Source organism: Vibrio sp. SCSIO 43135, from assembly GCF_023716665.1.
In the GTDB taxonomy this organism is placed as follows: Bacteria; Pseudomonadota; Gammaproteobacteria; order Enterobacterales; family Vibrionaceae; genus Vibrio; species Vibrio paucivorans.
Map to the genome: position 1 here is coordinate 918,193 of NZ_CP071859.1, position 115,343 is coordinate 1,033,535.

At 45.3% G+C, this 115,343-nt stretch carries 101 protein-coding genes, 1 tRNA gene and 2 pseudogenes (2 of these 104 only partly in view); 61 read left to right on the plus strand and 43 right to left on the minus strand.

The window, feature by feature from the left end; translation table 11 throughout:
* Positions 1–580: the 5' portion of an ion transporter gene (locus tag J4N42_RS04355; protein ID WP_252030000.1), read on the minus strand. The gene continues 278 nt to the left of window position 1, outside the view; only the first 580 of its 858 coding nucleotides appear in the window; it begins with the start codon at positions 578–580; its stop codon lies off the left edge, out of view.
* A gap of 49 nt (positions 581–629) precedes the next feature.
* A complete protein-coding gene (locus J4N42_RS04360; protein WP_252030002.1) occupies positions 630–1,268 on the minus strand; it encodes a YchE family NAAT transporter in 639 nt (212 codons plus the stop codon).
* A 683-nt stretch (positions 1,269–1,951) separates the two neighbouring features.
* On the opposite strand from J4N42_RS04360, the gene adhE reads away from it, so the two are divergent.
* The 3 genes from adhE (at position 1,952) to J4N42_RS04375 (ending at position 7,597) form a co-directional block, all read left to right on the plus strand.
* Entirely contained in the window at positions 1,952–4,654 is a 2,703-nt protein-coding gene (adhE, locus tag J4N42_RS04365) for a bifunctional acetaldehyde-CoA/alcohol dehydrogenase (protein ID WP_252030004.1), read from the plus strand.
* A gap of 185 nt (positions 4,655–4,839) precedes the next feature.
* Positions 4,840–5,229: a complement resistance protein TraT gene (locus tag J4N42_RS04370; protein ID WP_252030006.1), complete on the plus strand. Its 390-nt coding sequence runs from the start codon at positions 4,840–4,842 to the stop codon at positions 5,227–5,229.
* 193 nt (positions 5,230–5,422) lie between these two features.
* The gene (locus J4N42_RS04375) at positions 5,423–7,597 is read left to right on the plus strand and encodes a CHASE3 domain-containing protein (protein WP_252030008.1); all 2,175 of its coding nucleotides are present in this window, start codon (positions 5,423–5,425) and stop codon (positions 7,595–7,597) included.
* Between the two features lie 96 nt (positions 7,598–7,693).
* Here J4N42_RS04375 and J4N42_RS04380 read toward each other — a convergent pair whose 3' ends face one another.
* Positions 7,694–9,250 carry a SulP family inorganic anion transporter gene (locus tag J4N42_RS04380; protein WP_252030010.1) on the minus strand — a complete coding sequence of 519 codons (1,557 nt, stop codon included), beginning with the start codon at positions 9,248–9,250 and terminating at the stop codon, positions 7,694–7,696.
* Positions 9,251–9,513: 263 nt separating this feature from the next.
* Positions 9,514–12,429, minus strand: a complete 2,916-nt coding sequence (rne, locus tag J4N42_RS04385; protein ID WP_252030011.1) for a ribonuclease E — start codon at positions 12,427–12,429, stop codon at positions 9,514–9,516.
* Between the two features lie 612 nt (positions 12,430–13,041).
* Here rne and rluC point away from each other — a divergent pair.
* A complete protein-coding gene (gene rluC / locus J4N42_RS04390; protein WP_252030012.1) occupies positions 13,042–13,992 on the plus strand; it encodes a 23S rRNA pseudouridine(955/2504/2580) synthase RluC in 951 nt (316 codons plus the stop codon).
* A gap of 56 nt (positions 13,993–14,048) precedes the next feature.
* Here rluC and J4N42_RS04395 read toward each other — a convergent pair whose 3' ends face one another.
* Positions 14,049–14,630 carry a Maf family protein gene (locus J4N42_RS04395; RefSeq protein ID WP_252030013.1) on the minus strand — a complete coding sequence of 194 codons (582 nt, stop codon included), beginning with the start codon at positions 14,628–14,630 and terminating at the stop codon, positions 14,049–14,051.
* A gap of 149 nt (positions 14,631–14,779) precedes the next feature.
* On the opposite strand from J4N42_RS04395, the gene yceD reads away from it, so the two are divergent.
* The 15 genes from yceD to J4N42_RS04470 all read left to right on the plus strand — a co-directional run bounded on the left by yceD (position 14,780) and on the right by J4N42_RS04470 (position 27,794).
* A complete protein-coding gene (gene yceD, locus J4N42_RS04400) occupies positions 14,780–15,304 on the plus strand; it encodes a 23S rRNA accumulation protein YceD (RefSeq protein ID WP_252030014.1) in 525 nt (174 codons plus the stop codon).
* 48 nt (positions 15,305–15,352) lie between these two features.
* Positions 15,353–15,523 carry a 50S ribosomal protein L32 gene (gene rpmF / locus J4N42_RS04405; protein WP_004414666.1) on the plus strand — a complete coding sequence of 57 codons (171 nt, stop codon included), beginning with the start codon at positions 15,353–15,355 and terminating at the stop codon, positions 15,521–15,523.
* 9 nt (positions 15,524–15,532) lie between these two features.
* Entirely contained in the window at positions 15,533–16,558 is a 1,026-nt protein-coding gene (gene plsX, locus J4N42_RS04410) for a phosphate acyltransferase PlsX (protein ID WP_252030015.1), read from the plus strand.
* Positions 16,559–16,563: 5 nt separating this feature from the next.
* Positions 16,564–17,514: a beta-ketoacyl-ACP synthase III gene (locus J4N42_RS04415; protein ID WP_252030016.1), complete on the plus strand. Its 951-nt coding sequence runs from the start codon at positions 16,564–16,566 to the stop codon at positions 17,512–17,514.
* A 74-nt stretch (positions 17,515–17,588) separates the two neighbouring features.
* Entirely contained in the window at positions 17,589–18,512 is a 924-nt protein-coding gene (gene fabD, locus J4N42_RS04420) for an ACP S-malonyltransferase (RefSeq protein WP_252030017.1), read from the plus strand.
* Between the two features lie 27 nt (positions 18,513–18,539).
* Positions 18,540–19,274 (plus strand): 3-oxoacyl-ACP reductase FabG, encoded by a 735-nt coding sequence (gene fabG, locus J4N42_RS04425; protein ID WP_252030782.1) that lies wholly within the window; start codon positions 18,540–18,542, stop codon positions 19,272–19,274.
* 233 nt (positions 19,275–19,507) lie between these two features.
* Positions 19,508–19,741: an acyl carrier protein gene (acpP, locus tag J4N42_RS04430; protein WP_004406112.1), complete on the plus strand. Its 234-nt coding sequence runs from the start codon at positions 19,508–19,510 to the stop codon at positions 19,739–19,741.
* 94 nt (positions 19,742–19,835) lie between these two features.
* The gene (gene fabF, locus J4N42_RS04435) at positions 19,836–21,077 is read left to right on the plus strand and encodes a beta-ketoacyl-ACP synthase II (protein WP_252030019.1); all 1,242 of its coding nucleotides are present in this window, start codon (positions 19,836–19,838) and stop codon (positions 21,075–21,077) included.
* A gap of 110 nt (positions 21,078–21,187) precedes the next feature.
* Positions 21,188–21,991: an aminodeoxychorismate lyase gene (pabC, locus tag J4N42_RS04440; RefSeq protein ID WP_252030021.1), complete on the plus strand. Its 804-nt coding sequence runs from the start codon at positions 21,188–21,190 to the stop codon at positions 21,989–21,991.
* Positions 21,988–23,004 carry an endolytic transglycosylase MltG gene (gene mltG / locus J4N42_RS04445; RefSeq protein WP_252030022.1) on the plus strand — a complete coding sequence of 339 codons (1,017 nt, stop codon included), beginning with the start codon at positions 21,988–21,990 and terminating at the stop codon, positions 23,002–23,004. Before pabC ends, mltG begins: the two co-directional genes overlap by 4 nt.
* On the plus strand, positions 23,001–23,633 hold the full coding sequence (tmk, locus tag J4N42_RS04450; protein ID WP_252030024.1) for a dTMP kinase: 633 nt from the start codon (positions 23,001–23,003) through the stop codon (positions 23,631–23,633). The genes mltG and tmk overlap by 4 nt, the downstream gene beginning before the upstream one ends.
* Positions 23,633–24,598 carry a DNA polymerase III subunit delta' gene (gene holB / locus J4N42_RS04455; RefSeq protein WP_252030026.1) on the plus strand — a complete coding sequence of 322 codons (966 nt, stop codon included), beginning with the start codon at positions 23,633–23,635 and terminating at the stop codon, positions 24,596–24,598. Before tmk ends, holB begins: the two co-directional genes overlap by 1 nt.
* The gene (locus J4N42_RS04460) at positions 24,589–25,356 is read left to right on the plus strand and encodes a TatD family hydrolase (protein WP_252030028.1); all 768 of its coding nucleotides are present in this window, start codon (positions 24,589–24,591) and stop codon (positions 25,354–25,356) included. Before holB ends, J4N42_RS04460 begins: the two co-directional genes overlap by 10 nt.
* Before the next feature lie 445 nt (positions 25,357–25,801).
* Entirely contained in the window at positions 25,802–27,235 is a 1,434-nt protein-coding gene (ptsG, locus tag J4N42_RS04465) for a PTS glucose transporter subunit IIBC (RefSeq protein WP_252030030.1), read from the plus strand.
* A 151-nt stretch (positions 27,236–27,386) separates the two neighbouring features.
* Positions 27,387–27,794, plus strand: a complete 408-nt coding sequence (locus J4N42_RS04470) for a hypothetical protein (protein ID WP_252030032.1) — start codon at positions 27,387–27,389, stop codon at positions 27,792–27,794.
* Positions 27,795–27,871: 77 nt separating this feature from the next.
* Here J4N42_RS04470 and J4N42_RS04475 read toward each other — a convergent pair whose 3' ends face one another.
* Positions 27,872–28,456: an outer membrane protein gene (locus tag J4N42_RS04475; RefSeq protein ID WP_252030034.1), complete on the minus strand. Its 585-nt coding sequence runs from the start codon at positions 28,454–28,456 to the stop codon at positions 27,872–27,874.
* A 136-nt stretch (positions 28,457–28,592) separates the two neighbouring features.
* Here J4N42_RS04475 and cydH point away from each other — a divergent pair, with 136 nt between their 5' ends.
* Positions 28,593–28,682: a cytochrome bd-I oxidase subunit CydH gene (gene cydH, locus J4N42_RS04480; protein WP_252030035.1), complete on the plus strand. Its 90-nt coding sequence runs from the start codon at positions 28,593–28,595 to the stop codon at positions 28,680–28,682.
* Positions 28,683–28,693: 11 nt separating this feature from the next.
* Positions 28,694–29,824, plus strand: coding sequence for a patatin-like phospholipase family protein (locus J4N42_RS04485; protein WP_252030037.1), 1,131 nt, complete (start codon positions 28,694–28,696; stop codon positions 29,822–29,824).
* A gap of 104 nt (positions 29,825–29,928) precedes the next feature.
* Here J4N42_RS04485 and pyk read toward each other — a convergent pair whose 3' ends face one another.
* Positions 29,929–31,374, minus strand: a complete 1,446-nt coding sequence (pyk, locus tag J4N42_RS04490) for a pyruvate kinase (protein WP_252030039.1) — start codon at positions 31,372–31,374, stop codon at positions 29,929–29,931.
* Positions 31,375–31,745: 371 nt separating this feature from the next.
* Between pyk and mlc the strand changes: the two genes are divergently transcribed.
* Both mlc and J4N42_RS04500 read left to right on the plus strand, forming a co-directional pair.
* On the plus strand, positions 31,746–32,963 hold the full coding sequence (gene mlc / locus J4N42_RS04495; RefSeq protein ID WP_252030041.1) for a sugar metabolism global transcriptional regulator Mlc: 1,218 nt from the start codon (positions 31,746–31,748) through the stop codon (positions 32,961–32,963).
* A gap of 148 nt (positions 32,964–33,111) precedes the next feature.
* Complete coding sequence (locus tag J4N42_RS04500; RefSeq protein WP_252030043.1) at positions 33,112–34,056, plus strand: chemotaxis protein CheV; 945 nt, start codon at positions 33,112–33,114, stop codon at positions 34,054–34,056.
* A 301-nt stretch (positions 34,057–34,357) separates the two neighbouring features.
* Here J4N42_RS04500 and J4N42_RS04505 read toward each other — a convergent pair whose 3' ends face one another.
* The 4 genes from J4N42_RS04505 to J4N42_RS04520 form a co-directional block, all read right to left on the minus strand.
* Positions 34,358–37,429, minus strand: coding sequence for an error-prone DNA polymerase (locus J4N42_RS04505; protein WP_252030044.1), 3,072 nt, complete (start codon positions 37,427–37,429; stop codon positions 34,358–34,360).
* Positions 37,430–37,447: 18 nt separating this feature from the next.
* Positions 37,448–38,848 carry a Y-family DNA polymerase gene (locus J4N42_RS04510; RefSeq protein ID WP_252030046.1) on the minus strand — a complete coding sequence of 467 codons (1,401 nt, stop codon included), beginning with the start codon at positions 38,846–38,848 and terminating at the stop codon, positions 37,448–37,450.
* 2 nt (positions 38,849–38,850) lie between these two features.
* Positions 38,851–39,543 (minus strand): translesion DNA synthesis-associated protein ImuA, encoded by a 693-nt coding sequence (imuA, locus tag J4N42_RS04515; protein ID WP_252030048.1) that lies wholly within the window; start codon positions 39,541–39,543, stop codon positions 38,851–38,853.
* A gap of 161 nt (positions 39,544–39,704) precedes the next feature.
* Positions 39,705–40,448, minus strand: a complete 744-nt coding sequence (locus J4N42_RS04520; protein WP_252030783.1) for a YciK family oxidoreductase — start codon at positions 40,446–40,448, stop codon at positions 39,705–39,707.
* Positions 40,449–40,536: 88 nt separating this feature from the next.
* Here J4N42_RS04520 and sohB point away from each other — a divergent pair, with 88 nt between their 5' ends.
* Positions 40,537–41,598: a protease SohB gene (gene sohB, locus J4N42_RS04525; RefSeq protein WP_503034759.1), complete on the plus strand. Its 1,062-nt coding sequence runs from the start codon at positions 40,537–40,539 to the stop codon at positions 41,596–41,598.
* Positions 41,599–41,645: 47 nt separating this feature from the next.
* Here the strand turns inward: sohB and rrtA are convergent, their stop codons facing one another.
* Complete coding sequence (gene rrtA, locus J4N42_RS04530; protein WP_252030051.1) at positions 41,646–42,200, minus strand: rhombosortase; 555 nt, start codon at positions 42,198–42,200, stop codon at positions 41,646–41,648.
* Between the two features lie 3 nt (positions 42,201–42,203).
* On the opposite strand from rrtA, the gene J4N42_RS04535 reads away from it, so the two are divergent.
* Complete coding sequence (locus J4N42_RS04535; RefSeq protein WP_252030053.1) at positions 42,204–42,809, plus strand: tRNA-uridine aminocarboxypropyltransferase; 606 nt, start codon at positions 42,204–42,206, stop codon at positions 42,807–42,809.
* Between the two features lie 2 nt (positions 42,810–42,811).
* Here the strand turns inward: J4N42_RS04535 and J4N42_RS04540 are convergent, their stop codons facing one another.
* The 4 genes from J4N42_RS04540 to J4N42_RS04555 form a co-directional block, all read right to left on the minus strand.
* Positions 42,812–44,128 carry an anti-phage deoxyguanosine triphosphatase gene (locus J4N42_RS04540; RefSeq protein WP_252030055.1) on the minus strand — a complete coding sequence of 439 codons (1,317 nt, stop codon included), beginning with the start codon at positions 44,126–44,128 and terminating at the stop codon, positions 42,812–42,814.
* Positions 44,118–46,628 (minus strand): bifunctional diguanylate cyclase/phosphodiesterase, encoded by a 2,511-nt coding sequence (locus tag J4N42_RS04545; RefSeq protein WP_252030058.1) that lies wholly within the window; start codon positions 46,626–46,628, stop codon positions 44,118–44,120. Before J4N42_RS04545 ends, J4N42_RS04540 begins: the two co-directional genes overlap by 11 nt.
* A 68-nt stretch (positions 46,629–46,696) precedes the next feature.
* On the minus strand, positions 46,697–47,296 hold the full coding sequence (gene yfbR, locus J4N42_RS04550; RefSeq protein WP_252030060.1) for a 5'-deoxynucleotidase: 600 nt from the start codon (positions 47,294–47,296) through the stop codon (positions 46,697–46,699).
* A gap of 92 nt (positions 47,297–47,388) precedes the next feature.
* Positions 47,389–48,603 (minus strand): pyridoxal phosphate-dependent aminotransferase, encoded by a 1,215-nt coding sequence (locus tag J4N42_RS04555; RefSeq protein WP_252030062.1) that lies wholly within the window; start codon positions 48,601–48,603, stop codon positions 47,389–47,391.
* A 218-nt stretch (positions 48,604–48,821) separates the two neighbouring features.
* Here J4N42_RS04555 and J4N42_RS04560 point away from each other — a divergent pair, with 218 nt between their 5' ends.
* The 6 genes from J4N42_RS04560 to menE all read left to right on the plus strand — a co-directional run bounded on the left by J4N42_RS04560 (position 48,822) and on the right by menE (position 56,101).
* Positions 48,822–50,129 (plus strand): isochorismate synthase, encoded by a 1,308-nt coding sequence (locus J4N42_RS04560; RefSeq protein ID WP_252030064.1) that lies wholly within the window; start codon positions 48,822–48,824, stop codon positions 50,127–50,129.
* Positions 50,126–51,835 carry a 2-succinyl-5-enolpyruvyl-6-hydroxy-3-cyclohexene-1-carboxylic-acid synthase gene (gene menD / locus J4N42_RS04565; RefSeq protein ID WP_252030066.1) on the plus strand — a complete coding sequence of 570 codons (1,710 nt, stop codon included), beginning with the start codon at positions 50,126–50,128 and terminating at the stop codon, positions 51,833–51,835. The genes J4N42_RS04560 and menD overlap by 4 nt, the downstream gene beginning before the upstream one ends.
* Positions 51,825–52,631, plus strand: a complete 807-nt coding sequence (gene menH, locus J4N42_RS04570; protein WP_252030068.1) for a 2-succinyl-6-hydroxy-2,4-cyclohexadiene-1-carboxylate synthase — start codon at positions 51,825–51,827, stop codon at positions 52,629–52,631. The genes menD and menH overlap by 11 nt, the downstream gene beginning before the upstream one ends.
* A 45-nt stretch (positions 52,632–52,676) precedes the next feature.
* Positions 52,677–53,543 (plus strand): 1,4-dihydroxy-2-naphthoyl-CoA synthase, encoded by an 867-nt coding sequence (menB, locus tag J4N42_RS04575; RefSeq protein ID WP_252030070.1) that lies wholly within the window; start codon positions 52,677–52,679, stop codon positions 53,541–53,543.
* Positions 53,544–53,654: 111 nt separating this feature from the next.
* Positions 53,655–54,644: an o-succinylbenzoate synthase gene (gene menC / locus J4N42_RS04580; RefSeq protein ID WP_252030071.1), complete on the plus strand. Its 990-nt coding sequence runs from the start codon at positions 53,655–53,657 to the stop codon at positions 54,642–54,644.
* A complete protein-coding gene (gene menE, locus J4N42_RS04585; RefSeq protein WP_252030073.1) occupies positions 54,641–56,101 on the plus strand; it encodes an o-succinylbenzoate--CoA ligase in 1,461 nt (486 codons plus the stop codon). Before menC ends, menE begins: the two co-directional genes overlap by 4 nt.
* 112 nt (positions 56,102–56,213) lie before the next feature.
* On the opposite strand, the gene nagE is transcribed toward menE, so the two are convergent.
* Positions 56,214–57,680 (minus strand): N-acetylglucosamine-specific PTS transporter subunit IIBC, encoded by a 1,467-nt coding sequence (nagE, locus tag J4N42_RS04590; RefSeq protein WP_252030075.1) that lies wholly within the window; start codon positions 57,678–57,680, stop codon positions 56,214–56,216.
* Positions 57,681–57,844: 164 nt separating this feature from the next.
* On the opposite strand from nagE, the gene J4N42_RS04595 reads away from it, so the two are divergent.
* Both J4N42_RS04595 and J4N42_RS04600 read left to right on the plus strand, forming a co-directional pair.
* Complete coding sequence (locus J4N42_RS04595; protein ID WP_252030077.1) at positions 57,845–58,726, plus strand: LysR family transcriptional regulator; 882 nt, start codon at positions 57,845–57,847, stop codon at positions 58,724–58,726.
* A gap of 128 nt (positions 58,727–58,854) precedes the next feature.
* Complete coding sequence (locus J4N42_RS04600) at positions 58,855–59,028, plus strand: hypothetical protein (RefSeq protein WP_252030079.1); 174 nt, start codon at positions 58,855–58,857, stop codon at positions 59,026–59,028.
* A 25-nt stretch (positions 59,029–59,053) separates the two neighbouring features.
* On the opposite strand, the gene J4N42_RS04605 is transcribed toward J4N42_RS04600, so the two are convergent.
* The 3 genes from J4N42_RS04605 to J4N42_RS04615 form a co-directional block, all read right to left on the minus strand.
* The gene (locus J4N42_RS04605) at positions 59,054–59,977 is read right to left on the minus strand and encodes a YeiH family protein (RefSeq protein ID WP_252030080.1); all 924 of its coding nucleotides are present in this window, start codon (positions 59,975–59,977) and stop codon (positions 59,054–59,056) included.
* A gap of 105 nt (positions 59,978–60,082) precedes the next feature.
* Positions 60,083–61,957: an MFS transporter gene (locus J4N42_RS04610; protein ID WP_252030082.1), complete on the minus strand. Its 1,875-nt coding sequence runs from the start codon at positions 61,955–61,957 to the stop codon at positions 60,083–60,085.
* Positions 61,958–61,972: 15 nt separating this feature from the next.
* The gene (locus J4N42_RS04615; RefSeq protein WP_252030084.1) at positions 61,973–62,563 is read right to left on the minus strand and encodes a TetR/AcrR family transcriptional regulator; all 591 of its coding nucleotides are present in this window, start codon (positions 62,561–62,563) and stop codon (positions 61,973–61,975) included.
* A 177-nt stretch (positions 62,564–62,740) separates the two neighbouring features.
* Between J4N42_RS04615 and J4N42_RS04620 the strand changes: the two genes are divergently transcribed.
* Together J4N42_RS04620 and J4N42_RS04625 are read left to right on the plus strand one after the other, a co-directional pair.
* A complete protein-coding gene (locus J4N42_RS04620) occupies positions 62,741–63,622 on the plus strand; it encodes a Tim44 domain-containing protein (RefSeq protein WP_252030086.1) in 882 nt (293 codons plus the stop codon).
* A gap of 156 nt (positions 63,623–63,778) precedes the next feature.
* Entirely contained in the window at positions 63,779–64,096 is a 318-nt protein-coding gene (locus tag J4N42_RS04625) for a DUF1244 domain-containing protein (RefSeq protein WP_252030087.1), read from the plus strand.
* A 40-nt stretch (positions 64,097–64,136) separates the two neighbouring features.
* Here J4N42_RS04625 and aqpZ read toward each other — a convergent pair whose 3' ends face one another.
* The 3 genes from aqpZ to J4N42_RS04640 all read right to left on the minus strand — a co-directional run bounded on the left by aqpZ (position 64,137) and on the right by J4N42_RS04640 (position 66,094).
* Positions 64,137–64,826 (minus strand): aquaporin Z, encoded by a 690-nt coding sequence (aqpZ, locus tag J4N42_RS04630; protein WP_252030089.1) that lies wholly within the window; start codon positions 64,824–64,826, stop codon positions 64,137–64,139.
* Positions 64,827–65,088: 262 nt separating this feature from the next.
* Positions 65,089–65,721 carry an outer membrane beta-barrel protein gene (locus tag J4N42_RS04635; RefSeq protein WP_252030091.1) on the minus strand — a complete coding sequence of 211 codons (633 nt, stop codon included), beginning with the start codon at positions 65,719–65,721 and terminating at the stop codon, positions 65,089–65,091.
* 118 nt (positions 65,722–65,839) lie between these two features.
* Entirely contained in the window at positions 65,840–66,094 is a 255-nt protein-coding gene (locus J4N42_RS04640; protein WP_252030093.1) for a YkgJ family cysteine cluster protein, read from the minus strand.
* Positions 66,095–66,231: 137 nt separating this feature from the next.
* Here J4N42_RS04640 and J4N42_RS04645 point away from each other — a divergent pair, with 137 nt between their 5' ends.
* Positions 66,232–66,669, plus strand: a complete 438-nt coding sequence (locus J4N42_RS04645) for a YcgN family cysteine cluster protein (RefSeq protein WP_252030095.1) — start codon at positions 66,232–66,234, stop codon at positions 66,667–66,669.
* 92 nt (positions 66,670–66,761) lie between these two features.
* Here J4N42_RS04645 and J4N42_RS04650 read toward each other — a convergent pair.
* The 6 genes and pseudogenes from J4N42_RS04650 to gap all read right to left on the minus strand — a co-directional run bounded on the left by J4N42_RS04650 (position 66,762) and on the right by gap (position 73,340).
* A pseudogene (locus J4N42_RS04650) lies at positions 66,762–68,659 on the minus strand (BCCT family transporter).
* 106 nt (positions 68,660–68,765) lie between these two features.
* Positions 68,766–69,116: a hypothetical protein gene (locus tag J4N42_RS04655; RefSeq protein WP_252030097.1), complete on the minus strand. Its 351-nt coding sequence runs from the start codon at positions 69,114–69,116 to the stop codon at positions 68,766–68,768.
* A gap of 165 nt (positions 69,117–69,281) precedes the next feature.
* Positions 69,282–70,208, minus strand: a complete 927-nt coding sequence (locus J4N42_RS04660; protein ID WP_252030099.1) for a ChaN family lipoprotein — start codon at positions 70,206–70,208, stop codon at positions 69,282–69,284.
* Between the two features lie 83 nt (positions 70,209–70,291).
* Positions 70,292–71,113, minus strand: a complete 822-nt coding sequence (gene rlmA, locus J4N42_RS04665; RefSeq protein ID WP_252030101.1) for a 23S rRNA (guanine(745)-N(1))-methyltransferase — start codon at positions 71,111–71,113, stop codon at positions 70,292–70,294.
* Between the two features lie 238 nt (positions 71,114–71,351).
* A complete protein-coding gene (locus tag J4N42_RS04670; RefSeq protein WP_252030103.1) occupies positions 71,352–72,236 on the minus strand; it encodes a D-hexose-6-phosphate mutarotase in 885 nt (294 codons plus the stop codon).
* 108 nt (positions 72,237–72,344) lie between these two features.
* A complete protein-coding gene (gap, locus tag J4N42_RS04675; RefSeq protein WP_004748683.1) occupies positions 72,345–73,340 on the minus strand; it encodes a type I glyceraldehyde-3-phosphate dehydrogenase in 996 nt (331 codons plus the stop codon).
* Positions 73,341–73,677: 337 nt separating this feature from the next.
* Between gap and msrB the strand changes: the two genes are divergently transcribed.
* The gene (gene msrB, locus J4N42_RS04680; RefSeq protein ID WP_252030105.1) at positions 73,678–74,097 is read left to right on the plus strand and encodes a peptide-methionine (R)-S-oxide reductase MsrB; all 420 of its coding nucleotides are present in this window, start codon (positions 73,678–73,680) and stop codon (positions 74,095–74,097) included.
* Between the two features lie 29 nt (positions 74,098–74,126).
* Here the strand turns inward: msrB and J4N42_RS04685 are convergent, their stop codons facing one another.
* Positions 74,127–74,948, minus strand: coding sequence for a DUF2989 domain-containing protein (locus J4N42_RS04685; RefSeq protein ID WP_252030107.1), 822 nt, complete (start codon positions 74,946–74,948; stop codon positions 74,127–74,129).
* 116 nt (positions 74,949–75,064) lie between these two features.
* Between J4N42_RS04685 and J4N42_RS04690 the strand changes: the two genes are divergently transcribed.
* Positions 75,065–75,349 (plus strand): YeaC family protein, encoded by a 285-nt coding sequence (locus J4N42_RS04690; protein ID WP_252030109.1) that lies wholly within the window; start codon positions 75,065–75,067, stop codon positions 75,347–75,349.
* Positions 75,350–75,426: 77 nt separating this feature from the next.
* Here J4N42_RS04690 and ansA read toward each other — a convergent pair whose 3' ends face one another.
* Both ansA and sppA read right to left on the minus strand, forming a co-directional pair.
* Positions 75,427–76,440 carry an asparaginase gene (gene ansA / locus J4N42_RS04695; protein ID WP_252030111.1) on the minus strand — a complete coding sequence of 338 codons (1,014 nt, stop codon included), beginning with the start codon at positions 76,438–76,440 and terminating at the stop codon, positions 75,427–75,429.
* A gap of 122 nt (positions 76,441–76,562) precedes the next feature.
* On the minus strand, positions 76,563–78,413 hold the full coding sequence (gene sppA, locus J4N42_RS04700; RefSeq protein ID WP_252030113.1) for a signal peptide peptidase SppA: 1,851 nt from the start codon (positions 78,411–78,413) through the stop codon (positions 76,563–76,565).
* A 305-nt stretch (positions 78,414–78,718) separates the two neighbouring features.
* Between sppA and J4N42_RS04705 the strand changes: the two genes are divergently transcribed.
* Positions 78,719–80,731 carry an NADPH-dependent 2,4-dienoyl-CoA reductase gene (locus J4N42_RS04705; protein WP_252030115.1) on the plus strand — a complete coding sequence of 671 codons (2,013 nt, stop codon included), beginning with the start codon at positions 78,719–78,721 and terminating at the stop codon, positions 80,729–80,731.
* A gap of 78 nt (positions 80,732–80,809) precedes the next feature.
* Here J4N42_RS04705 and purU read toward each other — a convergent pair whose 3' ends face one another.
* Positions 80,810–81,643, minus strand: coding sequence for a formyltetrahydrofolate deformylase (gene purU, locus J4N42_RS04710; RefSeq protein ID WP_252030117.1), 834 nt, complete (start codon positions 81,641–81,643; stop codon positions 80,810–80,812).
* A 195-nt stretch (positions 81,644–81,838) separates the two neighbouring features.
* Here purU and J4N42_RS04715 point away from each other — a divergent pair, with 195 nt between their 5' ends.
* From J4N42_RS04715 to rnd, 8 genes are all read left to right on the plus strand, one after another.
* Entirely contained in the window at positions 81,839–82,039 is a 201-nt protein-coding gene (locus J4N42_RS04715; protein WP_252030119.1) for a hypothetical protein, read from the plus strand.
* A gap of 129 nt (positions 82,040–82,168) precedes the next feature.
* Positions 82,169–84,094 (plus strand): DNA repair helicase YoaA, encoded by a 1,926-nt coding sequence (yoaA, locus tag J4N42_RS04720; RefSeq protein ID WP_252030121.1) that lies wholly within the window; start codon positions 82,169–82,171, stop codon positions 84,092–84,094.
* 14 nt (positions 84,095–84,108) lie between these two features.
* A complete protein-coding gene (tsaB, locus tag J4N42_RS04725; RefSeq protein WP_252030124.1) occupies positions 84,109–84,810 on the plus strand; it encodes a tRNA (adenosine(37)-N6)-threonylcarbamoyltransferase complex dimerization subunit type 1 TsaB in 702 nt (233 codons plus the stop codon).
* A gap of 144 nt (positions 84,811–84,954) precedes the next feature.
* On the plus strand, positions 84,955–85,269 hold the full coding sequence (locus J4N42_RS04730) for a chromosome partitioning protein ParA (RefSeq protein WP_252030126.1): 315 nt from the start codon (positions 84,955–84,957) through the stop codon (positions 85,267–85,269).
* Between the two features lie 62 nt (positions 85,270–85,331).
* The gene (locus tag J4N42_RS04735; RefSeq protein ID WP_252030127.1) at positions 85,332–85,892 is read left to right on the plus strand and encodes a Slp family lipoprotein; all 561 of its coding nucleotides are present in this window, start codon (positions 85,332–85,334) and stop codon (positions 85,890–85,892) included.
* A complete protein-coding gene (locus J4N42_RS04740) occupies positions 85,892–86,749 on the plus strand; it encodes an alpha/beta fold hydrolase (protein WP_252030129.1) in 858 nt (285 codons plus the stop codon). Before J4N42_RS04735 ends, J4N42_RS04740 begins: the two co-directional genes overlap by 1 nt.
* Before the next feature lie 103 nt (positions 86,750–86,852).
* Positions 86,853–88,547, plus strand: a complete 1,695-nt coding sequence (gene fadD, locus J4N42_RS04745; protein ID WP_252030131.1) for a long-chain-fatty-acid--CoA ligase FadD — start codon at positions 86,853–86,855, stop codon at positions 88,545–88,547.
* An 89-nt stretch (positions 88,548–88,636) separates the two neighbouring features.
* Positions 88,637–89,752: a ribonuclease D gene (gene rnd, locus J4N42_RS04750; RefSeq protein ID WP_252030133.1), complete on the plus strand. Its 1,116-nt coding sequence runs from the start codon at positions 88,637–88,639 to the stop codon at positions 89,750–89,752.
* Positions 89,753–89,789: 37 nt separating this feature from the next.
* Here rnd and minE read toward each other — a convergent pair.
* The 3 genes and pseudogenes from minE to minC form a co-directional block, all read right to left on the minus strand.
* Positions 89,790–90,046: pseudogene (minE, locus tag J4N42_RS04755) on the minus strand (cell division topological specificity factor MinE).
* Between the two features lie 6 nt (positions 90,047–90,052).
* Positions 90,053–90,865: a septum site-determining protein MinD gene (minD, locus tag J4N42_RS04760; protein WP_252030135.1), complete on the minus strand. Its 813-nt coding sequence runs from the start codon at positions 90,863–90,865 to the stop codon at positions 90,053–90,055.
* Positions 90,866–90,884: 19 nt separating this feature from the next.
* A complete protein-coding gene (minC, locus tag J4N42_RS04765; protein ID WP_252030137.1) occupies positions 90,885–91,547 on the minus strand; it encodes a septum site-determining protein MinC in 663 nt (220 codons plus the stop codon).
* Positions 91,548–91,734: 187 nt separating this feature from the next.
* Between minC and J4N42_RS04770 the strand changes: the two genes are divergently transcribed.
* Together J4N42_RS04770 and J4N42_RS04775 are read left to right on the plus strand one after the other, a co-directional pair.
* A complete protein-coding gene (locus J4N42_RS04770) occupies positions 91,735–92,010 on the plus strand; it encodes a YcgL domain-containing protein (RefSeq protein WP_252030140.1) in 276 nt (91 codons plus the stop codon).
* 26 nt (positions 92,011–92,036) lie between these two features.
* Entirely contained in the window at positions 92,037–93,008 is a 972-nt protein-coding gene (locus tag J4N42_RS04775) for a lytic murein transglycosylase (protein ID WP_252030142.1), read from the plus strand.
* Positions 93,009–93,068: 60 nt separating this feature from the next.
* Here the strand turns inward: J4N42_RS04775 and folD are convergent, their stop codons facing one another.
* Complete coding sequence (folD, locus tag J4N42_RS04780) at positions 93,069–93,929, minus strand: bifunctional methylenetetrahydrofolate dehydrogenase/methenyltetrahydrofolate cyclohydrolase FolD (RefSeq protein ID WP_252030144.1); 861 nt, start codon at positions 93,927–93,929, stop codon at positions 93,069–93,071.
* 200 nt (positions 93,930–94,129) lie between these two features.
* On the opposite strand from folD, the gene J4N42_RS04785 reads away from it, so the two are divergent.
* Positions 94,130–94,206: transfer RNA gene (locus J4N42_RS04785), tRNA-Arg, on the plus strand.
* Positions 94,207–94,374: 168 nt separating this feature from the next.
* Here the strand turns inward: J4N42_RS04785 and J4N42_RS04790 are convergent.
* The 3 genes from J4N42_RS04790 to J4N42_RS04800 all read right to left on the minus strand — a co-directional run bounded on the left by J4N42_RS04790 (position 94,375) and on the right by J4N42_RS04800 (position 100,679).
* A complete protein-coding gene (locus J4N42_RS04790; protein WP_252030146.1) occupies positions 94,375–95,967 on the minus strand; it encodes a BCCT family transporter in 1,593 nt (530 codons plus the stop codon).
* 568 nt (positions 95,968–96,535) lie between these two features.
* Complete coding sequence (locus tag J4N42_RS04795; RefSeq protein WP_252030148.1) at positions 96,536–99,661, minus strand: PAS domain-containing hybrid sensor histidine kinase/response regulator family protein; 3,126 nt, start codon at positions 99,659–99,661, stop codon at positions 96,536–96,538.
* A gap of 4 nt (positions 99,662–99,665) precedes the next feature.
* Positions 99,666–100,679, minus strand: coding sequence for an ABC transporter substrate-binding protein (locus J4N42_RS04800; protein WP_252030150.1), 1,014 nt, complete (start codon positions 100,677–100,679; stop codon positions 99,666–99,668).
* 218 nt (positions 100,680–100,897) lie between these two features.
* On the opposite strand from J4N42_RS04800, the gene J4N42_RS04805 reads away from it, so the two are divergent.
* From J4N42_RS04805 to J4N42_RS04835, 7 genes are all read left to right on the plus strand, one after another.
* A complete protein-coding gene (locus tag J4N42_RS04805; RefSeq protein ID WP_252030152.1) occupies positions 100,898–102,367 on the plus strand; it encodes a protein adenylyltransferase SelO in 1,470 nt (489 codons plus the stop codon).
* Between the two features lie 134 nt (positions 102,368–102,501).
* Entirely contained in the window at positions 102,502–103,230 is a 729-nt protein-coding gene (locus tag J4N42_RS04810; protein WP_252030154.1) for a response regulator, read from the plus strand.
* Between the two features lie 2 nt (positions 103,231–103,232).
* Positions 103,233–104,678 carry an ATP-binding protein gene (locus J4N42_RS04815; RefSeq protein WP_252030156.1) on the plus strand — a complete coding sequence of 482 codons (1,446 nt, stop codon included), beginning with the start codon at positions 103,233–103,235 and terminating at the stop codon, positions 104,676–104,678.
* A gap of 141 nt (positions 104,679–104,819) precedes the next feature.
* Positions 104,820–106,067 carry an ABC transporter substrate-binding protein gene (locus tag J4N42_RS04820; RefSeq protein ID WP_252030158.1) on the plus strand — a complete coding sequence of 416 codons (1,248 nt, stop codon included), beginning with the start codon at positions 104,820–104,822 and terminating at the stop codon, positions 106,065–106,067.
* A gap of 137 nt (positions 106,068–106,204) precedes the next feature.
* Complete coding sequence (locus J4N42_RS04825; RefSeq protein ID WP_252030160.1) at positions 106,205–107,128, plus strand: carbohydrate ABC transporter permease; 924 nt, start codon at positions 106,205–106,207, stop codon at positions 107,126–107,128.
* A complete protein-coding gene (locus tag J4N42_RS04830; RefSeq protein WP_252030162.1) occupies positions 107,125–107,982 on the plus strand; it encodes a carbohydrate ABC transporter permease in 858 nt (285 codons plus the stop codon). Before J4N42_RS04825 ends, J4N42_RS04830 begins: the two co-directional genes overlap by 4 nt.
* Positions 107,983–107,987: 5 nt before the next feature.
* The gene (locus J4N42_RS04835; RefSeq protein WP_252030164.1) at positions 107,988–109,100 is read left to right on the plus strand and encodes an ABC transporter ATP-binding protein; all 1,113 of its coding nucleotides are present in this window, start codon (positions 107,988–107,990) and stop codon (positions 109,098–109,100) included.
* 205 nt (positions 109,101–109,305) lie between these two features.
* Here the strand turns inward: J4N42_RS04835 and J4N42_RS04840 are convergent, their stop codons facing one another.
* Positions 109,306–109,752 carry a hypothetical protein gene (locus J4N42_RS04840; RefSeq protein WP_252030166.1) on the minus strand — a complete coding sequence of 149 codons (447 nt, stop codon included), beginning with the start codon at positions 109,750–109,752 and terminating at the stop codon, positions 109,306–109,308.
* A 522-nt stretch (positions 109,753–110,274) separates the two neighbouring features.
* Here J4N42_RS04840 and J4N42_RS04845 point away from each other — a divergent pair.
* From J4N42_RS04845 to J4N42_RS04855, 3 genes are all read left to right on the plus strand, one after another.
* Entirely contained in the window at positions 110,275–111,270 is a 996-nt protein-coding gene (locus J4N42_RS04845) for a TRAP transporter substrate-binding protein (protein ID WP_252030168.1), read from the plus strand.
* A 72-nt stretch (positions 111,271–111,342) separates the two neighbouring features.
* A complete protein-coding gene (locus tag J4N42_RS04850) occupies positions 111,343–112,029 on the plus strand; it encodes a TRAP transporter small permease (protein ID WP_252030170.1) in 687 nt (228 codons plus the stop codon).
* 3 nt (positions 112,030–112,032) lie between these two features.
* Complete coding sequence (locus J4N42_RS04855; RefSeq protein WP_252030171.1) at positions 112,033–113,394, plus strand: TRAP transporter large permease; 1,362 nt, start codon at positions 112,033–112,035, stop codon at positions 113,392–113,394.
* A gap of 76 nt (positions 113,395–113,470) precedes the next feature.
* Here J4N42_RS04855 and J4N42_RS04860 read toward each other — a convergent pair whose 3' ends face one another.
* The gene (locus tag J4N42_RS04860; protein WP_252030173.1) at positions 113,471–113,914 is read right to left on the minus strand and encodes a hypothetical protein; all 444 of its coding nucleotides are present in this window, start codon (positions 113,912–113,914) and stop codon (positions 113,471–113,473) included.
* A 191-nt stretch (positions 113,915–114,105) separates the two neighbouring features.
* Between J4N42_RS04860 and J4N42_RS04865 the strand changes: the two genes are divergently transcribed.
* Entirely contained in the window at positions 114,106–114,339 is a 234-nt protein-coding gene (locus J4N42_RS04865; protein ID WP_252030785.1) for a DUF2789 domain-containing protein, read from the plus strand.
* Here J4N42_RS04865 and J4N42_RS04870 read toward each other — a convergent pair.
* Positions 114,336–115,343 carry the 3' portion of a sigma-54-dependent transcriptional regulator gene (locus J4N42_RS04870; RefSeq protein ID WP_252030175.1) on the minus strand. The gene runs 336 nt beyond the window's last position, so only the last 1,008 of its 1,344 coding nucleotides appear in the window; its start codon lies off the right edge, out of view; it ends in the stop codon at positions 114,336–114,338. The genes J4N42_RS04865 and J4N42_RS04870 overlap by 4 nt on opposite strands.

Sequence of the window (115,343 nt, forward strand, 5' to 3'; positions counted from 1 at the left end):
TCGTAATTGTCACAATCGCCCAATAGATACTTTGAGGGATGCTAGTAAAGCCGTGCTCAGGTCCTTCAATCACATAAATAAGGGCGCCAAAAATGGTGACTAAAATCGCAACCGTGCTGAAGAAGATGAATATCTTACGTCGCGCCATCAGTAATGAGCGCAGTAAAATATTAGAATCTTGTAGGTAACGCACCAACTTTAGGATTCGGAAGATACGCATTACACGCAGCAGGCGGATCACACCCATAAACGAAGCGGACGGGAAGAAGAAGGCCAAATAAGTTGGCAAGATGGCCAACAGATCCACGACGCCATAAAAGCTTTTGGCGTAAGCCTTCGGTTTCGGCGAGCAATAAAGCCTCAATATGTATTCGAGTGTGAAGAGGAACGTAAAAGAGTATTCGAAGTAGCGCAGTACCGATGCCCATTTCGGGCCAATGGATGGAATTGACTCAAGTACTAGCACCACCAAAGAGCTGATGATCGCGATGATCAAAGCGATGTCAAAGATCCGGCCCGCACGAGTGTGCGTTCCAAAAATAATGACGTATAAGTGATGCTTAAGGGAGTTTCTTGGCATGATAAAGCGACCTATTTTCTAAGTCGCCCTATCATACCAGAATGATTGATTACGCCAATCCTGGAAAGAGGTTGCGCAGGCCGTTAGCGATGAACTCAATCCCCAGAGCACCCAAAATTAGACCCATGATACGAGTAATTACGTTGATGCCTGTTTGTCCTAAGAAACGAACGATGAGTGGTGCCGAGCGAAATAGCAGCCAAGAGCATAAACAAAATAGGCTAACGGTCACAATAATTCCTACGGTATCCATCATGCTTGGGTAACGCGCGCCATAGACTATTGTTGAACTTATCGCGCCAGGGCCGGCCATCAGGGGCATGGCTAGTGGCACCACACCGATTTGCTCTCGGCTAACGTATTCGGATTTCTCTTGCTTGTTCTGTTTATCTTCACCGAGTTTACCGCTCATCATTGAGAAAGCGATGCTAAGTAGCAATAAACCACCTGCGACTCGAAATGAGTCTAAGGAAATGCTGAACATATCGAGCAACATTTGCCCCGCAAGTAGAGAAATAATCAAAATGATGGCCACAGCGACATTCGCTGTAGTGGCTGTCTTTCGTTTCTCTTCTACGGTCATATGTCCAGTGAGTGATACGAATACCGGCATGATGCCAACTGGGTTTACCGCAGCGACTAAGCCAAGAAAGAACTGTAGAAAGATAGCTAACTCGAAGGTTTGCATAGCGTTGATCTCAAAAACATCACACAAGTGAAATTAATAAAAAGTAGCCTGATTGTTTCAAACTTCAAGTGGTTGAGAAAGAACCGCTGAGAGTGAAACATCGCTAATGTAAGCGAAAGGAATCAATAACTCGAATGAAAAAAACTAACTTGTTGAGTATTTCATTACTGAGAAAAACTAATCATTCACTCTCTTAGGATCGATCCAGATACCAATTGTTACGTATTATGAGTAGAACAGATTCTAAGGATTGTATAACTGTTAACATTCGCACATTTCCCATAAAAACAATGAAGGGGTCTAGAGCAAAATGTCAGTTTGGATATACTCTCAGTAGCACAAGGATTGCGGACTACATGTAATTTTGTAGTCTAAAAATGAAACTTTTTTACAGATTATTGCTAATTCTAAAATTTAATAGTCTGACTGCGTCTTTTTTGTTCGAAGTGTAATTGTGACTTAAATTGTTATTTATCAGTGGTTTGTGGTGTATTTTGTGATTAACTTACCACTTATGGGGTAAATAATATTTGAGAACTGATCTGGGTCAATTTTTTTCACAGAATGAAATAATATACTCAGCCCTGAAAGCAATTTACTAAGACATCTGTTTTCAACGCACTAGAGCAACAGTGACCTTAATAAAAAGTTTTTAATATTTTATTATTTTTAGGAGATCCACTATGCCTGTAACTAATTTGGCTGAACTAGATGCACTAGTCGCACGCGTTCAAGCAGCTCAAGCTGAGTTTGCTACTTTTTCTCAAGAGAAAGTCGACGCAATCTTCCGCGCAGCTTCTCTAGCAGCTAACCAAGCTCGTATCCCGCTAGCTCAACAAGCGGTAGCAGAGTCTGGCATGGGTATTGTTGAAGATAAGGTAATCAAAAACCACTTCGCTTCAGAATTTATCTACAACAAGTACAAAGACGAAAAAACGTGTGGTGTTCTAGAAGAAGACGATAACCTAGGCACTATGACTATCGCAGAACCTGTAGGTATCATCTGTGGTATCGTACCAACGACTAACCCAACATCTACAGCAATCTTCAAATCTCTAATTTCTCTTAAAACTCGTAACGGCATCATCTTCTCGCCACACCCACGTGCGAAAAACTCTACTAACGATGCAGCGAAACTGGTTCTAGACGCAGCAGTAGCAGCGGGTGCACCAAAAGATATCATCGGTTGGATTGACCAACCATCTGTAGAACTTTCTAACGCTCTTATGAAGCACGATGGCATTGCTCTTATCCTTGCAACTGGTGGTCCAGGTATGGTTAAAGCAGCATACTCTTCTGGTAAGCCAGCAATCGGTGTAGGTGCAGGTAACGTTCCTGTTGTTATCGATGAAACGGCTGACATCAAACGTGCAGTTGCTTCTATCCTAATGTCTAAGACTTTCGATAACGGTGTTGTATGTGCTTCTGAGCAAGCAGCAATCGTTGTTGATTCTGTGTACGATGAAGTGAAAGAGCGTTTCGCTTCTCACAAAGCTTACGTATTGAGCAAAGCTGAAGCAGAGAAAGTACGCAAAGTACTGCTAATCGACGGCAACCTAAACGCGAAAATCGTAGGTCAGCCAGCACCAGCAATCGCTGAAATGGCAGGCGTTAAAGTTCCAGCTGATACTAAAGTTCTTGTTGGTGAAGGCATTGGTAAAGTGTCTTACGACGACGAATTTGCTCACGAGAAATTGTCTCCAACACTAGGCCTATTCCGCGCAGACGACTTCGAAGACGCAGTTGCTCAAGCAGTAACTATGGTTGAAATCGGTGGTATCGGCCACACATCTGGTCTTTACACTAACCAAGACGTAAACGCAGACCGTATCCGTTACTTCGGTGACAAGATGAAGACTGCACGTATTCTTGTAAACATCCCAACTACTCACGGTGGTATCGGTGACCTTTACAACTTCAACGTAGCTCCTTCTCTAACTCTAGGTTGTGGTTCGTGGGGTGGTAACTCTATCTCTGAAAACGTTGGTCCTAAGCACCTTATCAACAAGAAAACTGTAGCTAAGCGAGCTGAAAACATGTTGTGGCACAAACTACCTAAGTCTATCTACTTCCGTCGTGGTAGCCTTCCAATCGCAATGAGCGACCTAGAAGGTAAGAAACGCGCATTCCTAGTAACTGACCGTTTCCTATTCAACAACGGTTACGCTGACGAAGTAGTTAAGCTGCTTAAAGAGCAAGGCATCGAAGTTCAAACATTCTTCGACGTAGAAGCGGATCCAACACTGTCTGTTGTTGAGAAAGGTGCAGAAGCAATGAAGAGCTTCCAACCTGACGTAATCCTAGCTCTAGGTGGTGGTTCACCAATGGATGCTGCGAAGATTATGTGGGTAATGTACGAGCACCCAGACACTCACTTCGAAGAACTAGCAATGCGCTTTATGGACATCCGTAAACGTATCTACAAGTTCCCTAAAATGGGTAAGAAAGCTGAGCTTGTATGTATCACTACCACTTCAGGTACTGGTTCAGAAGTTACTCCATTCGCGGTTGTTACTGACGACAAGACTGGTGCTAAATACCCACTAGCTGACTACGAAATCACGCCAAACATGGCTATCGTTGATGCTAACCTAGTAATGAACATGCCTAAGTCTCTAACAGCATTCGGTGGTTACGATGCAGTAACTCACGCTCTAGAAGCTTACGTATCTGTTCTTGCTAACGAGTACTCTGACGGTCAAGCTCTACAAGCACTTAAGATGCTTAAAGAGTACCTACCTTCAAGCTACGCGAACGGTGCAAATGACCCAATCGCTCGTGAGAAAGTACACAACGCGGCAACTATCGCTGGTATCGCGTTTGCGAACGCATTCCTAGGTGTTTGTCACTCTATGGCGCACAAGATTGGTGCTGAGTTCCACTTACCACACGGTTTGGCGAACGCACTACTAATCTCTAACGTTGTACGTTACAACGCGAACGATAACCCAACTAAGCAGACTGCATTCTCTCAATACGACCGTCCACAAGCACGTCGTCGTTACGCTGAGGTTGCTGACCACCTAGGCCTAAGCCAAGAAGGTGACCGTACTGCTCAGAAGATTGAGCGTCTACTAGCATGGTTGGACGAGCTGAAAGGCGACCTAGACATTCCTAAGTCAATCAAAGAAGCAGGTGTTTCTGAAGCTGACTTTGTAGCGAAACTAGATGAGCTAGCGGTAGAAGCGTTTGATGACCAATGTACTGGTGCGAACCCTCGTTACCCTCTAATCACTGAGCTGAAAGAAGTACTACTAGCTTCTTACTACGGTAAAGCATTCGTTGAAGGTGAAACTTTCGAAGGCACGACTGTAATCAAGAAGAAAGCAGACCAAAAGCCAGCTGAAGCGCCTAAAAAGGCAAAAAAAGAGAAAGCTGAAGCGTAATAGTAAGGTTTAGTTTGAGATAGATTTTCGCTAGCACGAACAATCTACATCGGGAAATATGACAAGCCCCAGCCGAAAGGTTGGGGCTTTTTTTATTTGGAATAAGGGATATTCCACAAAACCCCGATATCATTGATAGTTTAGTCAGAACTTATTCTTTCTCTTACTTAGTTTGGTTCTGCGATATGAAAAAATACACTGCAATTGCACTGACACTTCTTTTGGCTACTCCAGCACATGCGAAGCTCATCATTGATAAGCAAGGTGTCGATGAAAAAGACTATATTTACGACATGCATCAATGTGAGGAGTTAGCGAATCAGGTTGAAAAAGATAGCCGTTCTCGAGGTGCAGTAGGCGGTGCGGTGAAAGGTGCTGCGATTGGTTCTGCTGGTAAAGCAATTGCAGGTGGTTCGGGCTCTGAAGGTGCAAAACAGGGCGCAGCAGTTGGCTTAGCCGCGGGTGTGGTAGGTGGCAGCAGAGACCGCAGAAAAAACACTGAAAATTATGAACAGGAAAAGCAAACAGTGCTTAGAAACTGTATGACTAATCGAGGGTATCAAGTTCTTAACTAGAATCTATAAAGCAATAAAAAGGGGCGTGTATACGCCCCTTTTTTGTAGGCATGACAGGTTGCAGTGCTCAATTTACATCACTTAATAACCAGCAAACCATAATGTACGGGAGTCGATAAATAAATTAATTACGTCTATACCTATAGATGAACTGCATTGCATAAAAATAACAATGGTTGGCAAGGATATCGCGATGAAATTTAAAAACATCCCATTGAGATTCAAACTAGCGTTAGGGACAGGGACGCCGATGCTATTGCTAGTGTTTCTGGCGTTCATAGCCATCACAAGTTCGCGCTCGCAAGTGCAGACCAATGCTATGGTCGACCATACCCACAAAGTGATTCAACAGGCTAAACAAATCGAAGCGGCTGCAGTGGATATGGAAACCGGTATGCGTGGCTTTTTACTCGCGGGTAAAGAGGATTTCCTAGAGCCATATATTCAAGGGCAACAAAGATTCTCGGTATTAGTCTCTGAGCTAAAAACAACCGTCAGTGACAATCCGACGCAGGTTAAAAGGCTTGGTGAAATAGAGCAAACGATAAATGACTGGTTAACTAACGTTACGGAGCCCGTTATCCAATTACGGAGAGAGATTGGCCATGCTAAGACGATGGATGATGTATCAGACTTAATTGCAGAGGCTCGTGGTAAAGTGTTTTTCGATAAGTTCCGAAGCCAAATTACTTTGTTTACGGAGCGAGAAGAAAAATTACTCGCAGAGAGGCAGGCGGTCAATCGTAGTAAGTTTGACGACAGCGTGCTGACGTTGGTCACTCTCAATGAGCAGGGGTATTTAGATAAGCCGGATAGCGAAGCACTTATGAACTCATTCTCTGAGCTCAGCAGCGCCACGGATTGGGTTAACCACACCTACAAGGTCATGGCATCGGCACAGGATGTGTTAGCTGCTGCAGTCGACATGGAAACTGGTATGAGAGGGTATCTACTGGCTGGTCGGGAAGAGTTTTTAGAGCCTTATCGTCAGGGTAGCAGCCGATTCAAACAATTGGTGTCTGAGCTGAAACAAACGGTGGGTGATAACCCACAACAAGTCGCGCTACTAGAAGAAATGAATACCACCATCTCATCTTGGCAAGCGGATGTAGTGGATCCTATGATCACGCTCCGCCGCGAAATCGGTGATGCTAAAACGATGAACGATATGGCGAAGCTTGTAGGTGAAGCTCGCGGTAAAGTTTACTTTGACAAGTTCCGAGGTCAAATTTCTGAGTTTGTTGCAATGGAAGATGAGCTGATGGTCGAAAGGCAGGCTGCGGCGGTTGGTGCTGCGAAAACGGCTGAAACGACCATCATGTTGGGAACGTTGCTCGCCATTGCACTTGGAGTAGGCATATCTTGGGTAGTACTAAGAGCAATCACTGAACCTGTTAAACAGGTAGCCATCGGTTTGGAAAGCTTAGCTAAGGGCGACTTAACTAATACATTGGATATTGATTCCAAGGATGAGCTTGGTGCGATGGCCGCGAGTTATAACCAAGCAGTTGAAAAAACCAATAGAGCAATTCTGGAGGTACTTCAGACAACCGATGAAGTTGTCGATGGTTCGATGGCCATCAGTCAGGCAAACACTCATATGTCTCAAGAGCTTGGTGTGCAATCTGAGAAGATTGCCCAAATATCTTCATCGATAGAACAGATGAGCCATAGTATTCAGGAAGTTGCTGCTAAATCGTCAGAAGCGACTGCGAACGCGCAAGAAGCTGGTGTCACGGCAAACTCTGGAGGGAAAGTTGTACAAAACACTATTGAAGGGATGAATTCGATTAATGAAGCGGTAACGGCGTCGTCCAATAGTGTTTCGGAGCTGGGTAAACGTGGGGCAGAAATTGGTGAGATTATTAATGTGATCAAAGAAATCGCCGAGCAAACTAACCTGCTTGCATTGAACGCCGCTATTGAAGCCGCGCGAGCCGGTGAGGCTGGGCGAGGGTTTGCAGTAGTGGCTGATGAGGTAAGAGCACTAGCAGATAGAACAACTACTGCCACAGAGGAGATAGGGCAGTCTATCGTAGCTATTCAAAATGAAACGACGCAAGCAGTGGAGCGTATGAAGGTAGGAGCGGAGCAAGTTTCAGAAGGTTTAGCGTTAGTGAAAAAGGCTGGAGTGAGCCTAGATGAGATTGTAGACGGCGCACAAAATGTCGCGAATATGATCGACAGTATTGCGGCCGCAGCGGAAGAGCAGTCGGTAGCCAGTGGCGAAGTATCGAAAAATGTCGAAAGCGTTTCTGAAGTATCGATGCTTGCAAATGAACAAGCCAACTTAGCGGCTAATTCAGCGAAAACACTCGAGCACAAAGCGGATGCGTTGAAGCGTTTAGTCAATCAATTCAAGGTGTGAACCCAGCTACCGAAGTGGGGTTGAGCTGTTAGTGGGAAGGAATAAAAAAAGGGCTTGAATCGAATTGGATTCAAGCCCTTTTAATATGGTTTGCTGTTAAGCTAATACGTCAGTTGCGACTTTGTAGCTTGGGTCTTCTTTCACGTTGATTTCGACTAGGCTACCTGCTTTATCAAGCAACTTACGGCAGTCTGGACTTAGATGTCGAAGGTGAAGGGTTTTCCCTTGAGCCGAATAGCGCTCTGCGAGAGTTTCAATAGCTTCGATTGCTGAATGGTCGGTAACACGAGAGTCCGCAAAGTCGACGATAACATCGCTTGGATCTTCATGTGCGTCGAAGATCTCTAGGAAGTTGGCAACCGAGCCAAAAAAGACTGGGCCGTGAATTTTGTATTCCTTTGAGCCTTCCTCATTGATGTTAGTGTCTGCGTAGATGTGCTTGGCATGTTGCCACGCGAACATCAATGCTGACGCGATAACACCGACGAAAACTGCGATAGCAAGGTCGGTTAGTACAGTGACTACCGTCACCAACACAATCACAAAGAAATCTTGTTTAGGTACGCGGCGTGCCAGCTTGAACGTCGCCCATTCAAATGTACCGATGACCACCATAAACATAACACCCACAAGTGCGGCTAGTGGGATCATTTCAATCAGTGAAGACGCAAACAAGATGAACATCAGTAGCGCGATCGCTGCAACAATGCCTGAAAGGCGACCACGGCCACCAGAGTTTACGTTGATCATAGATTGGCCAATCATCGCACAACCACCCATTGCACCAAACACTGAACAAGTCATGTTCGCCATACCTTGCCCCACACATTCGCGGTTAGATTGACCACGAGTGTTTGTCATTTCGTCAAGTACAGTTAGTGTTAGCAGTGATTCTATCAGACCGATTGCAGCAAGAATAATCGCGTACGGTAGGATGATTTGCAGAGTTTCCAGCGTAAATGGTACTGATGGGATTGAGAATGTCGGTAGAGAGCCAGCAAGAGTAGCGGCTTCGTCACCAGACATTGTGCGTAGGAAATCAACAACAGTGCGAGTTTCAAGGTCCAAACCAACTACTAATCCGGTGACGGTCACTATTGCTACTAGTGATGAAGGTACGGCAGTCGTGAACTTAGGCAAGAAATGAATGATCGCCATAGTTAGGCCAACTAAGCCTAGCATCAGCGCCATTTGATCGGTTGGTAGCCAGGTTAGGGCACCCGTTAAATCTGGCGCTTTAAACTGACCGAGCTGTGCAAGGAAAATAACAATCGCGAGTCCGTTAACGAAACCAATCATAACGGGGTGAGGAACGATACGAATGAACTTACCTAGCTTGAATAGGCCAGCTGCAACCTGAAGGATACCTGCCAACATAATAGCTGCAAATAGATACTGAACCCCGTGGGTCGCGACGAGTGATACCATAACAACAGCCATTGCGCCTGTTGCGCCGGAGATCATACCTGGACGACCGCCGAAAATGGAAGTAATGAGGCCAACGATAAAGGCTGCATAAAGGCCAACCATCGGGTCGACGCCAGCGACGAACGCGAATGCAACGGCTTCAGGTACCAGAGCGAGCGCTACTGTTAAACCTGACAGCACGTCATTTTTTACAGAGTGCTTAGAAAATTGTGGGAATTCAAACATGTTTGCTCAGTATTAGCGGATGTTAGTTTTATTCTAGATGATGATTTCAACAAGCTGAGCAAAATGCATTGTAAAAGAGCAGCGTATAGAATCTCATCATTTAGAGCGAGTCGGCGAATGCTACCGAAAAGTGTGATTAAGTTCAATAATGAACCGGGGCTTGAACAATATTTGTGAGCAATATTTTTGTTGGAGATATAAAAAGGGCCGCTAAATAGCAGCCCTTTCGTTACATTGTTAGTTATGTACAACTAACAGGAATTCTAATAACCAACAGGTTTGGCCATTGCTGCGCCTGCTTGGCTGCGAGCCACTTGACTACCAGCACCTTTTGGCTGGTAACGCTCAGCGCGGAAAGGTGCAGCAACAACAGCGATCTCTTTCAGTTCCTGCGGTCCAGGTGCTTTTGCCATTGGAGCAGACGCTTGAGATTTAATTGCTTTCGGCAAACTAATCTCAGATGCTACAACGTTCGTCGGCTTGCTCTCTGGGGCAGTTTCAACAGGTGTTTTTGCTGCCGCTACTGGTTCTTGTGGTGCTTCAACCACAGGAGCTCGTTCAGTAGTCGTTACTTGTTCAACTGCTGGCGCTTCGCTTTTCACTTCTACCGATTCAACAACGGCAACGTCACGGCGAATAATCACTTTACCCATTGCCATTTCTGGACAAGCAAAGCCGCCTAGAGTTGCTACAGAAGCTACAGTTTCTACTGATTTCTCAGTGGATTGCTCCTCACGCTTTGGTTTTTGATTCGGCTTCGCTAAATCATAGCGAGGGATCACTTTACCCATCGCCATTTCTGGTGAAGCAACCCCACCTTTGCGTAGACGGAATGGGTTAGGGCGACGATCGCGACCACGACGGCGACGCTGACCACTTGCACGAAGGTGGCGTGGAGAGCGACGGTTACGACGCTGCTTCGGCTCTTCCTTTTCACCAGCCTCTGCTGACGGTTGAGCTGCAACCTCTTGTGCAACTTGTTCAGCTTTCGCTACATTTGCTTCTTCGCTTGCCTTTTGATCTTTCACTCGAACTTGCTTGTTCAGCTTACGGCGTTGGCGACGCTCTTTCACTTTAACCACTTTCTCTTCTGGTTGAGACTCAGCTTTAGTGTTTTGAGCTTCAGCTGCTAGCTGCTGGCCTTGTTCTGCCAACTGGTTCGCTTTAGCATCATCACGCTTATTACGGCGATCTTGCTTAGGCTTACGGTTTTGCTGTCTGCGTTCTTGCTTGTTCTCTGAACTTTCTGCAACTTGCTCATCGCGAGGGTTTTTACGCTTGTTACCACGCTCGTTGCGCTCATTACGATTGTCGCGGTCATTGCGGTTACCACGATTGTTGCGGCGACGTTGATCATTACGATTACGGCGTTGGCGATTGTTGCGATTTGATTTAGGCTTTTCTTCAGGTTGTTCTTCTTTCTTCGGTTCTTCTGGTGAACCGAATAGGAAGCTACCTATTGCCTTGAACAGTCGACTAATCACACCAGGCTGATTCTCTTCAGCTTTTGGTGCTTCCGGTTCCGCCGCTTTAGGCGCTGGAGTTGGCGCTGGCGTCGGAGCTGATTGAGCCGGTGCAGCAAAACCTTTGAGCGCAGGTTCTTCTAGCTTGCGAGGCCTAGCTTCAACTTCAACAGGCTCACGACCTTCCGCTTCTTTCATTGCTTCCAGTTTGTTTGGAAGAAGGTAAGACAATAAGTCAAACTCTTCACCTTCACGAACACGGATAACCTCGAAATGCGGAGTTTCCATATCTGAGTTAGGAACAACAGTGATCTTAACTTCTTGAATACGCTCGATGTGGTTTACAGAGCGACGTTTTTCGTTCAATAGGTAAGAGGCAATCGGCACTGGTACTACAGCCAGTACTTGAGACGTATTGTCTTTTAGTGCTTCTTCTTCAATTAAGCGAAGAACAGATAGAGCCAATGATTCGTTATCACGTACAACACCAGTGCCCGTACAACGAGGACAAATATGGTGGCTTGCCTCTGCTAGAGATGGGCTCAGGCGTTGGCGAGACATTTCTAGTAGACCAAAACGCGAGATTCGACCGATCTGAACACGTGCTCTATCTAGGCGCACAGCATCACGTAAGCGGTTTTCCACTTCACGTTGGTGGCGTACCGGCGTCATATCGATAAAGTCGATAACAACTAAACCACCTAGGTCACGTAGTCGCAATTGACGAGCAATCTCGTCGGCAGCTTCTAGGTTGGTGTTTAGTGCTGTTTCTTCTATATCTCCACCTTTCGTTGCGCGAGCAGAGTTGATATCGATAGAAGTCAGTGCTTCTGTTGGGTCAATAACAATTGAGCCGCCTGATGGTAAGCGAACTTCACGTTGGAAGGCTGACTCGATCTGGCTTTCAATTTGGTAGTGACTGAAAAGAGGCACTTCGCCATCGTACTTCTTAACTCGGTTAACAAAATCTGGACGTACCAAGCGGATGTGCTCAAGTGCGCGTTCATAGATAGTGTTACTATCGATAAGAATTTCACCAATGTCGCGACGTAAGTAATCACGAATTGCGCGAACAATTACGTTACTTTCTTGGTGAATTAGGAAAGGTGCTGGGTTGGAATCAGACGCTTGCTTAATTGCACCCCAGTGGTTGAGTAGAACATTTAAATCCCACTCCAACTCTTCTGCGCTTTTACCTACTCCTGCAGTGCGGACAATCAGGCCCATACCTTGTGGTAGCTCTAAAGTGCTAAGAGCTGCTTTCAGCTGAGTACGCTCGTCACCTTCAATACGACGAGAAATACCGCCCGCGCGTGGGTTATTTGGCATTAATACCAAGTAACTTCCTGCAAGCGAAATAAATGTCGTTAATGCTGCCCCTTTGCTGCCACGCTCTTCTTTCTCAACTTGTACAATGACTTCCTGACCTTCGGTTAGGACTTCTTTGATACTTGGTCGACCTTGGTAGGTATAACCTTCTGGGAAATATTCGCGAGCAATTTCTTTTAGGGGAAGGAAACCGTGTCGTTCTGCTCCGTAATCAACGAAAGCAGCTTCTAGACTTGGTTCAATGCGAGTGATACGTCCTTTGTAGATATTCGCTTTTTTAGATTCGTGACCTGGACTTTCGATATCTAAATCGAACAGTCGCTGGCCATCGACCAAAGCGACACGCAACTCTTCTTTTTGAGTTGCGTTGATTAACATTCTTTTCATTTAAAAAATCTCGTTATCTTTTCTTTTGTTTTAATTTCTCTCGTTGCTTTTAGTCGTCATCACGGTGTCAGATCCCATGGCTAAATCGGTGCAGCCTCCCGGCTGGAGGGGATGCTCTATGGACACTTCAGTCTTCACAAACACAGTTTTCAAAGGAAAACGATACTGGGCTTGTGCTCCGCAAACTGGCGGAGAATACTCAACATGAACAGACGATGAGTAGAGCAACAAGATGACTCAGCTCGACAATGTCTTACGCCGTTTGCGGCATCGCGATACTAAGTGGTCTACTCATTATTTTTTGCTCCATCGCATTTAATGTTGGCTAAATATCAGCCAAAATGCGCATTGCAGCTGTGAACTATAGCAGTGCATTGAAATATCAGCAATCTGCTTTGTTATAAACAGAATAAAAAAAACGAACCAAGTTATGCGGTGTGAGTTCTATCTGTATGTTTTTTCAATTGAATTCTTAGTGTTCGATAGTCGGCGGTCGTTTTTTATCCACAGCATTTTATCGTGGAGATAAAAATAATTATTTAAATGAGAAAAAGGGAAATATGTTGCGAAGAAAATGTGAATTAGAGCGAGTTTGAGTGATACAATAACGAAATGAGTGAAATAAGAACAAAAGTCCAGTTTGTCGAGATTGATGCCGACATGGCTGGGCAGCGTATTGATAACTTTCTACGCAATCAATTAAAAAACCTACCTAAGAGTATGATTTATCGAATTGTACGCAAGGGAGAGGTGCGCGTTAATAAAAAGCGTATTAAGGCAGAATATAAGCTAAAAGCAGGCGACTTAGTTCGAATTCCTCCAGTGACAATGGAAGAAACGACGGATGAGCCTGTGGTGAGTACTAAACTGAACAAAGTAGCAGAACTCGAACAGCACATTATTTTTGAAGACGAACACATGCTCATTCTCAATAAGCCATCTGGAACCGCAGTTCATGGCGGTAGTGGTCTTAAGTTTGGAGCAATTGAGGCGTTACGTGCGCTGCGCCCTCAAGCGAGGTTTCTGGAATTGGTTCATCGTATCGACCGAGATACGTCTGGAATTCTTCTTGTGGCCAAAAAGCGTTCAGCACTACGCCATTTGCAAGCCCAATTTAGAGAAAAAACCGTCAAGAAGTTCTATTTTGCGTTGGTTATGGGTCAATGGAAGTCGAGCTGCAAAGTTGTTAATGCTCCGCTTTTAAAGAATGAAGTGAATAGCATCGTTCGAGTGAATCCGAATGGTAAAGCGTCAGAAACACGTTTTAAGATTCTTGAGAAGTTCGAACAAGCCACATTAATCCAAGCCAGCCCAATTACTGGTCGCACTCACCAAATTCGCGTGCATACTCAATATACGGGTCACCCGATTGCTTGGGATGATCGATATGGAGACAGACGTTTTGACGCCTACACAGGAAAAGTGGGCCTCGATAGACTTTTCTTACATGCTGCTAACATCAAGTTTCAACATCCAGCGAATGATGATTGGATGGAAATTAATGCACCAATGGAAGCTAGACTTGAAAAGGCGCTGAGTGGATTACGGAAGATGACGTCTTAGGAATGTCACTAAATTTGCGAAGGGCTGATGCTTAGGACATCGGCCCTTTTATTTTCCTAAAGAACATCGAAGCCTTGGGCTTGTAACATGTCGATAAGTTCGATCAGAGGTAAACCAATAAGTGTATTAGGATCTTTGCCTTCTAGTTTTTCAAATAGAGCGATACCAAGCCCTTCGCTTTTAAAGCTACCGGCACAGAAATAGGGCTCTTCTTTGTCCACATAGTTTTCGATTTGCTCTAGTTTCAGAGTTCTAAAGTGGACGGTAAAGGTATCGACGGTCACATCTACTATATTAGTTTGATTGTTATACACGGCAAGCCCAGTAAAAAACTGAATAGATTGCCCGCTTTGGCGGCTCAGCTGCTCAATGGCTTTGTCGCGAGTATGTGGCTTACCTATGATCTCACCATCAATTACGCAGACCTGGTCGCTCCCAATGATGAGCGCTGGGTTATCATTGACGCAAGACCGAGCTTTGTTCTCTGCTAATCGCTTTACAAGCGCTATAGAACTCTCACCAGCCATAGGGCTTTCATCGCAATCGGGCTTCATGCAAGTAAAGGGTACGGCTAACTTTGCCAAGATTTGTTGACGATAGGGAGACGTTGAGGCGAGAATAAGCTGGTAGTTTGTCATAGCACAAGCCGCATGAGTTGGGATTTAAGCGCAGGATAACTCAAGAGATAATTCTGTTCACCCGATATAGAAACTGAAAGGCAAAAAAGTACAACTTTTTTTGCTTTTTCTTTGACTAAATTTGATTTGGAAGATAATATTCGCGCCCTATGCAAAAGGTAAAAATACCGCGAACGGTTGATCCGGCGAAAGCGGCTCAGAAAAGATTAGATTACGATGGCATCATCCAAGTTAGTCTTTTCAAGCGCTTAGAGGAATCAGTCGAAGGCGTAAAACGCGACGCACAAGTCTCAGTGTCATTTGGGCTTGATGAGCAGCGACTTGTTGTTATCTCTGGTAAAGCTAACATCGAAGTCGACTTAGAGTGTCAACGTTGTAATGAGGTTTTCGCACACGAATGCGAAGTCCAATTCACTTATACTCCTTATTATAATGAGAAAAGTGAAGAGGAAGCACCGGAAGAGTACGATTTGGTAGATCTGAACGAGTATGGTGAATTAGACCTAATACAATTAGTTGAAGACGAGTTCATCTTAAACTTGCCTCAAATTGCAATGCATGACGAAGCGGATTGTAGCGTTAAATCAGACAATTTGGTGTTTGGTGAAATTCCAGAAGAAATTGTGGAAGATAAGCCGAATCCATTCGATGTTTTAAAAAGCTTAAAGAAGTAACTTATTAATAAGTAAGTATCTTTAAGAAATAACATAGGAGTAGGGTCAATGGCCGTACAAAAGAGCAAGAAATCACGTTCAATGCGTGGCATGCGTCGTTCACACGATGCCCTAACTACAGCAGCACTTTCTGTAGACGCAACTTCAGGTGAAACTCACCTGCGCCACAACGTAACTGCTGAAGGTTACTACCGTGGCAAAAAGGTTATCAACAAGTAAGGTTGACCTTTGCAAAATGTAACCGTTGCACTTGATGCAATGGGCGGGGATTTCGGTCCTCGCGTCACAGTGCCTGCCGCCGTGCAGGCACTGTCGCATTTCCCAGAGCTAAAAGTGATCCTCGTTGGTGATCGCAACTTGATCACACCTCATTTATCTCAGCTTGGTTATCAAAATGATGCTCGATTGAGTATTGAACACTGTGACCGAGTGATCTCAAATTCAGAAAAACCTTCTCTAGCACTTCGCAATAGCTCAGGTAGTTCGATGGGAACCGCTATTGATCTTGTTGCAAATAATGCTGCAGGTGCATGTGTAAGTGGCGGTAATACCGGTGCTCTCATGGCACTTTCCCGTTTTCGTCTTAAGTTATTGCCTGGTATTGAAAGGCCTGCGCTAATTTCTGCACTTCCGACAGCCTCTGGTGGGAAAACATGGATGCTTGATTTAGGCGCGAATGTATCCAGCGACGCGGATTCTTTGTTTCAGTTCGCTGTAATGGGCAGTGCACTGGCAGAGCAGTATTTAGAAAGGCCTGCACGTGTAGCAATTTTGAATATAGGCGCTGAAGAAATAAAAGGTAACGACCTCGTCAAGCGCTGTGCAGAAATGCTATCTCAGACTCAATCAGTGCACTTTTCTGGCTATATTGAAGGTAATCAACTGCTTCATGACTCTGCGGATGTGGTTGTGTGCGATGGCTTTGTAGGAAATATTTGCCTCAAGGCGTGTGAAGGTACAGCGCAGCTATTTATTGATAAGTTGAAATCCCACATGATGAGCTCATCTATAAAGGGCTGGATCGCTAGAAAGTTGTTTTCTGGATTATTTACTGAACTAAAAACCCTGAACCCCGACCAGTATAACGGTGCAAGTTTGCTAGGATTGCGCGGCATTGTCATTAAAAGTCACGGAAGTGCTGATGTACCGGCAGTCGTCAACGCGATTGGAGAAGCGGTACACGAGGTCAAACGACAAGTACCCAGCCGTATAAGCGATCGTTTGGAAGCGGTTTTACTCGAGAGGCATTATTAGTCTTCATGTATAGCAAAATTTTAGGTACTGGCAGCTACCTGCCATCTCAAGTGCGCACGAATGCCGACTTAGAGAAAATGGTAGATACCAGCGATGAGTGGATCGTAGCTCGAACAGGCATTAAAGAGCGTCGAATCTCAGCAGAAAATGAAACTGTTGCGGATATGGGTTTTTATGCAGCTGAAAACGCTATTGAAATGGCGGGCATTGATAAGAACGACATCGATCTCATCATTGTTGCAACGACGAGTAGCAGTCATACATTCCCATCTTCTGCATGTCAGGTTCAAGGTAAGCTAGGCATTAAAGGTTGTCCTGCGTTTGATATCGCGGCAGCGTGTTCTGGTTTTGTATACGGGCTGTCTGTTGCCGACCAGCACATCAAATCTGGCATGTGTAAAAACGTTTTAGTTATTGGCTCAGACGCATTATCTAAGACGTGTGATCCAACTGACCGCTCAACCATCATCCTCTTTGGCGACGGCGCAGGTGCCGTAGTTGTGGGTGCGAGTGAAGAACCTGGCATTTTATCTACACATATCTACTCTGATGGACAATTCGGCGAATTACTTAGCCTAGAAGTTCCTGAGCGTGGTGGTGATGCGGATAAGTGGCTTCACATGGCGGGCAATGAAGTCTTTAAAGTTGCTGTCACTCAGCTTTCTAAGCTAGTGAAGGATACTCTCGCTGCTAACGATATGCACAAATCAGAACTTGATTGGCTAGTACCTCATCAAGCTAACTATCGAATTATTTCGGCGACCGCGAAAAAACTGTCTATGTCTCTTGACCAAGTTGTGGTGACACTAGATAAGCACGGTAATACTTCAGCTGCGACTGTACCAACAGCGTTAGATGAAGCGGTACGTGATGGAAGAATTAAGCGTGGTCAAATGCTACTACTCGAAGCATTTGGTGGCGGTTTTACTTGGGGCTCGGCACTCGTCAAGTTCTAAGCACAACACATAATCAAATTTAAGATGCCGGTAGCGGCATCTTTTCTTTCTTACTTTGTTTTAAGGAAAAGAAAATGAGCAAGTTTGCTATCGTATTTCCAGGCCAAGGTTCTCAAGCTGTAGGTATGCTTGCTGAACTTGGCGAACAGTATGAAGTAGTTAAAAACACATTTGCTGAAGCGTCTGAAGCTTTGGGCTACGATCTGTGGGCTTTGGTTCAAAATGGCCCAGTGGAAGATCTGAATCAGACTCACCGCACACAGCCTGCATTGCTAGCGTCTTCTGTTGCTATCTGGCGTGTTTGGCAAGAGCAAGGCCTAGAGCAGCCAGCTAACTTAGCTGGTCATAGCTTAGGTGAATACTCAGCGTTAGTTTGTGCTGGCGTTGTCGATTTTAAACAAGCTATTAAGCTAGTTGAGTTGCGCGGCCAATTGATGCAAGAAGCGGTACCGGCTGGTACAGGTGCAATGTACGCGATTATCGGCCTTGATGATGAGTCGATTGCAAAAGCATGTGAAGAAGCTGCACAAGGTGACGTTGTTTCTCCAGTAAACTTTAACTCTCCAGGTCAAGTTGTTATCGCGGGTAGTAAAGCTGCAGTAGAACGTGCGGGTGCGCTTTGTAAAGAAGCGGGCGCTAAGCGTGCACTACCTCTTCCTGTCTCTGTACCATCCCACTGTGCATTGATGAAGCCTGCAGCAGATAAGCTTGCGGTAGCGCTTGAGGACATCGAGTTTAACGCACCTCAACTTCCTGTGATCAATAACGTTGATGTTGTTGCAGAAACTGATCCAGCGAAAATTAAGAATGCTCTTGTTCGTCAGCTATACAGCCCAGTTCGCTGGACGGAAAGCGTTCAACTAATGAGCGAGCAAGGTGTAGAGAAATTGCTAGAGCTTGGTCCAGGCAAAGTACTTACTGGCCTGACAAAGCGAATTGTTAAGACACTAAGTGGCGCAGCAGTCAATGATACTGCTTCTCTAGACGCTGCTAAGTAATTACCAAACAAAGGAATAACGAACATGATGAACCTAGAAGGCAAAGTTGCTCTAGTTACTGGTGCGAGCCGTGGTATTGGCCGTGCAATTGCCGAGCTGCTTGTTGAACGTGGTGCAACAGTTATTGGTACTGCAACTTCTGAAGGCGGTGCGGCTGCTATCAGCGAGTACCTTGGTGAAAATGGTAAAGGTTTAGCACTCAACGTAACTAACGTTGAATCTATCGAAGCAACGCTAAAAACGATCAACGATGAGTTTGGTGCCATTGATATTCTAGTGAACAATGCTGGTATCACTCGTGATAACCTGCTTATGCGTATGAAAGACTCAGAGTGGGATGACATCATCGATACTAACCTGACGCCAATTTTCCGTATGTCAAAAGCGGTACTGCGTGGCATGATGAAAAAGCGTGCTGGTCGTATCATCAACGTTGGTTCGGTCGTTGGTACTATGGGTAACGCTGGTCAAGCTAACTACGCTGCAGCAAAAGCAGGGGTTATCGGCTTCACTAAATCAATGGCACGTGAAGTAGCGTCACGTGGTGTAACAGTGAACACTGTTGCTCCAGGTTTCATTGAAACTGACATGACTAAGGCGCTAAATGACGAGCAACGTGCAGCAACGTTATCGAACGTTCCAGCTGGCCGTCTTGGTGATCCGAAAGAAATCGCATCTGCAGTTGTATTCCTAGCTTCTCCTGAAGCGGCATATATTACAGGTGAAACTTTGCATGTTAATGGCGGCATGTATATGGTTTAATGCAAATGTTTGCACTAAAGTGCTCGATTATTTGTAATTTAGAGCACTTTTAGTGATAAACTTTGCACTAACATGCGCAAGATTTGTGCATGATTTAAGTCAAAAATGTACTGAATTTCGGTTAAATTCGCGAAAATTGTGGTTTGACCAGCAAGGACCCCCTTGCAACTTTCAATAGTTCTAATAAACTACGGAATCATCGCATTAGGCGAAATCTGTAAAGGAAAAGAAAAATGAGCAACATCGAAGAACGCGTAAAGAAAATCATTGTTGAACAGCTAGGTGTAGACGAAGCAGAAGTTAAAAATGAAGCTTCTTTCGTTGACGATCTAGGTGCTGATTCTCTAGATACAGTTGAGCTAGTTATGGCTCTAGAAGAAGAATTCGACACTGAGATTCCAGATGAAGAAGCTGAGAAGATCACTACTGTTCAAGCTGCAATCGACTACGTAAACAGCGCTCAGTAATATCTCTCTCCCAGGCGGCCTTCTGGCCGCCTGTGTTTTTTATTGTCTTCTTTTTATCCCTCATTAAATCATTTCAATTCCGGAGAATAAGATCGTGTCCAAGCGTCGTGTAGTTGTCACTGGCATGGGTATGTTGTCACCGGTAGGCAACACTGTAGAATCTTCTTGGAAAGCCCTGCTAGCTGGTCAAAGTGGCATCGTTAATATCGAGCATTTTGATACAACCAATTTCTCAACTCGTTTTGCAGGTTTAGTTAAAGACTTTAACTGCGAAGAGTATATGTCTAAAAAAGATGCACGTAAGATGGATTTGTTTATCCAATACGGCATCGCTGCTGGTGTTCAAGCACTGGATGATTCAGGCCTAACCGTAACTGAAGAAAACGCTGCACGTGTTGGTGTTGCGATCGGTTCTGGTATCGGTGGTCTAGGTCTAATTGAAACAGGTCATCAAGCACTTGTTGAAAAAGGCCCACGTAAGATCAGCCCATTCTTTGTACCGTCTACAATCGTGAATATGATTGCAGGTCACATGTCTATTCTACGTGGCTTACGTGGTCCAAATATCGCTATTTCTACAGCTTGTACTACAGGTCTTCACAATATTGGCCACGCAGCACGTATGATCGCTTACGGTGATGCGGATGCAATGGTAGCTGGTGGTGCTGAAAAAGCGTCAACCCCGCTAGGCATGGGTGGCTTTGGTGCAGCGAAAGCGCTATCGACTCGTAACGAAGAACCGCAAAAAGCTTCTCGTCCATGGGATAAAGGCCGCGATGGTTTCGTTCTTGGTGATGGTGCAGGCATGATGGTTCTTGAAGAGTATGAACATGCGAAAGCTCGTGGTGCGAAAATTTACTGTGAGCTGGTTGGCTTCGGTATGTCCGGCGATGCTTATCACATGACCTCTCCAAGTGAAGACGGTTCTGGCGGTGCGCTAGCAATGGAAGCAGCGATGCGTGATGCAGGTATCACTGGCGAACAGGTTGGTTACGTGAATGCTCACGGTACTTCAACTCCTGCAGGTGATGTGGCTGAAGTCAAAGGCATTAAACGTGCTCTTGGTGAAGCTGGCTCAAAGCAAGTTCTTGTATCTTCGACTAAGTCGATGACGGGTCACCTACTAGGTGCTGCAGGTTCTGTTGAAGCGATTATCACTGCGATGTCTCTTGTTGACCAGGTTGTTCCACCAACGATCAACCTAGACGATCCAGAAGAAGGCTTAGATATCGATCTTGTACCGCACACTAAGCGTGAAGTATCGATGGAATACGCAGCATGTAACTCATTTGGCTTTGGTGGTACTAACGGTTGTTTGATCTTTAAGAAGATCTAAACAAACGACACCAAACGTTAATTTGACTTGTTTTGAAACGGCTTGATGCTTAGCATTGAGCCGTTTCTTTTTGTATCTGCCTGCTTATTATTTCGTGTTAGGGAGTTCTAATGTTCTGGTTAAATGGTATTGAGTCTGAACACATTTCACCGACAGACCGATCATTTCAATATGGTGATGGGTGTTTTACTACCATGCTTGTCAAAGAGCGAGTTATAGAACATTGGCCATTACACCTACGGCGAATGAAAAAGGCGCTGGCGGTATTAGACATACAAGAACCTGACTGGGAGCAAGTACAACAGTGGTTGGCAATGGCTATGCGACCAGAAAGCACTTCTGGACTTAAGCTGCATATTTCCAGAGGAGAAGGAGGCAGAGGCTATAGCCCCGCGCAAGTTTCGTCACCAAATGTTACTATAAGCGACTTTGCATTCCCGAGTAATTATGAACAATTAGCTCGAGATGGTTTGGCTCTAGGAGTGTGCAATCAGAGACTAGGTATTAATCCTATGCTCGCAGGTCTTAAGCACAACAACCGCTTAGAGCAAGTTTTGCTAAAGGCTGAGTCTGAGCAATTAGGATATACAGATTCTGTGGTACTCGATGTCACTGGTAATGTCATCGAAACGACGATGGCGAATCTGTTTTGGAGTGATGGTAGTACATTGTTCACCCCGAGCCTATTGAACTCTGGAGTCGCAGGGGTTATGCGACAAGTAGTGATTGACCAAGCAAAGGCGGCGGGTTTAGTTGTTGCTGATGAGGACTACGACCTAGATGCCTTACTCAGTGCGAAAGAGGTGTTTATGACTAACTCGATTCTTGGCATTGCCCCTGTAGTACAAGTAGCCGACCATCATTATTCAATTGGAACCTTAACACGACGACTTCAGGAGAACCTCGGCTCGTGATAAAAAAAATAGCAACGTTATTTATTGTTTTGGCTATGGTCGCGATTGGCGGCTTTTTCTATGTGACAAACCAAATTAACAGTTATCTTGACCAACCTGTAAAGATAACTGAACCAGAGATCATCACTATTTCTTCGGGCACTAGTTTGAATGGAGTTCTCAACCAGCTTGCTCAAAATGAATGGATTGAGCCTAGTGAATATTCGCGATTATTGCGCCGCGTTCACCCTGAGCTGGTACACATCAAAGCTGGTACTTTTCAAATAGAGCCCCAACAAACGCTTGAGCAAGCACTATTATTCTTGAATGAGGGTCGCGAACACCAATTTGCGATTACCTTTGTTGAAGGTAGCCGTTTTAGTGAGTGGATCGAAGCGTTATCTCAAGCGCCATACTTAGAGCATGAGTTGAAAGGCTTGTCTGAAGAACAAGTTGCTGTTGAACTAGGTATCGAGCAAAGCAAGCTTGAAGGTCTATTTCTCGCAGAAACTTACCACTACACAGTGGGTACATCGGATGCCGATATTTTGAAGCGAGCGCATCAAAAGTTAAATGATGTGCTAGACAGTAAGTGGCAGGAAAAACAGGCTAATCTGCCGCTTAAAACGCCTTATGAAGCATTGATTCTTGCGTCCATCATTGAAAAAGAAACTGCTGTTGAATCCGAACGAGAGCGCGTGGCTTCGGTATTCGTTAACCGTTTAAACAAGCGCATGCGTTTACAAACCGATCCGACGGTTATCTATGGTATGGGCGATAAATATGACGGCAATATTCGAAAGAAAGACTTACGTACTCCAACGCCATACAATACATATGTGATCAATGGCTTACCGCCAACACCAATCGCAATGCCTGGTAGGGCTTCGATAGAAGCGGCTTTAAACCCTGAAGACAGTAACTACCTATACTTTGTTGCCAGCGGCAAAGGTGGGCATGTGTTCTCTAAAAACTTAGCCGATCATAACCGTGCGGTACGGGCTTATCTAAAACAATTAAGAAGTAACAAATGAACTCAGCAAAATTTATCGTCGTCGAAGGCCTAGAAGGTGCCGGCAAAAGCACAGCTATCAATGCTATTTTGGAAACTTTGCAGCAAGCGGGCGTTGCTTCTATCCGTAATACCCGTGAGCCAGGCGGTACAGTGTTGGCCGAGAAGATGCGTGCTTTGGTAAAAGAAGAGCACGAAGGTGAGAAGCTGCAAGATATGACCGAGTTGCTACTGATGTATGCTGCGCGTGTCCAACTGGTTGAAAATGTGATAAAACCAGCGCTGGCGTCCGGAACTTGGGTCGTTGGTGACAGACACGATATGTCTTCTCAAGCTTACCAAGGTGGTGGCCGCCAGATATCTGCTAATACTATGAAAGCGTTAAGAGACACGACGTTGGGCGAATTCAAGCCGGACTTGACTCTTTACCTTGATCTTGACCCTCGCGTCGGCCTTGAACGTGCGAGAGGAAGGGGAGAGCTCGACCGCATTGAAAAAATGGACATCAGTTTCTTTGACCGCACTCGAGAGCGCTACCTAGAATTGGCCGAGCAAGACGACTCTGTAGTCATAATTAACGCAGAGCAAGCGATTCCTCAGGTTGCTGGCGACATCTCTAAAGCGTTAACAAACTGGTTAGAAAGCCAATAATGCAGGCGTTGTATCCTTGGTTGTCACCAGTTTGGCAACAGTGGAAAGATAACTTAGACCAGAAGCGTTTCTCGAATGCCACCTTAGTGTGCGCACCGAAGGGTTTAGGGGTAGGTGAACTTGTTGATAAAGCATGCTCAGCACTCATGTGCCAGAACTATGAATCTGAGCCTTGTGGTTTCTGCCATAGCTGTGAGCTGATGAATTCGGGAAGTCATCCCGATTTCCATAAGGTTTCCCCAGAAAAAGAAGGCAAAGCGATTACTGTTGATCAGATACGTACTTGTAATCGTATGGCGCAAGAATCATCTCAGCTTGGTGGCTTTCGTGTGATTGTCATAGAACCGGCTCAAGCGATGAACGAGTCTGCGGCCAATGCTTTGCTAAAAACGCTCGAAACGCCTTCGTCTAACTGTATCTTCATTCTTGTGGCACCTAGAGCCAGTATGTTACTACCAACAATTGTTAGTCGCTGCCAGCAGTGGGTAGTCGCTACTCCTACCTCGGAAAGTGTTTCGGCTTGGCTCTCTGAGCACACAAGCAAAGCGGTTCCAGCATATGCAGCCCATATCCATGGTAATGCGCCGCTAACAGCGCTTTCATTTATTGAAGATAAGGGCGATGAACTATACAGCAAAGTAGAGTCACAGCTACTTAGTGTTGCACGCAACGACTGGACGCAGCGTATCGAGTTAAGTCAGTTGCTTGCCTCTCAAGACGATGAATGTTTATCTTGGGTTTGGTACCTGCTGGTCGATGCACAAAAATATCATTTTGGTTTAAATGAAGCGTGCTTTACTCCTGGCGCACAAGCGCTGAGCGAATTGCTAAGCTACGATATACTGTACAAGCAAGCGAACTCATTGAGAGCGCTACAAGAGCAGTTACGCACGCATTCTGGGCTTAACCGTGAATTATTACTGATGAACTGGCTCATTGAGCTAAGTGGAGAAACATGTTCATAGATTCTCATTGTCATTTAGACAAACTGGATTACGAGCAACTGCACAATGGCATCGACGATGTTATTGAGAAAGCACGCCAAGCGAACGTTAACGAGCTGCTGTCTGTTGGGGTTACGCTAGATTCATTTCCCAATATGTTGGAAATGATCAAACCTTACGATAATGTGCACGCCTCGTGTGGTGTTCACCCTCTTGATGTAGAAAGCGACTTTGCCCTTGATGTGCTGCATGAATACGCTAAGCACCCTAAGGTAGTTGCCATTGGTGAAACAGGCCTTGATTACCATTATCAGCCTGAGACAGCCCAATTACAGCAACTCCGTTTTGAGCAACAAACTGAGCTTGCGGTGGAGCTCAATAAACCACTTATCATACATACTCGTAATGCACGTGAGGATACTCTTAGCATACTTCGTAACGGAGATGCGCAGCGGTGTGGTGGCGTGATTCATTGTTTCACTGAAGATTTACCTTTTGCTGAAGCTGCAATGGAACTCGGGTTCTATATTTCTATTTCTGGAATTGTGACGTTTAAGCAAGCTACAGAACTTAAAGAAGTCGTGAAAGCTTTGCCATTGGAGCGCCTTCTAATTGAGACGGATTCACCTTACTTAGCGCCAATTCCACATCGTGGAAAACAAAATCAACCAGCCTATGTTGTAGAGGTTGCCGCTTACATTGCTCAGTTGAAAGGTGTTTCTTTGAGTGAGGTTGGCCAAAAAACCAGCGAAAACTTCCAAAATCTTTTTTTGCGATAGAAAATCTAATTTGAATAAAAAGGGAGCATAAGCTCCCTTTTTTTGTGCCGTATATCACTTAATGGGTAAGTTTTTCTCTTGTTTACGAAATATGTTGAAGATGAGAGCTGAAATAGTTTGAATGTAATTTTGTTACATGAAATAACAATTACCTTTATTTTATTTACCCATCAAAATTAATCGGAAGTGACATTATTTATAATAAAAACAATAAGATGTGTGTTGTGTAAAGCATTGCAGTACGAAGATTTGATTGTGATCTGTATATTACTTTGAAACTAAATTTCGTAACTGGCTAGAAAGTTTGAGGGGCATCAAGATATATTTAGAGCCGGAAAATATAATGCAACACATGGTTACATTTTCACTGGGTGCTAACATTTAGGCTACGGGGGTGTGCCGTTAGAACCCAAGAAATACTAATAACTTTATCAGGAGCATAAACATGTTTAAGAACCTTTTTGCTAACCTGCAAAAAGTCGGTAAGTCTTTGATGCTACCAGTATCAGTTCTTCCGGTTGCGGGTATCCTACTGGGTGTAGGTGCGGCCGATCTAAGCTTTATCCCAGACATCGTTTCTAACTTAATGGAACAAGCTGGTGGTTCAGTCTTCGGTCAAATGGCACTACTATTTGCAGTTGGTGTGGCACTTGGCTTTACAAATAACGACGGTGTAGCAGGTCTTGCTGCGATCGTTGGTTACGGCATCATGACGGCAACACTAGGTGTAATGGCTGGTGTGATGGGTGTTGATAAGATCGATACTGGCGTACTAGGTGGTATCCTAGTCGGTGGTGTTGCTGCTTGGGCATTCAACCGCTTCTTCAAGATTCAGCTTCCAGAGTACCTTGGCTTCTTCGCTGGTAAGCGTGCTGTGCCTATCATTACTGGTTTCGCTGCAATCGCTCTAGCAATCGTACTTTCTGTTGTATGGCCACCAATTGGCGGTGCTATCGCGTCTTTCTCTGATTGGGCTGCACACCAAAACCCACAACTTGCATTCGGTATCTACGGTATCGTTGAACGTTCTCTAATTCCATTCGGTCTACACCACGTATGGAACGTACCATTCTTCTTCGAAGCGGGTACTTGTGTGAACGCTGCTGGTGAAACTCAAAATGGCGTACTAACTTGTTACCTAGTTGCTGACGAAGCATCTCGTACTGCAGGTAATGGCTTCGGTCAGCTAGCAGGCGGCTACATGTTCAAGATGTTCGGTCTACCAGCTGCTGCTATTGCTATCGCTCACTCTGCTAAGCCAGAAAACCGTGCGAAAGTAATGGGTATCATGGCATCTGCTGCACTGACTTCATTCCTAACTGGTATCACTGAGCCAATCGAATTCTCATTCCTATTCGTTGCTCCTGTACTTTACGGTATTCACGCTCTACTAGCGGGTTCTGCATACGTTGTTGCTAACACTCTAGGCTTTGTACACGGTACTTCTTTCTCACACGGTCTAATCGACTTCCTAGTTCTATCTGGTAACGCACAGAAGATGGGTCTAATGGTTGTCGTTGGTCTAGTTTACGCAGCGATTTACTACGCGGTATTCCGCACCGTAATTAAAGCGCTAGATCTTAAGACTCCAGGTCGTGAAGACGAATCTGACGATGCTGCAAACACAGTGGCTGGTTCAGAAATGGCTGGTGAACTTGTTGCTGCGTTCGGCGGTAAAGCAAACATCACTGGTCTAGATGCGTGTATCACACGTCTACGTGTTTCTGTCGCTGATACTGAAGTTGTTGACCAAGACAAACTAAAACAACTTGGCGCTGCTGGCGTAGTAGTTGTTGCTGGTGGTGTTCAAGCCATCTTCGGTACTAAGTCTGATAACTTAAAAACAGATATGGACGAGTGGATCCGTAACAACGGTTAATCCAAACGTTCTGTGAAAAGGAGGCTTCGGCCTCCTTTTTTATTGTTTGTTACAAATGTCAGTAAGCATTTAACGCTAACTGACGAGTGTCTGACATATAGGGGTAATCTAACGGCTATAAAATGAGCAGAGATTTGATGTGGACGAGATCATGAAAAAATTTGTTTATTGTTGTGCGGCGTTAGCCTCTTTTTCTGCCTACGCGAGTGAGTCATCTGAGACAGACCTTGCTGTTGGTATGGCAGTCGATCAACAACTGAGTGTCGTTATCGAGATTAACGATCAGTATCGAGCGATCATCGGTAATGAAGGTGCAGCATTCGACTACATTTTTGCCAACGGCTCTTTTGATGATTCCAATAATCCATTGACTTGGTATGTAGGAGCGGGCGCATGGGGTGAGTGGGATCATGACTTTGGTATGCGTGTGCCACTTGGCTTAAATGTTGATTTGAGCAAGGGGTGGGATTTGTATGGTCAAATTCATCCTGAACTGAACTTATACAAAGGTCCTGAGCTTCAAATTGGTGCGGCTCTTGGTATTAAGTACAGCTTTTAGTGTTATGTGAATCTAAAAAAACAAAAGGGTAAGCAAGTGCTTACCCTTTTGTTTTCAGCGTCTAAGAACAACCGTCCCTAAAAACTTATCACTAGGCCGATATTGGCAGAAAATTGGTTCATCCAATCTGTTTTAAATCGTATGGTACAGGCCTCAGAAGAGGGGAGGTTACACACACTGGTTGTCTCGTTGTCAACTACGGTTCCTAACCAACGTAATTGCCCATTAATTGCCATATTGTCGCTTAGGTTATACTCCATTCCACCAAACAAACTGGCTGAAAATCCGTATTTGTCGTCAGCCCAGTCCACATCGGTATAGGATCCCCCTAAACCGACTCCGACGTAAGTAGAAAAGTTTTTCTCCACAGGGTAGTAAATACTACTTTGCAAGTGGAGGTAATGGATAGCACTGTCTTCGTTGACTTGATCGATACTGCTGTTTTGAGTGGCGTAGTAAAGGCCGATACGACCCTGTTCAAGTGTGGCTTCGACCGCTAAGGCAAAGCTTTCAGATGCTTTTAAGTCGTACTCGTTATCATCCTGATCGACAACTTCTCCGCCTAAGGTATACCCAACCCAAGGGGTGATATAAATATCAGCCTGTGTGCTCTGGCTGATGATCGCTGACGTGAATAGCAAAGAGGCGATGATCGGCTTCATGTGAGATCCTTGTTCCAATTGAACACTATATAAGACTTATTGTGATGGTAACTCCATAATTGTGCACGAAAAAACGCCATTTATTGAACATGTTTCACAGTGCTGTTATTACTTTGTTACATACTAGGAGGTGTTTATGGAATCAGAGCTAAAGTTTGCTTTAATCATTACTGCATCGATCTTTGCGGTTCTTATTAGTTACGGACTGGTTGCTATTACACATTAGCCATGGGTGATATGTTCAATTATGGCTGTGTAACTAACCTTTCGACGCAGGTCAATTTTGACCAGCTAGCGAAGTACACTGGCGGTAAGCACGCTTTGGTTGCTCAAGGTGGTGGCCAGCGCGGAATTTTTACTTCCGGTGTGCTCGATTCATTTCTTTTATCCAACTTTGACCCTTTCCATGAGTTCTATGGCACGTCCGCTGGTGCGCTAAATCTGTGTGCCTTTCTTTGTCGACAGCACGGACTAGGCCGTACTTTCGTCACAGAGCTCACGACAGACCCTGAATTCTTCCATTTATTCCACTACATCCGTCGCAAGCGATATTTAGGCTTAGAATGGGCATTGGATCGGATTTGTGAGTACCCATACAAACTCGATGTTGATATGGGCCGCTCAGTATTAGGGAAGCGTAAAGCGTATGCCGCAGTGACGGATTCGATTACGCTTCACGACCATTACCTACCAATGCTCGGTGATGATTGGTACAAGGTTATGCTTGCGACATGCGCAATCCCACGGCTCTATCCAAATGAAGTGACGTTTAATACCCAATCTTTTGTTGATGGTGGTGTTTCAGCATCTATTCCGGTTCAAGAGGCGTGGCGCAAAGAGGCGCGTTTTATTGCTGTGATTCGCACAGAGGGGAGTGATTTAGACACTTCCGATATTGTTCCATCGATTGAGCGCAATGAAGTTGAATGGTTTAGAGAATCCTTTAACTCTATTCAAGAGCAGTGGCAGCAAAAACTCGAGCAGTGGAAGTCAGACTGGAACGGCTTCTTTCAACAGCAGATTGCTAAGTCCAAGCTGCAAAAGCTTGAACACTCCCATTTAGAGTCCATGAATGGTGGACGCTGGTTGTTCGGCGCCGATGACATTTACCGCTTAAGTCACCTCATCGGAGATAAGTTTGACTCTGGTTTGGCTGATATGTTGATGGTCCATTATCAAACTTACTCGCTAACTCAAGACTTTTTGAATAACCCTCCGGATGATTGCTTTATTGTTCAGATCAAACCAGATAGTCCATTAAAGTCGACCTCTCTTATGAGCAACAAAGAAGACTTGCTACATGACTATGATTTGGGAGTGCAAGCGGGGTTAAGGTTCATCGAAACCTATTCAACGATTAAAAGTTAGCGTTGAAGTTTGCGGTATTCATAAAAATGGTAATTGGCAGAACAACAAAAGGCTCGCTATAGCGAGCCTTTTTCGTTTCTTTTACTCTCAAAGAACAATGAGCTTTAGGTGACAGGCAGGATTCTCATGCAGTTAGTGGAACCTGCTACGTCCATAATATCGCCCTGAGTGATGATCAATATATCGCCAAACTCAACCAATTTTCTCTCTTTCAACGATTTCAGTGCTTCTACCGCAACATCAAAGCCAGAACCTACGTCAGTGTCGAAATAGAGCGGCGTCACACCGCGATATAAGCTGCATCGGTTCAGGGTGCTTTCATTGCGAGATAGCGCAAAGAGAGGCAACCCTGAGCTTAAGCGAGACATCATCAAAGCGGTGCGCCCGGACTCTGTGAGCGCAACCATGCCTTTGATGCCTTCCATATGGTTAGCAGAGTATATGGTTGCCATAGAAACAGTTTCTTCAGCCGTCGCAAAAGTACGGTCGATACGATAACTGGAAGCGCTTTCCAATGCTTTCTTCTCGGCACCCACACATACTTCGGCCATCGACTTAACTGTTTCCACTGGGTATGCACCAGCTGCGGTTTCGCCTGACAGCATAACTGCATCTGTACCATCCAATACTGCGTTGGCAACGTCCATTACCTCTGCACGTGTTGGCATTGGCGCGGTGATCATCGACTCCATCATTTGTGTTGCGGTAATTACAGTGCGATTAAGCGCTCTGGCACGCTGAATCAGCTGCTTTTGTACCCCAACCAACTCTGGGTCGCCAATTTCTACACCAAGGTCACCACGAGCCACCATGACGGTATCTGACGCCATGATGATATCGTCAATGTTCTCTTCTGTTGCGACTGTTTCAGCCCGCTCAACTTTTGCGACCAAGTTGGCCTCTAATCCTGCGTCTCTGGCGAGTCTTCTCGCGTACTTCATATCCTCACCGTTACGTGGGAAGGACACTGCTAAATAGTCCACTTTGAGTTCAGCTGCTAGTTGGATATCGCGCTTGTCTTTTTCTGTCAGGGCATCAGCTGATAAGCCGCCGCCTTTTTTGTTGATGCCTTTGTTGTTGGAAAGTGGGCCACCAATAGTGACTGTGGTGTGAACCTTATTGCCATCGACTGCGACGACTTTCAGCTGAACACGACCATCGTCGAGCAGTAAGATATCATTTGGAGACACGTCGTTTGGTAGCTCTTTGTAGTCGAGTCCTACGGCCTCTTGATCACCTTCACCCGGGCTAAGGTCACTGTCTAGGGTAAACTTGTCGCCTGGTGTGAGTTGGATTTTTCCATCTTTAAAGGTTGAAACTCGAATCTTAGGACCCTGCAAATCACCAAGAATCGCGACATGAGTTCTGTATTTGGCGGCAATGGCTCGAACTTTGGCAGTTCGCTGACGGTGGTCATCTGCCGTGCCGTGTGAAAAGTTCATTCTGACTACGTTAACACCCGCTTTAATGATGGCTTCAAGATTGTCACCTTTATCAGTAGAAGGGCCTAATGTGGCGACTATTTTTGTTCTGCGTTGGGTAGAGGTCATTCTTCACTCCTGTGTCGGACCTAGATTCATTTAGTATATACACAAGATCCAAGGTTCTGCCGGATTGGGAGTCACGTAACTGGCTTTACTTCAAGGAAAAATGCCTAGGCGTGACGTCTTTCTCAGAGTAAGAATTTGTATCGACAAAGTTACTGGTTAGGGGAATAAATTGAGCTTTATTTGTTACGCAGGTTAAGATCATAATTGACCAGAAATATTTCGCACAGAATCTCAATAACTCGTCAGTATTTGACTAATTCCGCAAAGATCTATGTTTATACGTGATGCTTGTCACGGTGATATGTCAAAGCGCTTCACAATTACTTCGCAAAGTAAAAAAATTGCCAGGTTGTTGATTTTTGGAGTGCGCAATGTACATGGCCCAACCCGGTCACATTGACCATATTAAGCAGGTCAATGCTGGTCGAGTCTATAAACTCATAGACCAAAAAGGTCCGATTTCTCGGATCGATCTCTCTAAAGAGAGTGCGCTTGCGCCTGCCAGTATCACTAAGATTACTCGTGAATTAATCGAGTCTCACCTTATTCATGAAACCACAGTGCAAGAGGCGACAACTCGTGGTCGCCCAGCGGTTGGTTTGCAAGTGGACAACCAAGGTTGGCAATTTTTGTCAATGCGACTGGGAAGAGGTTATCTGACCATCGCTCTTCATGAACTTGGTGGTGATGTTCTGATCGATACAAAAATCGACATTCATGAAATTGACCAAGACGATGTGCTCGCTAGGTTGCTACATGAAATAGAAGAGTTTTTTCAAACCTACTCAGAGCAACTGGATAGGGTGACAAGCATCGCGATCACACTGCCAGGTTTAGTGAATTCTGAAGACGGTATTGTGTTGCAAATGCCGCATTACAACGTTGAAAATCTCGCACTTGGTCCTGAAATCTATAAAGCGACTGGCTTGCCCGTTTTCGTTGCCAACGACACTCGTGCTTGGGCGCTAGCGGAAAAGTTGTTTGGCCATTCGCAAGATAACGACAATTCTGTGCTGATTTCTATTCACCACGGTTTGGGCGCTGGTATTGTCCTCGATGGCCGCGTTTTGCAAGGCCGTCATGGCAATATTGGTGAGCTAGGCCATATCCAGATCGATCCCAATGGTAAGACATGTCACTGCGGCAATATTGGTTGCCTTGAAACCGTAGCGAGTTCTCAAGCCATTCGTGAAGAGGTTGAACAACGTATTGCGAATGGTGAAGAGTCAATCCTAGCTCAGAATGACTCTATGACTATTGAGTGTATTTGTGCAGCCGCCGCCAACGGTGACCCGTTAGCAGTTGATGTGATTGAGAAACTCGGTCGTTACCTAGGGTCTGCGATTGCGATCGTTATCAACCTATTTAACCCAGAGAAAATCCTAATCGGCGGGGTAATCAACCAAGCAAAAGAGATTTTGTACCCTGCGATTCAAACTTGCATCGAAGAGCAAAGCTTACCTGTTTATCACCAAGATCTTGAGCTGGTGGAGTCTCGTTTTTACAAACAGGCAACGATGCCGGGTGCGGCACTGATTAAACAAGCTTTGTATGATGGCCTCCTTCTTATGAAAGTAATCGAAGGCTAATTCGACTTCCCTCACTAGTCAGAATCTTTTTTATCGTGAAGCCAGCTAACATTGTGGTAACTTTTTAATCTGTCCATTGCGGTTTATGGTGTCTTAGTTTCGCGCTATAGACTATGTTAGTTATAGACAAATATTTTTGAGAGTGAGTATGTCTGGAGTCCTCAATTCGGTTGACCAACGTACGAATCTAGTCGGAGAAAACCGCCTAGAGTTGTTGCTATTTAGTCTTAACAGCCGACAAATCTTCGCAATCAACGTTTTTAAAGTCAAAGAGGTGCTGAAGGTACCTGTTCTGACCAAAATGCCTGGTTCTCATTACAACATTACGGGTGTTGCTTCGTTACGTGGAGAATCGGTTCCTGTCATTGATTTGCGTTCTGCGATTGGTTTCCCACCATCTCGACTTGAAGAGCAAGAACAAAATCTGATCATCACTGAATACAACCGTTCGGTTCAGGGGTTTCTCGTAGGGCAAGTGCGTAATATCGTTAATACCGCTTGGACTGAGATTCAGCCGCCGCCTAAGACCGCTGGCCGAGCTAATTACCTGACTGCAATCACTCAAATCCAAGATGATGATGTGAGCCACATTGTTGAAATTATCGATGTAGAGAAAGTCCTAGCTGAAATTATCGATTATGACATCACTATTTCTGAAGGCGTACTTGATGACGAGTTAGCTGCGCAGATGGTAGGGCGTAATGTTCTTGTCGTAGATGATTCATCGACTGCGCGTACTCAGGTTAAAGGAACGCTTTCACAATTAGGGCTCAACATTATTGAGTGTAGCGATGGCCTAGAGGCATTGAACTTACTCAAGTCATGGTGTGATGAAGGTAAGAATGTTGCAAGTGAGCTGCTTTTGATGATCACCGATGCTGAAATGCCAGAAATGGATGGCTATAAGCTGACGCATGAGGTGCGAAGTGACCCGCGTATGAAAGATCTGTTTGTGACTCTGAATACTTCACTGAGTGGCAGCTTTAATGAAGCTATGGTTGAAAAAGTAGGCTGCGATCGCTTTATTTCTAAGTTCCAACCAGACTTGTTGGTTGAAGTGGCACAAGATAGGTTGAGAAGTTTACTTTCATAACGGCTTTATATGTTATTGCGTACTTTATAGCGGTCGGGTGAATTTTAAGCTACAATGGTTTTACTTTTTCGGAATACGAAATAAGTGACACTATCAAACGTTCTTTTTATCCAAATTTTAAGGTAGTTGTAATTCGATGATATGGTTGACGTCTAAGGTCGTGATGACTTTAAGCCTTTTACTGTATAAGGAATTCAAGAAAAGACGTATGGAAGCGCAAGTTGAGGCGAAGTAACTCAACGCTCAATTTAAAAGGGAGGGTAACCTCCCTTTTGTATTTCTAGGCTCTCTCGGTTCAGGCTTAATGGAAATCCCTTGAGCGACTCTTTAGCCCTTCTAGTTTATTGGTTAAGTCGATCAACCTGCCTGCAATAACATGCGTGACTTCCCCCTCTCGTTCTAATATCCCTTTTACCATCAATACCTTCGCAGTGAGATAAGCTTGCTTTTGAGCTTGTGCGGTTGCTTTCCAGACCACCACATTAATGTTTCCTGTATCGTCCTCGAGGGTGAAAAAGGTTACGCCAGCAGCGGTTCCGGGTGATTGTTTACCTGTAACTACGCCAACCACAGTGACGAGGGACTGATGCTTGGTATGCTGCAGCATTTGCATACGGGTGAAGCGTCCAAGTTGATTGGCTTCATCGAGTAAGGTGATCGGATGCTTGTTAAGAGAGAGCCCTGTGGAGGCATAGTCCTCTAAAAGTGTCTGCATATCGTTAGGTTGGGTGATATGGGTATCTAGCCTTGCTACATGATCTTTAAACAGCGGTAGATCAGAGCAAGAGTCCATCATCGCCCAGCGAGTAGAGTAGCGGTTGTGGGCAAATTCATGCATGGCATTCGCTGAGGCGAGTAATTCGACATCTCGGCTACTTAGCCCAATATGCTTGAGCTGGCTAGGGTGCTGATAACCAGAGTGAGGGCGTGCTTTAATAAGTTGTTTAACGCCATCCAAGCTTAAGCCTTTCACTTGTCGAAGCCCTAATCTAACAGCAAGTTTTCCATTTTGGTTTACCACTCGGTGGTCATAGTGTGAGTGATTGACGCAAATCGGTAGGATGCTTAAGTTGTGCCGTTTGGCATCTTGAATCAGTTGAGAGGCGCTGTAAAAACCCATCGGCATACTATTGAGTAGCGCGGTATAGAAAGCCTCTGGATAATAGAATTTGAGCCATGCAGAGCAATAGGCTAATACCGCGAACGACGCTGAATGACTTTCAGGAAAGCCATATTCACCAAAGCCGCAGATTTGGTCGAAAATCCGATTAGCAAACTCCAATTCGTAACCACGGCTGAGCATACCGTCAATCAGTTTGGTTTTAAACTTAGCTAGGTCACCACTTTTTTTCCAAGCCGCCATCGCTCGGCGTAATTGGTCGGCTTCACCTCCACTAAAGCCTGCTGCAACCATAGCAATTTTGATTACTTGCTCTTGGAAAATAGGAACGCCCATAGTGCGAGAAAGCACCTCACGTACCTCCTCTGACGGATACTCCACCGGCTCGGTGCCGTTTCGCCGCTTGAGAAATGGGTGCACCATATCACCTTGGATCGGGCCAGGCCGAACAATAGCAATTTGTATCACAAGATCGTAATAACAGGCAGGCTTTAAACGAGGTAGCATGCTCATCTGTGCACGTGACTCGATTTGGAACACTCCGACCGTATCGGCTCGCTGAATCATGCCATAGACATTAGGGTCATCCTGCTGGCGAGTAATATCGGCGATCGACAGTTTTCGTCCCTCTAGTTGCTCAACCAAGGTGAAGCATTTACGAATCGCCGTTAGCATCCCTAATGCCAGCACATCGACTTTCAGTAGGCCTAGGCTCTCTAGATCATCCTTATCCCATTGGATTACGGTTCTATCATTCATTGACGCATTTTCAACCGGAACCAGCTCATACAAAGGCCCTGATGAAATCACAAACCCGCCAACATGTTGGGATAAGTGACGAGGAAACCCCATTATTTCGTTGACCAATTGAATGAATTGCTCGCCTTTCAAGGAATCAGGCTTTAACCCCAGCTCGACAATTTGAGCTTGCCAACCTGTAGAGCGATCACGGCGATTGACGTTCTTAATGAAGTAGTCGAGTTGGGTTTCATTAATACCTAACGCTTTACCTACATCGCGAATGGCACTCTTAAAGCGATAGGAAATCACTGTCGCAGCCAGTGCAGCTCGCTCGCGACCATATTTTTGGTAGATATACTGAATGACTTCTTCACGTCTTTCATGCTCGAAGTCAACGTCAATATCAGGTGGCTCGTTGCGCTCTTTACTGATAAATCGCTCGAACAGCACGGAGACTTGTCTTGGGTCGACGGCGGTGATTTCTAGGCAGTAACATACAATAGAGTTGGCAGCAGAGCCTCGGCCTTGATACAGGATCCCTTGGTGTTTGGCGAACATCACAATGTCGTGAATGGTCAGGAAGAAAAACGGATAGTTAAGTTCTTCAATTAGGTCGAGTTCTTTATCGATCACCGCACTGACCTGCTTAGGAACCCCAGATGGAAAGCGTATTCGTTTGCCGTTTTCGACTAACTGACGTAAGTGGCTCATTGGAGTGAGCCCGTCGGGAATCAGCTCACTTGGGTATTCATAGCAAAGTTCTTTTAAATGAAATTCGCAGCGACTTGCGATGTGGTCTGTTTCAGCTAGCCATGCAGGTTTGAACAGCTTACTGAGTTTTTCCTTACTGCGGAGCGTCCGCTCGGTGTTGGACAACATGTGTTGGCCAATAGCATCAACCGACTCTCCTTGCTTAATGGCGGTCAGCGTATGCTGAAGAGGCAATCGAGTCGCGGTATGCATTAGCACCCCACCACACGCTGTGATTGGTATTGAATACTCTAGTGAAAGGGTTTCACAGTGCTGAGTGTATTCTTTATCGTCTGCATTAAGGTGACGTTGCAGGCCAATCCAAAGACGATGTGCGTGATGCTGAGAAAGCCAGTTACCCCAGTGTTGGTCATGGCTTGTGTGACAAGGTAGCCATAGCACTAAGCAGTGCTTAATTGACATTAAATCCCATTCTGAAAGCTGATATTCCCCTTTCGGTGAACGTCTACGGGCGTTAGTGATAATACGGCACAGCTCTGCATAGGCTTGGCGGTTCGGGCACAGTAATACCACTTGGCATTCGTCAGTGAGCCAAAACATGCTGCCGACAATCAGTTTGATGGCCAACTGGTGATCTTTGATGGCGGTGTATGCGCGCACGACTCCAGCAACCGAGCACTCATCGGTAATCGCTAGAGCAGAATAGCGAAGAAAGTCGGCTTGGAGTATGAGTTCCTCTGCGTGGGAAGCGCCAGTGAGAAAAGAAAAATTACTTTGGCAAAAGAGTTCTGCGTATTTCATGGAGAACGGGGCCTTTGCCTAGCTAAATTGACCGTGTAGAAACCACTGTTTGTCTTGGTTTCTAAATATCCATAACCAGCGCCCTTCTTGGCTACGAGCAATGAAATAATCACGAGTCATGTCATCACCGTCCCACCAGCCTGTGACGACTCGTTCTGGGCCTTGCATTAGGCTGACTTTTTCACACAGTAGCTCTGGTTCTGGCAGCATGATACTAGGGCGAAGCCGGTTTTTTAGCTCGGGTAAAATAACGGTTTGTGCTGGATCGTATAGGCGAGTGGCTTTGTCTGGGCGAGGGTCGGGTGTCATACAGACTTTGCGAACCTGTTTTTTTCCTAGTTTTGCTTGTAATAGGGAAACGAGCTCTAACTCACTTTGCTGACCTTTTTTACCTTCAAAGATATCGTCTGCATACGCTTGCTGTTCACCATAGCGCTTGATGGTAAGAGTCAGGCCTTGAACTGGGCCCTCAAGAGTGAGGGATTCCATACTAAGCTGACATAAACGTGTCCATTGAGCGGCACTGTAATCGCCAATCGCAGACGTAAATGTAATGCTTTGTTCGACTTTATCGCGCTGGTGAAGGGTTAACTCCAGCTCATAAGCGACCTGATTACGTAGTGTTAGAAACAGCTCAAGTTTTTTTAGCAGCTTGCCTAGTGGCTTTTCTAGCCATTGTACGTTTTCAATATCGAATAGCAGTTCCATATAGCTGTGAAACGCTTCTGGTGGGTGGTAGAGGGTAATAGGGTGCTTAAAACGCCCTGTTAGCCGTCCAACATAGTTAACTAGATCGATATTAAAGCGTCGTGCCAACTCTTGCAGCGGTAGTTCTAGCAACTCCTGAAGAGTTTGAATACCAACGCGGCTGAGCTGCTCTAGTTGCTTCTTATCAAGCTCTGTCGAGGCTATTGGGTGCTGTTGGATATTATTTAAGATGGTTTCTTTGTCTAAAGTGATGCTATTGATGTGCGATTTTGCTAGTAAAATCGCCGAAAATGGAGAAAAACCGGTCGAATATGAATAATTCAATGCCAGCGTGTTTAAGTGTTGGCTGAGGGTATGCCAGTAGTTATCCAACCCTTGATATAAAGACAGCATATCGGTGACTTTGAGCAATATTCCTTGTGGGGGAAATAGGGCAATATCCGATGTGATTAAGTACAACCACTGAGCTATGTCGGTCAGCGTTTGCTGTTCGATGCGAGCATCATACGGATGCACCTGTAGGTCGGCACATAAAGCGGCAGCGCTTCCTAGGCCTAGGCCTGCCTTGATCCCTTGCTCTTGTGCGGCAGAGTTGCACTGCACAATTTGGTGCTTCTTTCCTTCGACAATAGCTAACGGCTGTTCATTCTGCTGAGCAAAGAGGGCATCAAGCTGAAGAGTTGGGAAGTGCAAGTACAACCAGAGCTGCATACCTACCCCTGCTTCATGAGCGGGAATGGGATAACAACCGGTGTTTCCGGCATTAAGGTTAGGCTAGGCCAAAGCTGACTCATATTGAGGACAAAACTGCCTTGTGGCCACCCGCCTTTGCGCTTGGTAATCGTGATTTCAAGCCCTTCAGGATTAGGGCGCAGCGTCATACTTAAGCTCACGGGTAATGAGAAAACATTATTAACTTGAGCGAGCTGATACTGGGTTTTGAATAAGAAACTTAAGCAATCACCAGCTTCACTGGCGACTTGTAAGCGTCTCACGTGGTGCACTTCAAGATCATCTATCCATAGACACACATTGCTGCACGCTCCACTCTTAAGGCATTGCTCTGCCGCCCATAACGCTTCTTTAGCGTTATTAGGATAAAGCAATAAGACCTTATTACTATCGATACCCGCATGATGAAGTTGTTCAGCGCAGAGGTAGCCGGGTGGTTGGACAAACACAGATAACTGATCGCTACGGTTGTGCTTAATGTGTGGGAGCAGCAGCCTAAGTTCACCAATGCCACTGACAGATTGCAGTTCAACAACACCGCACTTAGGAAAGCCACCTTCAAGCTTTTGATCCAGTAACTCAAAACCAGTTGGAAGATAATCATTGTGGTATTGGGTTTGAGAGCCTTGCCAGACAAGCTGTTTCTGTTTCAGCTTTTCGATTAATTCATACATAAATACTTTATCGCTCACATACAAAATAACTGTATATATATACAGTATAGGTTAAGCAAGTATCGCTGCAAGAAAAAGATTAATAAATTTTATTTCTAGACAATAAAAAATGCCTTGCGGTTAACGCAAGGCATTCAATGTATTGGGGTTCTTTGATAAACCTATTTTTTCGGCTGGGCATCGATGCACTGGCCACGGACATCTTTTCCTTCAGGGGCCATCAAGTATAAATACAGTGGAATGATATCTTTTGGTGTTTTGAGTAAACCACTGTCTTCTGCTGGGAATGCCTTAGCTCGCATACCTGTACGGGTACCACCAGGGTTGATTGCATTGACTTTAATTGGTGTATCCGACAGTTCGTCTGCCAATACTTGCATCATGCCTTCTGTTGCAAACTTCGACATAGCGTAAGTCCCCCAGAACGCACGACCAACGTGGCCCACAGTTGAGGAGGTAAATACAATACGTGCATCGTCAGATTTACGCAGCAACGGCAACGCCGCTTGGGTCAATAGAAATTGTGACTTCACATTCACCTGCATGACATCATCGTAAGTGTCTTCGCCGATTTGGTCGAATGGGCTGATAACGCCTAAGATACTGGCGTTGTGTAGCAAGCCATCAAGGCGGCCAAACTGACCTTCAATGGTTTCAATCATGTCGACGTAATTTTGTTTGCTTGCGCCTTTCATATCCAAAGGAATGATCGCAGGCTGAGGGTACCCAGCCGCTTCAATTTCGTCGTAAGTTTGTTCGAGTTTTTTCACTGTACGGCCAAGTAATATGACGGTCGCACCGTGTTGAGCAAAACTAAGGGCAGCCTGCTTACCTATGCCATCACCGGCACCAGTAACCAAAATCACTTTATCTTTTAGGGCATCTGCAGAAACGGAATAATCCACCATGTGCTTCCTTATTGTTATGTTCTACTTTAAGTCTTCGTGACAAGGCGGTTACAATACACCAATTCGCACATTTGGGGATATGACATTGGAATTTTTGTTGGACTACGGCCTCTTTTTGGCCAAGATTGCGACTGTCGTCGTCGCGATTATTGCGATTTTAGTGATTGCGAAAGCAGTCAGTGGGAAAAGTGGCGCAGCGAAGGGTGAACTGGAAATCACCAATTTGACTGAGCAACATAAACAAACCGTAGAGCAGCTTGAGCACCATTTACACGATGAAGCTTTCATTAAAGCTCGTGATAAAGCCGAAAAGAAAAGCGAGAAAGAGCAGTCGAAATCTCGTGAGAAAGAGATCAAGAAAGCAGCGAAAGACGGTGACCTAGACTCGAAGCGTGAGCCGCACTTATTTGTTCTCGACTTTAATGGCAGCATCGATGCGAAAGAAGTGGCTTCATTACGTGAAGAAGTCACTGCGATTCTTGCGGTTGCACGTGAAGGTGATGAAGTGCTACTGCGCCTTGAAACCGGTGGCGGTATGGTTCATGGCTACGGGTTAGCATCTTCTCAGCTTGATCGCATTAAAGCAGCAGGATTACCTCTGACTATTTCTGTTGATAAAGTAGCAGCAAGCGGTGGCTACATGATGGCATGTATCGCCGATAAAATTGTATCTGCACCGTTTGCGATTGTTGGCTCTATTGGTGTTATAGCCCAATTGCCAAACTTCAATAAGCTATTGAAAAAGCACGATATCGAATTTGAACAGCTGACTGCGGGTGAGTACAAGCGCACTCTAACTATGTTTGGCGAGAACAGCGACAAAGCGCGTGAGAAATTTAAGCAAGAGCTTGAAGAGACTCATGGTCTGTTTAAAGACTTTATTCGTGATCATCGCCCTGCGTTAGACCTAGATAAAGTCGCGACAGGTGAACATTGGTTTGGCACTCAAGCGAAAGAGCTTGGTTTAGTGGATGAGATCAAGACCTCTGATGATTTAGTTGTTGAAGCGTGTAAAGACAAAACCGTATTGTCGATTCATTATGTGCAGAAGAAAAAGCTCACTGACAAGCTAGCAGGGGTAGCGGGTGACGCAGCGGATAACGTGTTAATGAAACTGATTAGCCGCGGCCAGCGCCCAATTGTTTAAATGACGTGATGCTCTAAGTTAAGACTAGTCAGTTATGGACGCCCATCTTACGATGGGCGTTTTTTTTGTTGGTGAAAGTGTTCAACCAGCGCCAATGCAAATCCGCCTAAAGAGCCTGATAAATGGGCTTCGATGGCGACCCTGGCGTTGATCATTGTGCTGGTGGACTCTGAAGCACCGATAAGGTGTTCCCACAACACTTTGGCAATAAGGCCTGCAACCAAAAGTAGGCTACCTTTTCTTCCCTGTAAAACTTCTTGTAGGGCAAAGTAGCCAAACAAGCCATGCAGGACGCCGGAAAGGCCGACGTAGGTAGTCATGTCGGTAAAGATGTTGCTAACACCAACAAAGAGAGAAAGAATCACCAGAGCAAACAATAAGGTTTTTGCGCTCGGTTTAAAGAGATAGCAGATCACCCAGAGACCGGCTAAGTTCATGCCTAAATGGGCAAAGTTGGTATGGGTGAAATTTCCTGATAGGATTCGCCACCATTGGCCATCGGCTATGCTGTGTATATTCCACGCAGCGTAGGCTTGCATTGGCTCGAATTGTAATGCTAAGCAGAGAAGGCTAGTTGCCAATAACAGGAAGGTCAGTTTCACTTTATGTCTCGATATTGTTTGCAGTGTGGCAAGTCACAAAAAGCGTGTATTTGTCAGTGGATTCAAAGCCTATCATCGAATGTTGAGTTGATCATCCTTCAACATCCCACGGAAGAACATCGGCCAATGGGAACGGCAAGGATTTTGAGCTTATCATTGCCAAATAGTTATCTTTTTGTCGGTGAAGACTTTTCTACACATGATGAACTGAATCATCTCTTAGCCCAAAGTGATGTCGAGCATTACATATTATATCCAAGTGATCATTCGCGCTCTGCTGATGAGCTAATCGCTAAGGCGAACACCGACAAAGTTCGAGTCATATTACTGGATGGCACATGGAAGAAAGCCTACAAAATGTGGCAAGTATCTACCAACTTGCAATCGCTACCATGTCTTCATTTACCCAAAGGGCTTAAAGGGAACTACCGTATTCGCAAAGCCCCAAGTGAGAACAGTTTATCGACTGTGGAAGCGGGCTACCACATTCTTTCATTACTTCAACATGAGCGGGACTTTTCGCCACTTTTGGCTGCATTTGACCACATGATCCAGTTTCAAATTGATCAAATGCCACCCGGGGTTTTTGAGCGAAACTACTTAAAGTAAGCTTAATGATGTGAAGAGAACAGCTGTTGATGCAAGCGCTGAGCGTGGCCATCCGTCATCGATGAAATATAGTCTGCAATGACTCGCATTTGAGCCTCTTCACCATTTGCATTTAACCAGTTTTGGCGTGTTTGCTGAGTGAGTAGTCGCTCTGGGTCGGCGCTTAGAGCCTCAAATAAATCCATAATGATTTGTTGGCCTTTGTATTCGACTATCTGAACTTGGGGGATCTGAATGACATACTGGCTAACGAAAGACTTTAATACTTCAAGGGCTTGAGCCATTTCAGGTTCTAAATAGGCGTTAAACGCCAGCAATTCACTTTCAAATGGTGCGTCTACGGGTTTGATAGCGATACTCGTGAGCAGTGCATTGACCATACCACCAATGGCATCTTTACGTTGATGGTGTTTCCCAGTGAAAAGCATTTCGCTGATGGAAGCTATATGGGTCTCAAACCAGCTGGCCCCACACTCGGCGAGTTGGCTGGCAGCAGCCTCTTGCCATTGATTTCTCGTCACCATGCCTAAAGCGATAGCATCTTCTAAATCATGGACACCGTAGGCGATGTCATCAGCCAGCTCCATGATGGAGCAATCTAAAGACTTAAAGCGAGTTTTGTTGTGTTGGTTATCCGCAACGCTTCCTCGCATCTGGCTAAACAAGGCCTTATCGGCATCGGACAGTGGTGCTAATACCCAGTCGAATAATACTTGGTCGCAGTCGTATAGGCCTTTGGCTGGAGCCCAGTCTTTTGCTTTAAGCTTACGCTGGTGGCTGGCGGGCTTTGGCTTAAGTTTTCTTCGAGTTTCACTCAGCAGGGCTGGATATTTGATTAAACCAAGCAGAGTTCGGCGAGACAGGTTCATACCGAAGTGCTCAGTATAAGGTTCCAGTTGAGTCACGATACGAAAAGTTTGAGCGTTACCTTCGAATCCACCGTGGTCGCGCATCATATAGTTCAGTGCGACTTCTCCACCGTGCCCATAGGGGGGGTGACCAATATCGTGAGCGAGGCATAACGAATCAATCAAGCTGTCGGAAGGTAGCAATTCGCGAAATTCTGGTTGTTTCTTTTTTATTTGAGCAACAATCCCAGTGCCTAATTGAGCCGCTTCGAGTGAGTGGGTAAGGCGAGTTCGGTGGAAGTCATCGATACTGTTGCCGTGTACTTGTGTTTTTGCCTGCAAACGGCGAAATGCCGCAGAGTGAAGAATGCGTGCTCGGTCTCTTTGGTAGGGGCTGCGGTGGTCATCTCGGCGAATTTTATGTTCGTCATCGTGTCGATGCTGCCACAAAGGGCTAATTTCAACTTTCATATTCTATCCTTGCCGAGTTTTGCTTATGGAACTCGACCAGTTGTTCTATTTGGATTGGCTTAGAGAACAAATACCCTTGACCTAAGTTACATTGGTATTGGTGCAATCTTTGGTGCTGTTCTGGCGATTCAATCCCTTCTGCCACCACTTTAAGTGAATGCGATTTTCCGATCGCCACAATGGCTTTGATTAGCCCGTCACTTTGTTGGTTTGAAAGCATTTTATCCACAAAGCTGCGGTCGATTTTAATCTCAGTGATCGGCAGGTTACATAAATAACTGAGCGATGAGAAGCCGGTACCAAAATCATCCAGAGCGATAGCAAAACCTTGCTCACGGACCTTCTTAAGGATAGGTGTAACCAACTCAATGTCGTTGATCAATACATTCTCGGTAATTTCGATGGTGATTCGTCGATGGTCGATACCATACTCATCAACAATAGCAGTGAGTGTTTCCGCGAAATCTCCTTCAAGAAGCTGATTTGGAGATACATTGATCGAAAGGGTGATGGCTTCAGGGTGATTAGGGAAATTGTGAATTAGTTGCTCACACGAACGGCGAATAACAAATTCGCCGACTTTACTGATCAAGCCTATTTCTTCTGCTTTGCGGATAAGCTCAACCGGTGAGACTTGCCCTAGTCGAGGGCTGTTCCAACGAATCAGAGCCTCGACGCTGACTAAGCGTTCGCTATTTAAATGGATCTGCGGTTGATAGAGCATATACAGTTCTTCACGCTCTAGTGCTCCGCGTAGCTCATTTTCTAGTGCAAGTTCGTATTGCACTTGTTTATTAATCGACTCGTCGTAGAACAGCACGTGCCCTTTTTTGAGAGCCTTTGAGGTATAAAGAGCGGTATCGGCTTTTGCAATTAAGTCTTCAGCATTGCTCGCATCTTGCGGGAAAATAGACACGCCAATACTACAAGTGGAATTGACGACTTTATTGTTAATCTGAAAGACATCAGAAAAAGCGTTGCAAATCTCAAGGCCTTTTTGTTCTGCTTCCAAGACAGAATCAATCTCGGAGAAGCAGAATACAAACTCATCACCACCAAAGCGCGCCACGATACTGTGATCATCGAGTAAGGTTTGGAATCGCTCACTGACCATGGCAAGAAGTTGGTCACCAATTGAGTGTCCAAAGGCATCGTTTACCTTTTTAAAGTCATCAATATCAACAAACATCACCGCAAGGGATTTGCCGGAAAATAAACTTTTAGTTTTTGCCTGATCAATAAAGTCGAGTAGATAGGTTCGATTTGGAAGTGCGGTAAGCTCATCATGCAGCGCTTGATACTGGAGTTTGTCTTTAGTCGCCTTAAGCTCATCAAAATCAGCGTTAATCTGTTTTTGAAAACGGACGAAACGTTGCCCAACTAAGTGGCCAATGAAAAGAGAAATTACCGCTAAAAGAATGGACGCTGTTAAGCCAACCCCGATAATTTTAGATAGCTCGTTGGTATTCTTTTGCTCTAGATTAGCTTGTCTTTCATTGAGGAAAGCTTCTACACGTTGGGTGTAGATCCCTGTACCAATGATCCAGTCCCAAGCGGGAATATATGAAACATAGCTGAGTTTATCTGCTTGGCTGATGCCGTTTGGGGTATAGGATGCTTGGTACTCAACATAACCGCCGCCTGATTTGGCAGTCTCGATGATCTCTTGGACATAGAAAGTACCATTGTTATCACGCATGTTCAGCCGCTCAGTATTCACCATGGTAGAACTAGGGTGGGAGAGCAGTGTGCCTTGGCCATTCAAAACATAGACATAGCCGCCTTCACCGTACTTGTAGTCAGAGATGCGTTCAATAAGCCGTTCTTGAATGTCTTGCTCTACGTCAACGACATATTCACCTGTGCCAATAAACCAGCCTAACGGTTCAAACAGCGCTACGTAGCCGATTTTATCAAACTCCTGTTCAAGTTTTTCAGGCTTACTCCACCACCAACGATGAAATGCTTGGCCCTGTGCTTGGGCTAGATTAGATAGGTCGCGAATGACGTAAGAGCCGCGAACGTCGGTTAAATCCCACAAAGAGGTGCCTTGGATGTGGGGCAAAATCGGATGCATAACATTAGTACCATCCAACTTATAAATGAAGAAGTAGCCTCGGCCGTTATTGAAGCGCACATCACGAAGCGCATCGGTGATCATTTTGGTGAGTGAGGCTTCATCGAGAGAAGGGTTCTGCTGATAGATGCTGTATGCGATGGATAGGGCATCGCCGACTCGTTCTTGAATATTATTTTTGAGAATCGATTCGGTGCTTTGTTTTTCAAATTCAATCTGTTGGAGGATATTACTGATGCGATATTGCAGCAGCTCTTTTTGATCGTGGTAAAACGTCGAGCGTAGGGTGCTGATACTGTCTTTGAGTGAGTGTCTGTTTTCATTCAGTACGACAGAGATAATCACGGTAACAAAAAGCCCAATGATCATCATTGGTAAGTATTTAATTAAACGTAGTAACTTTTCGTCGCTTGTAAGACTCACTGGCCAACCATTTTATTTTTATAATTTGTAAGCCAATTGTAGTATGGTTTGTTAATAAAACCAGAGGCTTAGCTTATTTCATCGAGCGATAACTCAAAGCTTGGAGCAAAAGTGTTGAGAAAGTAATCCATCTCGGGGGTTCGGCGCTCTTTCAGGGTGATATCTAGGCGCTTTTTAGCCAGTGCATACTCATGGTTGCCCGCACTGAGCTCTTCCAAACACTTTAGATATGCGCAGATAGTATCAGCTTGCTTTACGATGGCTGCATCTTCTGGATGAGCTGATTGTGTGATCAAATAAGGGGCAAAGTCATCGCGAAACTCCTCCGGTAACATGGAAAGCAGTTTTTGTTCTGCAGCGGCTTCTATCTTTTTGTATTCCTTGGCTATTTCTGGATTGTAATACTTAACCGGCGTTGGCATATCACCCGTTAGAACTTCACTGGTATCGTGGTACATGCCAAGAATGGCTATGCGTTCTGGATTTAACTGGCCGTCAAACTTCTTGTTTTTAATCACTGCGAGTGCGTGGGCGACAAAAGCGACTTGTAGGCTATGTTCAGAAATGTTTTCGGTTGAGATAGAGCGCATGAGAGGCCAGCGCTGGATAAGCTTCATCCGAGCTAAGTGGGCGAAAAAGTGGCTTTCCTTATGCGTATCGGCTGACATCCTGACTCCCTATGCAATCGAGCTATGAGTAAAAATCAAAAAGGGCACTCAATAGAGCACCCTTTAAGCATATGAAAGATCGACGTTAAATACTACTGACTGTATGTCGAGAGGAAACGTTCGAATCGACCAATTGCGGTTTCTAGATCTTCAATATGCGGTAAAGTCACAATACGGAAGTGGTCAGGCTTAGGCCAGTTAAAGCCAGTACCTTGTACCAGTAGAACTTTTTCCTGAATGAGAAAGTCTAGCACCATTTTTTGGTCGTCTTTGATATTGTACATCTTAGTATCAATTTTAGGGAACAAGTACATGGCACCTTTTGGCTTCACACACGATACGCCTGGTATTTGGTTGATCAGTTCCCATGCTTTATCACGTTGTTCTAATAGTCGGCCGCCGGGCAGGATCAGCTCATTGATACTTTGATAGCCCCCTAGCGCTGTTTGGATAGCATGTTGCATCGGTACATTGGCACACAAACGCATAGAAGCGAGCATTTCGAGTCCATTGATGTAGCCTTGCGCTAGGTGTTTCGGCCCGGTCATGAACATCCAACCACCACGGAAACCACAGACACGGTAAGCTTTTGACAAACCGTTGAATGTAACAACTAAGACGTCTTCAGTTAATGTGGCGACAGAGGTATGGGTTGCTCCATCGTAAAGAACTTTATCGTAGATTTCGTCAGCAAAAATAATCAGTTTATGCTGGCGAGCAATTTCAATCACTTCAAGCAGGAAATCACGGCTATACACAGCACCCGTTGGGTTGTTCGGGTTGATCAAGACAATCCCACGTGTTTTAGGACCGATCTTGCTTTTAATGTCGTCTAAATCTGGGTACCAATCGGCTTCTTCGTCACACATGTAATGAACCGCTTTACCGCCAGACAAAGCCACGGATGCTGTCCAAAGTGGGTAGTCTGGAGCAGGCACTAGCATTTCATCGCCATTGTTTAGTAAAGCTTGCATCGACATAACGATGAGCTCTGATGCGCCGTTACCAATGTAGACATCTTCTACATCTAAGCTATGAATGCCTTTCCTTTGGTAGTGCTGAACAACAGCTTTACGTGCAGAGTAGATACCTTTCGAGTCACAGTAACCTTGAGACGTTGGCAAATTACGAATTACATCAACGAGAATTTCATCCGGGGCGTCGAAACCAAATGGGGCGGGATTTCCGATATTCAATTTAAGAATTTTATGCCCTTCTTCCTCCATGCGCTTAGCATGTTTGAGCACTGGCCCCCTAATGTCGTAGCAGACACTATCGAGTTTGGATGACATCCCGATATTTTGCATTGTATAATTCCTAAAAAACGATTAATTACTTTATTAAAGTACATCAAATCTTTGTTTGATAGAATTAAAATCTGTTAAATATTAGCCTAATGGATAAGGTTTGTTCGTTTCTTATCACAGGATTATGTAAAAGAATCGATGCATCCTTGATTTGAGTAAGGTCTATTAATAGAGTAGCCTGCTAATATCATCCAAGCTCATATGTCTACGAGGTTGATTTGTCATATTTTCATCAAGCGGTTACTGAACTCATTGAACGCGTTAAGGATGCGGAAGACGGAACGATACGTCTAGTTCAAGTTCTTGAAGAAAAACCAAATTTTGCGTTTATCGATTGGTTAGAAGCGCAACCTATCTTTCCCAAATTCTATTGGCAATCTCGTGATACTCGTGAAGAAGTCGTAGCCTTAGGGCAACTACACACTTTTTCCGAATTGGCTCCAGCGTACGCGATCCTAGGCGAAGACCAACGTATATGGGGGGGTCGCTCTTTTGATGGCAGTACTGAAAAGAATCGACGCTGTATGTCGTCGTTTTTCTTCCTCCCTCAAATTGAATTGATTCGTTTCGATGATCGTTGGTCTATAGCAGTCAATCTCAGCAACGAAAAACATCGTACTCTGGCATCACTTAACAAGCTTCAATATGAAGTGTCTCCATTGCTACCGATTAGCTCTCATATCAACCATGTGAGTCATGTTCCTGAACAGCAGGAGTGGCATCGCTTGGTAAATAAAGTGCTGGATGGTATTGATGCCAATGCATTTAAAAAAGTGGTGCTCGCACGCAAAACAACGGTCCAGCTTGATAAACCATTGTGCGCGGCTCAATTACTCAAAGCGAGCTATCAGCAAAATCACCATAGCTTTCACTTTTTAATGTCTCTCGATCAACGCCATAGCTTTATGGGCTCGACGCCAGAACGCCTGTATTCGCGCCAAGGTTCAGAGTTACATACAGAAGCACTGGCGGGAACCATTGGGCGAGGTCGAAATGCAAGCCAAGATATGGAACTTGCAAATTGGCTCTCTCAAGACAGCAAGAATCTTAATGAAAACCAATACGTGGTGGATGACATCATTGATCGGTTAACGCCTCATTCTCAAGAAGTGCACGTTGAACAAGAAGCCCGTTTGGTGCGTTTGCGTAAAGTGCAGCATTTGAAGCGAAGCATTCATGCTCAGCTCAACAAAGGTATTAACGGTGTCCAACTGCTCGATGCTCTGCAGCCAACCGCGGCCGTTGCTGGCCTACCTCGCAAGGAATCAATGGATTTCATTAACCAAAATGAATCGTTTGCCAGAGGTTGGTATGCGGGTTCTGTTGGTTATGTGAGTCAACAAAAAGCGGAGTTTTGTGTTGCGATTCGAAGTGCACTGATTGTAAACGACCAAGTGCAGCTGTTTGCTGGCGCAGGTATTGTACCGGGATCCATTGCCGAGCATGAGTGGCAAGAACTGGATAAAAAAATGTCGACGTTACTAACGCTCATTTCAGACAATCCGCCATTAGGAGTTGCCTCATGATTCAAGATCAAGCGATCGTGAATCGAGTCTGGAGCGAAGTTTTACTGGAAGAGTTAACTCGATTTGGTGTTACAGAAGTCTGCATTGCACCGGGTTCTCGTTCTACCCCTCTAACTCTCGAAGCTGAAGCGAACTCGAAGCTAAACATTCACACCCATTTTGATGAACGCGGCTTAGGGTTTCTCGCGTTGGGTTTAGCAAAAGCTAGCCAAAAACCGGTTGCGATTATTGTTACCTCGGGGACGGCGGTAGCAAATTTACTTCCCGCTATTGCTGAATCGAAACTGACCGGCGAAAAGCTGGTGGTGTTAACCGCTGATCGTCCAGCAGAGCTTGTTGGTTGCGGTGCAAATCAAGCCATCAACCAGCTGGGTATCTTTTCTTCTCATGTGACCGACAGTTTGAATCTGCCAAGTCCTACCATGAACATCAGTTTGGGCTGGCTACTTTCTAGTGTAGATAACACGCTATTTCAACAGGAGACAAGTGGCGGCGCGGTCCATATCAACTGCCCTTACCCAGAACCGCTATACACCAAGCAAGATAAAAGCTGCGCCGAAGGTTATCTGAATACAGTGAAAGCATGGAGAGAGTCGCAAACAATCTACGCTACTCGTATTCAGTCTAAGAGCATAGCTCCCGAGAATTCTATCGACTTCTATGGCCAAAAAGGGATTGTACTCATTGGCAGTTTGCCGTTAGAGCAAGCCCAGCAAGCCACGCGCTTTGCACAGCAGTTAGGGTGGCCTGTTTTGTGCGATGTGCAATCTGGAGTTACCAGTGATTGGTCACATTACGATGTGTGGCTACAAAATGTGAGATTGCAGAGCCAATTAATAGAGTGTGATTGTGTGGTTCAGTTCGGGGCTCGGTTTGTATCGAAGCGCTTAAATCAATGGCTGAAAAATCATGTAGTGAGTCGGCAATGTACTTATGTCTACATTTCAGATTCTGACCAACGTGACAACCAAAACCACTTAAGTCAGCAACATATAGTGACTGATATTGCAGAGTGGGTGGAAGCACATTTATCGCCAACCAAACTTAGCAAGCATGCAGGTTGGGCCGACGAATTAAAAGCTTACAGCCAACAAGTTGACATGCTGCTTAGCCAATTTTCAGCGCAAAGTGACTCGTTATCGGAACTTGCGTTGGCTTGCCTAATTGAACAACACACCCAGTATGCCGATGTATTTTTAGGTAACAGCCTGTTTGTTCGACTTGTTGATATGTTTGGTCGTATTGACGAGTCCGCCATTTACACTAACCGCGGCGCATCGGGCATCGATGGAATAGTGGCTACGGCTGCAGGGGTATACCGAGCGCAAACTCGCCCACTGATCTTGTTTATTGGTGATACTTCGTTGCTTTATGATCTTAACTCTTTGGCACTGCTCACTCATTGCCAAATTCCGATTGTTGTAGCGGTAACGAATAATGATGGTGGGGCCATTTTTGACTTGCTACCAGTACCAGAGCAGCAGCGTGAGACTTTGTATCAAATGCCCCATGGCTATGACTTTCAATACGCTGCGAAGCAGTTTGGATTGAAGTACCAAAATGTTGCGTCGCAGGAAAACTTCAATACCGTGGTATCAGAGCACCTTACTACAGGGCAAGGTGCTCTCATTGTGGAAGTGCAGACGCCGGCCAATCAAGCTTCTACACAACTGAAGCAGTTCATGAATCGCGTACATGCTCTATAGTCAAAAACAACGCCACAGCAGTAATGAACAGGAACCAACATTGGTTTTTATTCATGGCTTGCTGGGTACTGGTTTAGATTGGCAAGCTTGTCGTGCGCATTTAACTCAGTTTCCTTTCATTTCTATCGACCTGCCTGGTCATGGAAACAGTGCCGGAATCTCATGTCTCAATAGTGATCATTGTTGCAAGATGATTACTAGCACATTATTAGCCCAACTCGATCCCGAATCTCCTCTGATACTGATAGGCTATTCACTTGGCGCACGCATTATTATGCAAGGCTTAGCTAATAGTTTGTTTAGTGGGCTGAACATAAAGGGAGCATTGATAGAGGGAGGCAACTTCGGCCTCGAATGTGAATTAGATAAGAGTGCGCGCCTTGCCAACGATGAAGCTTGGGCTAAGCGATTTCGATATGAACCAATCGCACAAGTATTGGCCGATTGGTACCAACAACCCGTGTTTTCTTCGCTAAAAGATGAGCAAAGACAAGCTTTAATATCAAAACGAAGTGCTAATCTAGGTCCATCAGTGGCAGACATGCTTGAAGCCACATCATTGGCAAAGCAAGATTACTTACTAGATAGATTGAAACTATGCGGCGTACCATTGCATTACATTTGTGGAGAGTATGATCGCAAGTTTAGTCAAATGGCAGTAGAGAGTTCTCTGTCATTTACTCAAATTAAACAGGCTGGTCATAACGTTCATCAAGAGCAGCCTTTGGCTTTTGCGCAAGCCACGCTTGAACAAATTCAGTTATTTGCGCAGAAAGAAAATTCTACCCATCGCTAGAGTCACAAGGCTCTGGCAGGCTTAACGAGAACAATGGGAATCACCATGGCAAAAACAGTAGGCATCACCGAAGAAGAACTATACGCTCCAGTGGATTGGAAAGACTGTAGCGGCGAGTATCAAGATATCTCCTATCACAAATCAGAAGATGGCATCGCCAAGATTACGATTTGTCGTCCTCAGGTACACAATGCGTTTCGTCCTCAAACCGTAAAGGAAATGATCAACGCTTTGGCTGACGCTCGTTACGATGAGAAAGTCGGCGCGATAATCTTGACCGGGCTAGGTGAGAAAGCGTTTTGTTCTGGTGGCGATCAAAGTATTCGTGGTGATTACGGTGGCTATCAAGATGATTCAGGTACTCACCACCTGAATGTTCTGGACTTCCAGCGTCAAATTCGCACTTGCCCTAAACCAGTGATCGCTTCGGTAGCTGGCTGGGCTGTGGGTGGCGGTCATGTACTGCATATGATGTGTGACTTAACCATTGCGGCAGACAACGCACAATTTGGTCAAACTGGACCAAAAGTGGGCTCGTTCGATGGTGGCTGGGGCGCTTCATATATGGCTCGTATCGTAGGCCAGAAAAAAGCCCGCGAGATTTGGTTCTTATGCCGATTCTACAATGCGCAAGAAGCACTGGATATGGGGCTGGTTAATACCGTGGTTCCACTTGAAGAGCTGGAGAAGGAAACGGTTCGTTGGTGTCGTGAAACACTGCAGCATAGCCCAATGGCTCTTCGTTGTTTGAAGGCAGCTCTAAACGCTGACTGTGACGGTCAAGCTGGCTTACAGGAACTGGCTGGTAATGCGACAATGATGTTCTACATGACCGATGAAGGCCAAGAAGGCCGAAATGCGTTTAACGAAAAACGTCGCCCTGATTTCGATAAATTCCCTCGTAACCCATAAAGCACAAAATTAGCCAAGAACTTCTGCTTTCTTGGCTGTCTAATCAAAGATAAAGGCAGATAGGAGCTGCCTTTATCTGAGTCGTGCTAATAAAATTTGGGAAATGATGGAATGAGAAAGGCTAAGTTATACCGCTACTGTTTGCCAATGGACAGTGGTGTCATCCTTCGAGAGAACAAATTAACCGAGCGACATGGATTGGTCGTCGAACTTACCGAAGGAAATAAAAGCGTTTATGGTGAAATTGCACCGCTTCCGGGGTTTAGTGTGGAGTCTGTTGAAGAGGCTTTATCACAAACTCAGCAACAATTGGCTCTTTGGTTGCAAGGGGAGTCTCTAGATTATAACGAACTTTATCCTTCGGTAGCGTTTGGTTTATCAATGGCTGAACTCGAACTTACTGGTGCACTGCCAGTAGGCGGTAACTACCAAGCAGCCCCGTTGTGCACGGGAGACCCGGACGAATTGATCCCAGTTCTCAATGACATGCCTGGACAAAAAGTCGCTAAGGTGAAGGTTGGCTTGTATGAGCCAATTCGTGATGGAATGCTGGTGAGTTTGTTTTTGGAGTCGATACCTGATCTTACGTTACGTCTTGATGCAAACCGAGCATGGACTCCTGAAAAAGCGCAGCAATTTGCCAAGTACATTTCTCCGTCATTACGTCAGCGCATTACTTTTCTAGAAGAACCGTGTCAGCAACCAAACGATAGTTTGTCGTTTGCGATTGATTCAGGTATTGCGATTGCGTGGGATGAAAGCCTACAACACGCAATCAGGCGTGACGACTTTAAATTGGAAGACCTAATAGGTGGAAAAGCGATCATTATTAAGCCAACCTTGATTGGTTCAGTCTCTCGCTGTATCGGCTTGATTGAAAAAGCGCAAAGTTTGGGGATCAAAGCTGTCATCAGTTCGAGCATTGAATCGAGCTTAGGCTTAAACCAACTTGCTCGCTTGGCTAAGTGGCAATTGCCTGATGAAGTACCTGGCCTCGATACGATTGGCCTTTTCAAAGCTCAATTAGAAAATGGATGGCCGGGAAGTGATTTACCAATTCAGGCTCTCAGCGAACAAACGCTAGAATGGCAATCTGAATGAAGGGTATGTCAGTAAATCAGCAACATGCGTTATGGAAAAAATGGGCTCAACAGAGCCCATTGTCGTCTGCGCTCTTGTATAACGGCCAGTCATACCATTGGATGCAGCTCAGCGAGTTGATTAATGCTGCAGTTCACCAACTTAAAGCTCACGGTGTTAAAAGCGGTAATGTTGTGACTTTAGTTGGCAAAAACCACGTGGAAACGGTCGTTCTGTACCTAGCGTGTCTTGAGGTTGGCGCAATTTGTGCGATTACTATGCCTCAGCCACTGGAATCCTTATTTAGCAAGCTTACGACTTTGTATCCTGAGTCAGCTAAACGTTTTGTATGGTTGTCGCCGTCGGCTGGCTTTGATGATCAATCGATTGATGCTATTAAGCAATCTTGCGTTATGGTTGCGTATCGATGGTGTGAAAAGGCTTCAGAAGAGTCGAAATTTGAACCAAGTACATCAGAATTAGAAGTATCACACTATAACGAACACAACCCGGCATCCGTTATCTTTACTTCGGGATCAACCGGATCACCTAAAGCGGTAATGCATACGTCAGCTCAACACCTTGCTTCTGCTCGCGGGCTATTGGAGCAGTTTCACTTCAGGCATACAGATACTTGGTTACTGAGCCTGCCGTTATACCATGTGTCGGGTCTTGCCATTATCTATCGGTGGTTGCAGGCTGGAGGGTGTCTGAAAGTAGGTAATGGAAGCTTGAGTCAAGATATCCAAGATGTGTCTCATGCGTCTTTGGTCGCGACCCAACTCAAAAGGCTGCTTGATAGCGGTCAACCACTTACTCTCACACATGTACTGCTAGGGGGAAGCCATATTCCCTTAACGCTTAGTCAGCAAGCCCAAAGCATGGGAATTGAAACTTGGCTGGGCTATGGCATGACAGAGGCTGCGTCTACAGTCACGGCGAAAAAAGTAGATGGCACATCTACAGCTGGGGCGTTATTAAATAATCGCAAGCTCAAGTTAGAACAACAGCGGATATTCATTGGCGGTGAAACTCTTGCCAGCGGATACTATGTACGTGGTGAGCTTCTGCCAATTGTCGACAACGAAGGGTGGTTCGACAGCAAAGATCTCGGTGAGTGGCTGGGTAGTGAGCTTAGAATTATCGGTCGAGCCGACAACCAGTTCATTTCGGGTGGTGAAAATGTCCATTGTGAAGAAGTTGAAGCGGCGTTAAATCAGTTTCCTCTGGTAAGCCAATCAGTGGTGATTCCTGTGCAAGATGCCGAGTTTGGTCAGCGTTCAGTTGCTTTTCTTCAAAGCTCTGTCGATCTTACTGTTAGTGAAATGGAAGCGCATCTAAGCAGTAAATTAGAAAAGTTTAAGTGGCCTGTTCAGTTTTATCCTATACCACCTGAGGCCGTTGGCAGTGGGATAAAAATCTCACGACACTCGCTAAAGCAGTGGCTTAATACCAACACGTTATTTAAAGCCTGTTGATCTAAAGTCTTTAATACAGCCCAAATAAAAAAGAAGTGCAGAATCGGTGACTAAGCGTTTCTGCACTTCAGGGGGCGTGGTGAAGGTGAGTCACCACAAACTTTAAATTTGATTAGCTAGCGAGCGCTTTTTTCATTTGCTCGGCAACTTTGTCGACTTTTCCTAGGCCGATGATGACTTGTAGGCCACCTTTGCCAACCGGAACAACACCTGCTGCGCCAAGCTGTTTCAGTTTGTCGCTATCTGCAACACCTGAATCTTTTACTGTTAGACGTAGTCGAGTAATACAGTTGTCCACTTCCAGGATGTTATCTGCACCGCCGACTGCTTCAATGTAGTTGTTTGCTAGTTCGCTTAGACCTTCTGGAGATGCTGTTTCTTTTTCAGCTTCTAAGTCTTCACCACGGCCTGGAGTGCGTAGGTTGAATTTGATGATTACGAAGCGGAATACCGTGTAGTAAATCACGCCAAATACTAGGCCTTGAACAATCAGCATGTACCACTGTGTCGCCAGTGGGTTTTGGCTAGACAAGACGAAGTCTACAAAACCTGCAGAGAAACCAAAGCCTGCCATCCATTCCATGCTCGCTGCAATGTATAGAGAGATACCTGTTAGGATTGCATGCAATAGGTACAGAAGCGGAGCTAAGAACATGAAGCTGAACTCTAGCGGTTCTGTGATACCGGTGAAGAATGAAGCCATTGCAGCAGCTAGCATGATTGCGAACACTTGGTTCTTGTTTTTAGCGTCAGAACAGTGGTACATAGCCAGAGCAGCTGCTGGTAAGCCGAACATCATGATAGGGAAGAAGCCTGCTTGATACATACCAGTTTTGCCAGGGATACCTGTACCGTTAGCGATAGATTGTGCGCCGCCAAGGAAGTTAGGGATATCGTTAATGCCAACAACATCGAACCAGAAAACTGGGTACAGTGCGTGGTGCATACCGACAGATAGGAATAGACGGTTAAAGAAGCCGAATAGGCCAGCACCGACAGCGCCCATGCTTTCAAGCTTGATACCGAACTGGATAAGCGCATCGTAGACTGCAGGCCATACGTAAAGCAATACGAAAGACAGAGCCATACCAGCAACAGACGTTAGGATTGGTACAAGACGTTTGCCACTGAAGAAAGCCAGTGCTTGTGGCAGTTCAACTGTAGAGTAACGGTTGTAGATCTCAGCAGAAATAATACCAATAATGATACCGATGAATTGGTTACTGATCTTACCGAATGCTGGTGGTACTTCGCTCGCATCAACACCAATCAACTGAGCAACTGAGCCCGGTGCAAGTAGGGTGGTAACTACCAGGAACATAACAAAACCAGATAAGGCTGCTGAACCGTTCTTATCTCGGCTCAAACCAAATGCAACACCTACTGCAAATAACACAGCCATGTTGTCGATGATTGCGCCGCCAGATTTAATCAAAAATGCCGCAAGAATGTTTTCTGAACCCCACCCAACAGGATCGAGCCAGTAACCTATACCCATAAGAATGGCAGCCGCAGGTAAAGTAGCGACTGGTACCATCAGCGCCTTACCTACTTTCTGCATGTAGCCTAGTATGTTCATGTATACCCCTATTTAATATTTTTCTATTACATGGCTCAACGTAAGTCATTAATTGAGCCAGTTAACACTTTATGTTATTGGGTATATTAGAAACTTATTTATCGATGCAAACAAACGAATCGGGTAGTACTATGGATTAAAAATTTTAATTCATAGGGTGTCTTATGGCGAACCAACAACTGCTGTTGAGAAACTTACATACTTTCCATGTTGCGGCGAAAACCCTGAGTTTTACGCTTGCAGGTAAAGAGCTTCATCTTACTCAGGGAGCGGTGAGCCATCGTATTAAAGTCTTGGAAAGTGAGTTGGGTTTTAACCTGTTTGTGAGAGGAACACGCAAGCTTGAGCTCACAGAAGAAGGACACCGTTTTCACGGGACGTTATCCAAGTCACTGCACAACATCTTTTCCGAAATCGACGACATTAATACCACAGACATGGTCGGTGAGATCAACATCGCCACCTCAACGGGTTTCGCCAATGGCTGGCTGTTACCTAGGCTGCATGATTTCAAAGCAAAGTATCCTAAATTCAACCTCAATGTGTTCGGTCATGAAGAACAGCAAAGCTTTCATGAGAACAATATTGAAGTGGCCATTTACTATGACTCAGAAGGGTTTACCGATGTCTATCGTCAGCGCTTGTTTGGCGACAAATACATTCCTGTATGTACACCTCAATACGCCAAGCAGCATAGGTTATATGAAGATGGCCTAGAATCACTTAAACGGATTAATTTCATTCATGCATTAGGTTCAGACGTATGGCAACGCTGGATGAAGTACATGAAGCTAGATGTGGACTATTTTGAGCAGTTCTACTGTGTGAGTCACCGGGAAATGGGTTTTTTAAGCGCACAGCATCATTTAGGGGTTGCGATGGGGCGCTATCAGTTTGTGAAAGATATGATTGAGTCTGGAGAACTTGTTACCCCGTACCCGAGCATGAGTACGGATAAGGGGTATGACTTACTCTGCCCATTAGGTACAGAGAACCGGCCTAAAATTCGAACTTTTATCAACTGGGTGGAAGGACAGTTAGATTAGTTGAAGCGGTGTTCTTGAAGGTATATTTAATTTAGCAATTAAATAGTCCAAAACTGAATTTAGTATCTATATAACTCCAGTTCATAATAAAGCCTGTAACCCAAAGGAATATGAATAAAGGCTGGTTCATGAAGATACTATTGGCCGCTGCGGTGCTCCTTCAAATTGTTGTTGCGGTACAAACAGAAGGGCTGACGCGGGCGTTGGTTGAGCTTTCAGCATTTTTACTGGTACTGGCAATTGTGTTTAGTATCCGTAGCAGTAAAAAAGTCGCCGCAAAAATTGAAGCAGAAGAGCTGTAAAAGCATCTACTGCTTAATCTATGTTTCAGCTTAACGTTAACCACGCTAGCGATGTCGTTGATATAAGCACCCACAAACTCACTCCAAATAACAGAGGCTTAGGCCCTGCAGCTTTGAGTTTCTCTACCGAAATCCCACATCCGATTAAGAATAAGCAAATCACCAGTGCTTTTTTAGCAACAGAAAAAATGCCTTGATAGATCATTTCAAATTGTGGCAATAAATCACTAACACCAATCGCAATACAGTAAAACAAAATGAAATAAGGGATAGTAAGTTTCTTCGACTGACTACGGAAGACAACAGCACTCACCAGTGCGATTGGTATGATCCACAATGCGCGTGCTAGTTTCAGTGTCGTCGCGGTAGTTAGTGCTTCCTCACCATAAGCTGAAGCCGCACCTACCACGGAGGAAGTATCATGGATTGCAATCGCGGCCCAAGTTCCGAAAGTGTGCTGATCCAGTTCAAGAGCATGACCGATGACAGGGAAAACGAACAGTGCGACCGAGTTAAGCACGAATACGGTGGCTAACGCCAATCCGATTTGTTCGTCGTCGGCATTAATAGCCGGAGCTACCGCAGCAATAGCGCTGCCACCACAAATTGCGGTACCAGAAGAAATCAAATAGCCGGTTTGTTTGTTTAGTCCGATGGCTTTTGCCGCAAACCAGCCAATGATAAGCGTGCCGACGATGGTGGCAATGATTAAACCAATACCATTGCTTGTCACTGCGAGTGCTTGTTGAAATTGAATGCCAAAACCAAGGCCCACAATGGAATACGCGAGCAGCTTTTTAGTGACTTTGGACAGTGCAAACTCTTGAGGCACCAGTCCAAAACTAGCCAGTAAAAAGCCTATGACCAAGGCCGTAGGGGAGGTAACAAAAGGGGTTAAACAAGCTATTGCAGCCATCCAAAATGGCAGCTGCTTCTTAAAAGAGGTCATAGTTTTTATTTGTATTCAAAGAGAACGCCATATTACATAATTTAACATGGTCAATAAGTCTTAATGTTTTGAACGCCTGTTCAGGATACCTGAACAGGCGTTCACTTATTTCCAGTTGCCACGCAACTCCTTGACTTTGTCACGCATGATTGCGGTCGTCGCTTGCTCTGGTGGAACTGGCTCTCCTGCTTCAATCTCGAGCTTAGACCAGAACCGAGAAGGAAGTCCTTTACAAGCACTGCCTTTATAACGGCTAAAGTAGCTGCCCCATAGTCCTTTTAATGCCACCGGAATCACAGGGACAGGACTGCGTTTGATGATGATGTCCATACCACGCATGAAATCGTTAATTTCACCGTCAGAAGTGAGCTGACCTTCTGGGAAAATACAGACTATATGACCTTCATTTAGAGCCTTTTCCACCTCACCAAACGCATTGCGAATTGAACGTCGATTGGTTGCAGAGATAGGAATCACACCAGCGCGTTTTAAGAAGCGGCGTAAAGGTGGAAGGTTGGCATAGTCTTCTTCCATCACAAATCGAATCAAGCGTGGGCATACGGCGCTAAGCAGCAGTGCGTCCATATAGCTGATATGATTACATACTATCAATGCACCGCCGGTTTTCGGAAGGTAGTGTAAGTTCTTGTGGGTGACTCGATACATGGTATGGGTAAGAATCCACACCAAGAAACGAACCACGAATATAGGAACTTGGAGAAATAGGTACACCGCGATTAAAAAGTTACCTACAGCGAGTAGTACGAATAATTGTGGGATAGTCAGTTCTAACACCGATAGGCAAACAATACCCAGCACCGCGCTTCCCACCATAAATAGTGAGTTATAAATATTAAGTGCAGCAACCACTTGCGCTCGTTCTTTGACTTTGGCTCGGCTTTGCATCAAAGCATATAAAGGGACAATAAAGATACCGCCAGATACACCGAGCATGAGCAAGTAAGCAAACAGTGGCCACAGTTCCCTTTGTTGAATGAATTCACCAAAAGTTTCCAACGCAGGAATGTTGTCAGGTACCGATGTGGCCATCAACCAACCAAAAACAGTGATCCCGAAGCTGCCGAGAGGGACGATGCCTACCTCAATACGATGCCCAGATAACTTGTCACAAGCTAACGAGCCAATCGCGATACCAATAGAGAAGAGTGCCAGTAAAAACGATACAGCACTTTCACTGCCGTTTAAGTAGATCTTGGTGAAATTCGGGAATTGAGTCAGGTAAGCTGCGCCTAAAAACCAGAACCAGCTGATAGCCATAATGGCTTGGAAAATCACGCGATCTGATTTGGCAATTGCAATGGTGTTTTTGGTCTGTTTTATTGGCTGCCAGCGGAACTTAAGCTCTGGCGCGCTGGCTGGTGCAACTGGAATGGAGCGGCTAGAAAGGTAACCAAACAATGCAAACGCTACCACACTGATTGCCGCAATATATTTAGCGTTTTCGGCAGAAGCAATCATACCCGCGACTAAGGTGCCGATAAGAATGGCGAGGAAAGTACCGGTCTCGACAAGAGCGTTGCCAGGTACCAGTTCATCTGACTTCAATTGCTGTGGGAGTAGGGCGTATTTAACCGGGCCAAAGAATGCCGATTGTGTTCCCATTAAAAACAGCAGTAATAACAAAATGCCATAGCTTTCGGTAATGAAACCGATAGCGCCTAAACACATAATGCCGACTTCGACCAACTTCACCTTACGGATAAACCAAGACTTTTCGTATTTGTCGGCGAGAACCCCTGCTGATGCCGAGAAAAGGAAAAAAGGTAGAATGAAAAGGCCGGCAGCTAAGTTAATGAATAAGTTACTAGAGATAGGTAAAACACCCGCTCCAGCAAAGGCGACAAACAGCAACAGTACGTTTTTAAAAATGTTGTCGTTAAAGGCGCCAAAAAACTGGGTAATAAAATAGGGGAGAAAGCGCCTTTGCCTCAACAGCGAAGATTGGTTGTCGGATGCCATTGCACGTCCTTATGCTTACCAGTTGGCAAGGTAATTAGAAAGAAGGTTTTCGATAAGCTCTTTGCCATCAATAGGCTCTGCGGAGAAAAATTTGTCGTCGACACTCAATAAAGTAATGCCGTGAACGCCAGACCACAATACTCGGCTAGCTTGGAGAACTTCGGAATCAGTTCGTTGAGGAGCTTGTACCTTAAGTAACCCTTCCAGCATGCCTGTCATGTTATCGATGCGCTCAGCCTGCCACTCAGGCAAGGTTTCACCATTCATATTATGTTCGAAAATCAGCTGCCAACGGTGCGGGTATTTCTGAGCAAAGTCGTGGTAGCAGTAGGCTAGTTCGTACAGTGCAGATTGAGGGTCGCTACATTGTTCCACAACGGTACGGGCCTCAGTTGCCAATTCGTCCAGTGTTTGTGCCACGGCGTGGAGGAGAAGTAGGTTATAATTACCAAAGACGTTGACCAACGTGCTTGGTACATAGCCGATCAGATTCGCTACTTTGCGTAAGCTCAACTCATGATGGGAATGTTCGCTTAGGAACTCTTTTACGGTATTTAGGGTTAGAGCAACAAGCTCTTCACGAGTGTGATCGTTTCTACGGGCCATGGTTAGTTTTCTAAAATGAACAACGTTCAATATTTTAAAGACGCACTGTCACAGCGTCAATGTGATTGCCACTATTTTGCAATATTCTGATACATAGATTAGTGGTTTAGATATTTTAATAGTAATAGTTAGTCGTTACTATTAACCTGTCTCTTAAATATAACCCTAAGGAAGAGCATGAAACGTATTTTTTCTCTTGTAGCGCTGTTAATGGTTTCAGTAGCTATAACCCCTATTGCGGAAGCGAAAAAATTTGGTGGTGGTAAGTCTTTTGGCAAAAGCTTTAAAACTGCGCCTGCGCCAAAGCAGCAAAAGCAAAACACAAATTCAATCGGCAAGGAACAAGCTGGTAAAGCTCAAAGCTCTAAGAAAGGGCTAATGGGTGGTCTATTAGGAGGTCTGCTCGCTGGTGGTCTATTAGCGGCCTTCTTCGGCGGCGCGTTCGAAGGTATCCAATTCATGGATATTCTTATCATGGGCTTGATCGCGTTCCTGATCTTTAAGTTCATGCGCGGTATGTTAGGTGCTAAGCAAGGCAGTATGAACCAGCATCAGCAACAACCAGCTTTTGGTGGAAATAACCAAAAATTCGAACAGCCAAATGTACATAACTTTGAGCAACAGCCTCAAGGTACAACTGGCGGAAATGGTGGTTTTGGCTTTGGTTCACAAACTGATGTTCCTCACAACTACCCACCAGGTTTTGATCAGGCAGCATTTGTGAACGGCTCTCGTGAGCACTACCGTATTCTACAAGGTGCTTGGAACCACAATCAGCTTGAAACGATTGAAGAGTACGTATCACCAAGTTTGTTTGAAGACCTAAAAGCCGAGCGTGCGAAGCTAGAAGGTGAGCAACATACTGATGTTATGTACGTGGATGCTGAAATTGTACGTGCGGATTACGACGCCGAAAAAGCTCAGCTTAGCCTACAGTTCAGTGGTCGTTACCGCGACTCAGCAGAAGGTGTGGAAGAAGACATTGAAGATGTTTGGCACCTAGAGCGCGACCTGACTGTGCCTAATGCACCATGGTTAATCGTAGGTATTCAAGGTTAATAACCACCAGCCTTCAATTTAGTCGAATTTGAAAGCCCTAAGCAGTTGCTTAGGGCTTTTTTATTTCTTATGGCTTAGATAATGCTATTTGAGCTAGGTAAGTGTTACGGTATATTGAAGCGATAACAATAATCGCTCACTAAGAAGGAAAGTAAAGTGGCTGAATTCAAATACAAAAACCTGTCGCAAGAAGAGCAAGATAAGTTAGACGCAGCTGTATTTCGTAAGCTATTAGCGCATTTAGATAACAATAAAGATGTGCAGAATATTGATTTAATGATTCTGGCTGGCTTTTGTCGTAACTGTTTTAGCAAATGGTATAACGCCGAGGCGCAGCAGCAAGGGTTGGAGTTAGATATCGATGACGCAAGAGAGCGTGTTTACGGTATGACTTACGACGAGTGGAAATCCAACCACCAGTTGCCAGCAACACCAGAGCAACTTGCTGCGTTTGAAGCTAAACAGAAAAAATAACGAGCACAATCAAGCCCAGCATTAAGCTGGGCTTTTTATATTAGCTACGCCCTGCGATAGCCTTATAGGCTAATGCCCCTATAACGGCCCCAATGATTGGCGCCACCCAAAACAACCACAGTTGTGATGTGGCCCAGTCACCCACATACAGTGCAACCCCTGTACTTCTAGCTGGGTTTACCGATGTGTTCGTTACTGGGATGCTAATTAAATGAATCAATGTTAATCCCAATCCAATAGCAATAGGTGCAAAGCCTTGAGGTGCTCGGCTATCGGTTGCTCCCATAATGATCAGTAAGAACATCATTGTCATGACGACTTCGGTAATAAGCGCGGATGTCATGGAGTATTTACCAGGAGAGTGTTCACCATATCCGTTAGAGGCAAAGCCCGATGCTGCGACATCAAATCCAGGCTGACCTGTCGCGATAAGGTAAAGTACTCCACCAGCAATTAGGCCGCCGAGTACTTGTGCAACAATGTAAGGTACAACGTCTCTCGCTTCAAAACGTCCGCCGACCCACAAACCAATAGTCACTGCTGGGTTTAAATGACAGCCAGAAATATGGCCAATCGCATAAGCCATTGTTAGTACAGTCAAACCAAATGCAAAAGAGACACCTAATAAGCCAATTCCCACGTCTGGGAAGCCCGCAGCCAAAACGGCACTACCACAGCCGCCAAGTACAAGCCAGAAAGTACCAAAGGTTTCTGCTAAATAACGATTCATGAAATTTCCTATCTAATTACGGGGTGAATTTGTGCAGAAGATAGTAGAGAAATGTCAGCGCAGTGTGGCTAGATTGGCAATAGAACCGATATTCGGCTTTAGAGTAGGCGTTGTCTTGTATATGAGACGCTTTTTACAAGCGGTGCGTAAGAATTGAAGAAGTAAAGACAGATAATTCTGATGGCTGAAAAACAAAAAAGGCACACTAAGTATTCTCCCTAATACAAAGTGCGCCCGGACAGTTATTATGCGATTAACGTGATTAGAAACGGTAATCTAGAGAGATTGTGAATTCGCTGTTGTTTGGTACAGTGATCTTACTTTCCCATTGGTTGTCTAAGGTAGTTGAGTATGACTCAAACATGTAACGGTATTGGAAATCAGCCGAAATGTTGTTTGTAATTTTGTATTGCGCACCTGCTTGCAGTCCGTATACGAAATCTGTCGAACTTTCTTCTGCTTGTATCGTCGCTCTCGGTAACTCGCTGTGTGACAACGCTAATGTAGCTTCATTTGTTGTGAAGCCGATAGTTGGACCACCAAACACAGAAAACTCAGAGTTAATTGCGTGAACGTAGTCGTATGAGAGTAGGTATTCTGTCTGTGCCAAGTCCGCAGCAAACTTACCACCGTTTTCCCCATGTTCACGGTGAAGTTTGTTATCACCTGTGTAGTTGATAGTCGCAGTAATTCGGTGGTTTTCGGTTAGATATGCACCGCCACGAATGTGAAATGCAGAGCCTGTAGCCGTCTCTCTGTTACTGTAGCCATCATTTTCTTCAAGTTTGATTTTGGCAGAGTGATATCCCATACCACCACCAATAAAGAATTCAGTTGCCATTGCTGCAGGAGCAGTTAGAGATGCGATTGTTAACGCTAATAGTGCCTTTTTCATGATTGTTTCCACTGTGTTGGGAGAAAGTGGATGCATTATGAACAGTGTGCAGTTTATCGGCTAATGACTAGTTGGAATGATGATGTTAACCAGTAGTTATGACTTGGTTTGCGAAAAACTATTGGATCGTGATGCTTTCTAATTCGGTAATGTTCGCTAATGCTTGTTGGTCGGTTGAGCCGCAAACATCAGGGCATGGTTGAAATTGTCCGCAGACCTTAGGACGCTCTGGTTGACCAAACAGTTTACACAAGTTGTCGTCATTGAGCTGAACACACCGTGTTCCTGCAGGCTTACCATTTGGCATGCCTGGGATAGGTGAAGATATGCTTGGAGCAATACAGCAGGCACCACAACCTAAACGACAATCCATTTTAACACCTCTCAACTACGACAAAGGCGCGCATGGTATCAGAAAAGGCTATGTGAAGCAGCTCAAACTTTGCGCTTGAAATTTGCAGAGCTGAACGGTATAAAACGCATCCAATTCCATCGATAAAGAAAACTGCTATGAGCCTTCCATTTTGGCAATCTAAACCTCTAGAGCAAATGACTGAACAAGAGTGGGAATCTCTTTGTGATGGGTGCGGTAAGTGCTGTCTGCATAAACTGATGGATGAAGATAGCGATGAAGTGTACTACACCAACGTTGCTTGCAGTTGGCTAAATAGCAAAACTTGCTCATGCAAAGATTATCCAAATCGATTTGAATCTGGTGAAGAATGCTTAAAGCTGACGCGAGACAAAATCAGTGAGTTCAACTGGCTGCCTGATACTTGTGCTTATCGCTTATTAGCCAATGACGAGCCTTTACCAGAGTGGCACCCGTTGATTACTGGCTCTAAAGCAGCCATGCATGCAGCTGGGGAAAGCGTTCGCAATAAAGTTGTATACGAAATTGATGTTGTTGACTGGGAAGACCATATCATTAATCACCCTAGTCGATAACCACGACTAACCGCATAAAAAAAGGCTCACCATTGGTGAGCCTTTGTCTTAGTTTAGGAGAAAGGTGGTGACAGCTAAACTCCTTGTCTGAATTACGCCGTTGCAGCGTTATTCGAAACAATCTGATTGAACTCTGCTCTTGCGGCTTGAGCTTGTTCTGACAACTCTAACTTGCTATCTCGCGCCTTCGCTGCCGCATCAAGCAGCGTTTGTAGCTCTTCCTGCATTTCCTGTGGGAGATGATGATCGGCAAAGTCTTCGTCACCATCATGCTCCAAGGCGAACTGACGGATGCGCTTTTTCATTTTGATGACTTCAGCTAACGCCGCACGCTCTAGTTCCGCGGCTTCTTGCGCGGCATCACGGCTACGTTCAAATCTTGCGAGAGCCATACCTTCAGACGACCAAGGGTCCATGTCCGGTAAGTCTTCAATGTTAATCGTTGGTTCAACATAGTCTTCTTGATGTTTGAGGTCCAAAGATGTTGCTTTGACAGCTGAAATCATCAACATGATTGAGATACCTAGTAGCGGTAATCCACCTACAATAGCGGCTGTTTGCAGTGTGCTTAGTCCCCCCATGAACATTAACACCGTAGGCAAAAATGATAGGGTGAAAGCCCAGAACATGCGGTTCCAGCGCATTGGTTCTTCAGTAACATTGTTTTGAACCACTGAAGCCAAAATGTAGGAGATGGAATCAAAGGTCGTCGCGGTGAAAATAATGCACAATAAGGTGAACGTTGCGATGACGACAGTGCTCATTGGCAACTGTTCGAGCATAGAGAAAATGGCTGTCGTCGCTCCCTCGGTATTGAGGATGCCAACCACATCGAGTTCACCGGAGAGCTGCAGCGATAAACCATAATTTCCGAGGATCATGAAAAACAGAAAGCAGCCCAATGAGCCAAAGAATATCGACCCAGAGACCATTTGCTTAATTGTACGCCCGCGGGAAATTCGAGCGACGAACAAGCCCATACTTGGCGCGAATACCAGCCACCACGCCCAGTAGAAAATGGTCCAGTCTTGCGGGAAATGGGTATTGTCGAATGTGCCGTATCCACCGAATGGTTCTGCCCATGTTGCCATCACAAAGAAATTGGACAGCATACGCCCGATGGAGTCGAGGCCTGTTTCAAGCATAAATATGGTAGGCCCAACCGCGAGCACAAACGCGAGAAGTCCCATTGCGCCCCAAAAGTTGATGTTGCTGAGCACTTTGATGCCTTTTTCCATTCCGGCGTATGAGGAGTACGCAAATATGGCGGTACAAACCAAAAGCACGGCAATCTGGCTAAGTGTCGTTTGAGGGATACCAAATAAGAAGTTTAAACCTTCGCCTATCAAAGGAGCGGCAAGGCCGAGTGTTGTTGCTGCTCCCCCGAGTAAACCAAAGATAAATAGCACATCAACCACTTTACCAGCAGTGCCTTTGGTACGCTCTTCTCCCCAGTACTGGCATTAAAGCACTGGACACCTTTAGAACAGGTTGTTTGCGAACGTAAAAGAAGTAAGCAATAGGTAGAGCAGGTATCAAATAAATAGCCCAAGCGATTGGCCCCCAGTGAAACAGACCATAAGTTGCCGCCCATCGAACGGCTTCTTCACTACCAGGTTCTAGTTGGAATGGTGGTGATTGATAATAGTATGCCCACTCAATGCATCCCCAATAGAGTATGCTTTGCGCCAATGCCGCCACAGAAAAGCATGGCTGCCCATGAGGCGGTGCTAAATTCAGGTTTTTCATCAGCGGTGCCGAGCTTGATTTGCCCCATATCACTGAACACGACATAAATCATGAAAACGAATGCACTCAGTCCAAGCGCAAGGTACAAGAAGCCGAGCTTATCGGTCATGAAGGTTTTGGCAATCGCGATCCACTCTGCGCCTTGTTCAGGGAACACTATCAAAGGGATAACAATAGAAAGTAACAGCGCAATGGCGCCAAAAAAGGTGGGCTTATCAATAAGCGAAAAGGAGTTTTTCACGCGTTAGTTTTCCACAATCAAATGAGCTTTGATTATGGAGTGGGAAACAACGACCAACAAACGCAGATCATTGTCGACAAGATATAAGATTTTTTCTATTGAAATTCTAAAGTACAGCTAAAAGAATGCCACCAATGGTTGCCGCAGCGGAAAGATATTGCCCCGCTGAGTACGAGTCATCATCCGCTTCTTCTACTTTATCTGGGTGATCAATTCCTAGCGCACCATGAGCAAACGATTCGACCTTATCGCCAACCGTCTTTGACTCTTTTTCTGCTGCTTTAGATTCTTTCTCAATATCTTGTAATGCGGCAAGCAACGCTTTCCCTTCGTCGGAAAGAGTCACTTTATTTTGTTCTACCTTCAGCGGTGCTGCACTTTGCTCTACTGTTGGTGTGTTTGCCTGAGGCTTGACCTGTTGGGGCTGCTTTACTGGCTCCATCCCAATTGGTGTCATAACGTTCTCCTTACTCGCCCTCAGATACTATATCGGCAGTGGCGTAAAAAACTTGTGAGGAATATTTACGAAATCTATGGGGAGACATAAAGCAAGAAGTGAGCCTATATTATTTACTTCACTTCTTGCTTGGTGAGATATTGAGGGAAATTAGATATGTGTCGGCTATTTGCAGAGGAGGTCGTCGTTTCGCTTAGAGAGCTTTTTGTATGCTTTCATACGGTTTTCTTGCTGAATAAACCGAGTAGGCGGTTCAATAACGTGAAGCTGATAATCTGTTGAGTCCGAAACAACTTCGCCCACCGGTGTGACGACAACGACCTTTAAGTCAGGGTTACGTTTCAAAATGGAACGCTTGGTCCCTAAACCACCTTCGGTGTGAAACTTCCCGGCAACATGGATGACTTGTTTGTCAGGGTGCTGTGCTAAGTATTGAACAATACTTTCCGCCATCGTTTCATCCCATGTCACCTGCGCGGCAAATTGCTTTTCAGTTTGCTCTGGTTTGCCATGGTGCATGGACGCCATGAACTTTTCTTTGTAAGGTGAGGCTGAAGTATCAATAGATTGTGCTAGCAATACACGTTCGTTTTCATCCAACTTCTCTACATAATCTAGGCCTTGCCTGCCTATACACCGAACGATGGGCTTAGGTGCATTAGCGGCGATGATGTCTACATCATTGGCCTTTGCGAGCTCAACGAGTGGCCTGTAATCGCTTTCGTAATTTGGCCAAGCTTTTCCTTGGCTGATCAACGGCTGTTCACCAATGTCTCCGGCTAGGTATTGGTCGACCAGCGACTGACTTTCGCGTGAAAACTGTTCCATCGACAACGTGACAGGATGGCCTGATTGAATGAACGATTGTAATAGGTCTGTCTGAAAACGGTGAATGCCTGCATGAGTGTGCCACTCGCCAACAAGAATAACGTCTGCTTCAAGTAAGGTGTGATCCAATTGAGCGACACTCAGGGCTTTACCTTGAGGCGTGGCTAATTGATAGTCGTAAAACGAGGTAACCGGTTGATGAGATAAAGAAGAGCAACCAGCCAGGACTGATACTGCAGCGAGTGAGAAAAGTAATTTGCGCATCGAATGCCTCCAAAAATAACTCAGGGATCTTAATGGAGGCACATACGTTAAGCAATAGAAATGAGAATCATTATTAAATATGGTTAAGAATTCTTTTTGTAAACTCTTAATACGAAGTCAGCCTCACACTTGAATATAGCAGGTGACTGCAGTTCCTTTCTTAGGCTGTCACTGGCTTTCCAGGCAAAAGGTGTCATTTGCAGTAGATCGAAACCGAAGCCGTTATCCAGCTCCATCACATAGCTAAGCTTCTCTTGATGAGCGAGCACAAAGCCTTCAATAACTTCAGGTTCTTCGCTATGTAGCCGGACATCGGAATAAATATGCTCTCTTAGTTGATATAAATGGCGGTTTCCTGGTGTCACTGTGACCACTATGCCATCAGGCGTTGTTACTCTTGCGAGTTCCTGTGCATTGCACGGAGCGTAAATGCGTAGCACGGCATCGAGGCTGTGGTCGGCAAACGGCAAACGGTGGCTTGAAGCAACGCTGAAGTTACAGTTCTGGTAGCGCTTTGCGGCGTAGCGAATCGCGACCTTTGAAATATCTAGACCATAAGTTTGCGCTGCTGAACATTGCTGAGTTAATAATTCGGCCACCTCAGTAGTGTAATAGCCTTCGCCACAGCCGATATCTAGTAATCGATGTGGTGTTTGGGCTAGATACTCTGCGCAGGTTTCAGCAACGCGTTGTTTTAGGGGCTGATAGTAATCTTGTTCCAAAAATCGGCGACGAGCCTGCATCATTTCTTTGTTGTCACCTGGATCTTTGGAGCGCTTATGCTGAACAGGCATCAGGTTGATGTAGCCTTCTTTAGCAAGATCGAATGCGTGGTTATTCTCACAACGAAAAGTGCGTTCAGATTGGATTAGTGATTGGTGGCACAAAGGGCAGGTGTAAGACATAGTTTGCTCTCGATGGAGACAGCTGTTAACTAAGGTAACAGAGCTTAATGAAAACTTGCCTGCGAGTTTAGCAGGAAGACGTCAGCGACACTAGGTAAAGAGAGGAAGCGCTGAGATAACAAACTCGTAGGCGGGTTGACCTACGAGTTTATGGTTATATGGAATAAACGGTGAGGAGAAACTAGGGGTTGTTGATCTTTCGAACAAAATTTAACCATGAAAGGTCAACAGACCCTAACTACTTAGTTGAAATAACCGTGATCAACGAGTGACTTTCACCTGGCTGCAGTGTTTTCCCTTGTTCGATTGAAGGGGCGTGCAGGGTGGATTCGACACAAAGGAAGGTCTTGTAACCGTCGTCTTGCATATCGCCCATACCTTCTGCGCCCTCTGCCCATGGATTCCATAATACTGCAGAGTTATGGCCTTGGTTCTCAACAACTAGCGAGCGGTTTAGTGCCGGGTCTTGAACGGTGATTTGCGCACTAGGTTGAGTGTAAACTCGATCGATCGTGTCGGTTAATTGTAGTGTCTCGCCGCCTTGGCAAATCTCACCACCTTTTAGGCCGTCGATGTATTCTGCGCCCATACCTGTAGTCTTGGTTTGCTCAATGTCTCCAACAGTTAGGTATGTGTGCAGAGCACCAGAGAATGTCCAAGGCTGATTATCAGTATTGGTTACATCTAGCGTAACTTTTAGTTCATCGCCAATCTCAACTAAAAGGTGAGCTTGGAACTGGTGAGGCCAAACTGCAAGTGTTGATTCGGACGGCAATAAGCCCAGTTCAATGATAACACCGTTTTCATTCTCACGATGTTCAAGCAAAGCCCATTCACTGTTACGTGCAAAGCCATGTGCTGGAGCGGCAATACGACCAAACCATGGCCAGCAAATGGGAATACCGCCGCGCAGGGCCGCTTTACCATCAAAGACCGCTTGCTTGCTCATCCAGATAAGGTCTTCTTGACCTTGTGGCTTATAAGAGACGACATGTCCACCATGAAGGGCAATACCAGCGGTTGCTTTTTCATGTATTACACGGACGACCTTCACTTGATCGATTTCTACGATTGTGACGTTATCAGAGAGAACAGTAAGGGCTGGGAGGGTGGTTAAATCCATGTTCTGTTTCCTAGTTCAGATAGAGACTCAAAATTCAGATACAAAAAAGGCGACTCGAGAGCCGCCTTTTACAAGATTCTGCGCTAAACGCTGATCTTTAAGTAATGATTACTTAGAGATGTGTGCGATTAGGTCTAGAACTTTGTTTGAGTAACCGATTTCGTTGTCGTACCAAGATACAACTTTAACGAAGTTATCAGTTAGTGCGATACCAGCTTTAGCATCGAATACTGAAGTTTGAACTTCACCGATGAAGTCTTGAGAAACAACTTGGTCTTCAGTGTAACCTAGAACACCTTTTAGAGCGCCTTCAGATGCTGCTTTCATAGCTGCACAGATAGCTTCGTAAGATGCACCGTTCTTAAGGTTAACAGTTAGGTCAACTACAGAAACGTTAGCAGTTGGTACGCGGAAAGCCATACCAGTTAGTTTGCCGTTTAGTTCTGGAAGAACAACGCCTACAGCTTTAGCAGCACCAGTTGAAGATGGGATGATGTTTTGAGAAGCACCACGACCACCGCGCCAGTCTTTAGCAGAAGGACCGTCTACAGTTTTTTGAGTTGCTGTAGTAGCGTGAACTGTAGTCATAAGACCAGATTCGATACCGAACTCGTCGTTAAGAACTTTAGCGATAGGCGCTAGACAGTTAGTAGTACAAGAAGCGTTAGAAACGATGTCTTGACCAGCGTAAGTGTCTTGGTTAACACCCATTACGAACATTGGAGTAGCGTCTTTTGAAGGACCAGTTAGAACAACTTTCTTCGCGCCAGCAGTGATGTGCTTACGAGCAGTCTCGTCTGTTAGGAAAAGACCAGTTGCTTCAGCTACAACGTCAACGTCGATAGCATCCCATTTTAGGTCTTCTGGGTTACGCTCAGCAGTAACACGTACAGTCTTACCGTTAACGATTAGGTTACCACCTTCAACTTCAACAGTACCGTTGAAACGGCCGTGAGTTGAGTCGTACTTAAGCATGTATGCCATGTACTCTACGTCGATAAGGTCGTTAATACCTACAACTTCGATGTCGTTACGCTCTTGCGCTGCACGGAAAACGAAACGGCCGATACGGCCAAAACCGTTAATACCTACTTTGATAGTCATTATAGTTGCTCCACAACTTAATTTCTGATTAAAGATAACTGGTAGTAAAATTACAAAATCCAGTCTTCATCTGCAACAGATAATCGGACTTAACTTGTTTAAAGTCAAAAAAAAGTGACGCTTTTTTTCACAATCCGTCGCAAATGGTCGTTTTTTAAGCTCCAAATTGGTTTAACTCCATCCTAGTTGGCGTAAAATAACTTAGAGCTCTAAAGCATTTCACAATACATCTCACTATATTGTTATGGAGAGAAAGTATGTGCTACAAGTGTTATGCTTATCAAGTTTTTCGCAAAAAAAGTTATTATAAGAATTGAGAATTAAGGAATTTAATTCAGTGAATCAAAATGAAAAAAAGGTAGTGAAGTCCGATGAACACTGGCGTGAGCAGCTTTCCGAACAGGAATACCATGTCTGCCGCCAACAAGGTACTGAAGCTCCATTTACCGGTAAACTGCTCCACAATAAGGAGACAGGTGAATACCACTGTACATGCTGCCAAACCCCTTTATTTAGTTCTGTAAACAAATATGATTCTGGCTGTGGGTGGCCGAGTTTCGATGCCCCTATCAACGATAAGGCCATTCGTTATTTGGATGATCTAAGTCACGGAATGAAGCGTGTCGAGATACGGTGTTCCACCTGTGATAGCCACTTAGGGCATGTTTTTCCTGATGGTCCGAAAACCACAGGGGAAAGATTCTGTGTTAATTCAGTGTCGTTAATTTTCAACAAAAATGAAAAAAGCGGTGATTGATTCACCGCTTTTTTGTTTTATCCTTTCAGCTATTTTATCTGGCCAGGAATCATACTTCTCTTAAACGAGCCAGACTTCACTGCGTCCTCAATATTATCTGCTATCTTCTCCAGCTTGGCGTAATGACTTTCACTGAACCCGTAAAGCAACTGTATTTCTTGCTCTGATGCGATTGGCACATTGAAGCTTTTGGCTACCATTGCCCATATATAAGCGCGTTCTTTATTGTTTAAGCGATAGTGGGTACTGGCCAGAGTTTTGAAGATCTCGGTATTGATTTGGCCTTGGCGTGAAAGTTCAAGTGCGTTATTAAGCAAGTTGATGGTTTTGTCTTGGTCGCGGCTGGTATAGAAGGTCGCTAATGCATACTGCATGTCTGCGGTATTCAGCTTTGGCGTGCCTTCTAGTTGGAGAAATTCTCGTCTCGCGGTTTCGTCACCGGTTTGGCTCCATAAGAAATACAGCGTTTCAGGAGATTTAGAGCTTCGTAGGTGCTCTACAATTCGTTCTTGCTCTTCGCCAGTATGCATCAGTGCGTTGAAGCGACGCTCTTTTACGTTGGTCTGATCTAATGGTTGGATCTGAGAAGCTAATTCTAGACATTTACGATAAACGCTGACTAAGCGATATTCTTCAATGACATTAACGTCGCTTGGGTTCTTAAGCACTTCGAATCGGTGCCAAATGAGGTCAGTTCTAGGGATACGACATTGGCCATCATTGATATTAAGCTTTTCGCAGCGAAGCTCAGGGTTACTACTGCAGAGTTGGTCGGTGTTCTTATTTGCTTCGAAGCAGCCTGACAATGAGGCAACTGCGATGGCTAAAATGCTAAGTCTTGTTATGTTCATAAATTTGCTTGTGATCAATTACACTTATTCTTTTTACTAACCTTGACTGATTGTGTCAGCAATATATGTTCTGTTGCGAGCCTGTAAACTGTGCTTGTTTAATTTAAGGATACAACATGAATGCAGAACAACTATTAGACGCCATAACTCCAGAAGTCTATGAGCGCTTAACATATGCTGTAGAAACAGGTAGATGGCCTGAAGGTACAACACTTTCCCAAGAACAGCGAGATTCATGTATGCAAGCTGTGATGTTGTATCAATCTAAGCATAATGTAGAAGCTGAACATATGACAGTTGCGGCCGGCGGCGAGATAAGCTTTAAGTCGAAAGCTGAACTCAAAAAACAGTTCCAAGAAGATCAACAAGATATCATGCGAGTTAATCCAAACGAGGTGTAACCTCTAGTTGCTGAAGACAAATAAAAGAACCCCGCTATTTAATAGCGGGGTTCTTGTTTATCGATTAGATGTTAATGCTACAAGCTCATTTCACCACGAAGGACTTGTTGCATCTTGTCTTTTACTTCTTCGTAAGACAAATCTTGGCTGAGTAGATAATGCAGTTTGGCTAGTGCAGCTTCAGGAGTCATGTCAAAGCCACTGATTACGCCCGCTTCAGCTAGGGCACAGCCTGTCGCGTAGCCCCCCATGTTTACTTTACCGGCTAAACACTGAGTTAAATTGACTACAATCACCCCGCGCTCTGAAGCTTCTTTCAAGTGACCGAGTAGCTCTGGGTTTTGAGGTGCGTTACCCACACCGAACGTCAATAGAATCATAGCATTGACGGGCTGAAGCAGGGTGTTACGGATTACCTCATGAGAAATACCAGGGTACATCGTAATCACGCCAATTGGTTGTGGAGTAATATTGTGTACTTTGAACTCACCTTCAGGTGTCTTACCCACCTCAACGCCATTACTGACCTTGATGCTAATCCCAGCTTCTAGTAGCGGTGATAGGTTAGGTGATGTGAAGGCATTAAAACCATCAGCATGTGATTTCGTGCTTCGGTTACCACGCATTAATTGATTGTTGAAAAACAGAGTGACTTCGTTAATTGGGTAATTGGCCGCAATGTGTAGAGCGTTCAGCAGGTTCGCTTGTCCGTCAGAGCGAAGTTCAGCTAGAGGGATTTGTGAGCCTGTCACGATGACTGGTTTACCTAAGTTCTCAAGCATGAAAGACAACGCTGAAGCAGTGTAAGCCATTGTATCGGTGCCGTGTAGAATCACGAACCCATCGTATTTATCGTAGTTATCACGAATGTCATCCGCGATCTGCTGCCAATCCATCGGAGTCATATCTGATGAATCGATCAATGGATCGTACTCGTGAATGGTGAACTCCGGCATTTCTGGTCGATGGAACTCAGGCATGCTGGCAAGTTGCTTCTCCATAAACCCGGCAACAGGAATGTAGCCGTGATCGGATTTTTGCATACCAATGGTGCCGCCAGTGTAGGCGATGTATATATGTTTTCTTGCCATGGTGAGAAGTCACTTTGTTAAACAGGGAACAGGCGGGCGATTATAGCGAATTCCAATGCAATAAAAAGGGGCATCTCCCACAGAGATCCCCCCCTTTTTTATTTATAGGTGAATGCAGATTTCTACTGAACTTGGCAGTTCAAACAGAATGCATATTGGCCTTTAGGATCGTTGAAGCTTTGCAGTAGCTGAGCATCGCTCATTACTTGCTGCGCTGCCGGTTGAATTGAGGCCGGTAACCAAGTGGAAATATCAAAACCAAAGCTGACTTTGACTTGCTTCATCAGGTCTTGGAAGAACTGTTGCGCAGGAGAGAGTGGCTCTTCTACCCAGTAGGTGTTGTAGCTCTCAAGCTCGGCAAGCTCGGCTGCTAGCGCGACAGCATCGTCAAAATCACCCATTTGGTCAACTAAGCCTAGCTTCATTGCATCTTGACCTGTCCACACTCGTCCTTCCGCAATGTTTTCCATCTGATTAAGCTCAATATTTCGATTCTCACTCACCAAGCCAATAAAGCGTTGGTATCCGTGTTCAATACCCATTTGGAACGCATCGGCAGCAGATTTTGTGAGGCCAGTTGTTAAGCCAACTCCCGAGAACGGCGAGGTGCCCACACCGTCAGTATAAACGCCGATGTTGTTCAAACCTTTCTCGAATGTGGTGATGACACTGAAAATACCAATAGAACCAGTTAATGTGGTCGGCTGAGCAACAATCTTGTCTGCGCTCATCGAGATCCAGTAGCCACCTGACGCCGCTAAGCTAGACATGGAGACTACGACTGGCTTACCCGCTTCTTTCAACGCTTGGATTTCATTGCGAATAACTTCAGAAGCAAAGGCGCTACCGCCTGGGCTGTCAACGCGTAACACCACGGCTTTGACTTTATCATCGTTACGCGCTTGGCGAAGTAGGGAAGCCGTAGTGTCGCCGCCAACTGTGCCACGAGGCTGAGAGCCATCCATGATGGCGCCGCTTGCAACGACGATTGCCACGTCATCTGATTCGACATCAAATGTTGGAGTCATAGTGGTTAAGTATTCGTAATAACCCATTGCGTTGTAGCTATCTTCACCATCACTGCCAAATACTTCTGCTAGCTCTTTACGCACTTCTTGGCGAGTGGCCAGTTTGTCGACTAAGCCTAACTCCAATGAAAGGGCGGCAATATCCCCGTTCACCGCTTTTAGCTGAGCCAAGAATTCATCCATGGTTGGGTTGAGCGTCGAAGCTTCGATTTGGCGATTGGTTGCCACGTCATCCACGTATGCGCCCCAAAGTTGGCTCAACCAGCGAGAAGCCGAATCTTTGGCTTCATCAGACATATCGTCACGCACGAATGGTTCAATTGCAGATTTATAGGTGCCAACGCGGAATACGTGAGTATTGACGTCCAGTTTCTCTAGCAAGGTTTTGTAGTAGAGAGAATATGCGCTGTAGCCTTTGATCAGCACGCCACCGTCTGGCGCTAGGTAGACGGTATCCGCATAGCTGGCCAAGTAATACTGACTCTGGTTGTAGAAGTCACCTACTGCATAAATTGGTTTTCCAGAAGCTTTGAACTCATTCAGTGCTTTCGCAATGTAACGTAACTTAGTGAGGTTCGTTTCTGGCATATCACGCAGTGCCAAGACTAAACCTGTAATCTTGTCGTCGTCTTTGGCATGACGGATTGCATCCACTAAGTCAAACAACACATTCTCTTTCGGTAGTTCGTTACCCAATAGCGAGCCCGTAAAAGAGTCCATTGGTGTGGTATAGCTACCTTGTTCGACGATTGGTCCAGAAATATTCAGCACTAACGCGGATTTCTTATCAACTTGTGGGACAGAGGAGTCGGCACTTGTAAATATGAAATAGATAGCGGCCAAAGATGCCAAGAAAATGAGATTGGTCAGAGCAAGACGGATAAAAGAGATTAGTTTCCAAATCCCTTTAAAAATCAATCCGATAAATTTAAAGATTTTTTTCATTGTGTCCCCACTGTGGTTGCCCATCAGCGCATTATGTTCATCACAAGAATACGTTGTTAGAAGGCCTAAAACGACGCGATAGATGAATAATATTAGATAGTTACATCCTACGTTATCTAGTATAGCCAAACAACAGCGATGGTTTTGCTAAGCGTTAGCATTTGATAACTAAACCACAGTAATGGTTCCTTTCAACTTTGAGACAGCCAATAAGATGATCGTTGTTACAAAAATGTAAACGCTTGTTTGATTTTTTTGTTGGCTCAGAATATCGTGGTCAGACCACAAGGATAAAAATATAAGTGATGTCTGCCATGTACCCAAACCTATTACAACCGCTTGACCTAGGATTTACACAGCTCCGTAACCGCGTGCTGATGGGATCAATGCATACAGGGTTAGAAGAAGATAAAAAAGGACTGCATAAGCTCGCTGCGTTCTATGAAGAGCGCGCAAAAGGAGGCGTCGGGCTTATTGTAACGGGAGGTTTCTCTCCAAACCTTCGTGGTCGTTTACACCCATTTTCTGCAGAATTCAGCAAGCCAAAACATGCCAATGCCCATAAAGTGGTGACGGAAGCAGTACATCGACAAGGCGGAAAGATCGCCCTGCAACTTTTGCATGCCGGTCGCTATGCCATGCACCCGTTTGCGCTCAGCGCGTCTGGAATCAAAGCGCCTATTGCGAAATTTGCTCCGAGTGAAATGAGTTCGCGTCAGATCCGAAAAACCATTGATGCATTCGCAAACAGTGCTGCTCTGGCCCAGTTAGCAGGCTACGATGGTGTAGAGGTGATGGGATCGGAAGGTTACCTTCTAAATCAGTTTATTTGTAAACGTACCAATATGCGTTACGACGAGTGGGGTGGCAGCTACGAAAATCGTATGCGATTCCCGTTAGAAGTGGTTAAGGCTATCCGTAAAGCCGTTGGCGAAGAGTTCATTATCATTTTTCGCTTATCGATGTTGGATTTGGTTGAAGAAGGCAGCACCTTTGAAGAAGTGCTAGCGCTAGCAAAAGCGCTAGAAGAAGCTGGCGTAACAATCATGAACACGGGTATCGGTTGGCATGAAGCACGTATCCCAACAATTGCTACACAAGTTCCTCGCTCTGCATTTGCTTGGGTGACGGAAAAAATCAAACCTCATTTATCTATTCCGGTTATCACCTGTAACCGTATTAATACGCCAGAAGAAGGCGAGAAAATTATCCGTTCTGGTCAAGCCGATATGGTTTCAATGGCGCGTCCATTCCTGGCAGATCCTGAATTTGTAAATAAAGCTGCGGAAGATAAAGCGCAGTTCATTAACACCTGCATTGGTTGCAATCAGGCGTGTTTGGACAATGTATTCAAAGGCAAACGTGCGAGTTGCTTAGTGAACCCTCGAGCTTGTTACGAAACTGAGATAGTGGTTCAACCCGCAGAGACCAAAAAGAAAGTCGCGGTGATTGGTGCGGGTCCAGCAGGACTGTCTTGTGCGACAACGCTTTCTGAGCGTGGGCATCAGGTTGACTTGTATGAACGTAACGATCGTATTGGTGGTCAATTCCGTTTAGCAATGCAGATTCCGGGTAAAGAAGAGTTCCGCGAAACGATTCGTTACTTTGCCAACCGTATCGACACCACAGGAGTGAATCTACAACTTAGCACCGAAGCGACCTTCGATATGCTAAATGAATACGATGAAGTTGTGATGGCATCAGGTGTCGAACCACGTAAAGTTGCTATTGAGGGTATCGACAATCCAGAGAAAGTAGTGGATTACCAAACCTTGATTAAAGAGAAAACTCCAGTGGGTGAAAAGATTGCGATTGTTGGCGCGGGCGGTATCGGCGTTGATGTCGCAACCATGCTCACAGAGCCAAATGGACACAACCTTGATGACTGGTTACACGAGTGGGGGATCGATAAGAAGATTGAACACCCTGGCGGCCTGTACCCTTACCCTGACTCACTGAGCGATAAAACGGTTTGGGTATTACAACGCCGTGCTGGCCGAGTCGGTAAAGGCCCAGGTAAAACCACTGGTTGGATTCATAAACGGACGTTAGAAAAACGCGGTGTGAACCTGATGGGCGGAGTGAATTACGACAAGATCGATGAACAAGGCCTACACATTACCTTTAAAGGCAAAGAGCAGTTACTTGAAGCAGACAAAGTTGTTATTTGTGCAGGGCAAGAGTCTGTACGTCCATTCGAGGATAAATGGCACGATTTGGGTGAAAAGCTACATGTGATTGGCGGTGCTGATCATGCGGGTGAGTTGGATGCAGTGCGTGCGATTCGCCAAGGAGTCGAGCTGGCAGTGAAGCTTTGATTCGGGGCTAGTAGGAAAAGAAAAAGCCGCTGATGTTCAGCGGCTTTTTTGTGTTAGGACACTAAGGTTAAGCTTGGGTTACAAAATAACCGTCTTATTGCCGTAAACAAATACGTGGTCATTCAGTACTTTATTAAGTGCTTTGCTGAGCACGTTCTTTTCAACGTCGCGGCCAGCTTGTGCCATATCTTTAGCGCTGAAGTTATGGTCCACAGGAATAACGTCTTGCTTAATGATTGGTCCTTCATCTAAGTCATTGGTGACGAAGTGCGCCGTTGCACCGATGATCTTTACACCGCGCTCATAAGCTTGCTGATACGGTTTTGCTCCGATGAAGGCTGGCAAGAAACTGTGGTGAATGTTGATGATCTTATGGTGGTACTTTTCAACAAAGCCTGGAGTAAGTACACGCATATACTTCGCCAGCACCAAATAGTCGGCATCGTATTGGTCGATCACTTCAAGCATTTTCTGCTCGTGTTCTTCACGGTTTAATCCCTCGTGGGATACACAGTGATAAGGAATATCGAAGCGTTCGGTCAGGCTTTGTAGTGTGTCGTAGTTACCTACTACCGCGGCGATCTCTACGTCGAGGCTGCCGTCGTAGTTTTTCATTAAGATATCACCTAAGCAGTGTGCCTCTTTAGTAACCAGAATAACAACACGCTTACGGCTCGAGCTAATGAGTTTACGCTTTGCACCTTCAGGTAAGGCTTGGTCTAAATCTGCGAGAAACGTTTGGTCGTTGAAGTAGCCCTCAAGCTCAGTACGCATGAAGAAGTGACCGCTTGTGTTATCCACGAACTCATTGTTGTGGACGATGTTCAGCTGGTGCTTATAACAGATGTTGGTGATTTTCGAGATGAGACCCGGTGCATCGGTACAATGCGTTAGCAGTGTTTTCTTTTCCATTTTGGTCATACTTCCATGAATTATTTTTTTTGATCTTTGAAATTATCTTGGGCTGTCGAACGGTGAACTAGGCCGCAATATAGGAGCTATAATTAATCTATTATCAAGTTGGTTTCAACAAAATATCTTGGCTAATCGATTGGCTCGCTTATTTTGTTGTGATTTCTACTCTCACGATGTCTTAAGGTGGTACGTATGGATAGAGAACTACTCGCGCGAAAATTGTATTTGGAAAGAGTTAGCGCACTTGTAGGTGATCACGAAATCGACGAGGAAGTTCTAACAGAAATGTGGCAAAACAAAGCTTCGCCTTCAGAAGCAGCCAAAGCCATTTTGAGCGACGACAACAGCTTCGAAGGGCCAGCGTGGCTTTCACGCTACCTAAATCGTCGTTAAGCTAGTTATTCAACATACGGCGTCCGCCGTTAATAACCGAACACACCTCCGGTGCGGATCATTTTCTGATTCGCGCCGGCTCACTAAACCTGACATAATCCCTCTAATTTCCTCTTCATTTTTGAACCGATGATCTCTAAAACTTTTTCCGCCGATGGCGCACTTGGCAAAGTCATACCTGGCTTTCAGCCAAGACAACCGCAATTGGATATGGCTGAAGCTGTCTCTCAGGCGATTAAAAACCAATCCCAGCTGGTGGTAGAGGCTGGAACTGGTACCGGCAAAACCTTCGCTTACTTAGTGCCAGCCTTGTTGAGTGGCAAGAAAACCATCATCAGTACTGGTTCGAAGAACTTACAAGAGCAGTTGTTCCACCGAGATCTCCCGTTGATGACTGAAGCGTTGGGCTTCTTTGGGCAAGTGGCACTGCTAAAAGGTCGCTCTAACTACCTGTGTTTAGACCGTCTGAGCAGACAGATGCTAGAGAGCCACAATCATCAAGCCGATCCCACTTTACTTAGCCAATTGGTTAAAGTGCGTAGTTGGTCATCGGAAACCAAAACTGGGGACTTAGGTGATTGCGATGCGATTGCTGAAGATAGCCCTGTGATCCCAACGATCACCTCGACCAATGACAACTGTCTTGGCAAAGAGTGTCCGAGCTACACTGATTGTTTTGTGCTAAAAGCGCGTAAAAAAGCGATGGATGCTGATGTCGTTGTCGTGAACCATCACTTGTTTCTCGCCGACTTGGCAATCAAAGAAACTGGCTTTGGAGAACTGATTCCAGAAGCGGATGTATTCATCTTTGATGAAGCCCATCAGCTCCCTGATATTGCCAGCCAGTATTTTGGTCAATCGGTCTCAAGTCGGCAGATTCAAGAATTGGCAAAGGACATTGAAATCGGTTATCGCACAGAAGCGAAGGACATGCGTCAGTTGCAGAAAGTGGGTGATAGCCTTGTTCAATCGGCAATGGATTTGCGCATTGGGCTAGGTGAGCCGGGCCTACGAGGTAACTGGAGAGAAGCGATTGCTTCTCCACATATTGTGCGCGATCTACAGCGATTACGTGATGCTATCGATTTTGCCATTGACGTGTTGAAGCTTGCGCTGGGGCGTAGCCAATTATTGGATGCCGCTTTTGAACGAGCAAACGTGATAAAAGGGCGAATTGATCGTGTGTGCGATGTGTCGATTACCGGCTACTCATACTGGTTCGATACAACACCGAGACATTTTGCACTGCACATTACCCCACTTTCTGTGGCTGACAAGTTCCATGAGCAGATTGAAATGAAGCAAGGCAGTTGGATTTTTACGTCCGCGACCTTAGCGGTGAACGATGATTTTGGCCACTTCACTTCTCGACTCGGCTTACGCCCAGCACAGCAATTTTCTCTGCCTAGCCCGTTTGATTATCATCAGCAGGCTAAATTGTGTGTTCCTCGCTACTTGCCTGAACCAAACAGCCCTGGCTTGGCAGATAAGCTAGTGAGAATGTTAGCGCCAGTTATTGAGCAAAACCAAGGACGTTGTTTCTTCCTATGTACTTCCCACAGTATGATGCGTGAGTTAGGAGAAAGGTTTCGTGAAACATTGACGTTACCGGTGCTGCTACAAGGTGAAACAACCAAACAAAAAACCTTGGCAGAATTTATGGAGCTGGGGAATGCTTTACTAGTCGCGACCGGTGCTTTTTGGGAAGGGATTGATGTTAGAGGAGACACGCTAAGCTGTGTTATCATCGACAAATTGCCATTTACCGCCCCCGATGACCCGCTGCTCAAAGCACGGATTGAAGATTGTCGATTGAAAGGCGGTGACCCATTTGCACAGGTTCAACTGCCAGATGCAGTGATCACATTAAAGCAGGGTGTCGGGCGTTTAATTCGAGACAAGAAAGACAAAGGGACATTGATCATTTGTGATAACCGTTTGGTTACTCGCGATTATGGCGGCATTTTCCTTGCGAGTCTCCCTCCCATTCCAAGAACCCGAGACTTGGCAGTGGTAAAAGACTTTCTTGCCCAGATTTCCATAACAACAGATTAAATTTAGAGAGTTCAATGAGCGCAAAAATTCTTGCCTTAGATACTGCAACAGAAAACTGTTCCGTTGCGCTGATGGTTGGCGACAAGCTGTATGTTCGTAGCGAGGTTGCCCCTCGTGACCACACCAAAAAAGTATTGCCAATGGTCGACGAAGTCTTGAAAGAAGCGGGTGTAACCCTAGCGGATTTAGATGCACTGGCCTTTGGTCGTGGGCCAGGTAGTTTTACAGGTGTGCGCATTGGCATTGGAATTGCACAAGGTTTAGCGTTCGGTGCAGACTTACCCATGATTGGTGTATCGACACTTGCTGCGATGGCTCAAGGTTCTTACCGCCAGCATGGCGCAAGTCACGTTGCTTGTGCGATAGACGCACGAATGAGCGAAGTGTACTGGGGACGTTTTAGCCGTCAAGAAGATGGCAGTTGGAGCGAAGTCGATGCAGAATGCGTGATTCCACCACAAGTGCTTGCTGAGCAACTCAGTCGTGATGAACTGGCTTGGAAGGCAGCAGGAACAGGTTGGGATGCTTATTCTGAAGCGCTGGCTGAACTTACGATCGAGTGTGAAAAAGGGGACGTATTGTTCCCAGACGCTCAAGATATTGTGTACCTTGCGCAGTTTGAATTGGCGAAAGGGAATACGGTTGACGCTGAACATGCAAGCCCAGTTTATCTGCGTGATAATGTGGCATGGAAAAAGCTGCCAGGCCGTGAGTAACAGCGGTAGGTCAGTGCCAATCAATTGAAGTTGATAGAGAGCTAGAGTCTGTAAACTTTAGCTCTTGTTCGCCACACACTTTGCAGTATTTATGGCGCTGCTTAATGAGTGGCTAAATGACGCTGAGAATTTTTGGGGAGACGAATGGCTTCGATAAATGGTTTACCTCCTTCGTTGGTACCGAATACGACTAGAACGAACAAGTCGAATAAAGCCAACAAGAAAAACGAGGTCAAAAAAGGCCAAGCCAGTACATCGGTCGCTCAGCCGACGAAAGTCGCTGATGCGGTTTCTCATTCCATTCGTCACGTTCAAGAATCAGATATTCACCGAGCTCAAATCCAATATGATCTTCCTGAAGGTCAGGCACGTAAAGCCATGCAAGAATATTTAGGGGTTATGAATCAAGCTAAACGCGATGAACTTGCCCAACTCCTTGGTGTCGATATCTACATATAATCCATTTTCCGGCTCATTTGGCATTCTTGTTTCGCTGTGTAGCCGCCTTTTTAGAGGCTCCCATGAATCCATTCTTTCAATTCAAAAAAGTGCTAATCCTTGTTTCTGTCTTATTAGTGAGCGCTTGTTCCTCGTTACCTCAAAACCTTGAATCAGAGAGCCCGAACCTCATTTCTGATTATCAGCAGTGGTTGGACTCTGATTCTAGTAATACGCTCGATGTTCGCCTTGGCGGTATCATCGCTAAAGTAACCAATTTGGATGACAAAACGCGTTTAGAAGTGGTGAATATGCCGATCAGCTCGGCAGGTAAACCTGATTTGGGCACGGAGCCTAATGGCCGTTTTGTCGCGTATGTTGATGGGTTTCTCGACCCAGTTGCTTATGCGGAAGGGCGTTTGATCACTGTGCTGGGAACGAGTAATGGCACCGAACAAGCGAAAGTTGGTGAGTTCGAGCATCAATTTCCCGTGATGAATGCGCGTGGTGTGCATTTGTGGCGCATCCAAGAGCGAGTCATTGTGAATGATGTGGGCAGCTATTATTTCCCATGCCGCGGGCTCTACTGTCGTCAAACGATGGCTTTCCCTAGTGAGGGACGAGTGATCCAAGAAGTGAAATAATGCTAAAAGAAACTCGCATCAAGGTCGCACATGGTGACATCGCGACCTTAGAGTTGGGCGATCGACGTTCTTCCTCTGTCCAATTGGTTTTCATTCATGGCTGGCTTGATAATGCTGGTTCCTTTCAAACGTTACTACCCCTGCTGAAAGAGCGCATCCCCAATGGGTATTTTTGCGCAATCGATTTACCCGGTCATGGCCATTCTAGCCATAAACCCGATGGCCATTTCTACCCATTTCATGACTATATAGACGACATTCACCAGCTTTTGGCTGAATTATCACCAAACAAGCTAGTGCTGGTGGGACATTCTCTTGGTGCATTGATTGCAAGTTGCTATAGTGCCGCCTTTCCAGAGCAAGTTGCTGGATTGGTGCAAATTGAAGGGTTCGGCCCTCTTGCTGAGCCCGCTCAAAACAGTGTCCATCGATTACGTCAAGGCGTCAAAAGCCGGCAACGAATTCGACGTAAGCCGATGAGGTCTTTAGCGTCCATCGAACAAGCGATTGAAAAGCGCGCCCAAGTGAATCAATTAGATCCGCAGCAGATAGCGCCAATTGTCGAGCGAGGCATAGTGAACAGAGAGGGCGGATGGTATTGGCGCCACGATTCCAAGCTACAAAGCGACTCTCTATATCGAATGTCTGCTGGGAACGCAAAAGCCATCATCGATGCGATTACGTGTCCGCAACTTGTCATTCTTGGTCAACAAGGGTTTGAACACCTCTCTCAAGTTGAACAGCAAGTGGTAAAGCCAGATATTGACGTTGTCACCGTAGACGGTGGTCATCATTGTCACTTACAAGATAATGATAGAGTTATTGATCTAATTTCTGGCTTAGTTAACAAAATTTAAACAAGTGTTTGAGTGTTACGTGCTCAAGCGTCTTGGCTGTGCTGTAATGGTTTGATAATAAAAATTGCCCGTTAAAGCGCCGTCAAATAATAGGAGTATAACCGTGGATAAACCTTGGCTATCACGCTATCCAAGCGATGTACCGGAAAACATCAACCCTGACCAATATCCATCTCTTGTTGAGATGTTTGAGCAGTCGGTACAGAAGTACGCTGATCAACCAGCCTTTATGAACATGGGGTCAGTAATGACCTTCCGTAAGCTGGAAGAACGTAGCCGAGCGTTTGCTGCTTATCTTCAAAATGAGCTGAAGCTGAAAAAAGGCGACCGCGTTGCGCTTATGATGCCAAACTTGCTGCAATACCCAGTTGCACTGTTTGGTGTGCTGCGTGCGGGTATGATCGCGGTAAACGTAAACCCTTTGTATACGCCTCGTGAACTAGAACATCAGTTAAACGACGCTGATGCAAAAGCGATTGTGATCGTATCTAATTTTGCCAACACTTTAGAGCAGGTAGTCGACAATACGCCAGTTAAGCACGTGGTACTGACTAGCCTTGGCCAAATGCTACCAAGAGCGAAAGGAACCGTGGTTGATTTCGTAGTGAAATACGTGAAAGGCATGGTACCTAAGTACAATCTGCCTGGGGCTATTTCAATGCGTAAAGCTCTGCACAAAGGCCGCCGTCTTCAATACGTAAAACCATTTATGTCGGGCGATGATATTGCTTTCTTACAGTATACGGGCGGTACGACTGGTGTAGCGAAAGGTGCAATACTGACGCACCGCAATATGATTGCCAACGTGATGCAGGCAAAAGGGGCATATGGTCCAGTATTGTCTGAAGGTCGAGAGTTGGTGGTGACAGCTCTTCCGCTTTACCATGTATTTGCGTTAACAGTTAACTGTTTACTGTTCGTAGAAATGGGTGGCAGTAACTTGTTGATTACCAACCCACGAGATATTCCGGGCTTTATTAAAGAGCTACAAAAATACCAATTCACCGCCATTACGGGTGTGAATACGCTGTTTAATGCATTAGTGAATAACGAAGACTTCCATGAACTTGACTTTAGTAACCTGCGCCTTGCTGTAGGTGGTGGTATGGCTGTTCAACGCGCCGTCGCTGAGCAATGGAAGAAGTCGACGGGTTGTTATCTGTTAGAAGGCTACGGACTCACCGAGTGTTCTCCGCTGGTGGCTGCTTACCCTCACGATCTGGTTGATTATAATGGGTCGATTGGTTTGCCTGTTCCATCTACAGAAGTACGCATTGTGGACGAAGAAGGTAATGCCCTTGCTAATACTGAAGTAGGTGAGCTACAGGTTCGTGGTCCTCAAGTTATGCAAGGCTACTGGCAGCGACCTGAAGCGACGAAAGAAGTCATCAACGGTGAAGGCTGGTTGTCGACGGGTGATATCGTTAAATTCGATGACGAAGGTTTCCTGCATATCGTTGATCGTAAGAAAGACATGATTCTAGTATCTGGCTTCAATGTGTATCCAAACGAGATCGAAGATGTGGTTGCACTCCATGGTAAAGTGCTGGAAGTTGCAGCGATTGGTCAGCCGCATGAAGTATCGGGTGAGATCGTTAAGATCTACGTGGTGAAGCGTGACCCTAGCTTAACTAAAGACGAAGTTATCGCACACTGTCGTCAGCACCTTACGGGTTATAAAGTGCCGAAGTTGGTGGAGTTCAAAGAAGAGCTACCGAAAACTAACGTCGGCAAGATTTTACGCCGTGTGCTGCGAGAAGAAAATGACGCCCAACTCGCGCAGCGCGAGAGTGCGTAAAGCATAACGTAACAAACAGTGCTAGAATGCCGACTAATACAGTCGGCATTTTTTATTGTCCCCCCAATATTATCTACAGTGAGAGATTCGTGAATTATCAAATAATTACCCAACCAGACGATTTGAAAAGGGTTTGTGAACAAGCAAGAGAAGCGGATGCAGTCATGCTCGACACCGAGTTTGTGCGTATTCGTACCTTCTATCCGCAATTGGGCTTGATTCAGTTATTTGATGGTGAAGCATTGTCGCTTATCGACCCAACGACTTTTAAAGACATGACTCCGTTTGTTGAACTGTTGCGTGATACATCGGTACTGAAAGTGTTGCACGCATGTGGCGAAGATTTAGAAGTGTTCCAGAATGCATTTGGCTGCACTCCTTTCCCTATGGTGGATACTCAAATCATGGCAGCCTTCCTTGGGCATGGGCTCTCTACCGGTTTTGCTTCTTTAGTGAGTGAGTATGTGGGCGTTGAGTTGGATAAGAGTGAGTCACGAACTGACTGGATGGCGCGTCCTTTAAGCGTTAAGCAGCTGGAATATGCGGCAGCCGATGTATTCTATCTACAGCCTTTGTACGACACTTTGCTAGAAAAGATCATCCAAGCAGGCTGGTGGGAAGCCGCACAAGTAGAGTCAGACTTACTGGTCACCAAACGTATTAAATCTATCGATGCAGATAACGTGTACCTCGACATTAAGGGAGCATGGCAGCTAAGGCCAAAAGAACTAGCCGTGCTTAAACCTCTTGCTACTTGGCGTTACAAAGAGGCGCTTAAGCGTGATTTAGCATTAAACTTTGTGTTTAAAGAGAACGATTTACTTTCCGTTGCTCGATTTGGCATCAAGAGCGCGAAGCAAATGGAAGAGCAGGGCATAGACCCACGCTCTGTGCGTCGCCACTCAGCTCGAATTATTTCATTGGTAAAGGCGGCGGAACAAACACCGGCTGAACAATACCCAGACCAAATTGAACGCCTGATGGACTACCCTGGCTACAAGCAGTTGTTTAAGAAGCTAAAAGACGAAGTAAAACGAGTGTCTCAAAGCTCGGGTTTAGCTACAGAGTTTTTGGCATCCAAGAAGCAGCTTAATCAGTTACTGAGTTGGGTTTGGAAAAAAGATCGCGATCCAGCTAAGTTGCCTGATGTGATGCAAGGTTGGCGACAGGAACTGCTGGGTGAAAAGCTCAATAAGTTAGTGTAAAAGAATAAAAAAAAGAGAGCCATTTGGCTCTCTTTTTTTATTTCTCATCTTCAGGCAATTTAACGTTCAATTCCAATACTGAAATGTCATCGTCTTTGTGCTCAAAAGAGAGGTCGACCATTGAAGGGTCGACAGCAACATACTTGGCAATCACTGCTAGGATGTCTTCTTTTAACTGTGGTAGGTAAGACGGCGCTGGGTCATCTTGGCTACGGCGTTCCGCTACAATAATCTGTAAGCGCTCTTTAGCCAAGTTCGTTTCTTTTGTGGACGGAAAAACTCAAGTAATGACATGCTCTATTAGCCTCCAAACAGTCGTTTAAAGATTCCTTTCTTTTGCTCGGTTAGGAAGCGGAAATCCACTTGCTCACCCAACAGGCGTTCTACAGTGTCGTCATATGCCATACCTGCATCTGACTCTTCATCAAAGATAACAGGTACACCTTTGTTCGATGCATTCAGTACCGCTTGGCTTTCTGGAATAACGCCAAGCAGAGAAATATGAAGGATCTCCTCTACATCTTCAACGCTGAGCATCTCGCCTTGAGTCACACGTGCAGGGTTGTAGCGGGTCAGCAGTAAGTGCTGCTTCACAGGGGGTAACCCTTCTTCTGCTCGGCGAGACTTAGAATCTAAAATACCGAGGATACGGTCTGAATCGCGTACCGATGAAACCTCTGGGTTGGTCGTGACGATTGCTTCATCTGCAAAGTATAGTGCCATTAATGCACCTTGTTCGATACCTGCCGGAGAGTCACAAATCACAAAGTCGAAACCGAGTTCGTCTAGTTCATCAAGAATGCGACGAACACCGTCTTTGGTAAGTGCATCTTTATCACGGGTTTGAGAAGCCGGTAGAATAAATAAGTTGTCGTTACGCTTATCTTTGATAAGTGCTTGATTCAACGTTGCTTCACCGTTGATTACGTTAACGAAGTCATACACGACTCGACGCTCACAACCCATAATTAAATCAAGGTTTCGTAGGCCGATATCGAAATCAATAACGGCGGTTTTTTTACCTTTAATTGCAAGGCCGGATGCAATCGCTGCACTGGAAGTTGTTTTACCTACTCCACCCTTGCCTGACGTCACAACAATAATGCGTGCCATGGTTTTTCCTTTTTATAATTTAAACGGTGAGAACTTCTAGGTGTAATGCGTCATCGAGCATGCTCACCATGACTTTCTTCTGCCAGAACTCACCTTCAATTTGATCGCTCAGCCAGTAATTTCCTGCAATAGAAACCAGCTCAGCCTGTAAATCGTGACAAATAATTCGTGCATCTTTTTGACCACTTGCTCCGGCAATAGCACGGCCGCGCAATGTTCCATGGATATGGATTGACCCATCAGCGATCACCTCTGCGCCAGCGCTGACGTGGCTAAGGATAACGAGGTCACCATCTTTCGCGTAAATTTGTTGGCCAGATCGGATAGGTGTTCGAACCACTTTTGTTGGTGCCATCTTAGCGGGAGCCTGCGATGGAGACTTACTGGCCGACATAACGGCAAAGCCAGCTTCAGAGGCTTGATTCTGCGCGCGCTTATCTTTACAGCCTGTGATCCCAACGGGAATCATACCCGCTACAGAAATACCTTGTTTTAGCTGCTGGAAATCAATATCGCCAGATACTTTTTCGATATTGATGACAACCGGTGCCGAAGCGAAAAAAGCGGGTGCTTGCGCTACTTTTTCATTAATAAACTCAATCGCTGTTGAAACTTCATTGCCAGAAAGGTGCAAAACTGACAGAGTGAAGCTACTGCCTTTTAGGTCAGGGATATTCGACATTATTTACTTCATGCCTCAGTAGAAAGGACGTTGCCTGGAACTAGGGTTGTCATGTTATATTTCATGTATAAGTACAGCAAGTTATGTTGTCGTTAAACGGTTAAAATTAGCTAAAGTTTTACGTTTCGTATTAAAAGTAGTCAGTTTTCTCCAACTATCAGTTAAAAATCAATTTAAAAGGCAAGTTATGCTTTGTTCTATCTATAAAAGCTCTAAGAAAGAAGGCGCTTATCTCTACATTCCGAAGAAAGATGACTTTTCACAAGTTCCTGACACTTTGATGCAGATGTTCGGTAAACCTATTTTCGTTATGGTGATCAAGCTTGATGGTCGAAAACTGGCGCAAGTCGATGTTGAAAAAGTAAAAGCATCGATGGAAGAGGAAGGGTTTTTCCTACAGTTGCCACCACCACCAGAGAACTTGCTTGAAAAGTACAAAGAACAAAAGGCGCAGCAAAAATAAGCGCGATATTGCTCAAGGAGGGCAATGTGAAAAAATTATTGTCAGTTGTATTAGGTCTAGGTATTGCGGCTTCAGCGGTAGCAAACGAAGTCAGTTTTGAGCAATACGTAGAAGGGATGAAGCAAGAAGCCTTAAACAATGGTATTTCTCAGCAGATTGTTGATAAGGCATTTGAAAATGTCACTTTCAAACCTCGCGCTGTTACCGCTGATCGGAATCAGCCGGAGAAAAAGCTGACATTAGATGAATATATCCCACGCGCGGTGCCTGATTGGAAAGTCAAACAGGCGCGTGATCTGTATAAAAAACACTATACAGAGCTCTCTAGAATCGGTGAAGAGTATGGCGTGCAGCCTAGGTTCATTGTGGCACTGTGGGGCGTTGAGAGTAACTTTGGTAAGTTTACGGGTGGCTACAGTGTCATTGATGCATTATCGACGCTTGCTTACGAAGGTCGACGCGAAGCGTTCTTCCGTAAAGAAGCGATGGCTGCTCTTACGATTCTCGAAGAGGGCCACATTAAGCCTGAAAACATGAAGGGCTCATGGGCTGGGGCGATGGGGCAGTGTCAGTTTATGCCTAGCTCGTTTTTGTCCTTCGCAGCGGATGGGAATGGCGATGGTAAGAAAGACATCTGGAATACCAAAGCCGACGTGTTTGCTTCGACAGCTAACTACTTAAGCCAATCTGGGTGGGATGATAAATACACTTGGGGTCGCCAAGTTAAAGTGCCACATGGTATTGATCCAAGTCTAGAAGGGCGCGGGGAAGAGAAAGGTAAGTATCTTCAGGAATGGTCGAAGCTGGGCATTACCAGATACGATGGTAAGCCGCTTCCTAAGCTCGATGAAGATATTAAAGCGTGGCTGATCATGCCTGATGATGAAAACGGGCGTACTTACTTGGTATACAACAACTACAATGTGCTAATGAAGTGGAACCGCTCTTACTACTTTGCGCTTGCCGTTAGCCACTTGGCTGATCGAATTAAGTACTAGTATGATTTTAAAGTAATAAAAAAAGGGGCTAAAAGCCCCTTTTTCTTTATAAAGATTTGATTACTTCTTAGTGTGGAACTGCTCACACGCAATCATGGTGTTTTCGATAAGGCTCGCAACAGTCATTGGGCCTACGCCACCAGGAACTGGCGTAATAAAGCTGGCATTTTCTTTGGCCACATCGTATTCCACGTCGCCTACCAACTTACCTGATTCCAAACGGTTGATGCCTACATCGACTACCACAGCACCTTTCTTGATCCAAGCACCTGGAATGAAGTTAGGCTTACCTACAGCGACAACCACTACATCTGCCTGGCGAACATGGCCTTCTAGGTCTTTAGTGAATCGGTGACACGTTGTGGTCGTGCAGCCTGCTAACAGTAACTCTAGTGTCATAGGGCGACCGACGATGTTAGAAGCTCCTACAACAACGGCGTGTTTACCACGTAAATCTATGTTGTAGCGGTCTAGCAGGGTAATGATACCTTTTGGCGTACATGAACGTAGTTTCGGAATGCGTTGCGCTAAACGACCAACATTATATGGGTGGAAACCATCAACGTCTTTTTCTGGCGTGATACGCTCTAAAACATGTGTTGAGTCGATGCCTGCAGGAAGAGGCAGCTGAACTAAGATGCCATCAATCTCAGGATCTTCATTTAACGAATCTACTAGGTTAAGTAGCTCTTCTTCAGTCGCTGTCGCCGGTAAGTCAAAAGATTTAGAAACAAAGCCAACTTCCTCACATGCACGGCGCTTACTGCCGACATAAACTTGAGACGCTGGGTCTTCACCAACCAAAACGACCGCAAGGCCTGGTGCGCGTAGACCAGAGTTAACTCGAGCTTTCACGCGAGCGGCGACTTCTGAACGAACAGTTTGGGAAATAAGTGTTCCGTCGATATTTTGAGCAGTCATGACTATCCTTTATTCTGATGGTCTATATTTTTGAGCGCATTGTCGCAGAATTTGATATTAACATCCATAGGCAAACGTTTGCTTTGTTGTGATTTTGAGCATTTAACCAAAGCGTGGCTCTTTTTTAGGCATTCAATTCAGAAAGTTAGATAAAGCCGTTGATTTACCCGCTTCAACTCGTATAATCCTTTCCCTGTAGCGCGCCCTTAGCTCAGCTGGATAGAGCACGTCCCTTCTAAGGATGTGGTCGTAGGTTCGAATCCTACAGGGCGTGCCATTTATTTTAAGAGCCCCGATAACTCCTAGAGTTGTCGGGGCTTTTTCGTTCTTGTTAGTTCCGTATCAGTGTCAACTTCAAGGTAAGCTTTATACTTTGATTTTACGGCACTAATCGGCAACGTGGTGCGTACAAAAAAGCCGCTGATGACAGCGGCTTTTTGATGAATTAAGCGTGGCTTAATTTACGATATTGTAGCTCGGTTTTCATTCCCATCATCAAGCTAATGAGCATCAGCAGTAGGATGAAAGTAAATGGCAGAGCCATTGAAACGGTACCAGCTTGCAGAGCTTGGATGGATTCTGTACCACCAACCCACAGTAATACCGCTGCGATCGCACCACCAATAGCTGCCCAGAATACGCGCTGTGGTACAGGCGCATCTACTTTACCCCCAGACGTGATACTGTCGATCACTAACGATCCTGAATCGGACGAAGTAACGAAGAACACCATGATCAAGGCAATCGATACGACAGAGAGTAGAGTGCTCATTGGCAGAGCTTCAAACATGTGGAATAGAGACAAAGTGATGTCTTTCAGTCCATTCGCTCCTAATTCACCAACTTGGTTAGTGATTTGGTCAATCGCTAGACCGCCAAATACTGACATCCAAATGACGATTACTGATGTTGGCACAAGCAGTACCGCAACGAGGAATTCGCGAATTGTGCGACCTTTCGAGATGCGCGCAATGAACATACCGACGAATGGCGACCAAGAGACCCACCAAGCCCAGTAGAATACTGTCCAACCATGAACCCATGCTTCATCTTCACGGCCATGAGGATTACTCAGTGGGATGATGTTCTCGATGTAAGCCATCAAGCCTGTTGGAATTGAATTCAGAGCTACTGTACCGCCTGCGATAATCACAAACAGTAGTAAGCCAAAGGCAACCACCATATTGATGTTACTGAGGATTTTTACACCACCGTTCATGCCACGCATGACAGAAATAACCGCTAGGCCAGTGACAAATGCAACGACGCCCAATTGCATACCGATGCCACCATTGGTACCGAATACATGATTAATACCACTTGCAGCTTGTTGAGCGCCTAAACCGAGTGATGTTGCCAAACCAAAGAGTGTCGCGAGTACAGCCACGATGTCGACTACGTGTCCAACCCAGCCCCATGCACGGTCGCCGAGCAATGGATAAAAGATAGAACGCATCGAAAGTGGCAAGCCTTTGTTGAAAGAAAAGAATGCCAGTGCTAGTGCAACAACCCCGTAAATTGCCCAACCGTGGAATCCCCAGTGGAAAATCGTTGCGCCTAGAGCCAGCTTGGCTGCTTCTGGAGAGTAGGCTTCGACATTGAGCGGAGTTTCAAACCATCCGGTAAAGAATGCTGCTGGTTCAGCAACGCCCCAAAACATAAGCCCAATCCCCATGCCCGCTGCGAATAGCATCGACATCCACGAGAGTAGTGAATACTCAGATTTGGCGTTGTCGCCGCCGATTCGGATTGAGCCGAAAGGCGTAAGAATAAGAGCAAAACAGAAAATAACGAAGATATTAGCAGACCACATGAAGAGTGTGTCGAATGATCCAATGACCTGCCATTTAACGCCATCGAGTGCAGCTTTGGCGCTGTCTGCATCGGATGCGAGTAATGCAATTAGAAAAACGATGATAAGACCGGCACTGATACCGAATACAGGGTTATGAACGTCAAATCCCCATTTTTGAATATTGTCCTGACCCACCGTGTAGTCAGTGTTTTCAATACTATACTTGTCCGTAGTACGACTCATGAATCCTCATTAATGTTTAGAGTTCAAAATAAATTTTCAGCGAAGTCTACCAGATGTGAGTGCGCATAAGTAGTGAAATCCACTATTTGATGCTGTCATTGGTAGTTTATTAGACTTATAAATTTCAGTGTACTAACTAATTTTATGGGATGGGGTGTTTAATGTTGGGCTGCTTAACGCGAGGTGATGTCCACAAGAGGTGTACGATAGGAGAGTGAAAATTTGTTATGCTTTCCACGCTTAGGCGGCTTAAAAAATGGGCGCTGTCATAAAAATTTAATCTTGGTATGTATTGAGAACTTAAAGAAATTTCATCATATTGTAATGACAGCGTAACAATACCAATGGAGAGCCTATGCAGCATCAAGAAATGATTCAACCTTCGCACTTTGGAGTAATCGGTCGCACCAGTCTATTTTCACTGGTAGCAATAGTGAGTGTCTTCACTCTACTGTAATTACTCAGTCTGATTAGAGGGCGGTTTTAGTTGTCTCGTTGGATAATAAGGCGCTCCTCTAACTTAACCAATTCACTCCCTATTATTTCCCAAACTCACCTTAGATAATTTTTACGTGACGACTTCTTTTTGAGTCCACTCGTAAATCTTCTGCTTAATTAACTCTCTATTTACTGGCTTGGTTAAAAAGTCATTCATTCCTGCAATCAAACACTCTTCTTTGTCTTTCGCCATCGCATTGGCCGTCATAGCGATGATAACAATGTCACTTCGATGCTCTCCGGCTTCGCCTGCTCGGATTCGTTGAGTCGCTTCAAAGCCGTCCATTTCCGGCATTTGGCAGTCCATCAATATGAAATCAAACTTCCGCTCTGACTTCAGTGCTTCAAGTGCGGCTTTACCGTGTTCGGCAACGTGGGTTTCAATGTTGAATTGTTTAAGGATCCCTCGCATAACGATTTGGTTAACGCGATTGTCTTCTACAACTAGCGCTGTTAGGCCATCAGGGAGTATGACTTCTCTTTCACTGACATTGCGCTCAAAGCTCGAAAGGTAGTTATGCGTAATAAGAGGGTCGGTGTTATTAAAGCTTTCGTCGGCAATCACATTAAGTGCGTTGAATAGATCGGAGGTGGTCGCTGGTTTGGTGAAGTAACCACTAAAGCCCAGTTCCTTATACATGTTTTGGTCAGCGACAGCGTCCATTGAAGTCATCATAACCAAGTGTATTGATTGATATTCAGAGTTTGACTTGATGGCTTTACATAAATCCAAGCCATCGTTTTCTGGCATTTGCATATCAAGGAAAGCGATATCGAATATGTTTTGGCTGCAACTTAGAATATCTTGGCAGCGGTCTAACGCTTGTGTATAGCTGTCGGCTTCAGCGACGGATGCTCCCCAATGTTCGAGTTGTTTAGTGAGCACTTCACGATTAACGGCGTTGTCATCCACAACGAGGATGTTGAGTTTACTGATATCAGCTTGAGGTAGCACTTGGGCAGATTGATGGGATTTTCCGACCAGAATCTCAAAGGTGAATTTACTGCCTTGGCCGACTTTACTTTGTACCCTGATATCGCCACCCATCAGCACACAAAGGCGTTTGACAATCGCTAAGCCAAGCCCTGTACCACCGTACTTGCGTGTGGTTGAAGCATCGACTTGGCTGAATTTATCAAACAGCGTATTCACTTGGTCAGCCGGAATACCAATGCCTGTATCTGAAACCGATGCTAGTATTCGCCATTGGTCGTCGTTGGCTTCTTCAAGTTTAACTTCGACGACAATATTGCCTTTTTCGGTAAACTTAGTCGCATTTCCGACCAAGTTTACGAATATTTGTCGCACGCGAGTACTGTCGCCCACAACCAAGGATTCATTCACTTCGATTGTGTTGAGAATGATCTCGAGGTTGTCGTTGTTTGAGTTCGCCGACATCGACTCACAAAAGTCTCCAAGCAGGCGTCTGAGATCGAAATGGTGCTGCTCTAACTCTAACTTATCAGCTTCAATTCTGGAGAAGTCGAGAATGTCGTTGATCAAATGCAGTAACGCGACCGCACTGTTATGAGCAAGATAAGCTTGATGACTTTGGGTTTTATTGAGTTCATTATCCATGAGCAACTCGAGCATACCGATCACACCATTCATCGGCGTGCGTATCTCATGGCTCATTACTGCTAAAAATTCACTCTTGAGCTTAGCCGCTTCTTCGGCTTGGTTTTTGGCGCTAATCAGCGCGGTTTCAGCATTTTTTACAGTGGTGATGTCTTTGATAAAGCCGGAGAAAATGATGCCGTTATCTGTTTCAATTCGAGCAACGGACAGTGAAATCGGAAATAACTCTCCATCCTTTTTACGGGCCGTGAGTTCGCGGCCAGTGAAGCCTCTGCTGTCACGATACTCAATCACCCTTGAGTCACCGGTATTGAGGTAACGGTCTATATAGCTCTGATGTTTAATCGCTTGGGCATCGTCCATCAGCATTTCGATAGGGCTGCCAACCAACTCGTGCTCTTTGTAGCCAAAAATCAGTTGGGTAGCGGGGTTTATAGACAGGATTCTTCCCTTAACATCGATGGTAACAATGCCGTCTGCTGCAGTATCAAGAATTGAGCTGAGCCTTTGGCTGGTCAGTTGTTGTTTCGCCATGATTTGCTCTTTGTAAGCAATGGCTTCATCCAACAGCGACATTGATGTCGTGGTCTTTTCCAACCGAGAGCTGAGTTCGTTAACAGCATCCGCAATAGCGGAATATTCACGACTATTTTGCCCCGGAATGCGGTAGCTCAAACCTTGAGTGGCAATCTGTTTGATATGGCCAATCAGTTCAGAGATTGGTGTAATCACTAAATATCTCAGTGAGGCAAATAATCCGAGTGCAAGCAGCCCCGTACCTATTACTAGAATGTAGGCAATGTTATCGCGGATCTTACTAGCGGCTTGCAGTGAGTCACTTTCGTTGAATGCGACTTTTAAAATATATGGGCTGTCGCCGATCGATAAGACTTTTTCGGATTCTAGCGATGCGGTCTTGGGGTTGGCGAGGCCAACGGATACTTGATGGGGAACCTCACCGTCACTGTTTAGGCTGAGTAGTTGAATTGGGTAATAGGCTTGCTGCAGTTTTTGCAGCGAACGGTCTAACAGGCCTTGGTAACTGGCCACCCAGTTAGTTGAAATAATAACCCAGCCGACTAGCTTATTACGTTGGCGAATTGGGCTTGAAATCCATTGTGATGCGTTTTGAGCTTCAGATAAAAAAGGATCGGTAGCCGGCGCACTAATGTGTGAATGATCGCGAAGGACTTGCTTGAACGCGGGGTAATCTTCAATTTTTTCCAGTAATAGGTCTTCGCCAAAGAATTTTTCATTCCTGCTATTGGTGGTTGATGAAGAGAAGACATAACCTTCGTAATCCACAACCAGTAGATAGTTGATGTGGTCATAGGACTTCGCGGTGTCATTCAGTGCTTGAGCGATGCCTCGGTTGATGCCCAGATCTAGGGTCTTTTTTAAACTTCGGTTTCGTGCGGTGATTTCAACAATCGAAAGCAAGTATTGATTGTGCTCTTCCACCAAGTCAGAAACTAACTCCAATGTCCCATTAAGCTGTTGGTGAGTGTTTTTTTCGATAGCCCCTTGGGAAATAGAGAACGCAATAACGCCCATGCCAAGCATGGCGCTAACCGTCAGGCCAACAACGGCCAATAGTAGTTTTTGAATCAGTCCCATGCGGTTACTCGTTCAAATACCATTGGTACCTATTCAAACCGTCGTCGGCAACGTTCAAACCGATGAGACTGGCACTCTGTTTGTTGATCATAAATATGGGTTGTTTCTGTAGTGTGGATTCTAGGTGGCTAGGTTTGATACCGTTTTGCAGAATATCAGCAGCGCGATAACCCGAGAGTTTGCCTAGTTCGTATAGATCAGCCACGGGACCAAATGTAGAGCCTTTTTGAATGCCGGATTTATTGGAGCTCAGGATTGGAACCTTGTACTCAAGCGAGACGTCAACAAGAGCTTCTTCGCCGCCATTTTGTAACAGAGTGTCGGTGGTGGTGATGAACAGATCGACCGCGTTAGCGTGTTGGGTAGCTTGAGCGACTAAGTCGTCGATGTTGGTGGCTTCAATATCCAACACTTCAATCTTCTTCCGTTTCAATAAGCGAATTAGATTAGTGGTTTGGATCTTGGAATTTGGTTCACCTTTGCGATGAAATATGGCCACTTTCTTGGTGTTTGGAACCAGTTCTGTAATTAATGAAATATAGTGTTGCAGTGGTACATAGTTGCTGGTGCCCACAAGGTTGTTGCCCGAATACTCAAACGATTCAATTAACCCTGAATCCGCTGGATAAGTCACAATCGAAAATACGATAGGCATATCTTCGGGGAAGGTTTCTTTTACGATTACAGTGCCAGGGGTGGTGAGTGAGTAGACTAAGTCGATACGCTGAGCTTTCATACTTTCAGCAGATTGCTTCTGAGTATCTTTGTTGCTAGAAATTGCACCCTGTACAAACTCGACATCACTTGCTGGGTCGATGCCTTTTTCAGCCAGCCCATCTTTGAACCCTTGCAGGTTATCGGGGTAGCCAGTCCAAAGCGCGAGTCCAATCTTATAGGGCTTCTCTGCGGCAAAGGTGATGCTCGAAAACAACAACAGTGACATCAGCGTTGTGGTATATCCAATCAAATGACGTACTAAGAATCTTATGCGCGCACCTATCCCTTTGAATAAGGTCATATCCTAGCCCCAATCTTTATTGTTGTTATTGTGTACTACCCAATCGCAGCGCAAGCTCGCTTTATATGCATAAATGTGTAGATGATAAATAGAGTGTAGACAGGATCTTTTTTTGTGCCACTTCAACAAGGTATCTATATTTCGCTAAAACTGAAGCCAGCTAGAACAAGTTCAGCGAAATATGCTATTTTGATCTAAATCAATTTTGGTGTGTGGTTATGTCTTCTAAAGTTCAATTTTCTCATCGTTTTGCCGAGCTTCCTCAAGCGTTCTATACACCCGTGGAGCCGCAACCACTGGATAACCTCAAGTTGGTCGTTTGGAATGACGATCTAGCCGAGCAATTTGCTTTTCCCACAACCAGTCAAATGACAGAAGAAAACATTGCAGCTTGGTTTGGGATGGGAGAAAACGAAAACTTCCAGCCTCTGGCGATGAAATACGCAGGCCACCAGTTTGGTGCATATAACCCAGACTTAGGCGATGGGCGAGGGCTATTGCTCTGTGAGGCAACCAATAAGGAAGGGGAAGTGTTTGATATTCACCTCAAAGGTGCCGGCTTAACTCCGTATTCTCGCATGGGGGACGGCAGAGCCGTGTTGCGTTCGAGTATTCGCGAGTACTTGTGTAGCGAAGCACTGGCAGGGCTAGGTATTCCTACTACTCGTGCTTTGGGTTTGGTCGACAGCGAGACGTCCGTGTACCGGGAACAAGTCGAAAGCGGTGCGATGTTGCTGCGCTTGGCTCAAACCCATATTCGATTTGGCCACTTTGAGCACTTCTTCTATACCAATCAGATGGCGGAATTGAAACTTCTCGCCGACAAGGTGATTGAGTGGCATTTCCCTCATGTGGTCTCGGAAACCAACCCTTATGCCGCATTCTTTAATTGTGTTGTTGATCAAACTGCGGAAATGATTGCCTACTGGCAGGCTTATGGCTTTGCGCATGGTGTGATGAATACCGACAATATGTCGATTATTGGACAGACGTTCGACTTTGGCCCATTTGGTTTCCTAGACGACTACGAACCGGGTTATATCTGTAACCACTCCGATTATCAGGGACGATACGCTTATGATCAGCAGCCGAGAGTGGCCCTGTGGAACTTGTCTGCGTTAGCTCACTCGCTTTCTCCACTGATTGATAAATCTCTACTGGAAGCTGCACTCGGGCAATTTGAGACTCAATATAGTCATTACTTTAGCCAGCTGATGCGAGAAAAAGTGGGCTTACTGAGTAAGCAAGACGGTGATAGCGAACTGTTCAACGACATGTTCGATTTACTCAAGGCGAATCGAGTGGACTTCACCCGTTTCTTCCGCCAACTTTCGGAGTTAGACAAACTGGGCCGTGGGCCTGTCGTTGATTTGGTGCTTGATCGAGAGTCGGCGTCGGCTTGGCTCGAGCGTTATCAATTGCGATGCCAAATAGAGTTCAATGACAGTGGCGAGGCTAAGTCCGATTTAGAACGATGCGCCGCAATGCGCAAAGTGAACCCTAAATATATTCTCAGAAACTACCTCGCTCAGCAGGCAATAGAAAAAGCCCAGCAAGGTGATTACGGTATGGTGCGAGAGCTTGCCGAATTACTAAAGCACCCATTTGATGATCAGCCGGATAAAGAAGCTTATGCCAAGCTGCCACCAGAGTGGGGCAAAAAGATGGAGATCAGCTGCTCTTCATAGTGAAAAGTGGGAGTGCACGTGACAATTGTGATCCTGACCAAGACTGAGCTCAAACTTTATAGAAATATCAATAAATGTAAATTCACCTGATCTATACAATATGTAAATCAGTTGTAAATGGACAGGGACGACCAATGCAGTCAAAGACGCAGATCTTAGTGGTCGATGATGATTTAGAAATTCGCGAATTGCTTGAAGAGTACCTAAGTAAGTCGGGGTTTGGTGTTTCCACTGTTGAAGATGGTGAGCATTTGCATCGTCATTTGGATGAACAGGGTTACCCTGATCTCATTCTGTTGGATGTCATGCTACCTGGTGATGACGGTTTTAGCTTGTGCCAGCAAATTCGTAAGCACTCCAACGTTCCTATCATAATGTTAACTGCGGTATCTGACGAAACTGACCAAATCATTGGCTTGGAAATCGGAGCAGACGACTACGTTGCCAAGCCTTTTAGTCCACGCCAGCTCTCTGCTCGAATCAAAGCCTTACTTCGCCGAGTGCAAGTTCAAGAAGATAAAGCTCCGGATACATTGCCAAAAACCATCACATTTGGTGATTGGGTATTAGACACGCTTGCGCATCGAATTATTCATTTAGAGAATGAAGAGCAGCATGATTTGTCCGGAAGTGACTTTTCCTTGTTAATGCTGTTCCTTTCTCGCCCTAATGAAGTGCTGGACAGAGACACAATTTCTTTTGCTACCAAAGGCCGTGAAGCGTTGCCATTCGAGCGTGGTATAGATGTTCAGTTAAGCCGGTTACGTAACCGCTTAGGTGACAGCGGTAAATATCCGCAATACATCAAAACCATGCGCGGCAATGGTTATATTCTAGCCGTGCCAGTTAGCTATGAGCATTAATTATGGGCTGGTGGCATAGGCTAAAACCCAACTCGTTGGTCGCTCGTACTTTATTGCTGACTTTGTTAGCGGTATTGATTGCGCAGGGGATTGCGACCTCTATCTGGTATACCGAGTCGAAACATAAGGAACTGTCTGGGATTCGCTCGGCGTCGGAAAGTATGGCGACTATGTTTGCATCGACGGTGACTTTTTTCCAATCATTACCCGTACGTTATCGGCATATTGTGCTCGACCAGATCCGCAACATGGGCGGTACGCGCTTTTTCGTCTCGTTTAATAAAGAGAAGTTGATTGTCGAACCGATTCCAGATACTCAACTTAAAGTGGCGTCGGTTAACGCTGTTACACAAGTGCTTCATCAAAAGCTCAATAATGTCGAGTCGGTCTCTGTAGATTTTTCCCGACCTGAGCACCTTCGCTTACTCAAAAACGACATTTACTTAAGCGATTTGCCGAAGTCTTGGGCGCATCATACCTTGACGCTAGAACCTATCGACCCTCCTATTCTAGTGGTACAGATAGAGTTGGGTGATAGCGAGTGGGTTTATATTGCTGCTTTACTTCCCGCCCCATATGTCACGTTGGACGATACGATTTTGGGGCGTGAACAGGTTATCTTTCTATTCTTTTCCACCAGTATATTGTTAGTACTCACTTACTTTTTGATCCGTAAGCAAGTCAAACCGTTGCGCCGTTTGGCTCGTGCTGCGAATGAGATGAGTATGGATATTGATCAGCCACCCCTCACCGAGGAAGGGGCAACAGAATTAGTCACGGCGACCCGAGCATTTAACCGAATGCAACAACGTATTCGCCGTTACGTGTCGGATAGAGAGCACCTCTTTTCTGCCATATCTCATGATCTTAAAACCCCAATCACTCGGCTGCGTTTAAGAGCGGAGCTATTGGAGAGTGATGTTAAGCGAGATAAGTTCAATAAAGATCTCGATGAACTAGAGATGATGGTGAAAGGGGCACTGCAATGTGTACGTGATACTGACCTGCATGAGAACAATGCGTATGTTGATCTCAGTGAAATGATTGAGTCAGTGATCGAAACACACAATCAATACCAGCCTAAGGTTTCGTTTACGCCTCAGATCCTAGACCCCATTGTCGCTAAGCCACTGGCCATCAAGCGTGTGCTAACAAATCTAATTGATAATGCAGTGAAATATGGCCATCAAGCTGAAGTTATGCTCGAAGAAGATCAAGAATATGTCACCGTTACGATTACTGACCAAGGCAAAGGGATTCCTGAAGACAAGCTAGAGGCCGTGTTCGAGCCTTATTATCGTATAGCTACTGATGATTCAGGCCATGGTTTGGGCTTAGGTATTTGCCGCAATATCTTGCACGGACATGGTGGAGATCTCATTATTCGCAATCACCCTAAAGGTGGTTTAGTAGCACGAATCTTTATCCCGCTTAGCTTAGAAGTGTAATGTAACAATGTTGTTACGTTGTGGTTACGGTTTGTTTCAATCTATTTTTTTCAGTTATATAGACTCCGTATTGACCTAGTAAAAATGGTTGACCGGGCAAGATAGCCCTTACGTGTCTAATCCAATACATGGAAGATAACAATGAAAATGACGAAAACCCTACTTACTCTATCTCTCTTATCTGCTGCTTCAATGACTCAAGCTGGTGAAGTTGAAGTTCTTCACTGGTGGACTGCTGGTGGCGAGGCAAAATCAGCGGCAGTATTAAAGGACATGCTTGAACAGCAAGGCCATAGCTGGAAAGACTTTGCAGTTGCTGGTGGTGGTGGTGAAAGTGCGATGACAGTACTGAAGACTCGCGCGGTATCAGGCAACCCACCTTCAGCGGCACAAATCAAAGGCCACGATATTCAAGAGTGGGGTGGATTAGGTTTCTTAACCACTTTAGATAAAACGGCGCAACAGGAAAAGTGGGACGATATCCTGCCTTCTGTTGTTACCAAAGTAATGAAGTTCGACAACGAATATGTTGCGGTTCCAGTCAACGTACACCGCGTTAACTGGCTGTGGGCAAACCCAGAAGTACTTAAAAAATCTGGTGTAGAAGTTCCTGCAACATTAGATGATTTCTTTGTTGCCGCAGAGAAAATCAAAGCAGCCGGTTACATTCCTCTGGCCCACGGTGGTCAACCATGGCAAGACGCGACGGTGTTCGAAGCGGTGGCTCTAGATGTTCTAGGCAGTGAAGACTACAACAAAGCATTTGTAGAACTTGATATGAGCGTGTTGTCTGGCGACAAGATGGTTGAAGTATTCACCAAGTTTAAGAAGATGCGTGATTACATCGATTCTAACTCTCCAGGCCGCGACTGGAACGTAGCGACGTCTATGGTGATCAATGGTGAAGCTGCAATGCAAATCATGGGTGACTGGGCGAAAGGCGAATTCACAGCCGCTGGAAAAGTACCGGGTAAAGACTATGTATGTGCACCTGCACCAGGTACCAATGGACAGTTTACCTTTAACATCGATAGTTTCGCGTTCTTCGAGCTAAGTGAATCCGGTAACCAAAAAGCTCAGCAAGATCTCGCGCGTACCATTCTGACCAAAGATTTCCAAGAGGTGTTCAACCTCAATAAAGGTTCTATCCCAGTGCGTTTAGACATGGATATGTCAGCGTTTGACCAATGTGCGCTTGACTCAATGTCAACGTTTAAAGCGAGTGCAAAAACGGGTGACTTAGTACCAAGTATGGCGCACGGCCTGTCGACAACGAGTTATGCGCAAGGCGCGATCTATGATGTTGTCACCAACTTCTTTAACGATCCTAAAGCCGATCCAAACGAAGCGGCGAACAAGCTAGCGAAAGCTGTGAAGGCTGCAATCTAAGTCAACGTAGATTGATTTGATTGTCACCTATTCACGTTAATAGAGAGTAGGTAGGTTCGTGGGGAGCCTGCTTACTCCTTTCCACCGCTTCGCTTGTTTATTGGTTGGAGTGGTGGTTTTCTCAACAAGGAATCGTTATGGAGCATGTTTTGACTCAGTCAACGCAAAAGTCTGCGCCTAAGCCGAGCTTTGCCGATAGACTACAAAATTGGCTGCCAAAGATAGTACTTGCCCCGACTATGCTAGTCACTGTGGTGTGTATTTACGGCTATATTTTTTGGACAGCTGCCCTCTCTTTCACCAACTCTCGGTTTTTACCAAGCTTTAAGTTTGTTGGTTTTACCCAATACGAAAAGTTAATGGACAACGATCGTTGGATCACTTCAATTACTAATTTGGGTTTGTTTGGCGGGCTATTTATGCTGGTCGCCATTGTGCTGGGTGTAGGTCTCGCCGTGTTACTTGACCAAAACATCCGCCAAGAAGGCGCGATTCGCACTATTTACCTCTACCCAATGGCGCTGTCGTTCATAGTGACAGGTACAGCTTGGAAATGGATTCTTAACCCAGGTTTAGGCATCGAGAAACTAATGCACGACTGGGGTTTTACTGGCTTTGAATTCAACTGGTTAGTGAATTCGGAGATGTCGGTCTATACCTTGGTCATCGCTGCGGTATGGCAATCTTCAGGCTTTGTAATGGCCATGTTTTTGGCCGGCTTGCGTGGCATCGATTCTTCTATCATCAAGGCGGCGCAAATTGATGGAGCCAATCTTCCGACCATCTACTGGAAGATAATTCTACCTTGCTTACGCCCGGTGTTTTTCAGTGCAGTGATCATCACTTCGCATATCGCGATTAAGAGCTTCGACTTGGTGACGGCAATGACAGCTGGTGGTCCGGGCTACTCGTCGGATTTACCTGCTTTATTTATGTACGCGCATTCCTTTACTCGTGGGCAGATTGGTCTTGGTGCGGCAAGTGCAATGATGATGCTTGCAGGCATTCTAGCGATTTTGGTGCCTTACCTTTACTCAGAACTTAGGGAGAAGAAATCATGACCGGTAACATGAATTTTGCTCGCCTATTTATTTACTCGACACTGGTTTTCTTTTGCCTAGTGTATTTGATGCCACTGTTTGTGATGGTGATTACCTCGTTCAAAACCCTGCCTGATATCAAGGCTGGTAATTTAATGAGTTTGCCAAAGGAGTGGGTGTTTGATGCTTGGTATAAGGCCTGGGATAGCGCGTGTACTGGTGTGAAGTGTGAGGGCGTCAAAGGGTATTTTTGGAACTCATTCCAAATGGTGATTCCAGCTGTCGCAATTTCTACGCTGCTGGGGGCATTCAATGGTTACGTTGTGACCAAGTGGCAGTTTAGAGGCTCAAACCTATTCTTCAGCCTGTTGCTATTTGGTTGCTTCATTCCATTCCAAGTCATTCTTCTACCTATGGCTGCCGTACTTGGAAAGTTGGGTTTGGCGAACACCACCACTGGTCTAGTTATTGTGCATGTTATCTATGGCATGGCGTTTACAACGCTATTCTTCCGCAACTTCTACATCAGTATTCCAGATGAATTGGTGAAAGCTGCCAAGTTAGATGGAGCAGGGTTCTTTACGATTTTCTTTAAAATCTTACTGCCACTTTCGACTCCAATCATCATGGTAACCGTGATATGGCAGTTCACGGCGATATGGAACGACTTCTTATTTGGCGTTGTGTATTCGGGTTCGGAGACGCAGCCCATTACTGTCGCACTCAATAACTTAGTCAACACCAGCACCGGTGTTAAAGAATACAACGTAGACATGGCTGCCGCGATCATCGCCGCGCTGCCAACCTTATTAGTCTATGTATTAGCAGGAAAATACTTTGTTCGCGGCCTAACGGCGGGATCGGTAAAAGGATAATTACAATGGCAACACTAGAACTTAAACAGATCCGCAAAACGTACCCGAAAGCGGAGCAAGAAACCCTTAAGGGGATTGATATCAGCATTGATTCGGGTGAGTTTCTGATTTTGGTAGGCCCATCTGGCTGTGGTAAATCGACGCTGATGAACACCATCGCAGGGCTAGAAAACATAAGCTCTGGCGAGATTGTGATTGATGGTAGCGATGTCGCGAGCGTAGAGCCGAAAGATCGAGATATTGCGATGGTATTCCAGTCGTATGCGCTTTACCCAAATATGACCGTGCGTGGCAATATCGCTTTTGGATTGAAGATCCGCAAGATGCCTGCCGACGAAATTGATGCAGAGGTCAACCGTGTCGCAGAGATGCTGCAAATTGACCACTTACTTGACCGTAAGCCATCGCAACTATCTGGTGGCCAACGCCAACGTGTTGCAATGGGGCGTGCATTGGCTCGTCGACCTAAGCTTTATTTGTTTGATGAGCCGCTGTCGAATCTTGATGCCAAACTGAGAGTCGAGATGCGCCATCAAATCAAACGTTTACACCAAAAACTGAATACCACAATTGTTTACGTTACCCATGATCAGATCGAAGCCATGACGCTGGCCGACCGTATTGCAGTAATGAAGGATGGCGAGCTACAGCAGCTTGGCACTCCACAGGAGATCTACAACAAGCCAAACAACATGTTTGTGGCTGGCTTTATGGGCTCACCCTCAATGAACTTCATCAAAACTATGGTTGATCTTGATGCTGAAGATAAGCCTGTGATTAAGGTGAAAGGGGCCAATGAGCAAGAACACCACATCAAGTTGCCTGCCTCAATGCGCGAGCAAGATGGTAAAGAAATCGTGATTGGTTTGCGCCCTGAGCACATTAGTGAGAAGCCAGGAGAAGATATGTCTGCATCTACTCAGTTGGACATGAAACTTGAAGTGCTAGAGCCAACTGGCCCAGATACAATCGCGATGATTAAAGTCAACGACCAAGAGATCGCCTGTCGTCTGTCGCCAGAGTTTGAAGTGTCGGTAGGCCAGACAGCGCCACTTCATTTCGACTTGTCTAAAGCGGTGTTTTTCGATGCGAACTCTGAGCATCGAATCGAGTTTTAGACATACAATTTTAAAGCGCACTCTCTATTTGTGGAGGGCTCATTCCCCAATGAGTGCCGAGCAAAAATCACGGGGGAGAATCCAAGTAACGCTTGCTACTTGGGGGGAGTGCGCTTTATTCCTTTCTCACTAAGTAAATTCATTTCAAAGTAGGCTTACGTCAAGGTAGAGTGAGAAGCTCTACCTTTTACCACTTTTTCAAACGCTAACTTCTAATTTTGCAATAAAGCTTGCGAACACCTCGACTGCCCATGAGCAAGCCGAAGGCCATAACCGCCTTTAGCAGTGCAGGGTAATTAATCATGTTAGAGCTGATCCAGAAACCGAAAAATGTCGCCAGCCCGGTGATGAGTAAGTACACGCCGATGAGAAAGCAACCAACGGTGACAATATGCTCGTCGCGTATGTCCATAGCTGTGCCCTCATCTGCTTCCTCCTTAAAAAGCTTGGCTGCAATACTGTTACTGAAATACCAAATGATACTGGAGAGCAACACCGGTAGAAACAAGTGCCCAACTAAGCTAAACAGCACAAGATTACTCGCTTGTTGCCAAAATGAAGAAAGAGCTAACGCTGGAACAAAGGCATAAATGGATGACAGTGCTACAAACAGAGCAACGGCGCGTACCAGCAGTATGGCGAGTCCTACCATAGTTATTATCCTAAATGAGAGGTTTGAAATTTAATGAGTATATTGTTCTGTTAATTATGTTGCGTACGAGTTTTGTCAGAACTTCTCTATGTAATGTAACCACTTATTTCAACTCTGCCCATCTCAGTAGCCTAAATAACAAATGTATCATTAGCGTCTATACTTAAACGTGCGTACGAATGACGTGTTCATTGGTGTTAATAAGAACATTGGTGGTACGTGATGTAGTTATGGAGGAGAGGACAACCCTACGAACTCCTTCCCGCAAACTGTCCTCTCCTCACATATCACTTTCTAAATTTCTATGAGTAGATTTCTACTCATATTTAAATTTATATGTGTCATTTCCCACCCATTTAATTTCAGAGTATAAAGTGTTTGATGTCTTAGATATTAAAGCACTCTGCTCAAGATGTTGATTTTAAATGACTTAATTTTATTTTTGTCAATTGGTATGCCTATTGCTCTTTAGTCATTACCAGCACCCATAGAAGGGGCTGTCTAATACTAAGGAGAATTATAATGTTTAAACCTCTTACCCTACTGTCTGTATCCGCTCTGGCACTCACAAGTTTTAACGCTGCTGCTAATTGTGATCCAGGTGAAATCGTTATTAAGTTCAGCCACGTAACCAATACAGATAAGCACCCGAAAGGGATTGCAGCTTCGTTGCTAGAAGAGCGTGTAAACACAGAGATGAACGGCAAAGCTTGTATGCAGGTTTTCCCTAACTCAACACTGTACGATGATAACAAGGTACTGGAAGCGCTATTGAACGGTGATGTTCAACTGGCAGCTCCGTCACTGTCCAAATTCGAAAAATTCACTAAGAAATACCGCATTTTTGACCTTCCTTTCCTTTTCGAAGACGTTGACGCTGTAGACCGTTTCCAAAACTCTGAGTCAGGCGAAAAGTTGAAAAATGCAATGCAACGCCGTGGTCTTCAAGGGCTTGCTTTTTGGCACAACGGTATGAAGCAGATGTCGGCTAACAAGCCTTTACTTAGCCCAGAAGATGCGAAAGGACTTAAGTTCCGTGTACAAGCATCAGATGTATTGGTTGCTCAGTTTGAACAGCTAGGCGCTAACCCACAGAAGATGTCGTTCAAAGAAGTGTATGGCGGCCTTCAGACCAAAGTTATCGATGGCCAAGAAAATACTTGGTCGAACATCTACGGTAAAAAGTTCTTCGAAGTACAAGATGGTGTGACGGAAACCAACCACGGTATTTTGGATTACCTAGTCGTGACATCGAACGATTTCTGGAAAGGATTGCCAGAAGACACTCGTGAGCAGCTGAATACGATCATCCAAGAAGTAACGGCAACACGTAATGCGGAGTCTTCGAAGGTGAACCTAGCAAACAAAAACAACATCATCGAAGCGGGCGGACAAGTGCGTTCTCTTTCTCCAGAACAGCGTCAGCAATGGGTCACAGCTCTGCAACCAGTATGGAAGAAGTTTGAGAAAGACATTGGTTCAGACCTGATTGAAGCAGCTCTGGCTTCAAACAACTAATCCCCCTTTAAGTGCTCTTCGTATCGGGACGAGGAGCGCTTTTTTATAATAAAAACTAGAGCGAAGTAGTTTATGGAACAGTCTATTTTAGCAAAGGTCGGGAGAGTGACTGACGCGATCGAGGAGACGTTGATTGCATTCTTCTTAGGAGGCATGACCTTACTTACATTTGCCAATGTCGTGTCGCGTTACGTGTTTAACGACAACATTCTTTGGGCATTGGAACTCACTGTGTTTATGTTTGCGTGGATGGTACTCGTCGGCGCATCTTATGGGGTGAAAAAGCACTTTCATATTGGTGTCGATGTTGTCATTAACATGGCTCCAGAACAGTTAAGAAAAATCTATGCACTCGCTGCAGCGGCATGCTGCTTAGCGTTCTCAATCTTTCTATTAGTCGGCTCATGGAATTATTGGTACCCATTTGTTACCGAGCGAGCATGGTATGAAACTGACGATATACCGATGCCAGAGGTGTTGCAGTTTTTAGCAGATTGGCTCAATGAAGGGGAGCGTTACGAAAAATTACCCCGCTTTATTCCTTACATGGCGTTACCTATTGGAATGGCAATGTTGACGTTTCGCTTTATGCAGGTCACCTATCAGATTGCGACGGGCAAACTTGATCGCTTAATTGCAGGTCACGAAGCGGAAGAAGATCTTGAAGCGTTAAAGGCTGAAATGGCGGACGCTGGTGATGCATTTGGCGAGGATGTGTCAAAACCCACTCAATCTGATAATGGCAGCAAGGAGCGCTAATCCATGGATATTCTGTTTCTTTTCCTAATGGTGATTGGCTTTATGCTTATTGGTGTGCCAATCGCAGTATCACTCGGTTTATCGAGCATTCTATTTTTGATGATGCACTCTGATGCATCACTCGCATCGGTAGCCCAAACTTTGTTTAATGCTTTTGCTGGCCACTACACTTTACTGGCTATTCCATTCTTTATACTCGCGTCGAGCTTTATGTCGACGGGCGGTGTAGCGAAACGAATTATCCGTTTTGCTATTGCGATGGTAGGCTGGTTTCGTGGCGGCTTGGCGATGGCGTCGGTTGTCGCTTGTATGATGTTTGCTGCGTTATCTGGCTCTTCACCTGCAACTGTTGTTGCTATCGGTAGTATCGTTATTGCTGGAATGGTCAAAAACGGTTACTCCAAAGAGTTCGCTTCTGGGGTGATTTGTAACGCAGGTACGCTAGGGATCTTAATCCCACCGTCCATTGTTATGGTGGTATATGCCGCTGCGACAGACGTTTCAGTAGGGCGTATGTTTCTTGGCGGTGTGATTCCAGGATTACTCGCTGGCGTGATGTTGATGATTGCTATCTACATTGCAGCAAGAGTGAAAAAGCTTCCAGCGCAGCCTTTTGTCGGTTGGGGTGAGGCATTCGCTGCCGCAAAAGATGCAAGCTGGGGATTACTGCTCATTGTGATCATTCTTGGCGGTATCTACGGTGGTATTTTTACTCCGACGGAAGCTGCCGCGGTTGCTGCTGTATATTCGTTCTTCATAGCGAACTTCATCTACAAAGACATGGGGCCGTTTGCCGACAAGCAAAACACCAAACCTATGTTGGTAAAAGCGTTCGAGACTTTTGTTCACAAAGACACCAAGCACACCCTATATGAAGCAGGAAAGCTTACCATCATGCTGCTGTTTATCATTGCTAATGCATTGATCCTTAAACATGTACTGACGGAAGAGCGTATTCCGCAAATGATCACTGAATCGATGCTGTCAGCAGGTTTAGGCCCGATTACTTTCCTCATCGTGGTGAACTTATTGCTTCTGATTGGTGGTCAGTTTATGGAGCCGTCTGGGCTGCTCATCATCGTTGCGCCATTGGTGTTCCCAATAGCAATCGCACTTGGTATCGACCCAATTCACTTAGGTATCATGATGGTGGTGAACATGGAAATAGGCATGATCACACCGCCGGTGGGTTTGAACTTATTTGTGACGGCCGGGGTCGCGAAGATGTCGATGATGCAAGTGGTCAAAGCGGCGCTACCATGGGTAGGTGTGATGTTCCTGTTCTTGATTATCGTAACCTACGTACCATGGGTATCAACTTGGTTACCGACAACCTTAATGGGACCTGAAATCATTACCAAGTAACGGTATCAATTTGTATGAAAGGAGCAAATGGTATGGCGCCATTTGCTCCTTTTTCATGCATGGACTTACCTAAAAATCACAGCTCAGAACATTGGTAATAGCCCGCTTTCACAAATTGCGGGTTCCAGTTTACCGAGAAAGTTGTAGTGGTGCCTTTGGAAATCAGGCCGTAAGTGTCAACTGTAGAAATCTCCATTGACGGAGAAAACTTTTCAATAGTCGTAACTTCAATATAGTTCGCATCATACTTTGCAGAAGTATTGGCAAACTTCTCTGCATTCACGACATATTGGTCGTATTCAAGCTGTGCTTGGTCTTCGAATAAGCCCGCTTTTGGTTTCGGTATCTTATAATATTCGGTCTCGTGAACCATTTCACAACCGAGTTTGTCGTCTGGTGCAAACTGGCTGTAAACCACCTCGTTTCCTTCTGGTGTCAGATATACGTTTTGATCCATCGAACTACAAGCCGACAGCGCGATTGCAGTTCCCACTGCGAGTGACAGTTGAGCAATTTTCATGGTTGTTCTCTTAGTTATTATTAAGTTAGCAATATGCAAACGAAGGTTAATAAAGAAACAAACGGTAACAAAAGTAACCTGATGATTTAAATGGTATTTTTGGAATATTGCTTATTCCAAATAAAGGTTCTAATTGGAAAGGTAGGGATGAACTATAGTTAGAGAGTGTAATGGCAAACAGGATATTGGTTATGGAGCGTTATCAACACTCAATCCCTGAATTATTTAAACAGCTTGGTTTAGGCCATTCTGCTGAAGAAATTGCAGATTTCATTAATCAGCACAATGGACTCGTAGTGGGAACCTCTATCCATGAAGCGATATTTTGGTCGTCTTCACAGGCCGCTTTTCTCAAAGAGGCCATAGATGAAGATGCCGACTGGGCTGAGATTGTCGATCAACTTGATACGATGCTACGAAGCTAGTCTGCTTTGTAGTTATCTTTGTCTAGTCCGTAGCGCTGCATTTTGTCGTAAAGGGTTTTGCGCGCAACTTGCAGTACTGACATTGTGTCGTTGATCCGTCCTTCGCAATCTATCAGCGCTTGTTCAATAGCACTTCGTTCAAATTCGGCTACTTGGTCGGCCAAGCCTGCTGAAGAGGGTGCTGCGTTTGTAGAGTCGTTCAGCTGCATCAATTTTCCAAGTAATACAAAGCGCTCTGCAGCGTTACGCAACTCGCGCACATTACCCGGCCAGTCATGGCTCAACAAAGTTGCAAGGTCGCTAGCTGGTAGAGAGGTTGCTGCTTTGCCATACCGAGAGGCTGCCACAAGTAAGAAGTGGTGGAATAGAGCCGGAATGTCTTCTTTTCGTTCGCGTAGCGGTGGTAAATCTAGCGTGACAATATTGAGGCGGTAATATAGGTCTTGGCGGAAGGTACCCTGTTGGGCGGCCTGTTTTAAGTCGACTTTGGTTGCGGCAATAACTCGGATATCGAGCGCATGTAACTCGTTAGAGCCGACACGCTCGAAGTGACGCTCTTGAAGTACTCTAAGTAATCGAATCTGAGCTTGCATTGGCATTGACTCTATTTCATCCAGAAACAGCGTTCCGCCTTGGGCATGTTCCAGCTTACCAATTCTGCGACTTTCGGCGCCGGTAAACGCGCCTTTTTCATGACCATACAGTTCACTTTCAATCAAGTTTTCCGGAACAGCACCGCAGTTAATCGCAACGAAATTATGTTCCCGCCGCTGGCTCTGTTCATGTAGAGAACGAGCAACTAACTCTTTACCTGTTCCTGTTTCGCCGAACAATAGAATATCGGCATCGGTATCGGCGACGTGGGTGATAGTGTCACGTAATTGTTGGATACTAGCCGTATCTCCAATGATTCGTGGGCCTAGAATCTGGCTGGCTTTGAGGTTTCTCTTCAGTTGCTGGTTTTCCAGTACCAATGTCTGTTTTTCTATGGCGCGATTTACGGT

Excerpts from the sequence above, each read along its gene's own strand:
- adhE (WP_252030004.1), top strand. The coding sequence starts at position 1,952 with ATGCCTGTAACTAATTTGGCTGAACTAGATGCACTAGTCGCACGCGTT.
- J4N42_RS04505 (WP_252030044.1), bottom strand. The coding sequence starts at position 37,429 with ATGAAATACGCAGAACTCTTTTGCCAAAGTAATTTTTCTTTTCTCACT.
- J4N42_RS04845 (WP_252030168.1), top strand. The coding sequence starts at position 110,275 with ATGTTTAAACCTCTTACCCTACTGTCTGTATCCGCTCTGGCACTCACA.
- J4N42_RS04805 (WP_252030152.1), top strand. The coding sequence starts at position 100,898 with ATGTCTTCTAAAGTTCAATTTTCTCATCGTTTTGCCGAGCTTCCTCAA.
- J4N42_RS04705 (WP_252030115.1), top strand. The coding sequence starts at position 78,719 with ATGTCTGCCATGTACCCAAACCTATTACAACCGCTTGACCTAGGATTT.
- J4N42_RS04460 (WP_252030028.1), top strand. The coding sequence starts at position 24,589 with ATGTTCATAGATTCTCATTGTCATTTAGACAAACTGGATTACGAGCAA.
- J4N42_RS04815 (WP_252030156.1), top strand. The coding sequence starts at position 103,233 with ATGGGCTGGTGGCATAGGCTAAAACCCAACTCGTTGGTCGCTCGTACT.
- gap (WP_004748683.1), bottom strand. The coding sequence starts at position 73,340 with ATGACTATCAAAGTAGGTATTAACGGTTTTGGCCGTATCGGCCGTTTC.
- cydH (WP_252030035.1), top strand. The coding sequence starts at position 28,593 with ATGGAATCAGAGCTAAAGTTTGCTTTAATCATTACTGCATCGATCTTT.
- yceD (WP_252030014.1), top strand. The coding sequence starts at position 14,780 with ATGCAAAAGGTAAAAATACCGCGAACGGTTGATCCGGCGAAAGCGGCT.
- J4N42_RS04810 (WP_252030154.1), top strand. The coding sequence starts at position 102,502 with ATGCAGTCAAAGACGCAGATCTTAGTGGTCGATGATGATTTAGAAATT.
- J4N42_RS04830 (WP_252030162.1), top strand. The coding sequence starts at position 107,125 with ATGACCGGTAACATGAATTTTGCTCGCCTATTTATTTACTCGACACTG.
- J4N42_RS04685 (WP_252030107.1), bottom strand. The coding sequence starts at position 74,948 with ATGAACATAACAAGACTTAGCATTTTAGCCATCGCAGTTGCCTCATTG.
- J4N42_RS04800 (WP_252030150.1), bottom strand. The coding sequence starts at position 100,679 with ATGACCTTATTCAAAGGGATAGGTGCGCGCATAAGATTCTTAGTACGT.
- J4N42_RS04600 (WP_252030079.1), top strand. The coding sequence starts at position 58,855 with ATGAAGATACTATTGGCCGCTGCGGTGCTCCTTCAAATTGTTGTTGCG.
- J4N42_RS04540 (WP_252030055.1), bottom strand. The coding sequence starts at position 44,128 with ATGAAAGTTGAAATTAGCCCTTTGTGGCAGCATCGACACGATGACGAA.
- J4N42_RS04395 (WP_252030013.1), bottom strand. The coding sequence starts at position 14,630 with ATGACAAACTACCAGCTTATTCTCGCCTCAACGTCTCCCTATCGTCAA.
- J4N42_RS04555 (WP_252030062.1), bottom strand. The coding sequence starts at position 48,603 with ATGCAAAATATCGGGATGTCATCCAAACTCGATAGTGTCTGCTACGAC.
- J4N42_RS04670 (WP_252030103.1), bottom strand. The coding sequence starts at position 72,236 with ATGGATTTAACCACCCTCCCAGCCCTTACTGTTCTCTCTGATAACGTC.
- J4N42_RS04475 (WP_252030034.1), bottom strand. The coding sequence starts at position 28,456 with ATGAAGCCGATCATCGCCTCTTTGCTATTCACGTCAGCGATCATCAGC.
- menH (WP_252030068.1), top strand. The coding sequence starts at position 51,825 with ATGCTCTATAGTCAAAAACAACGCCACAGCAGTAATGAACAGGAACCA.
- tmk (WP_252030024.1), top strand. The coding sequence starts at position 23,001 with ATGAACTCAGCAAAATTTATCGTCGTCGAAGGCCTAGAAGGTGCCGGC.
- J4N42_RS04485 (WP_252030037.1), top strand. The coding sequence starts at position 28,694 with ATGTTCAATTATGGCTGTGTAACTAACCTTTCGACGCAGGTCAATTTT.
- J4N42_RS04375 (WP_252030008.1), top strand. The coding sequence starts at position 5,423 with ATGAAATTTAAAAACATCCCATTGAGATTCAAACTAGCGTTAGGGACA.
- rne (WP_252030011.1), bottom strand. The coding sequence starts at position 12,429 with ATGAAAAGAATGTTAATCAACGCAACTCAAAAAGAAGAGTTGCGTGTC.
- nagE (WP_252030075.1), bottom strand. The coding sequence starts at position 57,680 with ATGAACATACTAGGCTACATGCAGAAAGTAGGTAAGGCGCTGATGGTA.
- J4N42_RS04860 (WP_252030173.1), bottom strand. The coding sequence starts at position 113,914 with ATGAAAATTGCTCAACTGTCACTCGCAGTGGGAACTGCAATCGCGCTG.
- J4N42_RS04660 (WP_252030099.1), bottom strand. The coding sequence starts at position 70,208 with ATGCGCAAATTACTTTTCTCACTCGCTGCAGTATCAGTCCTGGCTGGT.
- fabG (WP_252030782.1), top strand. The coding sequence starts at position 18,540 with ATGAACCTAGAAGGCAAAGTTGCTCTAGTTACTGGTGCGAGCCGTGGT.
- J4N42_RS04715 (WP_252030119.1), top strand. The coding sequence starts at position 81,839 with ATGGATAGAGAACTACTCGCGCGAAAATTGTATTTGGAAAGAGTTAGC.
- J4N42_RS04740 (WP_252030129.1), top strand. The coding sequence starts at position 85,892 with ATGCTAAAAGAAACTCGCATCAAGGTCGCACATGGTGACATCGCGACC.
- J4N42_RS04655 (WP_252030097.1), bottom strand. The coding sequence starts at position 69,116 with ATGACACCAATTGGGATGGAGCCAGTAAAGCAGCCCCAACAGGTCAAG.
- pyk (WP_252030039.1), bottom strand. The coding sequence starts at position 31,374 with ATGACCTCTACCCAACGCAGAACAAAAATAGTCGCCACATTAGGCCCT.
- fabD (WP_252030017.1), top strand. The coding sequence starts at position 17,589 with ATGAGCAAGTTTGCTATCGTATTTCCAGGCCAAGGTTCTCAAGCTGTA.
- J4N42_RS04855 (WP_252030171.1), top strand. The coding sequence starts at position 112,033 with ATGGATATTCTGTTTCTTTTCCTAATGGTGATTGGCTTTATGCTTATT.
- J4N42_RS04610 (WP_252030082.1), bottom strand. The coding sequence starts at position 61,957 with ATGGCATCCGACAACCAATCTTCGCTGTTGAGGCAAAGGCGCTTTCTC.
- J4N42_RS04415 (WP_252030016.1), top strand. The coding sequence starts at position 16,564 with ATGTATAGCAAAATTTTAGGTACTGGCAGCTACCTGCCATCTCAAGTG.
- J4N42_RS04360 (WP_252030002.1), bottom strand. The coding sequence starts at position 1,268 with ATGCAAACCTTCGAGTTAGCTATCTTTCTACAGTTCTTTCTTGGCTTA.
- rpmF (WP_004414666.1), top strand. The coding sequence starts at position 15,353 with ATGGCCGTACAAAAGAGCAAGAAATCACGTTCAATGCGTGGCATGCGT.
- J4N42_RS04865 (WP_252030785.1), top strand. The coding sequence starts at position 114,106 with ATGGAGCGTTATCAACACTCAATCCCTGAATTATTTAAACAGCTTGGT.
- menD (WP_252030066.1), top strand. The coding sequence starts at position 50,126 with ATGATTCAAGATCAAGCGATCGTGAATCGAGTCTGGAGCGAAGTTTTA.
- J4N42_RS04840 (WP_252030166.1), bottom strand. The coding sequence starts at position 109,752 with ATGGTAGGACTCGCCATACTGCTGGTACGCGCCGTTGCTCTGTTTGTA.
- J4N42_RS04770 (WP_252030140.1), top strand. The coding sequence starts at position 91,735 with ATGCTTTGTTCTATCTATAAAAGCTCTAAGAAAGAAGGCGCTTATCTC.
- ansA (WP_252030111.1), bottom strand. The coding sequence starts at position 76,440 with ATGGCAAGAAAACATATATACATCGCCTACACTGGCGGCACCATTGGT.
- J4N42_RS04605 (WP_252030080.1), bottom strand. The coding sequence starts at position 59,977 with ATGACCTCTTTTAAGAAGCAGCTGCCATTTTGGATGGCTGCAATAGCT.
- J4N42_RS04535 (WP_252030053.1), top strand. The coding sequence starts at position 42,204 with ATGTCTCGATATTGTTTGCAGTGTGGCAAGTCACAAAAAGCGTGTATT.
- J4N42_RS04635 (WP_252030091.1), bottom strand. The coding sequence starts at position 65,721 with ATGAAAAAGGCACTATTAGCGTTAACAATCGCATCTCTAACTGCTCCT.
- menE (WP_252030073.1), top strand. The coding sequence starts at position 54,641 with ATGAAGGGTATGTCAGTAAATCAGCAACATGCGTTATGGAAAAAATGG.
- acpP (WP_004406112.1), top strand. The coding sequence starts at position 19,508 with ATGAGCAACATCGAAGAACGCGTAAAGAAAATCATTGTTGAACAGCTA.
- yoaA (WP_252030121.1), top strand. The coding sequence starts at position 82,169 with ATGATCTCTAAAACTTTTTCCGCCGATGGCGCACTTGGCAAAGTCATA.
- J4N42_RS04795 (WP_252030148.1), bottom strand. The coding sequence starts at position 99,661 with ATGGGACTGATTCAAAAACTACTATTGGCCGTTGTTGGCCTGACGGTT.
- J4N42_RS04790 (WP_252030146.1), bottom strand. The coding sequence starts at position 95,967 with ATGAGTCGTACTACGGACAAGTATAGTATTGAAAACACTGACTACACG.
- J4N42_RS04500 (WP_252030043.1), top strand. The coding sequence starts at position 33,112 with ATGTCTGGAGTCCTCAATTCGGTTGACCAACGTACGAATCTAGTCGGA.
- minD (WP_252030135.1), bottom strand. The coding sequence starts at position 90,865 with ATGGCACGCATTATTGTTGTGACGTCAGGCAAGGGTGGAGTAGGTAAA.
- J4N42_RS04640 (WP_252030093.1), bottom strand. The coding sequence starts at position 66,094 with ATGGATTGTCGTTTAGGTTGTGGTGCCTGCTGTATTGCTCCAAGCATA.
- rlmA (WP_252030101.1), bottom strand. The coding sequence starts at position 71,113 with ATGTCTTACACCTGCCCTTTGTGCCACCAATCACTAATCCAATCTGAA.
- J4N42_RS04835 (WP_252030164.1), top strand. The coding sequence starts at position 107,988 with ATGGCAACACTAGAACTTAAACAGATCCGCAAAACGTACCCGAAAGCG.
- menB (WP_252030070.1), top strand. The coding sequence starts at position 52,677 with ATGGCAAAAACAGTAGGCATCACCGAAGAAGAACTATACGCTCCAGTG.
- purU (WP_252030117.1), bottom strand. The coding sequence starts at position 81,643 with ATGGAAAAGAAAACACTGCTAACGCATTGTACCGATGCACCGGGTCTC.
- J4N42_RS04730 (WP_252030126.1), top strand. The coding sequence starts at position 84,955 with ATGGCTTCGATAAATGGTTTACCTCCTTCGTTGGTACCGAATACGACT.
- folD (WP_252030144.1), bottom strand. The coding sequence starts at position 93,929 with ATGACTGCTCAAAATATCGACGGAACACTTATTTCCCAAACTGTTCGT.
- J4N42_RS04620 (WP_252030086.1), top strand. The coding sequence starts at position 62,741 with ATGAAACGTATTTTTTCTCTTGTAGCGCTGTTAATGGTTTCAGTAGCT.
- menC (WP_252030071.1), top strand. The coding sequence starts at position 53,655 with ATGAGAAAGGCTAAGTTATACCGCTACTGTTTGCCAATGGACAGTGGT.
- J4N42_RS04370 (WP_252030006.1), top strand. The coding sequence starts at position 4,840 with ATGAAAAAATACACTGCAATTGCACTGACACTTCTTTTGGCTACTCCA.
- tsaB (WP_252030124.1), top strand. The coding sequence starts at position 84,109 with ATGAGCGCAAAAATTCTTGCCTTAGATACTGCAACAGAAAACTGTTCC.
- J4N42_RS04510 (WP_252030046.1), bottom strand. The coding sequence starts at position 38,848 with ATGCAGCTCTGGTTGTACTTGCACTTCCCAACTCTTCAGCTTGATGCC.
- J4N42_RS04735 (WP_252030127.1), top strand. The coding sequence starts at position 85,332 with ATGAATCCATTCTTTCAATTCAAAAAAGTGCTAATCCTTGTTTCTGTC.
- pabC (WP_252030021.1), top strand. The coding sequence starts at position 21,188 with ATGTTCTGGTTAAATGGTATTGAGTCTGAACACATTTCACCGACAGAC.
- imuA (WP_252030048.1), bottom strand. The coding sequence starts at position 39,543 with ATGTATGAATTAATCGAAAAGCTGAAACAGAAACAGCTTGTCTGGCAA.
- ptsG (WP_252030030.1), top strand. The coding sequence starts at position 25,802 with ATGTTTAAGAACCTTTTTGCTAACCTGCAAAAAGTCGGTAAGTCTTTG.
- J4N42_RS04380 (WP_252030010.1), bottom strand. The coding sequence starts at position 9,250 with ATGTTTGAATTCCCACAATTTTCTAAGCACTCTGTAAAAAATGACGTG.
- rluC (WP_252030012.1), top strand. The coding sequence starts at position 13,042 with ATGAGTGAAATAAGAACAAAAGTCCAGTTTGTCGAGATTGATGCCGAC.
- J4N42_RS04690 (WP_252030109.1), top strand. The coding sequence starts at position 75,065 with ATGAATGCAGAACAACTATTAGACGCCATAACTCCAGAAGTCTATGAG.
- J4N42_RS04470 (WP_252030032.1), top strand. The coding sequence starts at position 27,387 with ATGAAAAAATTTGTTTATTGTTGTGCGGCGTTAGCCTCTTTTTCTGCC.
- yfbR (WP_252030060.1), bottom strand. The coding sequence starts at position 47,296 with ATGTCAGCCGATACGCATAAGGAAAGCCACTTTTTCGCCCACTTAGCT.
- J4N42_RS04645 (WP_252030095.1), top strand. The coding sequence starts at position 66,232 with ATGAGCCTTCCATTTTGGCAATCTAAACCTCTAGAGCAAATGACTGAA.
- holB (WP_252030026.1), top strand. The coding sequence starts at position 23,633 with ATGCAGGCGTTGTATCCTTGGTTGTCACCAGTTTGGCAACAGTGGAAA.
- aqpZ (WP_252030089.1), bottom strand. The coding sequence starts at position 64,826 with ATGAATCGTTATTTAGCAGAAACCTTTGGTACTTTCTGGCTTGTACTT.
- mlc (WP_252030041.1), top strand. The coding sequence starts at position 31,746 with ATGTACATGGCCCAACCCGGTCACATTGACCATATTAAGCAGGTCAAT.
- J4N42_RS04615 (WP_252030084.1), bottom strand. The coding sequence starts at position 62,563 with ATGGCCCGTAGAAACGATCACACTCGTGAAGAGCTTGTTGCTCTAACC.
- J4N42_RS04820 (WP_252030158.1), top strand. The coding sequence starts at position 104,820 with ATGAAAATGACGAAAACCCTACTTACTCTATCTCTCTTATCTGCTGCT.
- minC (WP_252030137.1), bottom strand. The coding sequence starts at position 91,547 with ATGTCGAATATCCCTGACCTAAAAGGCAGTAGCTTCACTCTGTCAGTT.
- J4N42_RS04595 (WP_252030077.1), top strand. The coding sequence starts at position 57,845 with ATGGCGAACCAACAACTGCTGTTGAGAAACTTACATACTTTCCATGTT.
- sppA (WP_252030113.1), bottom strand. The coding sequence starts at position 78,413 with ATGAAAAAAATCTTTAAATTTATCGGATTGATTTTTAAAGGGATTTGG.
- J4N42_RS04850 (WP_252030170.1), top strand. The coding sequence starts at position 111,343 with ATGGAACAGTCTATTTTAGCAAAGGTCGGGAGAGTGACTGACGCGATC.
- J4N42_RS04825 (WP_252030160.1), top strand. The coding sequence starts at position 106,205 with ATGGAGCATGTTTTGACTCAGTCAACGCAAAAGTCTGCGCCTAAGCCG.